This window comes from Corynebacterium sp. HMSC27B11, from assembly GCF_001815985.1.
Taxonomy (GTDB): domain Bacteria; phylum Actinomycetota; class Actinomycetes; order Mycobacteriales; family Mycobacteriaceae; genus Corynebacterium.
Genome location: NZ_KV823558.1, coordinates 1 through 114,967, shown reverse-complemented (window position 1 = coordinate 114,967; position 114,967 = coordinate 1). Strand labels below are relative to the sequence as shown.

The following is a 114,967-nucleotide window of genomic DNA, read 5'->3' as shown; positions in this document are numbered from 1 at the left end:
GGGGCATCCGGGTCAAAGCACGTGACCGCGTAGCTTTCGGTCCCCTCCGGACCGGGCTCCCAGCTCAGCTGCGGGGAGACATCGTTGCCACCGAGTTGCGCCTCCGGGAGGCGGTCTCCGTCGGCGAAGGTCTCACTGCTGACCTTAAGCTTGGGCAGGTCGGCTAGTGGCGCATACGGGTCTGGCCCCGGGAAGCGCTCGTCGACATAGGAAGCTTGAGTTGAAGCATCTTCTGGGTTGAGAGTCATGCTGTTTAGTGTACCGAACAATCTTGTACTCTAGCCACGGATTTCCGGAACTTTTATTGCTCTGACCTGCCAATTTGTTTTAATTTCATAAGCTGGATAGAGTGTTTCAAGCACGCACGGGCTAGGTGCTAAGGTATCTAATCGCAGTGCATGCTTACCCTGTCCGGGTGGCGGAATGGCAGACGCGCTAGCTTGAGGTGCTAGTGCCCTATTAACGGGCGTGGGGGTTCAAGTCCCCCTCCGGACACCATGATTCGCCCCGCTTGAGCCAAGCGGGGCGATTTTTTATTGGATCTCACGTGGCTGGAAGGGGCGCCCTCAAGTGCTGACCCATCTTCGCGAACGTTGGGCGCAACTTGGAACGTGGGCTCAAATCGGTCTCATCCTTGCCTCGCTCGCCACGGTCGCGTGCCTTTTCTTTATCCCGCTGCCCTCCCCGCACACCATCCGCGACTGGGTGGGGTCAACTGGCCCCTGGGCGCCACTGGCATACCTGGTGTTGATGGTTCTGTGTACCCAGTTCCCGTTCCCTCGCACAGTCTGGACGCTGACCGCGGGGCTGATGTTTAACCCGTTGCTGGGCATCACACTGATGTTCCTGGGGCTCGCGCTGTCAGCCACCATCTCCGTGCTGATTTTCCGCCGCGTCGGCGGCCGGTGGCGGCCGGCCGAGGATGGTGACGACCCGCGCGTTGGGACCTTGCGCGAGCTGATTGAACAGCGTGGTTGGCTGGCCGTGCTGGGGCTCCGGCTCGTGCCAGCGGTGCCGTTCAGCTTGTTAAACTACGCCTGTGGCCTGGTGCGCATCCCCCTCCCGGGTTTCCTTTTTGCCACGGTGGTGGGCAGTGCTCCCAATACTGTTGGCCTCATCATCGCGACCAACAGCCTCACCTCCCAGCACATGGACTCCGGGACGCGAATGCTGTGGCTCGTGGCCTCGGCCCTGTTGATGCTGGCGGGCCTGGCTATCGCCTCCCGTGAGGCCTGGCTCTGGCGCAAACTCGTGAGCAGCAGGCCTTAGAATAAAAATCACCGGTGCACACGCGCCGCTTTGTTTGGTGTGCCCCCGCCACTGCAGGCCACCAGCTAACGTCCCGCAGTTCCCAATAAGAAAGCCCTGACAGCACGTGTTCGCAATTTTCGCTTCCTACCGTGGCCGGTCCCGCCGCCGGGCGGAATACGTCGAAGAGGTCACCGAAGCCTTCGCTAATGCGGACTCCGTTTTGAACGTGGAACAGGTCGGGGTCGAGGATCTGCTCTGCCACACCGAGGGGGCTGAGGAGACGCTCGCGGTGGTTCTGAGCCTGATCCAGGCCGGGGACTTCGCCATCGGTATCGGGCGGACGGTGACCATGGCCGAGACCTACCCAGAAGGCGCTGAGGAATGGGAGGAATTGGCACCGCACGAGCAGATGTCTGCCACGGGCGAGGTCGCTCGGCGGGCGGTCCGCATCCGGCAGCGGGCTGGCGAAGTGAGCGTCCGCCTGGAGCTTCCTGGCTCGGACCACACGCAGGCGCCGGGCAAGGGGACGGAGATCGCCGAAGATATTGCCGCCGCGTTTACCCTCATCGCCCATGTGTTGGCCCGGCGGACAAAGGAGGGGCGCGAGGCTACTGCCCTCCTGCGTTCCGGTTACTCGCAGTCGGAGGCAGCGGAGGTCGTCGGCATCTCCAAGCAGGCGATGAGCCAGCGGCTCGCTTCTGCGGGTTGGCAGGCCGAGCAGGCCGGGTGGAACCTTGCGGTGCACATGCTCGCCCGCGTGGACGAGCTGGGCTGACTTACACCGAGCTTGAGGCAACTGCCGAAGTTGGCACTGACCCTGCCTGGGGCCAACCGTGTGGCGCAAATCGCCCCGTGGAAATAAGGGTTGGCTACTCCCCGACCGTCACGAAGTCGATCAGCCGCTCCACTGCCCCCAGCAGCGAGGAATCGAGGTCCCGGAAGGTCTTCACGGAGGAATAGACCTTCCGCCAGCCATCCTGCGGGGTTCCCCAACCGAGTTGCTGGCACACCCCGGTCTTCCAATCGATCCCACGCGGAACGTGAGGCCAGGCTTTGATCCCAACTGAGGACGGCTTCACGGCTTCCCAGATATCGATATACGGGTGGCCGGTGACCATCACATGGGGGCCAAGGCTCTGCACGAGTCGCATTTCCTTGGTGCCTTCGATCAGGTGATCGGCGAGTACGCCGACCCGCCGATCCGCGGTGGGCTGGAACTCGGCGAGCCTCTCGTGGAGGTTGTCCAGGCCCTCGATGTACTCGACCACGATGCCCTCGACGCGGAGGTCGTGCCCCCAGACCCGCTCGACGATCGCGGCGTCGTGAATCCCCTCCACCCAGATACGGGAAGGGGCGGCGACCTTTGCTTCGACGTTGGCGACCCGTCGGGAACCAGAATTAGAGATCGTTGGCTGAGCGGGCACCTCGCGGCGCGCGACGTACCGGCTGAGGCTGACTCGCTGCCCCTCGAGGAGAAAACCGCCAGGGCGTAGCGGGAACAGGCGCTGGGAGCCATGGCGGTCCTCGAGCTTGACGCACCAGCCGTCGATCGTCTTCTCGCCGCCGACGACCTCTCCCACGAAGTCATCGGCGAGAACCTCGATGATCAGCCCAGGTTCGGCGGGCACCTCCGGGTACTGTGGCCGCTTCGTGCGGGCGTGACCTTGAAAAATGTCGCCTGCGTAGGGGTCGCGATTGTTGAAGCTCATGGCTGTCAAGCTTAGGCTAAGGCGGATGAAAGAGGTCGGTGGCGCAATGCCTAATGCTGAAACGAAGCGGCTGATCCGCAGCCAGCTGTGGTCCCCGGTGCAGAACACGTCCCTATGGTTGGCGTGGTGGCTGCATGGCGTCATTAGCACCGACGAGGTGATCGACTCCTTCCATGCGGTGCAGGGGCGGCATCACCGAGTGCTGGCCCGAGCCGGTGGGACGGTATCCGGAACTGCCGCAGAGGCGGATGAGGCCACCGGTTTGATCGACCTCCTCAAGACCGTGCGCGCAGTTACTGAGGGAGCACCCGTCGGCCTGGAACACCGGCCGTTGGTGAATTTGGTGCTGGCTGGAATGGGGGATCCGCCCCCACTGCCGGCCGGCGAGGCCGCTTCGGCGGTCGCCGCGGCGGGTGCGGGGATTGCCTTTGCGGACGCGACTCCAGATGTCCACCACGTCGCCGTGCCCGAGATCGTTGATTCCTCGGTGATCTACTGGCACTGGCACACCGCCGAGGGCCGGGCTCCGCAACTGCCAACCAACGGGCCGGGCGACGCGGATGCGATGTTGCGGCAGGCGACGGATCGGGCGGTTGCAGGAATCGAATCCAGTGGAGTGATAGTTCGCTGGCCCACCGGCTCGGTCGGGCCACGGATGTTGGTGGGGGCGCTGAGCGATGCTTTCGGTGTGCCGGGGTTGCCGGTGAACGTTCCCTCGCGCGCGGAGAAGCTCATGGCTCGTGCGGACTATGTCGCGGCCATTATTGATGTCGCGCGGGATTCGGCGCCGCAGTCAAGCCTCGACCCTTTTCTCCTGCCGCTGGGGCGGGCGGTGCGTATCGCTCGGATGACCGCGGTGGATTACGCACAACGAGAACTGCTCCGTTAGTCAAGTCATTCACCTTGACTAACGGAGCAGTTCCCTAGGAGCTCTTCTAGCGTCTCATCACTCGATCATGCGCACCGCGTAGGGGCTCATGCCGTTGTAGCGGACGTCGGAAATCTTGACCACATCGCCCGACTGCGGGGCCTCGATCATCTTCCCGTCGCCCAGGTAGATCGCGACGTGGAATTCGGCGTTCGGTCCCCAGAAGAGCATGTCGCCACGCTTGATCTCCGAGACCGGGATCTTGCGACCCTGGTTGTACTGGTAGCCGGTGTAGTGACCGATATCCAGGCCCACTGCGGCGAAGGCGTAGAGGGTCAGACCGGAGCAGTCGAAACCGATCTTCTGGTAGTCGCCGTACGTGTCAGCCACACCCCAGTCGCGGATTCCGAGCGTCGGGCCATTGGCGTTTCCGCCGCCCCAGGCGTACTGCACGCCGAGCTGGCTCATCGCACGGTCGATCACACGCTCGATCTTCTCTTCAGCGGTACCGCTGGTGTCGACGGTGGTGTCCGCGGCCGGCAGGTTGTCGTTATCCGGTGCCGTGACCGGTGGCATCTCGCCGGGGCGCTCCTCCTGAAGGCCCGTCTCAGGGTTGATCAGGATGCCCTGGGACTCAGCCTGCTGCGCCGGGTTGTCGCTCTGATCCGGAGTCTCTGCCTCTGCGGTCTGCTCGGCCTGCTGTTCAGCGGGCTCCTGCGCGGACTCAGGGGTGGTCGCAGGAGTGGTCGCCGTCTGGTTCTGTGATGGCGCCTCAGCGGCGCTCGGGGCGGTCTGCGCGCTCTGTGCGCTGCCTGCGTTAGCGACGAGCTGGTCGTAGTGCTGACCGGCGGTATTCCGGCCTGCTTCCCCAGCGGCGCGCAGCGCGGCGGCACGATCCTGCCCATTGGCGGTGGCGGTGGCGCCTGCCCGGAAGGCGTCTTGGCCGGCTGCAATCAGGCCGTCGATAGCCTTCTGACGGTGGTCGTCGCCAGCGTTGGACTGCTCGAAGGTAGCAGGTGTCTCCGGTGCAGCAATTACCGCGGTATCCGGCGTAGGTGCCTGGGATGGTGCCTGGGTCTCGGTAGATGCTGCAGTGCTTTCAGCAGTGTTGTTGCCGGACGTCGCTTCCTCAGTCTGCGGGGTGTTTTGCTGTGGCGCGCTCGGCTGCTCGGACTTCTTATCGGAGTCCTTCTCCGCCTTTTTCTCGACCAGGTTCGCGGCCTTCTCCGCTGCAGCACGCTTTTCAAAGGAGGAAGCCTTGGGCTTCTGGTTTGCTAGCGTCTCGATCGCGCTCTTGGCTGCGCGAAGCTTTGCCTGAGCCTGCTCGGCCTGGCGCTTGAGCTTCTGGTACTCCGCCGAGATCTGCTGCAGCCGCTGCTGGGAGTTGCGCAGCGTGTCCACGGCAGTCTGGTGCGCCTTGACCGCGTTCTGCACCGCGTTATCCGCGGCCTCGCGGGACGCGCGCAGGCGAGACTCCTCGTTCGCGCTCTGGGTGCGAGACAAGTCTAGACGGTTGACTACGCCCTGCTGCTTCTCCGTCGCGAGACGAACATAGCTGGCGCGATCCATCTGGGACGCGGCGGAATCGGCGCCCGCGGCGAGAGTGACCGGAGCCGTGTGGCCGCCCTGCTTATATGCGGAGCGAGCAATTTCGTTCAGCTTTTCCTGGGCGGTGTTGACGTCCTTTTCGGCACTGTCGAGCCGCTTGCGCGCGGACAGCGTCTTATCCTGCGCTTCCTGGGCGGCCTTCTGGCTACGCTCCAGGTCCACGCGGGACTTATTTGCTGCTTCGCGGATGCCGCCCATCTGGTTGAGGATGTTGTCAACCTCGGACTGCTTGCTGGACGTCTGATCCACCAGGTCCGCGAGATATGCCTCAACGGACTCCTGGTCGTCTGCTAGTGCGGGTGCGGTGGCCGTGTGCGCATAGATGCCGGCGGTCACAGCGACCGCGAGAAGAGTGCGACTAGACCGCGCGATGTTTGCCGTGTCGTTACGGCCGATGCTCGGGCGAGATAGCACGTTAAAGGTCTCCTGGTTGACGGTGGACATCCACAAGAAGGTCACCCGCGGTCCGGTTTATCTCACTTCCCCATGAGATGAAGCACGGTCCAGGGGGTGTCCGAAGGTTTCGGTGCAGCTCGAGTAACTCGAGTGCCTTCCTGTTTCAGTCGATGACGTTCAAAACCCTAGGGCACAAATGCATAACTGAGCGACTCAATTCACATAAGTATCAAATTAAACACACGCCACTTTGGTCATGTCATATGGCTTGACCAGCAAAAAGGTAAAGAATTGGCAACATTGTGAGGTGGGTCACAATTTGGAAGATGCTGGCGTGTCTGCTTGAAGGGTGCAAGAAAGCATGTAAATCGCTCAACTCTCGATTAAGGCCTGTCAAGCCTGTGGGGTTGACCCGATTTTTGCCAGTCCGGCTGTATGGTTTTCTTCGCCCTTTCGTGACCTTTGGGGCCTTAAAGTGCGCGGAACTGAAGACTTGCCTGTTATTGCCCTGGTGATCCGGTGGAGGCGAGCTGGGGTGATGCGGCTAAAAGTTAAGGGGCGGAGCTTCGGACACGTGCGTATCGCTGAACTGTGTTCGGACCCCTGCGGCTACTTTTGTTTTGCTAGCGGCGCCGCTGCGCGAACAGTGCGGTGATCGCAATCGAGAGAATGGTGATTCCCAGCAGGCCGTTGCTGACGGCAGTTGTCGGTGTTGCTGTGTTTTCTACCGCGCTGAGGAAGTTCTCGACGGCATCCGCGCTGAGGTCGCCGTGGAGCTTTCCGTGGTTTCGTTCCAGGGTGAAGCGTGGGTAGAGGTCGGACACTGACGTTCCCCACTTTGGCGTCATCACGAAAGTCGTGTCCGAACATGTCGCGTCGTGGAGGATTTGCGCGAGGTCGCGTTCGGTCGCTGGCTCTAGCTGGGTGCTGTTAACTACCGCGAGCTGAATCCGCGACCCCCCTTCCGCATCGTCCAGTGCGGCACGCATTCCCGAGACTTCAGGTTCCACGCGAGCCTCAAGTTTGGGATCCACCCATAGGGGGTCCTCCGCGAGCCCGCTAATGATCTGCGGGGCATCGATTCCCAACTTGGCGAACTTTTTTACGGTGTCTGGATGGGGTGACGTGGCTGCGGGGCACGCAGTGTTGGTCATAAGAACTCCATCCGGAACTTTAAAGGGGAACTTGAGGGTTTGGTTCCATGAAGTGTAGATCATGGCTGTCTCGTCATGCATCTCGGAACGGAAATTCAGTTTTCTCTTGGGGCGCTGCGCAGCCCGTGGGTGTTCGGGGGTAATGCTCCCGCGGGGAGCGATAGCGAAAGATTTCTAAACGTAACGGCCGTACTGTTAATGTCGGTGGCAGACGTCACCGGGAAAACCTGCATAATAGAGGTGTACTCCCCGTGCTACGTCCACGACGAACTCCGGGACGTAATTTTAAGGAGCGCTCCCCCGCGCTCCAGCCCGCGGAGCGACTTATCGACTACGAGAAGAGACTCAGGAGCTAATAGTGACTGAAAGCATCAACTCCTTCGACGCGAAGGGCACGCTGGAGGTTGGCGAGAAGAGCTACGACATCTTCCGCCTGTCCGCAGTGCCTGGCATGGAGAAGCTCCCTTATTCCCTGAAGGTGCTTGGCGAGAACCTGCTGCGGAACGAGGATGGTAAGAACATCACCCGTGAGCACATCGAGGCCATCGCGAACTGGGATCCTAAGGCTGACCCATCCATCGAGATCCAGTTCACCCCGGCTCGTGTGATCATGCAGGACTTCACCGGCGTGGCCTGCATCGTTGACCTCGCAACCATCCGTGACGCAGTGGTCTCCCTGGGCGGCGACGCCGACCAGGTCAACCCACTGAACCCGGCTGAGATGGTCATCGACCACTCCGTCATCATCGAGGCCTTCGGTTCTGACCAGGCCTTCGAGCAGAACGTTGAGATCGAATACCAGCGCAACGAGGAGCGCTACAAGTTCCTCCGTTGGGGCACCGGCGCCTTCGAGAACTTCCGCGTCGTTCCTCCGGGAACCGGTATCGTCCACCAGGTCAACATCGAGTACCTCGCTCGCTCCGTCTTCGAGAAGGATGGCGTGGCCTACCCGGATACCTGTGTTGGTACCGACTCCCACACCACCATGCAGAACGGCCTGGGCATCCTGGGCTGGGGTGTCGGTGGCATCGAGGCCGAGGCTGCAATGCTCGGCCAGCCGATCTCCATGCTCATCCCGCGCGTCGTCGGCTTCAAGCTCAGCGGCGAGATTCAGCCGGGCGTGACCGCAACCGACGTCGTCCTGACCATCACCGACATGCTGCGTCAGCACGGCGTCGTCGGTAAGTTCGTCGAGTTCTACGGCGCAGGCGTTGCCGAGCTGCCGCTCGCAAACCGCGCAACCATCGGCAACATGTCCCCAGAGTTCGGCTCCACCGCCGCGATGTTCCCGATCGACCAGGAGACCGTCGACTACCTGGCTCTGACCGGCCGCGACCAGGAGACCCTGGACCGCGTCGAGGCTTACGCCAAGGAGCAGGGCATGTGGCTCGACCCGGAGGCCGACGTCGAGTACTCCGAGTACCTCGAGCTGGACCTGTCCACCGTCGTTCCGTCCATCGCTGGCCCGAAGCGTCCGCAGGACCGCATCGAGCTCACCGACTCCAAGTCCCAGTTCCGTAAGGACCTGCACAACTACATCGACACCGCAGTCGGTGAAGAGGGCGGCGCCTTCGACGCAGAAGGCCCAAGCACGAACGACACCTCGAAGGCTGAGGGCACCCCGGCCTCCGCTGCTGATGCCAAGGGCAACCTGCCGTCCGCAGCCGCTGGTGCTGAAGGCCGTCCGTCCGCTCCGACCACCGTGAACTACAACGGTCAGGACATGGAGCTGGACCACGGTATGGTCGCCATCGCGTCCATCACCTCCTGCACCAACACCTCCAACCCGTCCGTCATGCTCGGCGCAGGCCTGCTGGCACGCAACGCACGCAAGAAGGGCCTGAAGGCTGCACCATGGGTCAAGACCTCCATGGCACCGGGCTCCCAGGTCGTCACCGGCTACTACGAGAAGGCCGGCCTGTGGGAGGACCTCGAGGCAATGGGCTTCTACCTCGTCGGCTACGGCTGCACCACCTGTATCGGTAACTCCGGCCCGCTGCCAGAGGAGATCTCCGAGGGCATCAACCGTTCCGACCTGGCTGCCACCGCAGTCCTGTCCGGTAACCGTAACTTCGAGGGTCGCATCAACCCGGACGTCAAGATGAACTACCTGGCGTCCCCGATCCTCGTCATCGCTTACGCCATCGCCGGCACCATGGACTTCGACTTCGAGACCCAGCCGCTGGGTCAGGACCAGGACGGCAACGACGTCTTCCTAAAGGACATCTGGCCATCCACCGAGGAGATCCAAGAGGTCATCAAGTCCTCCATCTCCAAGGAGATGTACGTCTCTGACTACGCCGACGTCTTCAAGGGCGACGAGCGCTGGCAGGGCCTGGACGTCCCGACCGGCAAGACCTTCGACTGGGATCCAAAGTCCACCTACGTCCGCAAGGCTCCGTACTTCGATGGCATGAGCCGCGAGCCGGAGGCAGTTGAGAACGTCGAGGGCGCACGCGTCCTGGCTCTGCTGGGCGACTCCGTCACCACCGACCACATCTCCCCTGCTTCCACCATTAAGCCGGGCACCCCGGCTGCTCAGTACCTCGACGAGAACGGCGTTGCCCGCAAGGACTACAACTCCCTCGGCGCACGTCGTGGTAACCACGAGGTCATGGTCCGCGGTACCTTCGCGAACATCCGTCTGCAGAACCAGCTGCTGGACGGCGTTGCAGGTGGCTACACCCGCGACTTCACCCAGGAGGGTGGCCCACAGTCCTACATCTACGACGCTGCAATGAACTACAAGGAGCAGAACACTCCTCTCGTGGTTCTCGGCGGCAAGGAGTACGGCACCGGCTCCTCCCGTGACTGGGCTGCAAAGGGCACCCTGCTGCTCGGCGTGAAGGCCGTCATCGCAGAGTCCTTTGAGCGCATCCACCGCTCCAACCTCATCGGTATGGGCGTTGTTCCGCTGCAGTTCCCAGAGGGCGAGTCCTGGAAGTCCCTGGGCATCGAGGGCACCGAGACCTTCGACATCACCGGTCTGGAGAAGCTCAACGAGGGCGAGACCCCGAAGACCGTGAAGGTCGTCGCTACCAAGGAGAACGGCGAGAAGATTGAGTTCGACGCCGTGACCCGTATCGACACCCCGGGCGAGGCTGACTACTACCGCAACGGCGGTATCCTGCAGTTCGTCCTGCGCAACATGATGGACGAGAACAAGTAATTCTCCCCATCCGCTGAGGGGCCTTCCGGCCTAGCCGGTGGGCCCCTCTCCCCTTTTCTTAAACTTTTCGACCCCGCGCGACCCCACCCCCAATCCCGAAGGTGCGCAATCAAGGAATCCGCCATGCCCATCGTCAGCGACCGTGAACTATCCCGCCGCCGTCGGGAGATTATCGAGCAAGCCCGTGGTTGCTTCGCGCAATATGGCTACGAGGGGGCGACCGTCGCCCGGCTGGAGAAGGCCACCGGAAAGACCCGGGGTGCGATTTTCCACCACTTCGCGGACAAGGAAGCCCTGTTCCTCGCGGTGGTGCGGGAGGACGCCGCCCGCCAGGCGGAGGTCGTGTCGAACCACGGCCTCATTGAGGTCATGCGGCACATGATCACGCACCCGGAGACCAACAGCTGGTACATCACCCGTGCGGAAACGGTCCGTAAGCTGCGCACCGACCCGGACTTCGAGGCGCGGTGGCGCAAGCACCAGCAGGTGCTCGATGCCGCCGTCCGGACCCGCCTGTCCCATAATGTCTCGATGCGCACCGACGTGCCCCTGGAGGTCATCCAGACCTACCTCGAGACCGTCATGGATGGGCTGATGGCGAAGATGGCGGAGGGGGCCGACACCGCGCAGCTCGAGAAGATGCTCGACCTCGTCGAGCAGTCGGTGCGCGGCGAGTAGCCCCCGCGGTTAGACGTCGGCGACCGAGCCCGTTCCGTTTTCGAAGTCGAGCGGGTTGCGGTCAAAGGCTTCCCCACGCCCGACGGACTCGACGATGACGTCGGCGACCAGCTCGCGCGGCGTCTCGGAGGCGGGGTCCATGGCGCCGTCCAGCACCGGCGGACCAGACGACCACATCGAAGGGGCTCAGCAGACGCGCCCAATCCTCTGTGCTGATCGTAGTGAGATCGCGCACAATCGCGGTAGCACCCTCGTCGACGAGATTTTGGACCTGCTCGGGGTTGCGGACCAGGGCCGTGACGCTGTGGCCTGCTGCGACGAGCTTCGGGATGCTGTGGCGCGAGACGTTCTCGCCGGCGCCAAGGACAAGAACATGCTGCTTTTTCATGGCGCCCACCCTACACCCGTTTCTAGGCGCATTTTTCCAGGTCTATACTGGCCGCATGTATGCAATCATTACCACTACCGGCAAGGATCGCCCCGGTGTTATCGCCGCCGTCGCGAAGGCGGCAGCCGACGAGGGCCTGAATATCGTCGACGTCTCCCAGACCATCATGGATGACTTCTTCACCATGATCATGCGCGTGGAGCTGCCGGAAACAGACGTGGATATGGGCGCCCTCCAGGAGGCCTTTGACGCCGCGGGCCAGCCGCTGGGCATGGTCGTGCGCATCCAGTCTGAGGCTCTGTTCAGCGCCATCAACGATATCTAAGGCGGCCCGGCGTGAACTTCGAATTCTCTTCTGCCCGCTTCCTCGAGGTCATCCGGATGATCGAGGACTACCGTCTGGACATCCGCACGGTGACGATGGGCATTTCACTCATCGGCTGCACCCGCTCCACCATGGAGGCCACGGCTCAGGCGGTCTACGATCGCGTGACCGAGCGCGCCCGCGACCTGGTGCCGGTGTGTGAGGGCATCGAGCGTGAGCTGGGCATCCCGATCGTCAACAAGCGGGTTTCCGTCTCCCCCATCTCCCTCGTCGCCGCCGGCGTGGAGGGTAACCCGGTGGAGATCGCCAAGGCGCTGGACCGCGCCGCCGGTGAGCTGGGCGTGAACTTCGTCGGTGGCTACTCCGCGCTGGTGGAGAAGGGCGCGACGACCTCCGACGAGCGGCTCATCCGCTCCATTCCCGAGGCGCTGTCCACCACCGGCGCGGTCTGCGGCTCGGTGAACGTCGCGACCTCCCGTGCTGGCGTGAACATGGACGCCGTCGGACTGATGGGCCAGGTCGTCAAGGAGGCAGCTGAGCTGACCAAGGACGAGTCCTCCATCGCCTGCGCGAAGCTCGTGGTCTTTGCCAATGCAGTCGGCGACAACCCGTTCATGGCGGGTGCCTTCCACGGCATCGAGGAGCCGGACACGGTGATCTCCGTCGGTGTCTCCGGACCGGGCGTGGTGAACAACGCCATCTCCCCGATGGCTGGCGCCTCCCTCAACGAGATCGCTGAGGAGATTAAGAAGGCTGCCTTCAAGATCACCCGCGCGGGCCAGCTGGTCGGCACGATGGCCGCCGAGCGCCTCGGCGTGCCCTTCGGCATCGTCGACCTCTCCCTCGCCCCGACCGCCGAGGTGGGTGACTCGGTGGCGCACGTGCTCGAGAGCATGGGTCTGGACCAGGTCGGCACCCACGGCACGACCGCGGCACTGGCCCTGCTCAATGACGCGGTGAAGAAGGGTGGCATGATGGCTTGCTCGCGCGTGGGCGGGCTATCCGGGTCCTTCATCCCGGTTTCCGAGGACAAGGGCATGATCGACGCTGTGCGTGAGGGCTCCATCACCATGGACAAGCTTGAGGCCATGACCAGCATCTGCTCGGTCGGTTTCGACATGATCGCCATCCCGGGTGATACCTCGGCCGAGCTCATCGCCGGCATGATTGCCGACGAGGCCGCCATCGGCGTGATGAACCATAAGACCACTGCTGCTCGCCTCATCCCTGTACCGGGCACGAAGCCGGGCGATGAGGTCAACTTTGGTGGCCTGCTGGGCTACGCCCCGGTCATCCCGGTGAATGCGAAGGGCAACGACGCCTTCGTCCACCGCGGCGGTTTCATCCCCGCCCCGGTCCACGGCTTCCGTAACTAGCTTGTTAACCCTTGACCCTCACATTGTGTGAGGGTTTAGGTTTAAAGGGTGAGAATTTCTGATGTCGCTGCCGCAGCAGGATGCTCGGTTCGCTCCGTACGGCACCTGCATGAAATTGGCGCGGTTGCCGAGCCATCCCGCACTAGCGGAAATTATCGAGACTATTCGGTTAAAGACCTTGCGGCGGTCGTTAGAGCCCGGGCTCTTATTGACGCAGGCGTTCCTGTTGCAGACGTTGGCGCAACAGATACGGAAGATTTAAAAAACGCCGTCTCCCGGTCCCTGTACCTGCTGGATAGGCGAATTGCGCATCTCCAACAACAGCGGGAACGGTTATCCACGTTGGCTGCAAACCCTACGGGCACGCCGAAAGAGCTTAGAGGCAAGCTTCGGGGCGTGATAGAGGACGAACAGGCACTACAGCGTGAATTGGATGCGTGGGATCTAATGGCGTTTACAGGAGTAGCCACTGCTGCCACGTGGGAACAGCTTCGACGTAACTTGGATGATCCGCATTGCGTCAGATCCGAGCGTGAAGTCCGTCGACTCTGGAGCTTACTTGGAGAGCTGCGGCCGCGAGACAACGCAGTTAGATCAATCACTGGAAAGCTCCGCGCACTGCTTCCGAAAGGGCTGTTGAGAGATATTCTTCCAACCCTGCGCCATGGCTCGGTACTACTCACTGCGGGTGATGTTCCCACCCGTGGCGCGCAGCGGGTGGTACTGAAGGAACTGGCGGAGCAGTTTGATGCATAAAGTTATCACGGTTTTACTGAAGCATCCTGGCTTCCGACTCGCTCGATACGAACTGGGCCTCTACCACGATTTGTTTCGGTGGATGCGGGGAGACAGCCTGGTGCCTGAAGGGGCGGAGCCACTTCCCCACCCACCTGGACGATTGCAGATGCTCTTATGCGTGATTGCGATCCTTTTTATCGAGATGGTGGTTGTCCATCTACTCTTGCCGGAAGACACTGTGCGCCTCGTTGTGCTCTTACTATCAGTATGGGGTGTCGTGTACATCTGCGCGCTGATTGCTAGTGAGCGGATCCGTCCCAGCTACGTTGCGGATCCAGGAATAGTTCTGCGTCGGGGAAAGATTGTGTTTGTCGAGATTCCTGCAGAACTCGTGGCAGAAAAACACAGTGAGCGCACGTTCGCGTCTGCCATTTTTATAGACGATGACACGCTCACAGTTGGCGGAACTGCCGGGACCGACACTCTCCTGGTGCTCAATAAACCGGTGAATGCTACGGGTGATCGCTTCCCATGGCAAAAGGTACACCCACAAGCAATCTCGCGTATTCGTTACTACGCAGGAAAATCTTGGCGTGGTGCTTATTATTAATTTTTCGTCTACCGTATGTCCCTTGCTTCGTTAAGCCCGTTCATAGAACGATCAGTCACCAGGATCGCCCACAGCGCCTAATGATCGGCGCTGTGCTTGGCTTCAGCTCGGTTTTCCGAGTCCGCAGCTGTGCCACGGCGTATCCTGGGGACACTTTGTTGTCGAGAACACAGCGACGAGGGGCCAGAGCTTTGACGCAGCCGACGCGCATGCCGCGCACCCAACTGAAGTTCAAATCCGGGCTGGAGAACCCGCTGGTGCCCGAGCGAGACGAGGACTACTACGCCAGCCCCAACCCGATGCGGGACCACAGCGGGGTCTTCGAGGCAGTGAACGCGGCCGGGTCTGCGCCCTATCGGGGAGCGCTGCCCGGGCGCATCGCTTTCTTCCTGATCTTCGTGCTCTTCGGTAGCGTGTTCGCGCTGATTGGCTTTCGCTTCCTGCTCAGCGGTCTGAGTGATACCGGGTCATGGCGCGATAAATTCGACGTCATCGACATCGGCTTTGCCGCCCTCGGCAGCCTCTTTGTCTTCGTCGGGGCGTACGCGATCTCACGCGACGTTTCCCGGCACAGGCGGATCATCACGGCCTGGAAGAATGGCTGGATCGACTACTACCCTGCGTTGGTTGGGCAGTTCTATCACTGCCGCACCGATGTCAGCAGCTCCCGGGACTCCGGTCGAACGTTTTATTACTACTACCGGGCACCGCTGAAAGTGCTCCACCCCGATGGCTCGCTGAAGGAGATGCATTCCTTCGAGTTTCAGATGAAGCGCAACCCCGACTGGTACCGCACACGTTTCAACATGGCGAGCTCGGCGGAGGATGCCAAGTTAGATGACTGGAACAATAACGGCTGGGCGATCGTCGGAATTAGCCGCCGCCCCGGTCAGACCCACGCGGAGCTGGACTCGGGGCTGACGAAGAAGCAGCGCGAAGCCGTCTTCAACCTCGCTGAGCGCAACTGGCGCATGCCGAACAGCTGGTCCTGGTAAGCGCCAACTGCGAACCGGCACATCGTGCCGGACAGCCAAACAGCCAACCAACCGACCAGACAGACGGGCCTAGGCCAGCTCGACGATCTCCATGTACTCGTCGTTCCACAGGTCCTCCACACCATCGGGCAGGACGATGACCCGCTCTGGCTCCAAAGCCCGCACGGCACCCGGGTCGTGGGTCACCAGCACCACCGCGCCCTCGTAGGTGCGCAGCGCGTCCAGGACCTGCTCGCGGGACTGCGGGTCCAGGTTATTCGTCGGCTCGTCGAGCAACAGCACGTTCGCCCGCGAGGAGACCAGCGTGGCAAGGGCCAGGCGCGTCTTCTCACCGCCCGAGAGCGTGCCCGCTGGCTGGTCCAGCTTCTCCCCGGAAAACATGAACGCGCCCAGCAGGCTGCGCAGCTCCTGCTCATCGGCGTCGGGGCAAGCATCGATGGCGTTCTGCCATACGGACTTTTCCCCGTCGATGGTGTCGTGCTCCTGGGCGAAGTATCCGATCTTGAGCCCGTGGCCCGTGACGATGCCGCCCTCCCCGTCCGTGCGCTCCACCCCGGCCAGCAGCTTCAACAGCGTGGTCTTACCGGCGCCGTTGAAGCCCAGGACGACGACGCGACTGCCCTTGTCGATCGCCAGGTCCACGCCCGCGAAGACCTCTAGGGAGCCGTACATCTTGGTCAACCCCTTGGCGAACAGCGGGGTCTTGCCGCACGGGGCGGGTTTCGGGAAGCGGATCGAGGCGACCTTGTCCTCGACGCGCACCTCATCCAGCTGGTTGAGCATCCGGTCAGCGCGGGCAACCATCTGCTTGGCGGCGCGGGCCTTGTTCGCCTTCGCCCCGAACTTATCCGCCTGCTTCTTCAACGCGGAGGCCTTCTTCTCTGCATTCGCCCGTTCCCGACGTCGACGCGCCTCGTCCAGGGCGCGGGCGTCCAGGTACTTCTTCCAGCCCATGTTGTAGACATCCGCCTCGGCGCGGACCGCGTCCAGGAACCAGACCCGGTTGCAGACCGCCTCGATGAGCTCGACGTCGTGGGAGATCATGATCAGCCCACCCTCGTGCTTGGAGAGGAAGTCCTTCAGCCAGGCGATGGAGTCCGAGTCCAGGTGGTTGGTCGGCTCGTCGAGCAGCAGGGTGGTCTTGGAGCGCCCAGAACCTGCCGTGGCGGCGAAGAGAATCTGGGCGAGCTCCACGCGGCGGCGCTGTCCACCCGAGAGGGTCTTCAGCTGCTGGTCGAGCACCCGTTCCGGCAGGCCCAGCGCGTCGCAGATGCGGGCAGCTTCGGCATTGGCCTCGTAGCCGCCCAGCGAGTGGTACTGCTCCTCCAACCGGGAGTACTTGCGGATCGCGGCGTCGCGCTTGGAGTCCGTCGTTGCGGTCTCCATGATCTCCTGCTGGCGCTCCATGGACTGCCGGATCCGGTCGAGCCCGCGCGCCGAGAGGACGCGGTCCCGGGCACTCTGTTCGATGTCCCCTTCCTTCGAGTCCTGTGGCAGGTAGCCCAGCTCCCCGGAACTGACGACACTGCCGCCGTAAGGCTCGGTCTCCCCCGCCAAAATCCGCATCGTGGTGGTCTTTCCAGCGCCGTTACGGCCCACCAGCGCGATGCGGTCGCCCGGCTGCACCCGCAGGTGCTCGCCGGGGGCGGTGAGGAGCGTGCGCGCGCCCACCCGAACTTCCAGATCCTTCGTCACAATCACAGGCAATACCCTAACACTGCCAGGCCCTTAGCTAGATTGGGGGCATGAGCTGGAGTATTAGCGCAGCCCCTGCGGCGCCCGCCCGGGGTGCCGGGCCGCGCCAAATCAACATCATTGGTTTGGGGCCAGCGGGCGCGATCCTCGCGCTGCGCGCCGCCGAGCGGGGTTGGCAGGTGCACGGCTACGACCCCGGTTCTCGTCCGGACGCAGCAGGGGCGGACGCGTGGCCAGCCTGGCCCGCCACCTATGGAGCCTTCGCCCCGGAGGTCCCCGACTGGGCCGATGAGCTCTTCTCGCCTGCCGAAGCCATCCGCGTGACCCCCACCCCGGGGAGCACCAAGCAGTTAGGCTTTCGCTACCGGATGATGGCCAAAGGCGCCCTGCGAGCCGGGGCGGCCGAGGCAGTGAGGTACGCCGGGGGAAGCCTGCACGCCGAAGCCATGACCGAGGAACAATTCGCCGACTTGCCGGGGCTCACGGTGGACTGCCGCGGGGCGGCCACAGGCGGTGCGCTGTGGCAGATTGCGGTCGGTTACGTGCTCCGCCCGGTGCCGGGATCCGGCGCCACGCTGTCGGAAGCGCTGATCACCCCCACGCTGATGGACTGGACAGCCTCCCCCGCGGCAGAACCCGGTGGCGCCAAACCCAGCTTCCTCTACGTCCAGCGCCTCCCCGAAGGCTGGCTGGCGGAAGAGACGATTCTGGCAAGCACCTCCCGCCCCACCGACGCTGACTTCGCCCTGCTGCGCTCCCGGCTCGACTCTCGGATTACTCGCCTCCAGGGCAAGGGCTGGAGCGAGGAGCTGGAGGTCGTGGATGAGGAGCTCGTCGCCATCCCGATGGGCACCATCGCTGCTGGCTCAGGGGTGCTCGCCTTCGGGGCCCGAGACGGGTTCATCCACCCTGCGACCGGCTATTCGGTCGGCACGGCACTGCAGGAGGTGGATGGCTTCCTCGACCGCGTGGAGGCGAAATACGCTCGAGCAACACACAGTGGGGCGAAGCTCACGGGGACTGCCCGCCGGGTTAATGTGACCCTCGCCCGGGCACTGCGGCGGATCGGTTCCCTGCTTGTCGCCGAGGCCGAGACCGCGGACGTCCAAAACTTCTTCGCTGCCTTCTTCTCCCTGCCCACCGCCGACCAGCTGGCTTACCTCTCCGGGCGCAGCGGGCTGCGCACCGCCAGAACCATGTGGCGGCTAAGGAAAAACACCGGGTGGACTCACCCGGTGCTACTCCCCCTCTATCGCCGCCCCTGGCGTTACCTACGCTTCGGCCTGCAGCGCGACTAGACCGAGAAGCCGAGGTAGCGCAGCTGCTCGCGGCCTTCCTCGTTGATCATCTGCGGGCCCCAGGCCGGGGTCCAGACCCAATTGATCTGCAGATCCTCGTACTCCGGCAGAATGCTGAGCACCGCGGTCTGCGCTTGGTCCTCAATCATGTCGTGCAGCGGGCACGCCGGGGAGGTCAGCGTCATGTTGATCATGACGGTCTTGCCCTCATCCCAGACGTCGTAGACCAGGCCGAGGTCAACGACGTTGATGCCCAGCTCCGGATCGATGACGTCCAGCAGGCACTCCTCGATCTTGCCGTAACGCTCAAGATCCTCCGGGCTCGGGTTCGCCGGCGGCTCCGGGACCTCATTGAGCGGCGATGGGTCCATCTCCGGGCTGGAAGGGTTCTGTTCAGACATTGCTTTCCTCGCTTTGGGGGTTGGGCTTAAGTGCCGTGAAAGAAACGGTGGGTTGTCGGTTAACGGTTGATCTTTATGCGTTCTCGGTCTGCTCGGGCGGGGTGACGCCCGCGTCGATCGCGGCGGCCTCGAAGGCCTTCCAGCCCAGCAACGCGCACTTCACGCGGGCCGGGTACTTGGAGACACCGCTAAAGGCGATGCCGTCGCCGATGAGGTCCTCGTCGCCCTCCAGCTTGCCGCGGGAGGTGATCATCTTCTCGAACTCCGCGAGCTTCGCGAAGGCCTCGGTGACCGGCAGGCCCACGATCTCGTCGGCCATCACGGAAGTGGAGGCCTGGCTGATAGAGCAGCCCACTGCGTCGTAGGAGATGTCCTGAACCGTCTTGTGGTCCTCGCTCAGGTGCACCCGCAGCGTCAGCTCGTCACCACAGGAGGTGTTCACGTGGAAGACCTCCGCGTCATAAGGCTCGCGCAGGCCGGCGTGCTCCGGGTGCTTGTAATGGTCCAGGATGACCTCCTGGTACATCTGTTCCATTCTCATGTACTTTCACCACCGTTTGAAGGTTGAGGTTGTGTAGTTGGGTTCAGGTCTTCTGCTACGTGGGGGCGATGACGTCCTGAAAAGGAGCGTCACCACCCCGGCGGCGGGGCTAGACGCCGAAGAACTCCTGCGCCTTGCGAATGCCCTCGACGAGCCGGTCGATCTCCCACTTCTCGTTATAGACGTAGAAGCTGGCGCGCGCCGTGGCCTGCACGCCCAGGCACGTGTGGGCCGGCCATGCGCAGTGGTGTCCCACCCGGATGGAGACTCCCTGGTCGTCCAAGATCTGACCCAGGTCGTGCGGGTGGATTCCATCGACCACCATGCTCACCGCGCTACCCCGGTTGTGCATATCGGTCGGACCGATGATCCGCAGGCCCGGGATCTCGCTGAGCTGGGCCAGCGCATAGGCGGTGAGCTCGTGCTCGTGGGCGGCGACCTTGTCCATGCCCAGCTCGTTGAGGTAAGCCACCGCAGCGCCAAGACCCACGACCTGGGAAGTCATCTGGGTGCCCGCCTCGAACTTCTGCGGGGCGTCGGCGAAGGTGGAGCCCTCCATCGTCACCTTCTGGATCATCGACCCGCCGGTGAGGAACGGTGGCAGCACCCGCAGGTGCTCCTTCTTGCCGTACATCACGCCCACGCCGTTGGGCCCCAGCATCTTGTGCCCGGAGAACGCCGCGAAGTCCACATCCAGGTCGTGGAAGTCCACCGCCATGTGTGGCACGGATTGGCAGGCATCCAGCACGAAGAGTGCGCCGACCTCGCGGGCGCGTCGCACAGCCTCCTTGACGTCCAGCACCGCACCGGTGACATTGGACTGGTGAGTCAGAGCCACGACCTTCGTCTTCTCACTGAGCTGCAGGCTGTCCAGGTCGATGCGGCCGTCCTCAGTGGCGCGGAACCACTTCAAGGTTGCGCCCGTGCGACGTGCCAGCTCTTGCCAGGGCACGAGGTTGGCGTGGTGCTCCAGCTCAGAGACGACGATCTCGTCGCCCTCGGTGACCTGCAGCTCCCCTGCCCGCGAGTCCCCCAGGATGAAGGCCACCTCGTTGAGCGCCTCGGTGGCGTTCTTCGTGAAGGCGATCTCCTCATCCGCCGCGCCAACGAAGGCCGCGATGGCCTCGCGGGCGCCCTCATACGCGTCGGTGGCCTCCTCCGCGATCTGGTAGGCACCGCGGTGGACCGGGGCGTTGTGCTTGGTCAGAAAATCGCGCTCCGCGTCCAGCACCTGCAGGGGGCGCTGCGCGGTCGCCCCGGAATCGAGGTAGATCAGCGGCTGGCCGTCCCGAACGGTGCGGGAAAGGATGGGGAAATCCTGTCGGATCGCGTGGGTGTCGAGATGAGTATCAACCATGAAAACCTTCGATTCTCCGCTTCTCTAACCCGCAGTGACGCGGTTGAAGCATGCCTGCGGGGATTGAAAACCCACCCCAGGGGTCGCGGGGTGGGACTTTCGGTGCGTCTTTAGGCGTTGACGAACTTGTCGTAGCCCTCGTTCTCCAGCTGCTCTGCCAGCTCCGGGCCACCGGAGGTCACGATGCGGCCGCCGGCGAAGACGTGCACGTGATCCGGCTTCACGTAGTTCAGGATGCGCTGGTAGTGCGTGATCATCAGCACGCCGCCGTTCTCGCGCTCCTGGTAGCGGTTGATGCCCTCGGAGACGATGCGCAGGGCGTCGACGTCCAGACCGGAGTCGGTCTCGTCCAGGATGGCGAACTTCGGCTTCAGCAGGCCGAGCTGCAGCACCTCGTGGCGCTTCTTCTCGCCACCGGAGAAGCCCTCGTTGACGGAACGCTCGGAGAAGGACGGGTCGATGTCCAGCTCCTTCATCGCCTCGCGGGCCTCCTTGACCCACTCGCGCAGCTTCGGGGCCTCGCCACGGGTGGCGGTGGCCGCGGAGCGCAGGAAGTTAGCCATGGAGACACCCGGCACCTCGGTCGGGTACTGCATCGCCAGGAAGAGGCCGGCGCGGGCGCGCTCATCGACGTCCAGGTCGAGGAGGTTCACGCCGTCGAGCAGCACCTCGCCCTCGGTGACCTCGTAGCGCGGGTGGCCACTGATGGCGTAGGCCAGGGTGGACTTACCGGAGCCGTTCGGCCCCATGATGGCGTGGGTCTCGCCGGAGTTGATGGTGAGGTTCACGCCGTTGAGGATCTTCTTCGGCTCGTCGTTCTCGTCCGAGGGCAGGACCTGGGCGTGGAGGTTCTTGATCTCAAGAGTGCTCATACTAGTGATGTTTCCTTTGAAAGATTCTTGGGAGGATTAGCGGGTTAGAGGACGGTGCGCTCAAGCTCGTTGCCGACGAGCTCTTCCAGGTGCTCGCGGACGGATTCCACCGGGATGCGGCGGATGACGTCGGTGAAGAAACCGCGGACGATGAGCATCTTGGCCTGTGCCTCCGGAATGCCCCTGGCCTGCAGGTAGTACATCTGCTCGTCGTCGAAGCGACCCACCGTGGCGGCGTGGCCGGCACCTGCGATCTCGCCGGTCTGGATCTCCAGGTTCGGCACGGAGTCCGCACGGGCACCGGTGGTCAGCAGCAGGTTGTTATTGGTCTCGTAGGTGTCCGTCCCGGTGGCCTCCGGGCGAATGAGGACGTCACCGATCCACACGGTGCGGGCGTCGCGCTTACGCTCGGACGCCGGGCGATCCGCGTCAGCCGGGTCGCCCTGCAGTGCGCCCTTGTAGAGCACGTTGGAGCGGCAGTTCTGGACGGAGTGGTCGATGAGCAGACGCTGCTCGAAGTACTGATCCGCATCAGCGAAGTTGACGCCCAGCATCTCCACGTCGCCACCCGGTGCGGTGTAGCGCACGTGCGGCACGGAGCGCAGGATCTCGCCGCCGAATGCCGCGTAGGCGTGGCGGACGGTGGCATCTCGGCCAGTCTGGACGTGCGAGTTGGAAAGGTGGACGCCATCGTCCTCCCAGTCCTCCAGCACCACGGTGACCAGCTTCGCGCCGTCGCCGACGACGAACTCGACGTTGTCGGAGTGCGCGCCGGAACCCTGGTAACGCAGGATGACGACGGCCTCGGCGTGACGCTCGAGCTCGACGACCAGGGTGCTGTAAGAAACCTGGTCCTCGCCCGGGCCAGTGATCGTGATCTCGATCGGCTCGGTTAGCGCGGTGTCCTTGGCAACCTGGACGTAGTCCGCGACCGGGGCATTCGCCCAGGCCTGGGCTGCAGCACGGTCGACCGGTGCGCCGGCCAGACCCACGCGCGGGTCGGAAGAGTCAACCTTCGTCACGGAGACGTTGTCCCCGGCGTTCTCCGGGACCTCGATGACGACGTTGGCGTCCGTGGGCGCCGCGGCGGTGCCGTCGTGCAGACCGCGGAGACGACGCAGCGGGGTAAAGCGCCAGTCCTCGTCGCGGCCCTTCGGGATCGCGAAATCCTCAGCCTTGAAGGAGGTGAAGCGGTCGCCCTTAGTCTGGTGATCGGTTCCCGCCTTGACGGTTTGGTTCTGAACGTTTTCCAAGGTGGTCATCTGGCTTAGCCCACCGATCCTTCCATTTGCAGTTCGATCAGACGGTTGAGCTCAAGCGCGTACTCCATCGGGAGCTCCTTGGCGATTGGCTCCACGAAGCCACGAACGATCATCGCCATCGCCTCGTCCTCCTCGAGGCCTCGGCTCATCAGGTAGAAGAGCTGATCCTCGGAGACCTGGGAGACGGTTGCCTCGTGGCCCAAGGTGACGTGGTCGTTGCGGATGTCGTTGTACGGGTATGTATCCGACCGCGAGATGGAGTCCACCAGCAGGGCGTCACACTCAACCTGGGAGGCGGAGTGGTGCGCGTTCGGGTGAACCTCGACCAGGCCGCGGTAGGCCGCGCGACCACCGGAGCGGGCCACGGACTTCGAGACGATATTGGAGCTGGTGTACGGCGCCATGTGGGTCATCTTCGCACCGGTGTCCTGGAACTGGCCCTCACCTGCGAAGGCGACGGACAGGACCTCGCCCTTGGCGTGCGGACCGGTCATCCAGACGGCCGGGTACTTCATGGTGACCTTGGAGCCGATGTTGCCATCGACCCACTCCATGGTCGCGCCCTCCTCACACTTAGTGCGCTTGGTGACGAGGTTGTAGACGTTGTTCGACCAGTTCTGGATCGTCGTGTAGCGGCAGCGGCCGCCCTTCTTCACGATGATCTCGACGACTGCGGAGTGCAGGGAGTCGGTCTTGTAGATCGGGGCGGTGCAGCCCTCGACGTAGTGCACGTAGGCGTCCTCGTCGACGATGATGAGAGTGCGCTCGAACTGGCCCATGTTTTCCGTGTTGATGCGGAAGTAGGCCTGCAGCGGGATGTCCACGTGGACTCCCGGTGGGACGTAAATGAAGGAACCACCGGACCACACGGCGGTGTTGAGAGCGGAGAACTTGTTATCGCCCGCGGGGATCACGGTGCCGAAGTACTCCTTGAACAGCTCCGGGTACTCCTCGAGGGCGGTGTCGGTGTCGACGAAGATCACGCCCTGCTCCTCCAGGTCCTCGCGGATCTGGTGGTACACAACCTCGGACTCGTACTGCGCGGCGACACCGGCGACGAGGCGCTGGCGCTCCGCCTCCGGGATGCCCAGCTTGTCGTAGGTGTTCTTAATGTCCTCCGGCAGGTCCTCCCAGGTCGTCGCCTGCTGCTCGGTGGAGCGGACGAAGTACTTGATCTGGTCGAAGTCGATGCCGGAAAGATCCGCGCCCCAGGTGGGCATGGGCTTCTTGTCGAAGATCTCGAGGGCCTTCAGGCGACGCTCGAGCATCCACTCCGGCTCGTTCTTCTTGGCAGAAATATCCCGGACGACGTCCTCGTTCAGGCCACGGCGCGCGCTGGCGCCGGCGTCGTCGGAATCGTGCCAACCGTAGCCGTAGGCACCGATCGAGTCGATGATTTCCTGATCGGATTGCAGTTTGTCAGCAGCTTGAGTCATAGATTCTTTAGCTTTCCTTCGTTGCGGAAGGGGTAATGGTGGTCAGCGGAATATGGGTCGTACAGATACCGTTGCCGTCCGCGATAGTAGCGAGCGGCTGAGTGTGCTGGCCGAGTAGCTCCGCAACTACCCGGTGCTCTGCAGCGCACAGCTCGGGGAACTCCTCCGCCACGTCCTGGATTGGGCAGTGGTGCCTGCAGATTTGGACGCCGCCGGCCGCGTGGCTCACGGTGGCCGCGTAGCCACGGTTGGTCAGCGCCTCCGCGATGTTCTTGGCCTGGGCCTTCACGTCACGGTCGTCTGCGTAGTCACCGTCGAGTTCGGGGATGTCCCCCAACAGATCATTGATGCGTTGCGCAGCAAAGTCCTCGACTGCTTCCTCTCCGCCCGAGTTTTTCAGGGCACGCAGTGCGAGGAGTGCAAGGGTGTCGTAATCATGACCGAACTGTGCTCGACCCGCATCAGTGAGGCGGAATAGCTTCGCCGGTCGCCCACGCTGTCCTGACCGTGGCGCGTCAACGGCCTCCGCGAGCCCATCCGCGACAATGTTGTCCAGATGGCGCCTCACGCCAGCGGCGCTCAAACTAAAAGCCTCGCTAATGGTTGTCGCGCTCACCGGTCCGTGTCTCAACACGTACAGCAGGATGCGACGGCGCGTGTCGGTTTCCACTGGTGCCATATCAACCCGCCTTTCATCGTTGAGGGCCGTCATGATTAGACAACACGAGTGTGTCTTAAATAATTCCCCCTGTCCACTAAGGCGAACCTATGTTCCCTAAAAACGCTGGCTTCATTATCGTGGTTGCATGTCTTCGAACCGACCCGGCCACGCGTTGATCCGCGGCCCCTTCAGCCTGTGGCGCCGCTATTTGGACGTGCTGCCCCGGCTCGGCCTGGCCGGTTCCCGCTCGGCACAGCTCCACCAAGAGGGCCGGGTGCTCCCCCTCCATGCGCCGTTGGAGCCCCTTAACCCCGCCTACCGGCTGCGGCTGCAGATCGCAGTCTGGTTGGGGTCCATCGGCACCATTCTTATCGCTCTCGGGGGTATTGGCGCGGGCGCGATGCCCGTGGTGGGCAACCCATTCTGGTCCGTTCCCGGGATTAATATCCTGGCCCGGATGCTGCACAGCACCACTGTGACCGTCTTCGTCGGAATCGGATTCCTAGTGCTCGCCTGGCTCCTACTCGGGGCCTTCGTGCTGGGGCCAGGGGGAAGGCAGATCCCCCGCCTGCCCATCCGTACCTATTGGCGGATCTTCGCCCTCTGGGTGCTTCCCCTGGCGATCACCGCGCCGATGTTCACCCAGGACATCTACTCTTATCTAGCCCAAGGGGCGATCGCCGCGCAGGGGCTGGACCCGTATAGCGCAGGTCCGGTGGACATCCTCGGGGTGCAAGACCCGCTCGCCCGTTCCGTGCCCTTGATGTGGGCGCACTCCCCTGCGCCCTATGGCCCGGTCGCACTGGGCTATGGTGCCGTGATCTCCATGATCACCGGCAACAACATCGTGCTGGGGGTCTTCGGCCATCGGCTGATGAGCATCACCGGCCTGGTGCTCACCGGCTGGGCATTGACGAGGCTCGCCCAGCGCTGTGGCATCGCGCCCCAGACAGCCTGGTGGCTCGGGGTGCTAAACCCGCTGACACTGCTCCACCTCGTCGCGGGTATCCACAACGAGGCGCTCATGCTCGGCTTTCTGCTCGTGGGCATGGAGTTCGTGCTGCGCGGCACCGACCATTACGAACGACCTTTGAGCAGCCGCCTGCTGCTCATGCTCTCCGGCACGGTGATCGTCACCTGCGCGGGTCTGATCAAGGTGACCGCCCTGATGGCTCTCGGCTTCACCGCAGTGGCGATCGCGCGCTGGTGGGGCGAGGGGCTGCGACACCTTATCGGTGCAGGAGTGGTCAGCGGGGTGGTCGCCGCGGCCACCGCGAGTCTGTTCTCTGTGATCACAGGCGTGGGCTTCGGCTGGATCACCTCCCAGGGCGGGGCGGCAGAAATCATCAGCTGGATGAGCCTGTCCACGTTGGCGGGTTTGGCGTCGTCGTTCCTGGGAGCCCTGCTGGGCCTCGGAGATCAGCAATCCGCCGCGCTGTTCGTCTTCCGTTTCCTCGGCGTCATGATCGGCGCGTTCTGGGTGGTGCGCATGCTGTGGGCCTCCTACCGGGGCCGCATCCACCCCGTGGGAGGGCTCGGGGTGGCCACGCTGTTCCTCGTGATCTTCTTCCCCGTCGTCCACCCCTGGTATCTGCTCTGGGCCATTCTGCCGCTCGCGGCGTGGGCCAACCGGCCGGTCTTCCACTTCGCGACAATCGTGTACTCGGTGGCTTTCAGCTTCTTCATCCTGCCCCGTGGTCTCGGGCTACCGCCGGCGACGGTGGCCTTCATCTACGCCATGTCCGCGCTACTTTTCCTCGCGTTTCTGGTCGCCAGCTGGCGCTACCTCAAGAAACACCCGGCATATGCCAACGCCCTCGCGTTGCCTCGCCCCAAAGAAATGCCCACGAAGGCAGACACACCCAACAACCGGTGATCCCCCAGCCCGCGCCATCTGGCTAGACTGAATAGCTGTGAAAATGCAGGACTCTTCGGCCCCCCAACTCCAACCACTGCTGCAGGTCACTGGCGCGGTGAAGAAGTTTGGCGCCCACACCGCCGTCGATGGGCTGGACTTCCAGGTCTACCCCGGCGAGATCGTGGCACTACTGGGCCCCAACGGCGCGGGCAAAACCACGACCATCGAGATGTGCGAGGGCTTCGCCCGCCCGGATGCCGGCGAGATCCGGCTGTTCGGCCTAGACCCCGCCAAGGAATCCGACGCCGTGCGTTCCCGCATTGGGGTGATGCTGCAGGGCGGCGGCGCCTACCCCGGCATCCGGGTCGGCGAGATGCTGAAGCTGGTTGCCAGCTACAGCGAGGACCCACTGGATACCGAGTGGCTGCTGGACATGGTGGGGCTCACCAAGCACCGCTCCACCACCTATCGGCGCCTGTCGGGTGGCCAACAGCAGCGTCTGGCGCTCGCCTGTGCGCTGGTGAACCGCCCGGAACTGGTCTTCCTCGATGAGCCCACCGCAGGGCTGGATGCACAGTCCCGTCACGCGGTATGGGATATCGTGCGCTCCATGCGTCGCGATGGCGTGGGCGTGGTCCTCACCACCCACCTGCTCGACGAGGCTGAGGCGCTCTCCGACCGGGTCGTCATCATCGACAAGGGCAAGGTCGTCGCCGCAGGCACCCCGAAGGAACTCACCTCCGAGCGTTCAGGTGGCGGTAGCGGGCATACCTTCCAGGTCAGCGTCGACGCCGATCTCGACCGGGACCACTTCCACCGTGCCCTCCTCGAGGTCAAGGCCGGTGCGGCCAAGGCAGGACAAGGAGTACCGCTGGATGAGGTCGGCGGTGCCGCGTCGGCGCCTTCGGTACTAGTCCGGGAGATCAAACCACGCCAGTTCGCCGTAGAGGGCATTCCGGCCACACCCGATGGCGTCCTGATGCTCGCGCTCGCTGCCCGCGACTGCGCAACGATGATCACGAAGCTCGACAGCACTGAACAGACCCTTGAGGAAGTTTTCCTCTCGCTGACCGGATGGGAGATGCGTTCATGACTTCCGCGAATAACCGAGGCATGCAGAACAGCCATCCCGCAGGGACGCCATCGGGTCAGGGGGCCGGAACTCCGGTGGAGCCTGTGGCCGAGACGGGTGCAGTGATGGAGGACGCGCCAGCTACCGGCGGCCGCTTCCCCGTCGGGACCTTCGAGCCTGCCCCGAAACAAGCCAGCTTCGTGCGGATGCTGTTGGCACAGACCAAAATTGAGTCGTTGCTCTTCCTGCGTCACGGCGAGCAGCAGCTGCTGTCCCTGATCATCCCTGTTGGCTTGCTGCTGGGGCTGGCACTCGTGCCGGTCGTCCCGTTGGACGACCCAGTGGCCAGAGCGTTCCCGATGGTGCTGGCGGTGGCGATCATGGGTGCCGGTTTCACGGGCCAGGCCATCGCCGTGGCTTTCGACCGGCGTTACGGAGCACTCAAACGGATTGGGGCGGCCGGGGTTCCCACCTCGGCTCTCATCGCCGGCAAGATCGCTGCAGTGTTGATTGTGGTCGCCATCCAAGTGCTGATCCTCACGGTGGTCGCGCTGCTGCTGGGGTGGTCCCCGCCAGGGCTCGGCCTTGTGATCGCCGTGATCTTCCTCATCCTGGGGGTGGGGTGCTTCACCTCGCTGGGCCTGCTGCTCGGGGGAACCTTGAGCTCCGAGATGGTGCTGGCGCTCGCGAACACCATTTGGTTTGTACTGCTGGGTGCGGTTGGTTACTCCACCGTCGCCTCCGACCTGGGGCCCCAGGTACAAACCCTGTTGCAGCTGATTCCATCCGTGGCGCTGGCTGCCGGGCTGGAAGAATCCTTCGCCGGCGGGGTCGACTGGTTCGCCATCGTCGTCCTCGCGGTCTGGACGATCGTGGGTGCGGTCGCCGCCCGGAAGCTCTTCTCCTTCACCATCAAGGGCGACTAGCCCTCACCGGGAATCCTCCCCTGTATTCGCTAGCCGACCCCCTGCCCCACTGCCTGAGGTGGAACGCTGCCTGAGCTGGCACGCTGCCAACGAACCGCGGGGTGAAACGAGCCCCGCGCGCCCTTTCGCTTTGCTCCCTCACCACGACTAATCTTGAGTGCTGTGATGGATCCGATTAGCCAACAAGCAGCCCAGACGAACAACCCGTTGAGCCGGGCAATGCTGAAACTCTATGCAGCTATTTACCGCGCTGACCGCAAGGTCGGATTGCCGCGCGAGGTGGACTCCGATGGCAACAAGGCCGTGAAGGTTCCACGGCTCAAAACCCAGTGGGTACTGACCCTCATCCTGCTGATCTGCCAGACGGGGATCACCTTCACCGGATCCCTCGTCCGCGTGACCGGCTCTGGGCTTGGTTGCGAAACCTGGCCACAGTGCCACCCGGGTTCCTTCGTGCCGGTCCCAGGGTCGGCCCCCTGGATTCACCAGATCATTGAGTTCGGCAACCGGATGCTGACCTTCGTGCTGGCCGCCGCCGCACTCGCCGCCTTCATCGCGCTGCTGCGCGCCGGCCGACGCTCCTCGATCCTCCACCTGTCCTTCATCCAGGGTCTGGGCATTATCGCCCAGGCAGTCATCGGTGGCATCAGCGTGCGCCTGGATCTGGCATGGTGGATCGTCGCCGCCCACTTCCTGCCCTCCATGCTGCTTGTCTTCCTGGCTGCGGTCCTGCTCGTCAAGGTCACCGAGGACGACGACGCCCCCATCAAGGAGCAGATGCCTGCTGCCCTGCGCGTCCTCACCACCATGAACGCCGTGGCGCTGGCCGTTACCCTTTTCACGGGCGTGCTCGTCACGAGTGCCGGCCCGCACGCCGGTGACGAGGCCATCAAGCCGGAGCACCGCCTGCAGGTGAGCCTTGAATCCATCGCCCACATCCACGCCCACGCCATGTACCTCTACCTGGGCTTGACGATCGGCCTGATCGCCGCCCTCATCGCCGTGGTGGCCGCGCCGCGTGTGCGGAAGGCTGCCGCCTGGATGTGCGCCGGCATTCTCTTCCAGGGCGTGGTGGGCATCATCCAGTTCTGGCTGGGCGTGCCCCGCTGGACCGTTCCGGTGCACGTCATCGGCTCCGGTCTGGTCACCCTCGCAACGGGTTACCTATGGGCGCTGCGCTACCAGAAGACCCACGAGGAGCAGAGCGAAACGGTGAACCACGCCGTTAAGGGAGACTAGAATTCCCTCCCCGGCCGGGCCCATGAGACCAGCCTCCCCCGGGACCATAGCTCGCCCACCGGGCGAGTGCATAAGAATTCAGCCCGCGTGGACAGCGTCGATCGACGACGACCACGCGGGTTTTTTGCTACGGCTGGGCTGGCCCCTCATCGCCGATGGCGGCTTTGGCCTTGCGGGCCGCAAGGATCACGAACACGAGCATGACTCCGACCGCCACCAGGCTGGCCCACGCGATCTGCTCCTCGGTGGCGAAGGCGAAGAAGATTCCGCCGAGGATCATCGGCAGGCTGCTGGCCTTGAGATAGCCCGCAGCTGCCTTATGCCCGGTCTGCCATGCCTCATCGCTAGCAAGAGTCCTGGAGGTCCTGATACCGATCCATGCGTTGCGGGGCAGACTTTCTGTGCCGGCTTTAATTCCGGTCCAGAGCAGTAGACCCCCGAGACCACGTAAACGGAAGCCATGAGGATGTTAAAGATGCTCATCGAATGCCTTTCGATACGAATAAATAAAGGCCGCATCCTCCCGGATGCGGCCTGCAGATCGGGGCGAATCCCCGGGTTAGGGCTACAGCTTAGTTGCCGAGCATCTGCCAGACGGTGTTCCAGCCAATAACGGCGTCGACGGAGAGGGCAACGAAAAGCAGGGAGAGGTAGTTATTCGACAGGAAGAACAGCTGCATCGGCTTCACCGGGGTGCCCTCCTTGACCCCGCGGTGCAGGCCGTGGGCACGGAAGATAAACCAGGCGCCCGACACCAGCGCTGCGACGGCGTAGATCCAGCCCGCGGCGGGAACGAGCAGCAGCGAGGTGATGACCGTCGCCCAGGTGTACCAGAGGATCTGGCGGGTGACCTCCAACGGCGGCTTGACCACCGGCATCATGGGAACGCCCGCGGCCTTATAGTCCTCGCGGTAGCGCATACCCAGCGCCCAGGTGTGGGGCGGGGTCCAGAAGAAGATGACCATGAACAGGATGATCGCCTGAATCCAGGAGCTCCAGCCCGCGTTGAAGGCGCCGCCGTTGTTGTCCGTGACAGCAGCCCAGCCGACCATGACGGGCATGCAGCCGGCGGCCCCACCCCAGATGACGTTCTGCCAGGTGCGGCGCTTCAACCACTTGGAGTAGACGTAAACGTAGAACCAGATCGTCAGCAGGATGAACGCGGCAGACAGCGGAGAATGCACGAGGAAGGTCAGCCACAGCACACTGGCGATCATCAGCACCCAGGCGAAAATCTTCGCGTGCTCGACCGGAACCGTGTCCTTGGCTAGCGGGCGGCGACGGGTGCGGCGCATCAACTGGTCGATGTCGTAGTCGACGACCATGTTGAAAGTATTTGCGGAGGCCGCGCCCATCCAGCCACCGATGAGGGTGAGGATGATCAGGCCGAGCTCAATCTCACCGCGATTGGCCTGGAGCATCGCCGGGATCGTCGCGACGAGGAGCAACTCGATGACCCGGGGCTTAGTCAACGCTAGATAAGCCTTGACCGCATCCAAGATTCCATTCACGAAGCCTTCTGCCTCCACTTCTCCACGTCTTATCCGCCTATACGCTACCCGAGCGCATTCTGTGGGCGAAACTGCGCCGATACCGCGAGTCGCCAGATTTGGGGGCTGGATTGGCGACGTTTCATCAAGCCCTCTTGAGTAGTCGAAAATGACCGCTAAAAAGTTCCGGCTGCCCCAAGAACGCAGAGTTTTGCCGTGGCCGGTAGATTGAATATGCATAGTTAAGCCTCGCCCGCGCGTCCGCGGCGGCGAGAGCTACAACCCGAGTACGTCACACCCCGAGGAAGGCCCAAGTTCGTGTCTTATAATCCGAATCTCCCTGCCGAGCTCCAAGCATTGATGGTCCGCAACTTCCCGGCGGACTGGTCTGAGAAGGACACCCGGGCGGTTGACCTCGCCCGCGTGCTTGCCGCCGACGCCGTGGAGAAGTGCGGTTCGGGCCACCCGGGCACCGCGATGAGCCTCGCGCCCCTGGCCTACACGCTCTACCAGCGCGTGCTGCGCCACAACCCGAAGAACCCGACTTGGGTTGGTCGCGACCGTTTCGTCCTCTCCTGTGGCCACTCTTCGCTCACCCAGTACATCCAGCTGTACTTGGGTGGTTTCGGCCTGGAACTCGAGGACATCAAGCAGCTGCGCCAGTGGGGCTCCCTGACCCCGGGCCACCCGGAGGTCGGCCACACCGACGGCGTGGAGATCACCACCGGCCCGCTCGGCCAGGGCCTGGCATCTGCCGTGGGCATGGCGATGGCCGCCCGCCGCGAGAAGGCGCTCTTCGACCCGAACGCCGGCGACGGCGAGTCCCCGTTCGACCACTTCGTCTACGTCATCGCCTCCGACGGCGACGTCCAGGAGGGCATCACTGCCGAGGCGGGCTCCCTGGCCGGTACCCAGGAGCTGGGCAACCTCATCGTCTTCTGGGACGATAACGGCATCTCCATCGAGGACGACACCACCATCGCCTTCACCGAGGACGTCGCCGCCCGCTACGAGGCCTACGGCTGGCAGGTCCTGGAGGTCACCGGTGAGGACGTCGAAGGCATCCTGGACGCCGTGGAGCGCGCGAAGCAGGAGAAGAACAAGCCGACCTTCATCCGCATGCGCAGCGTCATCGCCTACGGTGCGCCGACCGCAGTGAACACCGGCGCCTCCCACGGTGCGGCTCTGGGTGCCGAGGAGATCTCCGGGGTCAAGAAGAACCTCGGCTTCCCGGACGAGGCCTTCCCGGTCGAAGAGGAGATCATCGAGCACACCCGCCAGCTCATCGACCGCGGCGAGGCGGCGGAGGCCGAGTGGCGTAAGAGCTTCGACGCCTGGGCTGAGGCTAACCCAGAGAACAAGGCGCTCTTCGACCGCCTTTTCGCCGGCGAGCTGCCGGAGGGCTTTGATGCCGAACTGCCGAGCTACGAGGCCGGAGAGTCCGTCGCGACCCGCAAGGCCTCTGGTGCTGCGCTGCAGGCTCTGGCGAAGAAGATGCCGGAGCTGTGGGGCGGCTCTGCCGACCTGGCTGGCTCCAACAACACCCTCATCAATGGGGAGGACTCCTTCGGCCCGACCAGCATCTCCACCTCCACCTTCACTACCTCCCCGACCGGCCGGAACCTGCACTTCGGCATCCGGGAGCACGCGATGGGCGCGATCATCAACGGCATCGCCCTGCACGGCCCGACCCGCCCGTACGGTGCGACCTTCCTGCAGTTCTCCGATTACATGCGCGCCTCCGTCCGCCTGGCTGCGCTGATGAGCACGGATAGTTACTTCGTGTGGACGCACGACTCCATCGGCCTGGGTGAGGACGGCCCGACCCACCAGCCGATCGAGCACCTGGCTGCGCTGCGCGCAATCCCGAACCTCGCGGTGATCCGTCCGGCTGATGCCAACGAGACCTCCGCCGCATGGGCGGAAGCCCTCGAGGCTCCGGCCGCGCCGAAGGCCATGATCCTCACCCGCCAGAACGTCCCGGTCCTGGAGGGCACCAAGGAGAAGGCCCGCGAGGGTGTGCGCCGCGGTGGCTACATCCTCCGCGAGTCCTCCACCGAGACCCCGCAGGTCATCCTCATCGGTACCGGTTCCGAGGTGCAGCTGGCCGTGGCTGCGGCCGAGGCGCTGGAGGCCGAGGGCATCGGCACCCGCGTGGTGTCCATGCCGGTCGTCGAGTGGTTCAAGGCCCAGGACCAGGCTTACCGCGACGAGGTGCTGCCACCGTCCGTGACCGCCCGCGTCTCCGTCGAGGCGGGCATCGCGATGCCGTGGCACGAGTTCACCGGCTTCGGTGGGCGCAACATCTCCATCGAGCACTTCGGTGCCTCGGCGGACTACCAGCGTCTCTACCAGGAGTACGGCATCACGGCAGAGGCTGTCGCCGACGCCGCCCGCGAGCTCGTCTAGCCAGCTCGTTACGGCGCGCTCCCCCGGCGTTTTTCGGCGGGTTTTCTGCCCGGGGGAGCAAAGTCGAAACCATCGCCTGCCAGCAGTAGGCTGGTGAGCGATGAACACTCCAAGCAATATCCAGAAACTCGCTTCCGCTGGCACTTCCGTGTGGCTCGACGACCTGTCCCGGCCACGCCTGACTAGCGGTGAGCTCGCCTCCCTCATCGATGCTAAGGGCATCGTGGGAGTGACGACCAACCCAGCCATCTTCGCGGCTGCCATGTCCCAGGGGGATGCCTACGACGAGCAGCTGCATCAGCTCGCTGCCGCCGGCGTCGCCGCTGACGAGGCGGTCTTCGCCATGGCGGTCAAGGACGTGCAGGATGCCTGCGACGTTCTGGCGGGCGTCCACGAGCAGACCGGCGGAGTCGACGGCTGGGTCTCCCTCGAGGTTGACCCTCGCCTCGCCCACGACGCCGCCGGGACGGTCGCGCAGGCCAAGGAGCTGGCCGCTCAGGTTAACCGCGCGAACCTGATGATCAAGATCCCCGCGACCACCGAGTGCCTGCCCGCGATCAGCGACGTGCTGGCCGCAGGCATCAGCGTCAACGTCACCCTGATCTTCAGCGTGGAACGCTACGAGCAGGTCATGGAAGCCTTCGTCGAGGGCATCGCCGCCGCCGAGAAGGCGGGCCAGGACATCAGCAAAATCCACTCTGTTGCCTCCTTCTTCGTCTCCCGCGTGGACAGCGACATCGACCCGCAGCTGGCTGACAAGGGTGCGGAGGCCGCAGCGCTGCAGGGCAAGGCCGCACTCGCCAACGCCCGCCTGGCCTACGCCTCCTACCTCGATAAGCTGGCCAATAACCCCCGCTGGCAGGAGTTCGTGGGCCGTGGGGCGAACACCCAGCGCCCGCTGTGGGCGTCCACCTCCGTGAAGAACCCGCAGTACCCGGACACCCTCTACGTCACCGAGCTCGCGGGCCCCAACACCGTCAACACGATGCCGGAGGCCACCCTCGACGCGACGATTGACCACGGCGAGACCACCGGCGACCAGCTGAGCGGGCGGGCCAGCGAGTCCCTCGAGGTCTTCTCCGCGCTCACCAGCGCCGGCATCGACCTGCCGGAGGTCTGGCAGCGCCTGGAGACCGAGGGCGTGCAGAAATTCGAACAAGCCTGGAACGAGCTCCTCGCGACCCTGCGTGAGCAGCTCGCGAAGGCCAAGTAGTTTCCCGGCACACGTACCGCCAATCGGAAAGGGGATCGCTTCGACGTGGGCGCATCACAGGAGAACCTGAACAACCCGCTGCGCAATCCGCAGGATAAGCGCCTCCCGCGCATCGCCGGCCCCGGCGGCTTGGTGATCTTCGGGGTTACCGGTGACCTGGCGCGCAAGAAGCTGCTGCCCGCGATCTACGACCTCGCCAACCGCGGCCTGCTGCCCCCGGGCTTCTCCCTGGTGGGCTACGGGCGACGCGCGTGGAGCAAGGCGGAGTTCGAAGCCCAGGTTCTGGAGAGCGTGAAGGCGGGAGCCCGCACCCCGTGGCGTAACGCGGTCTGGGACCGGCTCGCCGAAGGCATCGAGTTCGTCCAGGGCGACTTCTCCGACGACGCCGCTTTCGACAAGCTCGCTGCCGTCACCGCCCGGCTCGACGAGCAGCGCGGCACGTCCGGGAACTGGGCCTTCTACCTCTCCGTTCCGCCACAGCACTTTTCCAGCGTGATCCACCAGCTGCAGCGCTCCGGAATGGCCCGCAGCGAAAACGGCTGGCGCCGCGTGGTCATCGAGAAGCCCTTCGGCCACGACGAGGCCTCCGCGAAGGAGCTCAATGATGTGGTCAACGAGGTCTTCCCCGAGTCCGATGTCTTCCGCATCGACCACTACCTGGGTAAGGAGACGGTGCAGAACATCCTGGCGCTGCGCTTCGCCAACCAGCTTTTCGACCCGCTGTTTAACTCCCACTACATCGACCACGTGCAGATCACGATGGCCGAGGACATCGGGCTCGGGGGGCGCGCAGGCTACTACGACGGCATCGGTGCCGCCCGGGATGTGCTGCAAAACCACCTGCTGCAGCTGCTCGCCCTCATCGCGATGGAGGAACCCGTAGCCTTCAACCCGGCAGAGCTGCAGAGCGAAAAGATCAAGGTGCTGCGCGCCACCCGCCCCGTCGGCCCCTTCGCGAAAACCACCGCACGGGGCCAGTACACCGCGGGCTGGCAGGGCAGCGTTCCGGTGTGTGGCCTGCGGGAGGAGGAGGGCTTCGACCCGGAGTCCACCACCGAGACCTTTGCGGCGGCCACCTTCGAGATCTCCTCCCGCCGCTGGGCGGGCGTGCCCTTCTACCTGCGCACCGGCAAGCGCCTGGGCCGCCGGGTCACGGAGATCGCGCTGGTGTTTAAGAAGGCCCCGCACCTGCCCTTCGTGGACGGCCAGACCACCGCCCAGGGCAGCAATATGCTGGTCATCCGCGTTCAGCCCGAGGAGGGCGTGCTCATGCGCTTCGGCTCCAAGGTGCCTGGCTCCGGGATGGAGGTCCGCGATGTGAACATGGACTTCTCCTACTCCGAGTCCTTCACCGAGGAATCCCCCGAGGCCTACGAGCGCCTGATCCTGGATGCCTTCCTCGACGAGGCGAGCCTCTTCCCCACCAACGAAGAAGTCGAGCTCTCCTGGCGCATCCTGGACCCCATCCTGAAGTCCTGGGAAAGTCACGGTACTCCAGAAGACTACCCAGCCGGCACGTGGGGTCCACCGGGAGCAGACGAACTCATGTCCCGCAGCGGCCGCCAGTGGCGCCGCCCATAAGCCCGCTTCCCCACCATTCAAGCGAGAGAAGGAAGAGTTCAGGCATGATCATCACGCTTCCGAACACCAGCACCCGTGAGGTGACCCAGCGGCTCAACAAGGCCCGCGAGGAACGCGGTGAGGTCGCGTCTGGCCGCGTGCTCACCGTGGTCGTCAGCTCGACCGCAGCAACCCCGCTGGAGTCAATCCTGGTGCCGGTCACCGACGCCGCCCGCGAGCACCCCGCCCGTGTGATCATCCTGCAGGAATCCGGCGGCCCCAGCGTTGAGCCGCGGTTGGACGCGCAGATCCACCTTGGTGGCAAGGCCGGTGCCTCCGAGATCATCGTGCTGAGCCTGCACGGTGGCCTGACCGAGCACGAGGACTCCATCGTCCGCCCGCTGCTGCTGCCGGACACCCCGATCGTCGTCTGGTGGCCGGGAGATGCGCCCCGCAACCCCGCCGCCGACCCACTTGGGGTGCTAGCGGATCGCCGCATTACGGACGTCAACGCGGAGACCACCACCCGCAGCATTTACCGCCGCCGTACCACCTACTCCCGCGGGGATTCCGACCTCGGGTGGAGCCGCATCCCCCTGTGGCGGGCCCTGCTGGCCTCCACGCTGGACCAGCCGCCCTTCGAGCCGGTGGAGTCCGCTGAGGTCACCGGCCCGACCGACGATGCCGCCGTGGATCTGGCAGCGGGCTGGCTTGCCGACCAGCTGGGGGTTCCGGTGAAGCGGATTAATTCCGACGCCCCCGTCCCTCCCGTTGACGCTGCTGGACACGAGACCGTCCCGGTCCAGAAAACGGTTCTCAACCGCGCGGGTGCGGACATCACCGTCGCTGTTCAGGACGCCCACACCGCCGAGGTCACCGTCGGGACGCGACGTTCCCTGGTGGCCCTGGCTCCCCGAGATCTGGGCGACTGCCTCGCCGAGGAGCTGCGCCACCTGGATTCCGACTACGCTTTCGGGCGGGCCCTCCGTGGACTCGTGCGTGTGAATCGCCCCCGCCGCAGCGGTGAGACGGTCACCCGCATCGTCGAGGACCTGGAGAGCCTCGAGTCCCAGCGCTAAGCACTTCTTTCCCACCCAGTTGTGGCTGAACACAAGGAGAAAGCATGACCGCAGAACACCGTGGAGAACACGCCACCATCGACGGCACCGTGAGCGAAGGTGGCGTCACCGTCGTCCAGAATGCTGACCAACGAGGCCTGGCTGCTGCCGCGGCCCGGGAACTCGTGCGCACGGTCACGAAGATCCAGCGCGAACAGTCCGGCGTCCACGGCGATGGGGTCGCACGCATCGTGCTGACCGGCGGGGGTGCCGGCATCCAGACTCTCCGCGATCTCGCGGTGCTAGATCACGCCGCTACGACGGCCGCGGAGGACTTCCCCATCGATGCGATCGACTGGTCCCGGGTGCTGATCTTCTTCGGCGACGAGCGCTTTGTGCCCGCAGGTGATTCCGAGCGCAACGAGAAGCAGGCCCGCGACGCCCTGCTGGACCACATCGCGATTCCGGCGGAGAACATCGTGAGCTACCTCGCCCCCACCGGTGCCGGTCCAAGTGATGGTGCGGAGCTGGATGAAGCGGCCCGTGACTACGAGGAGAAGCTGGCCCGCCTGGCGCCACAAGGCTTCGACGTTCACCTGCTGGGGATGGGGCCGGAAGGGCACATCAACTCCCTGTTCCCCCACACCCCTGAGCTGCTGGAGGCCACCGGTGAGGTGGTGGCGGTGCGTGACTGCCCCAAGCCCCCGCCGGAGCGGGTCAGCCTCACGATCAACGCGGTGAACCGGGCAGCCCAGGTGTGGCTGCTGGTCTCCGGGGCCGAGAAGGCCGAGGCTGCCCAGCAGGTGGCCAACGGCGGCAATGGGGCCCAGTGGCCGGGCGCGATCGTGGCCGGCGTGGAGCGCACCGTGCTGTGGGTCGACGAGGCCGCCTCCCCATGGCTGGCCGAGAGCGCCAGCGACACTGCTACGGTCGCGGCCACAGAGGACGCCGAGAACGCCGAGAACGAGGTATAGGTAGCACGACGCCCCGCTCGCAAGACTGACGAGCGGGGCTTCAATCTATGCGGGCGTCGCTAACACTATGCAGCGACGCGGGAAATGTGGTGTCGCGAGAACTGCTTAGCCGTAGTGCAGAACCAGGTTCAGCGCGATGATGCACAGCAACCACACGACGCCGGTGCCGACGGTGAGCCGGTCCAGGTTCTTCTCTGCGACCGTGGAGCCGGAGAGGTTGGTCTGCATACCGCCGCCGAAGAGGCTGGACAGCCCGCCACCCTTGCCCTTGTGCAGCAGCACGGACAGCCCCAGCAGCAGGCTGGTGATGACAAGGAGAATCTGGAGAGTGAGGATCAAAGCCTTAAACCTTTAAAAACTTCTCGCTGAAGAATCTAACTAACAGAATAAACCTACCCAGCCAGGCGGGCGGCGGGCAATTCGGCGCGCCGCCCGGTCGACGGGAATGTTGCGTGCCGACTAGCTGACGGACGCCGCGACGAGGCGGGCGAACTCTGCACCGTCGAGGCTTGCGCCGCCGACCAGGCCGCCGTCGATATCCGGCTGCGCCATCAGCTCGCCGATGGACTCCCGCTTCACGGAGCCACCGTAGAGGACCCGGACGCCAGCGGCGACGTCCTCCCCTCCCAGCTCAGCGAGTGCCTCGCGGACCGCGGCGCAGACCTCCTGCGCGTCCGCGGCGGAGGCGACCTTGCCGGTGCCGATGGCCCAGACGGGCTCGTAGGCGATCACGATCTTGGAGAGTTCCTCCCCACCGAGGCCGGAAAGCGACGCCTTGAGCTGGTCGACGACGTAGCCCACGTGCTCGCCCGCCTCACGAACCTCCAGCGGCTCGCCGACGCAGACGATCGGGGTCAGACCATGCTTGAGCGCGGCACGCGCCTTCGCAGCGACCGTCGCATCGTCCTCACCGTGGTACTGACGGCGCTCAGAGTGACCGACAACCGCGAAGCTGCAACCCAGCTTCGCGAGCATCGCACCGGAGACCTCACCGGTGTACGCGCCGGAGTCGTGGGCAGAGACGTCCTGGGCGCCATAGCTGATCTGCAGCTTGTCACCCTCGACGATCGTCTGCACGGAGCGGATGTCGGTGAACGGTGGCAGAACCGCGACGTCGACTCGCTCGTAGTACTCCTGCGGCAGAGCGAAGGAAAACTTCTGCACCACCTGGATCGCCTCAAGGTGGTTGAGGTTCATCTTCCAATTGCCCGCGATCAGGGGCTTGCGCTTGACGGCGCTGTGAGCTGCCACTCAAGAATCCTTTCTGTGACTTCCCCGCCCCGTGCCTCGGGTGCGGGAAAAACGGCGGGTTGCGGACCGGTACCTCGGACTAACCCAGTACCTCGACGCCCGGCAGGGTCTTGCCCTCCAGGAACTCCAGGGAGGCGCCACCGCCGGTAGAAATGTGGCTGAAGCCCTCCTCATCCAGCCCCAGGGTGCGCACAGCGGCAGCGGAATCCCCGCCACCGACCACGGAGAAGGCACCGGCGTCGGTGGCCTTGATGATGGCCTCAGCCACCGCCTTGGTTCCAGCGGCGAACGCCGGGAACTCGAAGACACCCATCGGGCCGTTCCAGAAGACGGTCTTCGCCTCGCCGAGCACCGCAGCGAACGCGGCCGCGGACTCCGGTCCGATATCCAGGCCCATCCAGCCGGACGGGATCTCGGACAGGCCCACGGCCTTGTGCTCGGCGTCCTTGGCGAAGTTTTCTGCTGAGACGACGTCCGTCGGCAGGACGATGACGTCGCCGTAGCGCTCCAGCAGGTCCTTGCAGGTGTCGATCATGTCTTCCTGCAGCAGGGAGCCGCCGACGTCGTGGCCCTGGGCGGCCAGGAAGGTAAAGCACATGCCACCGCCGATGATGAGACGGTCGACCTTCGGTGCCAGCGCCTCGATCACGCCCAGCTTGTCGGAGACCTTGGAGCCTCCCAGCACGACCGCGTACGGGGCCTCCGGGGAGCCCGAGACCTTCTCAAGAACCTCGAGCTCCGCGGAGACCAGGCCACCGGCGTAGCTCGGCAGCTTCTTGGCCACGTCGTAGACACTGGCCTGCTCGCGATGAACCACGCCGAAGCCGTCGGAGACGAAGGCTCCGTTATCGGCGGTGAGCTCGGCCAGCTCCGCGGCGAACTCCGCGCGCTCGGCGGCGTCCTTAGAGGTCTCGCGGGGGTCGAAGCGGACGTTCTCCAGCAGCAGGATGTCGCCGTCGTCCAGGCCATTGGCGCGCTCGTGGGCGTCCTCCCCCGTCACGTCGCCAGCCAGCGGGACCCACTGGTCCAGACGCTCGGCGAGCGCCTCGGCGACTGGTGCCAGGGACAGCTCCGGGTCGACCTCGCCCTTGGGACGGCCCAGGTGGGCGGCGACGATGACGCGAGCCCCCTCGTCCAACAGGGCGCGCAGCGTCGGGATGGACGCGTCGATACGGCCCGGGTCGGTGATCTCCCCGTCAGCCAGCGGAACATTCAGGTCCGAACGAACCAGCACGTGGCGGCCTTCCACGCCTTCGGCCAGAAGGTCCTTGAGGGTCTTTACTGCCATGAAACTCGACATCCTTTGAAAGAAGCTTGAGGGAAAGTTTTCTGCTCGCACCCACGCTCAGCGGCCGGAAGCCACCGGGCGTGTGCGATAAGTAACCGCTGCGATTCTACCTAGAGGCGGGCGCCGATATAGTCAGCCAGGTCCGCGAGTCGGCAGGAGTATCCCCACTCGTTGTCGTACCAGGAGACAACCTTGACCTGAGAGCCGATCACCTTCGTCAGCTCAGAGTCAAAGATCGTGGAGTGCGGGTCACCGATGATGTCGGTGGAGACGTAGGGCTCCCCGTTGGAGTACAGTGCGATGCCCGCCAGCGGCCCCTCCGCAGCATTGCGCAGGGCGTTGTTGACGGCCTCGACGGTCACCGGCTTGCTGGCCTCGAAGGTGAGGTCAACCAGGGATCCGTTGATGACCGGCACGCGCACGGCGTAGCCATCCAGCTTGCCTTCCAGCTCCGGCAGCACCAGGCCGACGGCGCGGGCAGCACCGGTGGATGTCGGGACGATGTTCTGGGCGGCGGCGCGAGCACGGCGCAGGTCCTTGTGCGGGGCGTCGTGGATGCGCTGGTCACCGGTGTAGGCGTGCACGGTGGTCATCAGGCCACGCTCGATGCCGAAGGCGTCGTTCATGACCTTGGCCAGCGGTGCGAGGCAGTTCGTGGTGCAGGAAGCGTTAGAGACGACGGTGTGCTTCTCCGGGTCGTAGTCCTCGTGGTTGACGCCCATGACGAGGGTGGCGTCGACCTCCTTGCCAGGTGCCGAGAGCAGAACCTTCTTCACGCCGGTCTCGAGGTGGCCGTGGGCCTTTTCGTTCTTTGTGAACTGGCCGGTGCACTCCACGACGATGTCCACCCCGGCCTCGGACCATGGGATGGATGCCGGATCCGGCTCCGCGAAGGTGCGGATGGTCTCCTCGCCGATGCGAAGAGAGTGCTCGGAGTGCAGTACCGGCTCGCCGAGGCGTCCCATGACGGAGTCGTACTTCAACAGGTTCGCCAGGGTGGCGTTGTCGGTCAGGTCGTTGATCGCGACGATGTTGAGATGGGGGTGCATCTCGCGCACCGCGCGGAAGAAGCTGCGTCCCACGCGGCCGAAGCCGTTGATGCCGATGTTGATTTTCTTCTGGTTGCTAGCTGGCATGCTTATTGCCTCTGTCCTTTCGCTTCCTCGGTCCCGTGGGACCGGGTGCCGGCGGATGTCATCAGCCGCTGGCGGGGTATCTATTGGTCGTGGTGTTTGGGTGTTGGAGGCTTCCAGTTCCCGATCTTAGGGATTATTCGACGTCCTGGAAGAGGTCCTCGGTCACCGCGGCGTGGGTATCCGGGATGTCCAGCTCCTCGGCTCGCTTATCCGCCATCGAGAGCAGACGGCGGATGCGGCCGGCCACCGCGTCCTTCGTCATCGGCGGTGACGCCAGCTGGCCGAGTTCCTCCAGGGAGGCCTGCCGATGCTTGACGCGCAACTGGCCGGCTTCCGCGAGGTGGGTGGGAACATCCTCACCCAGGATTTCGAGCGCCCGGTCTGCCCTGGCGGCAGCGGCCACCGCCGCGCGGGCGGAGCGGCGCAGGTTCGCATCGTCGAAATTGGCCAGGCGGTTCGCCGTGGCACGAACTTCCCGTCGCATGCGGCGCTCCTCCCAGACCAGGCGGGTGGCCTGCGCCCCCATCAGGGTCAGCAGCGCGCTGATCGATTCGGCATCCTTGACCACCACGCGGTGCACCCCGCGGGTCTCGCGGGTCTTCGCGGTCACGCCGATTCGGCGCCCCGCACCCACGAGGGCGAGCGCCGCCTCATTGCTCGGGGTCGCGACCTCGAGCGCGCAGCTGCGACCAGGCTCCGTGAGGGTGCCGCGCGCGAGGAAAGCGCCCCGCCACGCTGCTACGCAGGCGGACTTTGGGCCGCCGATGATCGTCCGTGGCAGCCCCTGCACGGGCCTTCCTGCGCGGTCGATCAGCCCGGTGCGGCGGGCGATCTCCGTGCCGCCCTTGATCCACTTCACGATGTAGCGCGCGCTCTTGCGCAGGTTGCCTGCGCCGATGATCTGCAGCTGCGCCTCGTGGTGGTAGAGCTGCTCCACAAACTCCATCAGGCGTCGCGCCGTCGCGGAGCTGTCCACCTCGGACTCCACCACGATCTGTCCGGCGACCAGATGCAGCGCGCCGCTATAGCGCAGCAGTGCTGCCACCTCGGCGTTCATGTCCTCAGCGCGAACGACGCTGACGCGGGCGATCTCGTCCTTCACATCGGCGGTGAGAGCCACGGCTTGATTACCTCTTTCCTCTTCACATTCTCTTCAACCTGGGTGCCGCGTGGGCCCCGTGGGTTTTACCGGGTGCGGTGCTTCGCGGCGATGTCCGCCAGCGCGGCGGCCAGTTTCTTGGGCTTGTGCCGGTCGGTCCAGCGCCCCCGGTTGTCGTCCTCCCGGACGTCAGCGCAGATCAGCTCCGCCCCCATCGACGCTGCTGCGCGTTCGATGTGGGTGCCCATCGTCCCGCCCGGCATGGTGGACTGGTCGATGAGCATGTAGTCCACGTTCAGGTCGCGCGCGTGCTGGTGCAGCATGTGGACGTGATGCTCCTGGGAGAAACCGGAGGTCTCCCCGGCTTCCGCCACGAGGTTCAACACCACCACAGTCGGGGCCTGCGACTCGTTGAGAGCTTCGACGATCCCCGGAACCAGGAGGTGCGGAATCACCGAGGAGAACCAGGACCCGGGACCAAGAGTGATGAGGTCGGCGTCCTTGATCGCTGCGACGGCCGGCGCAGCTGCCGGCGGGTTGGCCGGGTGAACACGCACCCGGCGCACCTCCCCGATGGTGGTGGCCACGGCAACCTGGCCGCGAACCTGCACGCTCTCTCGGGGATCCTTCGCCAGCCCCAACACATCCGCCTCTAGATCCAGAGGCACGGTGCTCATTGGCAGAACCCGGCCCTTCACGCCCAGCATCTTCGCGAGCGTATCCAGGGCGGCGATGTCGTCACCCAGCACCTGGGAGATCCCGGTGATGAGGAAATTACCGATGGCGTGACCGTTGAGAGCACCCTGCCCGCCGAAGCGGTGCTGGATGACCTCCTCCCAGAAGCGTCCCTTGTCGCTGTCCTCGGTCAATGCTGCCAGCGCCATGCGCAGATCTCCCGGCGGGAGGCAGTCCAGCTCTCGGCGCATGCGGCCCGAGGAGCCGCCGTCGTCCGCGACGGTGACGACGGCGGTCACGTGATCCGCGATGGTGCGTCCCGCGCGCAGGGTGGCGAAGAGGCCGTGACCACCACCGAGCGATACGAGGCGCTGGAGAGGCTTTTTACCCGTGTCAGTAGCGGGCGGGGTGGTCGGGTTATCGACCACGGGGTGATCGTTATGAGACATGAGGTGCAACTTCCCAGTGAGCAGTGTGTGCTCCCCACACGACGGGGAACGAAGGGGTGAAGGAAAAGTTCAGTGCGTCGGTGATCATCAGCCGCGTTCCAGATCGCGGTGCCTGGTCCGGACCTCCACTCCCCGCTCCCGCAGCCTGGCGGAGACCTCTTCGGTCACCGCGACGGAACGGTGATGGCCACCGGTGCATCCGATGCCGATGCTTAAGAAACCCTTCCCTTCGCGGTGGAATCCCGGCAGCATGGCCAGCAGCATCGACTCGAAGGAGTCCAGGAATCCCGGGGCATCCTGCTGGTTCAACACGTAATCGGAGACCGGCTTGTCCACGCCCCGCAGTCCCCGAAGCTCGGGAACCCAGTACGGGTTTGGCAGGAAGCGCACGTCCAGGAGGATGTCCACGTCACGGGGAGCCCCGTGCTTGAAGCCGAAGGACTGCAGAACCACCCGGGTGCTATCCCCGGCGGCATCGGAGAACTTCATCTCCAGGATGCGGCGGAGGTCGTGGATGCTGGTGCTGGAGGTGTCGACCACAATGTCGGCTTCCTGCTTAATCCCGTTCAGCATCTCGCGCTCGCGGTCGATCCCGCTCTGCAGAGAATCGCCGTCCTGCAGCGGGTGGGAGCGGCGCACCTCGTCAAAGCGGGAAATTAGGGCCTCGTCGGACGCCTCCAGGAAGAGCACGATGGGCTTGCGCCCGGAGTCGACCAGCTTCTCGAGCACCCCTGTCAGGCTGCCGGCAAAAGAACGCGACCGCACGTCGGTGACGATCGCCAGCTTCTCCACCGGGGATTCCGCGTCAAAGCTGAGCTCCACCATCCGCACGATCAACTCCGGCGGGAGGTTATCCGTGACGTACCAGCCCATTTCCTCGAGCACGGCCGCGGCGGTGCGGCGGCCAGCACCGGACATGCCGGTGACGAGGATTAAGGAGGGGTCTTTCTGCGGCGAGGTCATGCTGACCATAGTAGCTACCCCGCAGGCTTAGTGGGGCGGTGCTGTACCGCCTCGTGCACCTTCTCGGCCAGCGCAGGGCCGAAACCAGGTACCTCTGCGATCTCCTCAACGGTGGCGGCGCGCACCTTCGCCACAGAGCCGAAGTGTTTCACCAGCTCCTGCCGGCGTTTCGGGCCCAGCCCCGGCACCTCATCCAAGACGGAGGTGCGCATCCGCTTGCTGCGCTGCTGACGGTGGAAATTGATCGCGAAGCGATGCGCCTCATCGCGGATGTGCTGTACGAGATAGAGGGCGTCGGAATCGCGCGGGATGATCACCGGGTACGGGTCCTCCGGCAGCCAGAGCTCCTCCAGGCGCTTGGCGATGCCCACCAGGGTGACATCGTTGACCCCCAGCTCGTCCAGCACCTTCTGCGCGGCGTTGACCTGCGGTGGGCCGCCATCGACGATGAACAGCTGCGGCGGGTAAGCGAAGGCGCGCTTCGGCTCCTCACCTGCCGTCTGCTCCAGTTCTTCCTCGCCTTCCAGCCGGTCGCCGGCGTCATCGCCGGTCGGGACGGCGGTGATGTCCTCCTTGTGCCGCAAGAAACGGCGACGGACGACCTCGGCGATGGAGGCGACGTCGTCGGAATGTCCGTCTCCCGCGGCGTCCCGGATCTTATAGCGACGGTAGTCGGCCTTCTTCGGCAGGCCGTCTTCGAAGACGACGAGGCTGGCGACGACGTCCGTTCCCTGGATGTGCGAGATATCCGTGCACTCAATGCGCAGGGGCGGCTCGTCCATCCAGAGAGCCTCTTGAAGATCGCGCAGGGCTGCGGAGCGTGCGGTGATGTCCCCGGAGCGCTTCAACTTGTGCTGTGCCAGCGCCTGGGTGGCATTGGTGTGCGCGTTGCTCAGCAGCGCCTTCTTATCGCCGCGCTGCGGAACCCGGATGGTGACCTTGGAGCCACGCAATTCGCTGAGCCACGCACCGAGGCGGGCATTGCCGGCAGGCAGCTCGGGCACCAGCACCTCGCGGGGCACGGGTGAGACCTGCACATCCCCCACCAAACCGCCGAGCTCCGCGGCGGAGGCCGGGTTGATGGCGGTCGCCAGGTCGACATCCACATGCGAGCTTGCGGCACCACCAACCGCCGTCTCCGTCGCGGCGACCAGCTCGGCCTCCCCGCCGTAGAACTGCGTGATGAACTGGCCGATCATCTCCGCACGGGACTCGTCCGAATGCTCCACCACCCAGCCGCGCTGGCCGTGGATGCGCCCGCCGCGGACGTGGAAGATCTGGATCGCCGCTTCCAGCTCGTCCTGCTCGATGGCGAGGACGTCGGCGTCCGTGGCGTCGGAGAACACGACGGCCTGCTTCTCCATCGCCTTCTCCATGGCCTGCAGCTGATCACGCAGGCTCGCGGCCCGCTCGAAGTCCAGGTTCTCGGCGGCCTCCTCCATCTCGCCGCGGACCCGGCGCAGCACGGGCTCGGTGTTGCCGGCCAAAAAGCTACTGAATTGGTCGACGAGTGCGCGGTGCTCGTCCTCGGTCACCTTGCCGACGCACGGTGCGGAACAACGGTCGATATAGCCGAGCAGGCACGGCCTGCCCAGGGCCTCGTGCCGGCGGAACACGCCCGGCGCGCAGGTACGGATCGGGAAGACCCGGGTCAGGGACTCCAGGGTCTCCCGGATCGCCCAGGCTTTCGGGTACGGGCCGAAGTAGCGCACGCCCTTACGTCGCGGCCCACGGTAGAGATAAGCGCGCGGGAAGCGATCCTTCACGCTGATGGCCAGCATCGGGTACGTCTTATCGTCCCGGTACATGACGTTGAAGCGCGGGTTGAAGCGCTTAATCCACGTGTATTCGAGGTTGAGGGCCTCGAATTCGCTGCCCACGACGGTCCACTGCACCCGGTTGGCAGTTTGTACCATCGTGCGGGTGCGCGGGTGCAGCTGGCTGAGGTCCTGGAAGTAATTGGACAGGCGCGCCCGGAGGTTCTTGGCCTTGCCCACGTAGATGACGCGGTCGTGCTTATCGCGGAAAGTGTAGACCCCCGGCTGCGTGGGGATAGTGCCGGGGGCTGGCCGATAATCGACGGTGTTGGGGGTGCGTTCCGCCACCGGCTAGTCCTCCGGCATATAGCGGTCCTCAAGCAGGCGGAACCGCTCGACGTTCGCGGCGATGGTCTCCTTGTCGTAGATATTCAGCGCCATCATCGGAACGAACTCGAAATCCGGGAGCTCCAGCCGCGCCATTTTCGCCTTAGCCGGGAAGGAGAGGCCGTGGATGATCTGCCAGGGGTAGAACTGCGCGTTCGCGATGTTGCGCACCTCAACCCCGCGCTCATCAATGCGGACGCGGGGACGCAGCAGGAAGAGGCAGACGCCGGAGAAGAGCAAGCCGATGCCGACGAAGGACCACTGATCCGCCGAGGTCAGCGTCACGCCGGTATCGCCGATACCAACGATGATGGCCATGACGATGTGGATGATCATGATGACGACGACACCGATGATCGCGATCCGCTTGAGGAACGGCGAACGGGCCTCAAAGAGCCACTGCCCCTTGGCCGGTGCTGCCTGCGACACTGGGTTACTCATCTGTGAAACTCGACCGCTCTCCTCGTTCGTACTGCCACAACGTATCGGCTACTACCCTACCGCCGCGATCTGGCGGAGAACTAATGCGGCGTGGATGGCCGCGGTCGCGGAGTCCGCGCCCTTGTTTTCCTTGGCATCCGGCCCGCCCGCGCGGTCGACGGCCTGCTGGTGGTTGTCGACGGTGAGTACGCCGTTGCCGATCGGCACACCCGTATCCAGGCCGACGCGGGTCAGCCCGTAGGTGACGGCATCGCAGACCACGCGGAAGTGCTCGGTCTCACCCTCGATAACGCAGCCAGTGGCAATGACGGCGTCGAAATTCTTGCAGGCTGCGGCCACGACGACGGGAAGCTCCAGGGCGCCAGCCACCCGCCAGTCCTCCACGCTGGCGCCGAGCTCGCGGGCAGCGGTGATGGCCTCGGCGTGGAGCTTATCGGTGATCTCGGCGTTCCACTGGGCGCTGATCACGGCGACACGCAGGCCCTCTGCTGCGCCGGGGCCCAGGTTGATCTGTGGGATACCTTCGGCTGGCATGCTAGTTCTCCTTCTCGGCTGCGGCGGTGGCCGGTACGACATTGAGGTTGTCGAGCTGGTGGCCCATCTTGTCCCGCTTGGTCTGCAGGTAGCGGGCGTTGTCCTTCGTTGCCGGTGGCTGCACCGGGATGCGGCCGGTGACGGAGACCCCGAAGTTCTCAAGGCTCTGCTTCTTCGCCGGGTTATTGGAGATCAGGTGGACGCTCTCGATCCCGAGTTCCTTGATGATCGACGCTGCCGCGCTGTACTCGCGGGCGTCGGCTGGCAGGCCCAGGGCGGTATTCGCCTCCACGGTGTCCAGGCCCTCGTCCTGAAGGACGTAGGCGCGCAGCTTCGGGACCAGGCCGATCCCGCGGCCTTCCTGGTTGCGCAGGTAGATGACGACGCCGTGGCCCTCGTCCTGGACTGCCTCCATGGCGGCGTGGAGCTGTTCGCCGCAGTCGCAGCGCAGGGAGCCGAAGACGTCGCCGGTGAGGCACTCGGAGTGCACGCGGACTGGGACGTCCTGCTGGCCGGTGACGTCCCCGTGGACGAGAGCGACGTGCTCGGTGCCGTCGACGAGGCTGGTGTAGCCCACTGCGCGGAACTCGCCGCGGGTGGTCGGCAGGCGGGCCTCGGTGCTGCGCTCCACGGTCTGCTCGGTGGCGCGGCGGTACTCGATGAGCTGCTCGATGGAGACCATGCGCAGGCCGTGCTCGTCGGCGAAGCGGCGCAGTTCCGGGCCGCGGGCCATGTCAGTGGGGTCGTCCTCGGAGACGATCTCGCAAAGCACGCCGACGGGAGCCTGGCCGGCGAGCCGGGACAAGTCTACGGAGGCTTCGGTGTGGCCATCGCGGGCGAGCACGCCACCGCGGCGGGCGCGCAGTGGGACGATGTGGCCCGGCCGGGTGAAGGCCTCGGGGCCAAAGCTCTCGTCGGCCAGGCGGGTGATGGTTTCGCAGCGGCTGCGGGCGGAAATGCCGGTGGAACCGGTGGCCGCGTCCACCGTGACGGTGTAGGCGGTCGAGCGGGCATCCTCGTTGCGGGCGACCATCGGTGGCAGGTTGAGCGCGTCGGCGCGGTCATCCTCCATGGCGACGCAGATGTAGCCAGAGGTGTAGCGCACCATGAAGGCCACGAGCTCTGGGGTTGCCAGGTCCGCGGCGAAGATCAGGTCGCCTTCGTTTTCGCGGTCCTCATCATCGACGACGACCACCGCTTTGCCGGCGGCAATATCTGCGATGGCGGATTCGACGGAATCCAGGACTAGCGAGTCTCGTTCAGCGGTCATAGCTTCTTTCCAACGATGCCACCCTCGCCCGGTCGGGGCGGGTGGCTTAAGGCTTGTCGAATTCTTCTTTGTGGTTCTGTTGCGGCGGGTCAGCGGTCGAGCATGGCGCGGACGTATTTCGCAAGCACGTCGCATTCGATATTGACCTTATCCCCCGGCTGGAGTTCGCCCAGCATCGTGGCCTCCAAAGTGGCGGGGATGAGGCTGACCTCGAAGAGTCCATCGGCTAGTTCCGCGATGGTCAGGGAGGTGCCGTTGATTGCAATCGATCCCTTTTTCACCAGGTAGGTGGCAAGTTCCGGGTCGTCAAGCTGGAAGCGGAAGACCTCCCAATGCTCGGAGGGCACGCGTTCCTGCAAGGTGGCGGTGCCGTCGACGTGCCCCTGGACGACGTGTCCGCCGAAGCGCCCCTGGGCGGACATCGCGCGCTCCAGGTTGACGGACGCCCCCTCGGAGAGTGTGCCCAGCGACGTGTAATCGAGGGTGACCTTCATGACGTCAGCGGTGAAGCCGGTGTCGTCGAAGTCGGTGACGGTCAGGCAGACACCATTGACGGAGATGGAGTCTCCCAGGCCGGCATCAGAGACCACTCGCGATGCGGCGACGCGGATGCGCCCGGCGTCGGGAAGCCTCTCGATCTTCTCGACGTGACCGATCTCTTCGATGATTCCGGTGAACACAGCCATCCTCTCTGACGTCGGGGCCAAAACTACCAATGATGATATATCTTCTTGCGCTTGAGCACGGGTCAACCCCCGGTCTAGCGTTGCGCCAGCCAGAGGATGTCCTCGCCGATGCGCTGCACACTACGGGTGGCGAAGCGCTGCAGATCCGTGATCGAAGTACTGCCGATGCCGCCGGCTCCCAGTGCGGGGAGGCCGCGCGGCAACCAGGCGGGGGCAAGATAGGCCCGGATCTCGTCGACCAGGCCGTGGGCAAGGAAGCTTCCCGCTAGTTCGGGTCCGCCCTCCACCAGCACATCCGAGATACCCTGCCGGCGCAGCTCCGCCAGCGCCGCACGGAGGTCCCGGGTTGCCAGGTGCTGGCCGGCCGGCGCGTGAGTCCCAGCTTGCAGGAGGCGAGCGTTAGTGGGGAGCTCCTGCTGCCCCAACGCGAAGCGCAGCGGCTGACGGGGACCCTCCGCCCCGCCGGGGCGGGCGGTGAGCTGCGGGTCATCGGCCAGGACGGTTCCGGTGCCCACGAGGATCGCCTCCCGGTACTGCCGGTCTGCGTGGACGTCCGCGCGGGCAGTCGGACCGGTGATCCACTGGCTCGTGCGGTCCGTGGCAGCAGCCAGGCCATTGAGGGTGCTGGCGAACTTCAGCGTGACGTGCGGCCTGCCCAAATGCGCGGCGCGCAGCCAGGGTTCCACGCTGAAACGGTGCTCCCCCAGGTGGAAGGGCTCGAGGTAGGGGCCGGTGACGGTAACGCCGGCAGCGCGCAGGCGCTGGCCTCCCCCGCCCTCGGTCTTGCCCGGGTCGGCGAAGAGGTAATGGACCTCCGCGATTCCGGCGGCGATCAGGGCCTCCGCGCACGGCCCGGTGCGTCCGGTGTGATTGCAGGGTTCGAGGGTGACGTATGCGGTGGCACCAGCGGCGCTCGCACCGGCAGCCTGCAGCGCGACCACCTCGGCGTGCCTACCGCCTGCCGGTTTGGTAGCGCCCCGGCCAAGAATCGTGCCGGCCGAATCCACGATCACGCAGCCCACTGGCGGGTTCGGCCGGGTATTGCCCGCAGCGTGCCAGCCCATCTCGTCGGCCAGCAGAAATTCCGCTGGGAGGTCCGCTGGTACCTCGGTCTGCGGCGGGGTCGCCCCCTGCGTCGCAGCCTGGGAACCGCGCTGGGGGGTGTTAGGCACCTGCGTTGGCCTCCGCGGCCGCGCGGATCTCGCCGATCGCCTGATTACGGTCCTCCTTGCCAAAGACCGAGGAACCCGCAACGTAGACGTCGACCCCGGCCGCAGCAGCATCCGCGGCGGTCTCTGGTCCGATGCCGCCGTCGATTTCGATGAGGGTGTCCAGCCCCTCAGCGTCGATTTTTTCGCGCAGGGCACGCACCTTATCCAGCACCTCGGGCATGAACTTCTGCCCGCCGAAGCCAGGCTCCACGCTCATCACCAGGACGAGGTCGAACTCGGCCAGATGCTCCAGCAGCGGCTCCACCGGGGTATTCGGCTTGATGGACACACCGGCCTTGGTCCCGGCGGCGCGCAAGGCACGAGCCAGAGCCACCGATTCCTCAACCCCTCCGGCAGCCTCCACGTGGAAGGTGACGTTGTCGAAGTCGGTGTACTCCTTCACCCAGCGCTGTGGGTCCTCGATCATGAGGTGGACGTCGAGGAACTGCTCGGTCTTCCCGATCAGGGACTTGGCGACCGGGGCGCCGAAGGAGAGGTTGGGGACGAAGTGGCCGTCCATCACGTCAATGTGCACCCACTCGGCGTCCGAAATGGCCTCGACTTCCGCGCCAAGGGCGGAAAAATCCGCGGCGAGGATGGAGGGGGCGATGATGGTCTGCTGTCCGTTGGCTGTGCTCATAACACTCACTCTACTTAGGCTTTTCTGATGCCCGCGATGAACATCGCGTCGGTGCCGTGGCGGTGCGGCCACAGCTGGATATAAGGGCCGACCGCTCCCCCGGCGGCCGCTGCGGCAGCCAAGGCCGGCACCTCGGAGCCAAGGTCGATGGGCTGGGCTCCCGCCACCCGGCAGAAGGAGTCCACCAACTGCGTGGTCTCCAGCGGATGCGGCGAGCACGTCGAATAGATGACGACTCCGCCCGGTGCGGTGGCCTCCCACGCCGAGCGCAACAACTCGCGCTGGAGGGGAACCAGCTCGGTGACGTCCTTCTCCTGCTTGCGCCAGCGGGCCTCCGGGCGGCGGCGCAGCGCGCCCAGGCCGGTGCACGGGGCGTCGACGAGGACCCGGTCGAAACCGTCCTCGGGCAGCTGGAGGCCCCGCACCTCAGCGAGTTTCCGGCCGTCGCCGGTATGAACCTGCACCGGCAGTTCCTTGGTGGATTTCGCGACGAGGTCGGCGCGGTGCGCGGAGATCTCGGTGGCATCTACCGTGGCCTGCTCGGCCTGTGCCCAGGAGCCGATGAACGCGGTCTTGCCGCCCGGACCCGCACAGAGGTCGAGCCAGCGCCCGCGGTCCTCCCGTTCCAGCGGCGCCTGGACCAGGGCCAGGGAGATCAGTTGCGAACCTTCGTCCTGAACGCTCGCCAGGCCTTGGGTGATCGCCTCAAGCTCGCCCGGCGCTCCGGAGTCCAGGTAGACCGCGTAATCGGACCAACGGCCCTGCTCGCCCCCGGTGATGAGGGCGAGCTCTTCAGCGGAGATCTGCCCTGGTCGGGCGGCGAGGTGCACGATGGGTCGGGCGTCGTCGGCTTCCAGAGCCTCGGCCAGATCAGCCGCAGGGTTCTCCGCCGTCCCGCCGAGCGCCTGGTTGAAGGCGGCGGCGATCCACTCCGGGTGGGAAGAGCGCAACGCCATGCTGGCCAAGCCCGAACCGGGTGCCACCCGGTCCAGCCATTGCTCGGGTGTGCTGCGGGAAATCGTGCGCAACACACCATTGACGAAGCCGCTGGCCTTGCCCCCGCCATTGGCCTTGACCAACTCCACCGAGGTGTCCACCGCGGCGTGCGACTCGACCCGGGTGCGCAGCAGCTGATAGGCACCGATGCGCAGCGCGTCCAACGCCACCGAGTCAATCTTCTCTACTGGCCGTCCCGCGGCCTTGGCGATGATTGCGTCGAGCAGCCCGGTGGCCCGCAGCGTTCCGTAGGTCAGCTCGGTGGCGAAGTTCGCATCCCGGCCGCTGATCCCGCGCTCCCGCAGGACGGCGGGCAGGGCGAGGTTGCCGTAGGCGTCCTCCTCGGTGACTTGCCGAAGCACGGTGAATGCAGCGTCGCGGGCCTTATCCCCGGTCCCGGCACGTCGGCTCTTTTCCTGGCGGTGTTCCGGGCGGCGCTGCTGATAGCCCCGGGCCCGCCCCGATTCGCGCTGCTTCGCACGTCCGGTGCCGCGGGAGGCCGTGTTGGGGCGTGCCTTGCCGCTACGCGCGGACTCGGACCTCGAACGAAAAGAACTCATTTAGCCGTGTCTTCCTCGATATCAAAGCGTGGGGACTGCGCCAGCAACTCCTGCTGACCTCGGGCCCAGTCGGCGGCCCGCATCATCTTCTTGCCTGGTGGCTGGATGCTTTCCACCAGCAGTGGATCGTCACCAGTGCCGACGAGCACCCGCGTCTTATCTGCCCACAGCTGGCCGGGGGCCAGCTCCGGGAACTCCTCCTCCTTGGCTACCGGTAGCATCAGCCCGAACTTATAGCGCTGGCCATCCAGCGTGCACCACGCACCCGGTGCCGGGGTGTGGGCGCGGGCGCGGCGTTGAATCACCTTCGCCGGCGTAGAGAAGTCGATACGCGCGTCAGCGGGGTGAATCTTCGGGGCGTGTGTCACCCCCTCCTCTGGCTGTGGCTGCGGGGTGGCCGTACCTTCGCTGAGCTCAACCAGGGTGTCGGCGAGCAGTGTCTTGCCGGAATCAGTCAGCTCGATGAGCACGTCCTCGGCGGTATCGCGGATACCGATCTCATAAGCCTTCTTCGCCAGCATCGGGCCGGTGTCCAAGCCCTGCTCGATGCGGAAGATCGTCGCACCGGTCTCCTCGTCGCCCCCGGCGATGGCTGCCTGGACGGGTGCGGCGCCGCGCCAGCGTGGCAGCAGGGAGTAGTGCAGGTTCACCCAGCCGTGCTCAACGGCGTCGAGCAAGTCGGCCGGGATCAGGTTTCCATAGGCCACCACGGCCACCGCCGTGGCGCCCGCCTCGCGGTAGGCAGCCAGCGTGTCGCGGACATCGCTTGCGTCCTCGGCGCTCGCCCCGAGGGAGGCCCACTTGTGCACCTTCAGCCCCGCGGCCTCGGCGACCTCCGCGACGGGGCTGGGGTGCAGGCTGCGCCCACGGCCGCGGCGAGCGTCGGGCTGTGTAATGACCCCGAGGACCTCGAGCCGTGGATCAGCGAGCAGGTGTTCCAGAACGATTGCGGCGGGCTTGGGCGTGCCAGCAAAAAGAATCTTCATTTAAAACCACTCCGAGCGTCGAATATCTGCCATAGCTTGCTTGCGGTCCTCGGGCGAGAGGTGCTTGAGGAAAAGCACGCCGTCCAGGTGATCGGTCTCGTGCTGCACGCAGCGAGCCAGTAGGCCCGAGACCTCCCGGTCGACCAGTGCGCCGTCCAGAGTCTGTCCACGCAGGCGCACGGTCTCCGCACGCTCTACCTCGCCGCGGATCCCGGGAATGGACAGGCAGCCTTCCGGGCCTGTTTGCGTCTCCTCTCCCACCGGCTCCCAGGTGGGGTTGATGACGTGCCCACGGTCGGACTCGCAGTCGTAGACGAAGACGCGTTTGGTGACCCCGACCTGGTTTGCTGCTAGGCCGACTCCACCGTGGTGATCCATGGTTTCCAGCATGTCGGCCACGAGGGTGGCGAGGGTAGCGTCGGAAGAAAAATCGGCCCCGACCTCGGTGGCAGGAGTGCGGAGGACGGGATCGCCGAAGTAGCGCAGGGACAGAACAGCCATGGGGATACTCTAACCGATACGAACCGGGTCCATGACCACGCGTAGGGGTGCGGAGTGCCGCTGCGAGGAGCGCACGGCGACAGCGCTTTTAAGGGCGCTTCCCAGGGTCAGCGCGTCGGAGTGTGGCACGCGAATGATGAGCCGGCGAGCCTCATCCGCATGGCCGCTCGACAGCCCCGCGGGAAGCCTCACACCGCTTGGAAGCTCGACGGGGCCTAACAGTTCCGCCGATTCCGGCAGCTCCCAGGACTCCTCGAGCTCGGCGAGGCTGGCAGGAATGCCGTCCACCACCGCCACCACAGCCGCCGGTGGGAATTCTGCCTCCACCCTGCTCGCCAACTCTGCGGCGGCTGCCGCATCCGGGTTCCAGCGGATGAGCTGCTGGATCGCGCTCAGCCGATAGTCCCCTGCCACGATGACCCGGCCACCGGCCTCACGGGGTGCGACGAGTGCGGCAGCGCCCATCCACTGGCGCAAGGCGTTCTCCTCGGCCCGCAAATCCGCGCGCGTCAACGGCGCCCAGGGATCGAGGACGATTAACGCCCCATAGTGCCCATTGGGCTGCTGAGGTGGTGTACCGGCTGCTCGAAGGATCGGTTCGGAGCCGGGGGTAGCGACGACGATGCGTCGCCCTGGTGGCACTGATGTTTTGACCTGTTCCCCGCCCGAGACGGTCACCGGCACGCCCGGGAAGGCCCGGCCCAGTTCCTCAGCGGTGCGGTCGTGGCCCACCACGCTCATGCGCAGTGCGTGGTTACCGCAGTTGGTGCAGGTGAAAGTCGGGTGCAGGTGTCCGCACCACCGGCACGTGGGCGCTGAGTGGTCCCTGCCCTGTGGCAGTTCGAGTGGGCCATTGCAGTTCCGGCACCGGGCCGGGGTGCGGCATCGAGCACAGGCCAAGGCCGGAGCGTAACCACGGCGCGGCACCTGGATCAGCACGGTGCGGTCCGCATCCAGGGTCTCGCGAATCGTGGCGAAGGCCAGAGCCGGCAGCCGACTCCCCGGGCTGTGGCTCTCGGCCTCGAGCTGGCGTTCGGTGTCCCCAAGCCCTCGAATCCAGGGCAGCTGCTCACGAAGGGTTTCGGGCGTGGGGCGGATGGAAGCCAGCTCCCCCGCCGCGACCCACTGCTGGACCTCGGCGGTGCGGTGGTGACCGATGATTGCCAGCGCCGCGGACTCACCCTGACTGCGGGCCTTCGCTACCTCCCTGGCGTGCAGGTAGGGGGCTCGTGGATCGACAAGGGAATCGTCCCCCTCCCCCAATACGACCACCAAGCCGAGATCTTTGAGCGGCGCGAAGACTGCATTGCGGGTTCCGACGACGATCCTGGCCTGACCGAGCACGATGGAAAGGAAACGCCGGTAGCGCACATGCGAGGACTCTGCGGCCGTCATTTGGAGCACCTGCTCGGTGGACGTCCAGGCCGCCAGGGCCTCGCTGACGCGGTCCACGATCCGCTGATGTGGAGCGATCACCAGCGCCGACTTCCCTGCCCACGCGGTCGCAGCGGCGAGGACGGCGGCTAGGCGGGCATCGTCGTCCCCAGGAGCGGTGAGCAGCGACATGCGCGGGGCGGAACCCTCGTCCAGGAGGGCAGCAAGGAAGCGCGGGCCAAAGTGATACTTGCCGAGCGCGGATTCGGCATCTGACCGCGCCTGGGTGCGCAACTCGGCGACGGGCTCCAGCGTCGAGTAGAGATCCTCCCACGCCTTACCGCCTGCAAACAGCCCTGCCTTCTCGGCGCTCGCATGGCGGGGCGGGATCGCTGCCCGTAGAACATCCGCTCGGGTCCCTGCGGCGCGCTCGGCGAGCTGATTCACCAGCCGCCACATGTGCTCCGGTAGCAGCCGAATCGGGCTGATGACGCGCTCCAACGGGCGCAGCTTTCCCGAGTGGTCGCTGCTCGAGCGTCGCTCGATGATGAAACCGTCCACGAGGCGCCCGTTGAACCGGATACGGACTCGCACGCCGGCCTGGGCGTCGGCGTCCATCTCGGCGGGAACCTCATAGTCGAAGAGGCGGTCGAGATGTGGCACCCCGACCAGCGGCAATACCCGCGCGATCCGGCGAGGCCCGCGCCCCGCACGGGCAGCGAGCAGTTCCCTATCACCGGGGTTGGCTGCGGCTGGCTGTGCGGTCGTGTTCATGAGCTACAGGCTAGCCGACGGTGCGGACACGCCTTCACGGGGCGCTGGGAGAATGCCCCGAGAGCTGCCGCTAGTTGCTGCCGACAGCCTTTTTGAGCTCCTCAACCTTGTCCAGGCGCTCCCATGGCAGGTCGAGGTCATTGCGACCGAAGTGACCATAAGCAGCCGTCTGGGCGTAGATCGGGCGGAGCAGATCCAGCTCGCGCAGGATCGATGCCGGGCGCAGATCGAAGACCTCGGCGACAGCGCGCTGGATGTCCTCCACCGGTGCCTTCTCGGTGCCGAAGGTTTCCACGTAAAGGCCGACGGGGCGCGCCACGCCGATCGCGTAGGCCACCTGAACCTCGGCGCGGTCGGCCAGGCCGGCAGCCACGATGTTCTTTGCCACCCAACGGGTCGCATAGGCAGCAGAACGGTCCACCTTCGACGGGTCCTTGCCGGAGAACGCGCCACCACCGTGGCGAGCCATGCCGCCGTAGGTGTCAACGATGATCTTGCGACCGGTCAGTCCGGCGTCACCGGCAGGCCCGCCCAGAATGAAGGAACCGGAGGGGTTAACCAACAGTTCCAGGTCCTCGGTCACGAAGGGCTTGAGGCTCTCGTCAGAGAGCACGTGGTCCACCACATGCTCGGACAGGAGCTCCCGCAGCTCATCCTGGGTGCGCTCCGGGTCGTGCTGCGTGGAGATGACGACGGTATCCAGGCGCACCGGGGTGCCGGCCTCGTCGTATTCGAAGGTGACCTGGGTCTTGCCGTCCGGGCGAAGGCCGGTGACGATGCCCTCCTTGCGCACCTCGGTCAGGCGACGGGAAAGGCGGTGGGCGACGGAGATGGGCAACGGCATGTACTCCGGGGTCTCGTTCGTCGCGTAGCCGAACATCAGCCCCTGGTCGCCCGCACCCTGGCGGTCGTCCTCGTCGGTCGAGGAGGAACCGCGGACCTCATGGGAGGTATCCACGCCCGCTCCAATCTCTGGCGACTGCGCACCAATGGACACGGACACGCCGCAGGTGGTGCCGTCGAAGCCCATGTCGGAAGAGGTAAAGCCGATCTCCTTGAGGGTATCGCGCACCAGCTGCGGGATCTCAACGTAGCCCGAGGTGCGGACCTCACCGACAATGTGGACGAGGCCGGTGGTGACCACGGTCTCCACAGCGACGCGGGCCTGCGGATCCTCGGCGAGCATGGCGTCGAGGATCGTATCGGAGATCGCGTCACAGATCTTATCTGGGTGACCCTCGGTGACGGATTCGCTGGTAAATAGGCGCTTAGACACTAGTTATCTCGCTTCTATCGTTCGTATTGTTGGTGCGGCCCGTCGGTGGCGGGCGGCGGGCGACGACCTAGACGGTGAACTAATTCATCAATAATAGACCAAGCGGTCTAGAAATGCACGCTAGCGATCGGCGGTTCGTGGCAAAGCGTCAAGAATCGCTCCGGCTACCTCGAGCTTATGCCCTGCCGGGACTTCACGGACATCCAGCGTCTCCGGATCATCGGAGCCGGACGGATTGGCGATCAGCCAGCCCGCGGAGTCCTCCTGACCGAAGACCTTACCCCGACCGACAGCGTTCGCCATCAGCAGGTCGCAGCCCTTGCGGAGAAACTTCCGCTGCGCGTGCTCGAGAGGGGTAGATTCCGCGTCACCGGTCTCTGCTGCGAAACCCACGATGCGCAGATTCTTCGGCAGCTCCCCTGCCCGGCGCAGCTCGACGAGCCCCGCCAGGATGTCTGGGTTTTCTACCAGTTCGATGACCTCCAGCTGATCCTCTCCGCCCTTCTTCAGCTTCGAGTCGGCCTGTTGCGCGGGGCGGTAGTCCGCCACCGCCGCCGCCATGATGACGACATCCGCTTCCCGAGCGGCCTGCTCGGTCGCGTCCTTCAGCTCCAGAGCGCTGCTGATCCGAGTCACCCGCGCGCCGGAAGGCGTCGGCAGATCCTCGGTATGCCCCGCGATGAGGTGAACGTCGGCGCCACGTTGCGCGGCGACGTCCGCCAGCGCGTAGCCCTGACGGCCCGAGGAGGCGTTACCAAGAAACCGCACCGGGTCGAGATCCTCGTGCGTGCCGCCGGCGGTGACCACCACGCGGGTGCCGACCAAGTCCTGGTCGAAGATTCCCGGCTGGGCGTGGGCCGCCAGCGCCAGTGCCGCGATGTGATCGGGCTCGGGCAGCCGACCGGGGCCGCTATCCTTGCCGGTGAGGCGCCCGTGGGCGGGCTCCAGCACGGTGATCCCCCGGCTCCGCAGCGTCGCAACATTATCCTGCGTCGCCGGGTTTTCCCACATCTCGGTGTGCATCGCCGGGGCAATGACCACCGGGCAGGTCGCGACGAGGCAGCTCGCGGTGAGCAAGTCATCCGCGCGCCCCATACGCAGTCGCGCCATAAGATCGGCCGTGGCCGGGGCTACCACGATGAGGTCGGCCTCCTGACCGAGACGGACGTGCTGAACCCCGGAGACGTCGTCCCAGACGGTCGTACTGACCGGATTACCGGACAGGGCCTCCCAGGTGGCAGCACCCACGAAGTTCAGTGCGGATTCGGTGGGAACGACGTGGACGTTGTGCCCCCGTTCCGTGAAATAGCGAACGAGGTGGGCCGCCTTAAACGCAGCAATGCCGCCCCCAACACCCACCAGGATGCGGAGCGGCTTGCTCTTATTCTTCTTCGAAGCGTTATCAGTCACACGTGACAGGATAGCCTCTTAGCCCTCGGTGTGCTCCAAGAGATCCGCGTTAATCTCGCGCAGGGCGATGGACAGTGGCTTCTCGTGCATCTCCGGGGTCACCAGCGGGCCAACGAACTCCAGGACACCTTCGTCGATGCTCTGGAAGTAGTCGTTGATCTGACGCGCGCGCTTAGCTGCGAAGATCGCGAGGGCGTACTTCGAGGACACCTTGGTCAGGAGCTCGTCGATCGGCGGGTTGGTGATGCCGACTGGCGGATCGAAAACCGTCTCGTTCGAGTTGACGTCCTGATTTTCCACGAAATGCACCTATTCTTTCGATTGCTTAATTAAGCCGCGTCTGATCCCCACGACGGCTTAGAGGGAAACTATATCTTAATCGCCTGGAAGCGCCTAACCCCACGCCCACGTCGGTGGGTCGCGGGGTGCGGTAACAGGCTGGGTGGAGCCGGTGTCTCTGGGGCGAGGTCCCCTAGGCTTCCGGCACCAGGATGTCGCGGATTCCCGCGACGGCCTCGTCCACATCCGAATTCACGATGACGTGGTCGAACTCATCCTTAGCGGCCAGTTCCCCGCGGGCGGTCTCCAGGCGACGCTGGATGACCTCGTCGGATTCGGTGCCACGGCCGGTCAGCCGTTCCACCAGCACCTCCCACGAGGGCGGAGCAAGGAAGACGGTGTGGGCCTCCGGCAGGAGCTTCTTCACGTTCCGCGCACCCTCGAGATCCACCTCAATGAGGACGGGGTGCTGGGCGGCCATGGCCTCCTCCACCGGCTTGCGGGGCGTACCGGAGAGCTGCAGCCCACCGTGGATCTCAGCCCATTCGAGCATGAGGTCGCTGTCTATGTTGGACTGGAACTCGTCTCGCGTCACGTAGAGATAGTCACGACCGTGTACCTCGCCGGGGCGAGGTTCGCGGGTCGTCATCGATACGCTGAAGAAGAGGTTCGGGACCGACTCGCGGAGCTTAGAGACCACCGTGGACTTACCAACGGCGGACGGCCCGGCGAGGACGACCACGCGGCCGCGGCCCGATTCCTGCGTCACGGCTTAAGCCTCTGGGTCGAAGCCGAAGTGCTCCAGCAGAGCGCGACGCTGACGGTCGCCCAGGCCGCGCAGACGGCGGGTCGGGGCGATCTCGAGCTGGTTCATGATCTCCTCGGCCTTGATCTTGCCGACCTTCGGCAGGGAGACCAGCAGAGCGGAGACCTTCATCTTGCCCAGGATCGGGTCAGTCTCGGCGTCCTTCAGGACCTGCTGCAGATCGGTGCCGCCGCGCTTGAGCTTCTCGCGAAGTTCGGCGCGTGCCTTACGTGCCTCGGCTGCCTTCTTCAGGGCCTCTGCACGCTGCTCCGGGGTCAGCTGGGGAAGTGCCACGGGATTCCTCCGTACGTAATCGTTTTTAAAAATCTTGTGGAATGTCTTGCATTTTAGCCAATCAGCGTCGGGCTGCTGGCTTGAACACCCCTTTTCAGGGCGCTACTTGCTTAAGAAAGCAAAGCACGAAGGTGAATCCTAAGGTGCTTTTGCCGTGGTGGCAACTGCGACGCGCGGATTCACCTTCGCCAAATTTGCAGGCTACACCTGAAGTTCCGCGGCGAAGCGGCGCGCTGCGGCCTGCAGATCCGCCACGGCAGGCCCTTCGTTCAGGACAGCGCGGGAGACATTCGGGCTCGCGAAGCGTGCCGCCTCACCGCAAATACGCCGCACATCGGCCATCGTGCCGCCCTGGGCCCCGACGCCGGGCATGAGGATCATGCCGTTGACCTGGTCCAGAACCGGTGGATTCTCCACCGTCGCGCCGACCACGACGCCGACGTTGCCGGGCTTGTCCCCCGCGTTGAGTTCGGCCACGCGGTCGCACACCGCCTGGGCCAGCGTGGCGCCGGACTGCGTCTGGGACAGCTGCACAGACGGGGCCTCCGGGTTGGATGTCGCCGCGAGCACGATGGCACCCTTGTTGTACTCGGCTGCCAGTTCAAACACCGGGGCCAGGGAATCCACACCGAGCCACGGAGAGACCGTCAACGCGTCCGCCTCTAGGGGCGAGCCCGGCCGCAGCCAGGCGCTGGCGTAGCCCGCCATGGTCGAGCCGATATCGCCTCGCTTGGCGTCAGCGATCACCAGCACGCCGGCCTCCCGCAGCTCCGCCATCGCGTTCTGGAGAACCTCGAAGCCTGCAGCCCCGAAAGCCTCATAGAAGGCCACCTGTGGCTTGACGACGGCGACGGTATCCCGGAAAGCGGCAACCGCGGTATCGGTGAATTCTTTCAGCCCGTCCAGGTCATAGCTCAACCCCCAGCGCTCGAGGATGTGTGCGTGCGGGTCAAGCCCCACGCACAGCGGCCCCAGCTCGGCAGCCCGAGCCAGGAAGCGCTCGCCGAAGGTCTGAGACTGGTCTGCAGCCTGCCTCACCGGCGTGGTCATTAGTGCTCCACTTCCTGAATCGGGGTCACCGTGGTGTCGTGGTCCAGCAGAGCCTCGATGCCCTGCACCGCTGCGACGGTGCCCTGAACGGTCGTCGCGCACGGCACGCCGCTGTTCACAGAGGCCGCGCGGATCTCGTAGCCGTCGGTGCGCGCGTCAGCGGTACCGGCCGGGGTGTTGATGACCAGGTCGATCTCGCCGTCGCGGATGTAGTCCACGACGTTGCGGGCGTTCTCGCCCTCGCCGCTGGTGGCGGAGACCTTCGCGACGACCTCGCACTCCACGCCATTGCGGCGCAGCATGCTTGCGGTGCCCGCGGTGGCGAGCACGTTGAAGCCCAAGGAAGCCAGGCGCTGGATCGGGAGGATCAGGGTGCGCTTGTCGCGGTTAGCGACGGAGACGAAGACGTTGCCCTTGGTCGGCAGCGCGCCGTAGGCACCTTCCTGGGACTTCGCGAACGCGGTACCGAAGTCCGAGTCGAGGCCCATGACCTCGCCGGTGGACTTCATTTCCGGGCTCAGCAGGGAGTCCAGCACCTTGCCCTCGAAGCTGCGGAAGCGGTTGAACGGCAGCACTGCCTCCTTGACGGCAATCGGGTGACCGATCGGCAGCGAGCCACCATCGCGATCGGAAGGCAGGATGCCTTCCTCCTTGAGCTCGGCGATGGAAGCGCCCAGCATGATGCGCGCGGCGGCCTTGGCCATCTGCACGCCCGTGGCCTTGGACACGAACGGGGCGGTGCGGGAGGCGCGCGGGTTGGCCTCGATGACGTAGAGGATGTCGTCCTTCAGCGCGTACTGGACGTTCATCAGGCCCTTCACGCCGATGCCCTGGGCCAGCTTGCGGGTGGATTCCCGGACCTTTTCGATGTCCTGCTCCCCCAGCGTCATCGGTGGCAGCGCACAGGCGGAGTCACCGGAGTGGATACCGGCCTCCTCGATGTGCTCCATCACGCCGCCGAGGTAGACGTCCTCGCCATCGCAGAGGGCGTCGACGTCGATCTCGATGGCGGAATCCAGGAAGCGGTCGACCAGGACCGGGTGCTCGTCGGTGATCTCCGTGGCGCGCGAGATGTAGTCGCGCAGGCTGGCCTCGTCGTAGACGATCTCCATACCGCGGCCACCGAGGACGTAGGACGGGCGGACCAGTACCGGGTAACCGATGTTTGCGGCGACCTCACGGGCCTCCTCGAAGCTGGTGGCGGTGCCGAAGGCCGGGGCTGGCAGCTCGGCGTCGCGCAGGACCTTGCCGAACTCGCCGCGGTGCTCCGCCAGATTGATGGCCTCCGGGGTGGTGCCGACGATCGGCACACCCGCGTCCGAGAGGCGCTGCGCCAGGCCCAGTGGGGTCTGGCCACCGAGCTGGACGATCACGCCCGCGACGGTGCCGGACTCGGACTCCGCGCGGTAGATCTCCATGACGTCCTCGAAGGTCAACGGCTCGAAGTACAGGCGATCGGCGGTGTCGTAGTCGGTGGAAACGGTCTCCGGGTTGCAGTTGACCATCACGGTCTCGTAGCCAACGCGGGAGAGCTCGAGGGCCGCGTGGACGCAGGAGTAGTCGAACTCAATGCCCTGGCCGATGCGGTTCGGGCCGGAGCCCAGAATGATGACCTTTTCCTTCTCCTTCTGCGGCTCGACCTCGGACTCGGCGTTCGGGTCCAGCTCATAGGAGCTGTAGTGGTACGGGGTCTTCGCCTCGAACTCGCCGGCGCAGGTGTCCACGGTCTTGAAGACCGGGTGGATGCCGAGGGACCAGCGCAGGGATCGCACGCCGTCCTCACCTGCGAACTCCGGACGCAGGGCGGCGATCTGGCGGTCGGAGAGGCCGAGGAACTTCGCGTAACGCAGGAGATCCACGTCCAGGACCGGCGCGTCGATCAGCTGCTGGCGGAACTCCACCAGGGCCATGAGCTCGTGCAGGAACCACGGGTCGATGCCGGAGGCCTGGTAGATCTCGTCCACGGTCGCGCCGAGGCGCATGGCGAGCTCGACGTCGTAGAGGCGGCCCTCGGTCGGGCGCTTCAAGTCCTCGAGGACGGCTGCCTTGTCGGTGGCACGCTCGCCCGCAAAGTCCTCATCCGGGACGGTCCAGAAGCCCGCCTGCTTGGTCTCCAGGGAACGCATGACCTTGTTCAGGCCGGTGATGTAGTTGCGGCCGATGGACATGGCCTCACCGACGGACTTCATCGTGGTCGTGAGGGTGTCGTCGGCGCCCGGGAACTTCTCAAAGGCGAAGCGCGGAGCCTTGACGATGACGTAGTCCAGAGTCGGCTCGAAGGCAGCCGGGGTGACCTGGGTGATGTCGTTGCGGACCTCGTCGAGGGTATAGCCGATCGCCAGCTTCGCGGCCAGCTTCGCGATCGGGAAGCCAGTGGCCTTGGACGCGAGCGCGGAGGAACGGGATACGCGCGGGTTCATCTCGATCGTGATGATCCGGCCGTCCTTGGGGTTGATGGCGAACTGGATGTTGCAGCCACCGGTCTCCACGCCGACCTCGCGGAGGATGGCGATGCCCTGGTCGCGCATGATCTGGAACTCGCGGTCCGTCAGGGTCATGGACGGGGCGACGGTGACGGAGTCGCCGGTGTGGACGCCCAGGGCGTCGACGTTCTCGATGGAGGCGACGACGACCACGTTGTCCTTCGCGTCGCGCATCAGCTCCAGCTCGAATTCCTTCCAGCCGAGGATGGACTCCTCGATCAGGACGTTGGCCTCCGGGGATGCGGCGAGGCCGCCGCCGGCGATGCGCTCCAGGTCCTCGTAGTCGAAGGCCAGGCCGGAGCCAAGGCCGCCCATGGTGAAGGACGGGCGGACGACGACTGGCAAGCCCAGCTCGGCGACGGTCTCGTGGACCTCCTCCATGTTGTGGCAGACGCGGGAGCGGGCGGAGGATCCACCGATCTTCTCGACGATGTCCTTGAACTTCTGGCGGTCCTCGCCGCGCTCAATGGCGTCGATGTCCGCGCCGATGAGCTCGACGCCGTACTTGTCGAGGATGCCGCGGCGGTCCAGCTGGATCGCGGCGTTCAGCGCGGTCTGGCCGCCGAGGGTGGCCAGCACGGCGTCGATCGGGTGCCCCTCTGCCTTTTCCTTGGCGAAGATCTTCTCGATGTACTCCGGCTGAATCGGCTCGATGTAGGTGTGGTCGGCGAACTCCGGGTCGGTCATGATGGTCGCCGGGTTGGAGTTGATCAGGGTGACGCGGAGGCCCTCTTCCTTGAGCACTCGGCAGGCCTGGGTGCCGGAGTAGTCGAACTCGCAGGCCTGACCGATGACGATCGGGCCGGAACCGATGACGAGGACGTGGTTGATGTCTTCACGACGTGGCATGAGTGTTTTCTCTTTCTGTTGGGCGTTGTGCTGCTGGATGCGTTCTGTGCTGTGAGAAGGCGTCGGCTTAGGCCTTCTTCTCCTGCTCCAACAGGTTGAGGAAGTGGTCGAACAGGGGGTTTGCGTCGTGCGGGCCGGCGGCGGACTCCGGGTGGTACTGCACCGAGAAGGCGCGTCCGCTGGTCAGCGCCACGCCTTCGACGACGTCGTCGTTGAGGCAGATGTGGGTGACCTTGGCGGGCCCGAATGGGGTGTCGAATTCCTTCTCTAGGCCACCGGCGGGGGCCGCGAGGGCGAAGCCGTGGTTCTGGGCGGTGATCGCGACCTTGCCAGTCTCCAGGTCCTTCACCGGCACGTTGGTGCCGCGGTGGCCGAACTTCAGCTTGTAGGTGTCCAGGCCGAGGGCACGGCCAAAGAGCTGGTTGCCGAAGCAGATGCCGAAGAACGGGATGTCGGCCTCGAGCACCTTCTTGACCTGCTCCACCGTGTGGTCGGCGGTGGCCGGGTCACCCGGGCCGTTGGAGGCGAACACGCCCTGGGCCTCGTACTCGCTCAAGTAGCGCTCGAGGGTGGAGAACTCGGTGTCGGCCGGAATGACGACGGTGCGGATGCCGCGCTTGGCGAACTCGCGCGGCGTGTTGGTCTTAATGCCCATGTCGTAGGCGAGGACGGTGTACTTGCGCTCCCCTTCCGCGTCGACGACATAAGGCTCGTCGGTGGTGACGTCCGCGGTCAGGTCCGCGCCGCTCATCGACGGCTGCTCCTTGACCTGGGCGATCATCTCCTCGTCCGTGCCGAGGGCGTCGCCGGAGAAGATGCCCGCGGCGATGGATCCCTCCTCGCGCAGGTGGCGTACGACGGAGCGGGTATCCACGCCGCAGATGCTGACGATGCCCTGTGCCTCGAGCTCCTCGTTGAGGCTGCGCTTGGCTCGCCAGTTGCTGACGGTGTTGGAGAGGTCGCGGATGACCAGGCCAGCGGCCCAGATCTTGCCGTCGCGGGACTCGGAGTCCTCGTCGTTCCAGCCGGTGTTACCGATCTGTGGGGCGGTGAGCACCGTGATTTGACGGTGGAAGGAGGGGTCGGTGAGGGTCTCCTGGTAGCCGGTCATGGCGGTGGTGAACACTGCCTCGCCGAGGGTCTTGCCGGTCGCGCCCATCGCGAAGCCGCGGTAGATCGTGCCGTCTGCGAGAACCAGTGCTGCTGGAGTGTGAGTCTGCATATCTTTAGTCCTTAGTTTTTCTTTCAAGGTCAGTCGCCGATTGTTGAGTTATCGGGCAGCTAGTCGGTTGTCACAGGGTTGCCGTCGCGGCATGTCACCTTGCCACGCAGGATCGTCGTGGATACCCGAACCGGCATGGGCATGCCTTCGTAAGGGTTGTTCTCGGACTTGGAAGCCATCTGCTTGGCCTCGGCGGTCCAGTTAGCGTTGGTATCCACCACGCACAGGTTCGCTGGCTCGCCTTCGGCGATCGGTCGGCCGTGACCTGGCAGCTTGGTGATCTCGGCTGGCCGCTCGGACATCACCTTGGCGACGAAGCGCCAGTCCTGATCGCCGTTGATGACGAAGAGGTCCGCGATGATCGCCAGGGAGGTCTCCAGGCCGAGCATGCCCGGACGAGCCTGGTCGAATTCGCAGCACTTCTCCTCGGAGGAGTGCGGGGCGTGGTCGGTGGCCACGCAGTCCACCACGCCGTCGATGAGTGCCTGGCGCAGGGCCAGGGTGTCCCGCTCCTCACGCAGCGGCGGGTTCACGCGGTTCACGCCGTCGAAGGTCTCCAACCGGGAGTCGGTGAGGATCAGGTGGTGCGGGGTGACTTCGGCGGACAGCGGGATGTCCTGTCCCTTCGCCCAGCGCAGCAGCTCGACGGTGCCTTCCGTGGATGCGTGACAGATGTGGAGCCGACCGCCGTAGTCGCGGGCCATGAGGGCGTCGCGGGCGACGATGGACTCCTCCGCCACGCGTGGCCAACCACGAAGGCCCAGGCGGGCGGCGGTCTCGCCTTCGTGGGCAACCGCGCCCTCGGTCAGGCGCGGCTCCTCGCAGTGCTGCGCGAGCAGCACGTCCATGCCACGCGAGTACTCGATTGCGCGACGCATCAGGCGCGGGTCGTCGACGCACTTGCCGTCGTCGGAGAACATGCGCACCTTGGCGTCGGAATCGGCCATCATGCCGAATTCGGTGAGCTCCTTGCCCGCCAGTCCCTTGGAGATGGAACCGACGGGGTGGACGTCGCAGAGGTTCGTGTTCTGGCCCTTGTACCAGACGCTTTCCGCGATGGCGGGGTCGTCCATGACCGGGGAGGTATTAGCCATGGTGAACACGGCGGTAAACCCGCCCTTGGCAGCCGCCGCGGAGCCGGAGGCGATGGTCTCGGTATCCTCGCGGCCCGGCTCGCGCAGGTGAACATGCATGTCCACCAGGCCCGGCAGGAGCACCTGGCCGGCAAGGTCGAGCACCTCGGCCTCAGCCGGAGCCTCGTCGGAGAGATCCGCGCCGATCTTGGCGATCACGCCGCCGGAGAGCAGGACATCTTGCGGCTCCCCTTCACCGTAGATGAGCACGCCCTTGAGGAGCACCGCGTTCTCGGCACCCGCCGGGTGCGCAGCCAGTGGGCCAGTCGGGGGAAAGTTCTTGTTGTCGACCATAAAAATCGCTTATCCTTTCTGGCCTTAAGCGTCTGTCTCGGTCTCGGAGGCCGAGTGGCCGCCGATCAGCAGCTGGAAGAGGATCGCCATGCGGACGTGAACACCGGCAGTGACCTGCTGGAGCACGACGGTGTTCGGGGCGTCCGCGACGCTGTAGTTGATCTCCATGCCGCGCAGCATCGGGCCTGGGTGCATCACAACCGCGTCCGGCTTCAACATGGCGTGGCGGGCCTCGGACAGCCCGTATCGGGTGGCGTACTCGCGGTGCGAGGGGAAGAAACCACCGTTCATGCGCTCCGCCTGGACCCGCAGCATCATGACCGCGTCGGCACTCGGCAGGTCCGCGTCAAGATCGTGGCTCACGCGCACGCCCCAGTTCTCCACCCCGATCGGCAGCAGCGTCGGAGGTGCGACGAAGGTGACATCCGCGCCGAGGGCATTGAGCAGCTGCGCGTTGGAGCGGGCGACGCGGGAGTGCAGGATGTCACCGACGATCACGACGTGCTGCCCCGACAGATCGCCCCGTTGGCGGCGCAGCGTCGTGGCGTCGAGCAGCGCCTGGGTGGGGTGCTGGTTGGAGCCATCTCCGGCGTTGATGACCGCGGTATCGCCGATGAAGTTGGCAACGTGCTGCGCCGCCCCGGAGGACGGATGGCGCATGACCAGTGCGTCGGCGCCGATGGACTTCAGCGTCAGTGCCGTGTCCCGGAGGGACTCGCCCTTCTTCACGCTCGAGGAGGACGCGGAAATGTTGATAACGTCCGCGCTCATCCACTTCCCCGCCGTCTCGAAGCTGGCCCGGGTGCGGGTGGAGTTTTCGTAGAACATCGTGAACACGGTGCGCCCCCGCAGGGTGGGCAGCTTCTTGACCTCGCGGCCCTTCAGCGCCTCGGCGAAGCGGTCCGCCTCGTCCATGATGCTCACAATCTCATTCGGAGTGAGATCGGAAATGCTGAGCAGGTTCTTCACTACGCACGCCCCTTGTCTGCGGCGGACGGTACCTGCCCGCCCTGATTCGCTGGTTGCTGGTCGGCGGGTGTGGTCGACCGGGTCAGGGTGACCTCGTCGCGGCCGTCGAGCTCGTGGAGAGCGACGGTGACGTCCTCGGAGGCTGCCGTCGGAATGTTCTTGCCCACGTAATCGGCGCGAATCGGCAGCTGCCGGTGACCGCGGTCAATCAGGACGGCCAGCTGGACGGTATCGGGACGGCCGAGATCCCGGAGGGCGTCCAACGCGGCGCGGATGGTGCGGCCCGAAAACAGGACGTCGTCGACCAAGATGACGGTTGCGCCGTCGATCCCCTCGTCCGGGATGATCGTGGGCTTGAGCGCACGGTGCGGGCCGCGCCCCAGATCGTCCCGGTACAGCGTGATATCCAGCGAGCCTTGGAACACATCCACGCCACTGAATTCGCTGATCTTTTTCTGCAGCCGCTCCGCGAGCGGCACTCCCCCAGACGGAATACCCAAAACCACGACCCGCCGGGCGGATCCGCTGTCTAGAGCCGTCTTCTCAATGATTTGGTGCGCGATGCGTGCGACCGTGCGATTGACATCGTCCGGGTTCAGCAGAACCACGGAGTGCTGATCGACTGTCGGATTCATCGTGACCTCCTTTCCCGCCTCTCTGTGCGGTCTGTTAAAGGATGCCTCTGAAAGAAAACCTTTCATGTGAACGATAGCACAAAGCACTACCCCCGGCTGCGCGGGGCAACCGGGGTTAGATGGGTGCGATTTACTCATTCGCCGACACGATGCCGCGACTGAAGAACCTCGCTTTTTAGACGGAGTTCTGGCCGTCAGCGGCGGTGTCTTCGCCAACCCCCGCCTGGCCGTCTTCGGTCTCTTCTGCGGCGCCGTCCCCCACCTGCTCGGTGGGGTCTGCGATCACAGAATCAACCAGCGCCTCGATATCTGCCGGGGCAGGAGCAGAGCCCTCCTCGGACCCCGACTGTTCCTGCACGCGCTGGGTGGCCAGACGGTCAGCCATCGCGGCGTCCGCGTCTGTGGCCACGCCGTCGAGCACAGCGTTGACGTAGTCCGGGGCCTTGACGTGGGAGTACTCGCTGGCAAGTTCGATCCCCTCGGACAGGGCAACGCGGTGCGGAACGTCCGGGTTAAACATCAGTTCCCACGCCGCCACGCGCATGACCGCGCGGTCCACGGCGGGGATGCGATCCAGGGTCCAATCGCTGGTGAGGTGCACGGCGATGGCGTCGTCGATCGCGTCGAGGTTGCTTGCCACGCCGGGCACGATCTGAGAGGTGTACTCCGGGATCGGCTTGATCTGGTTTTCCTGATCCTTAGCTAGCTCCGCGCGCTCTTCCATGATGTCGACCGGGTCGATGTCGCGGAACTCCGCCTCGAAGAGGATGTCCACGGCACGGCGGCGGGCCTTATAGCGCGCACCACGCCGCTTGAAACGCGCAGCCGAACGCTCATCCTTCGAGCCTTTGCCCTCCCCCGCAGACTGCGGGTTCTGGCTTTCGGGGCGCGAGGATGGCGACGGCGACTGTGGTTCAACCATGAGGAAGTATCAGGCTCCTGGGGTGTTACTGGGTGACGCGGGACAGGTACTCGCCGGTGCGGGTGTCCACCTTGACGACGTTGCCGGTCTCGATGAACAGCGGCACCTGGATCTCGGCACCGGTCTCCAGGGTGGCTGGCTTGGAGCCACCGGTAGAGCGGTCGCCCTGCAGGCCCGGATCGGTGTGCTTGATCTTGAGGTCAACGTTGGCCGGCAGCTCAGCGAACAGCGCCTGGCCGTCGTGGAAGGAAACGTTGACGCGGGAGTTCTCCAGCAGGAACTTCGCGCCGTCACCCATGAGCTCCGGCTGCAGCTCGACCTGGTCGAAGGTCTTGTCGTCCATGAGGACGTAGGCGGAGCCGTCGTTGTACAGGTAGGTCATGTCGCGGCGGTCGACGGTGGCCTGCTCGACCTTCACACCTGCGTTGAAGGTCTTGTCCACGGTCTTGCCGGAGACGACGTCCTTGAGCTTCGTACGCACAAACGCCGGGCCCTTACCTGGCTTGACGTGCTGGAACTCCACGATCTGTTGCAGCTTGCCGTCGATCATCAGGACCATACCGTTTTTGAAATCTGCAGTGGTTGCCACTAGTTCAGGCTCCTCTATTCTCGTTGAGATTTTTTGCGCGCACGTCGACGCCCGAGGTCTCGGGCGTTCTCGTTCGACTTATTCTAACACCTTAAACGATGCGCAGATCAGTGCTGGAGGCGTTGCAGCTCTTCGCCCCGTCGGCCGTGACCACGTAGGTGTTTTCGATGCGCAGGCCGGTCTTGCCCGGGATGTAGATCCCTGGCTCCACGGTCAGCGTCATCCCCTCAGCAAGCGTTACTGATCGGTCGACCCGGGAGTTCGCCGACGGCGCTTCGTGGACGTCAAGGCCCACGCCGTGGCCCGTCGAGTGCACGAAGTACTCGCCGTAGCCCGCATCGGTGATGATGTCCCGGCAGGTCTTATCGATATCAAACAGAGCGGTTCCCGGGGCGACGGCCGCGGCACCAGCCCGCTGCGAGCGCAGGACGACGTCGTAGAGGGTGGCGGAGAGCTCGTCCGGCTCCCCCACGCAGACGGTGCGTGTCTGGTCGGAGGCGTAACCGTCCAGGTAGATGCCGAAATCGACGGTGACCAGACCGGGCACGATCGGGTCGCGGGAGACACCGGCGTGCGGCTTGGTGGCGTTGACTCCCGACGCCAGGATGGTATCGAAGCTCAGTGCTTCGGCACCGGCCTTGCGCAGGCGGTACTCCAGGTCCGCTGCGGCCTCGATTTCAGTGCGGCCCTCGCGGATTCCGCCTTCGTCGAGGAATTCCTGCCACACCGAATCCGCGAGCTCCCCGGCTGCCTCGAGGGCGGCGATCTCCGCGCTGTCCTTGACCAAGCGAAGCTCCTCGACGATGCCGGCCGCCACCTCCGGCAGCGGCCCGTCCGCGGCAAGCTTCTTCGCTTCGCCGATGCTCAGGCTGGACTCCACGGCAAAGCCGGTGACCTGAGCCCGCTCCGGGACTTGCTCGAGCAGCTTATTGTCGATGAGGAGCTCGACATCCTCTGGCTGGCCGGTCTCGATCTCCACCTGGGTGGCGTATCGGCCATCGGTGCCGAGCACGCCCCGGCCGTCCGGCCGCTGCAGGTACACCGCATTGGAGCCACTGAAACCGGTGAGGTAGCGAACGTTCTTCAGGTCAGTGACCAGAAGGCCCGGCAGGTCGCGCTCCTGTAGGCGTGCGGCAAGCTTGTTGCGGCGCTCGGCGTATCGCTGAGTCTGGTTCATTCGCGCTCTCCTTCGATCGTTGTTTTCCCCCATGCTGGGTTCAATCACCCCCACGCTACTCCCCTGGGCGTCCACACTCGCGGGCGCGGGTCATTGCGCGGAGCGTTGAGCCCGACCCCGCCCTCAAAGACGTCGGCGGTGCTAGCTCTGCGCGAGGTAACGCAGGGCCGCCAGGTATCCCTCGATCCCCAAGCCAGCGATCACGCCGCGGGCAATGGGGCTGAGGTAGCTGTGGTGACGGAAGGGCTCGCGGGCGTGGACGTTGGAGATGTGGACCTCCACGAAGCCCTGGCCGTCGGCGACCTCCGCGAGAGCGTCGCGCAGCGCCACAGAAGTGTGCGTCCAGCCGCCCGGGTTGATGATCACCGCGTGCCCCTGGTCAGCTGCCGCGTGGATGCGGTCGAGCATCTCGCCTTCGTGGTTGCTCTGGAAGAACTCCACCGCCACACCCAGGCGTGCCGCCTCATCGGCGATGAGGGCCTCGACGTCGGCCAGCGTCGTCGCCCCGTAGACCTCCGGCTGGCGCTTGCCCAGCCGGTTGAGGTTCGGGCCGTTGAGCACGCTCACCGTCAGCTGCTGTTCCTGTGCGGTCACTGCGAAATCGCCTCCCATGCTGCGTCCAGGTGTTCCCTGCTCGGGGACTCGAGCCGAGTTGGTTTCGCCAGTCCCTCGAGGACGACGAAGCGAATCTTGCCCTGCTTATTCTTCTTATCCCGCCCCATGACCTCAATGAGGGTGTCGAAATCGGAGTGCTGATAGGTCGTCGCCAACCCAACGCTGCGCAGGATGTTCCGGTGCCGGTCCACGAGCTCCTGGTCGATGAGACCGGCGGCCTTGGCCAGCTCAGCCTCGAACATCATGCCCACGCCCACGGCCTGACCGTGACGCCAGCGGTAGTTCTCCTGCTGCTCGACCGCGTGGCAGAAGGTGTGCCCGTAGTTGAGGATCTCCCGGATATAGGACTCCTTGAGGTCCTGGGCCACCACCTCTGCCTTGACCTTGATCGCCCGCTCGATCAGCTCCGGGAGTACATCACCGGCGGGGTTCAGCGCCTCGACCGGGTCCTCCTCGTAGATCTCGATGATGCGCTCGTCACGGATGAAACCTGCCTTGATGATCTCCGCGGAGCCAGCGATGAGCTCCTCGCGAGGCAGATCTTTGAGGGTGTCCAGGTCGATGAGGACCGCGGCCGGTTCGTGGAAAGCACCGACGAGGTTCTTACCCCGGGTGGTGTTGATCCCCGTCTTGCCGCCCACCGCGGCGTCGACCATCCCGAGCAAGGAGGTCGGGACGTGTGCCACGCGGATACCGCGCATCCAGGTGGCGGCGATGAACCCGGCGAGGTCGGTGGCAGCGCCACCGCCCACGGAGACGATGCAGTCCTGGCGCGTCAGCCCGGCATCCGCGCAGCGATCCCAGCAACGCTCGGCTGATGCAATAGTCTTGCCGTCCTCAGCGTCGGAGATCTCCAGCAGCTCGGCGACCTTGCCCTCGGCCTCCAGCAACTTCGCGACATGGGCTGCGCGCTCAGCCAGGGCCGGCTGGTGGATGATCAGGAAGGTGCCGGCGCCCTCGGTGGCCTCGAGCATCGGCGGGATCATCGTCTCGATGCCGCGGCTGATGAGGACCGGGTACGGCGAAGCGGTGCGCACGTCGATGCGCGTTGGGGTGGGGTGCTGCGCGGAGTAAGGCGTTGTCACGCTGTCACATTCTTTCTCTATTGCTGTGGTGGTTTGGTGGTCGGCCGTGGTGGCAGTGCCTTGGGTGAACGGCCCAGTGATGTCTCCTAGAGCTGTTCCGCGTCTTCGAGGTACTGCAGGATGGCAGTCACTGTCCGCTGCGGGTCGTGGTTGCCGGAGCGGATGCGGAAGCTCGCGACCTCTTCATAGAGCTCGTGGCGCTCGTCGTAGAGTCGCTGATAGACCTCTTCAGGGTTGGGGACGTCCAGCAGCGGGCGGGTTTTGTTCCCGGAGGTACGGCGCACGCCCTCAGCGACGTCTACATAGAGGTAGACGACTTGGTGGTTCATGAGGGCCTCGCGGGTCTTCGCGCTCTTCACAGCTCCCCCGCCCAGGGACACCACCGCGTTAGTCTGCAGTGCCTGAGCGACGGCTTCCTCCTCAGCAGCGCGGAATTGCTCCTCGCCGAGCTCCCGCAGCACGTCGCCGCAGGGCTTGTTGAAGCGTTCGGCGATGAGCTCATCGGTATCGATGACGGGCAGGTGGAGGGCATGCCCGATGCGCCGGCCCATCGTGGATTTACCCGCGCCCGGCAACCCAGCGAGCACAACCTTGGGGCGCTGCCCAGGTGCCGTGTGCTGCGCGTTAACCGGTGTGGATTGCCCTGGTCGAGTCATCTTTCGCGAAGCCTCCTTGTCCGCGGGTTGGTTAGAAATCCAGCCGCTCGGCGACCTGCTGCTGATAAGCGGCCACGTTGCGCTTCATCTCGGCGAGGGAATCGCCCCCGAACTTCTCAACGGTGGCCCGAGCCAGCACGAGGGCGACCATCGCCTCGGCGACGACTCCTGCTGCGGGGACGGCGACGACGTCGGAGCGCTGGTGGATGCCGGTCGCGGCCTCTCCGGTGGCCATGTCGACGGTGCGTAGGGCGCGCGGGACCGTGCTGATCGGCTTCATCGCGGCGCGGACGATGACGTCCTCACCGTTGGTCATGCCGCCCTCGATCCCGCCAGCGCGGTTGCTCAGTCGGGTGATCTCCCCGTCTTCGCGCACCATCTCGTCGTGGGCTTCGGAGCCGCGGCGGCGGGCCTCCTCGAAGCCGTCGCCGATCTCGACCCCTTTGATGGCCTGGATCCCCATGACGGCGGAGGCCAACTGGGCGTCGAGGCGAGCGTCACCGGATGTGTGGGAGCCTAAGCCGATCGGCAGACCCTTGACCACGACCTCCACGATGCCGCCGAGGGTGTCGCCGCTCTTCTTGGCCGCCTTGATCTCCTCGACCATCGCGTCCTCCGAGGCCTTATCGAAGGCACGCACCGGGGAGGCGTCGATAGCTTCCAAGTCGGAGAAACTCGGGGTGGGGCCGGTATAGGGCTCGCTACGACCGATCGAGACGACGTGGCTGAAGACCTCCACTCCCAGTACCTCGCGCAGCAGGGCGCGGGCGAAGGTGGCGGCGGCGACGCGGGCAGCGGTCTCGCGGGCAGAGGCACGCTCCAGGATCGGGCGGGCCTCGTCGTGGTCGTACTTCAGCATGCCGGCGAAGTCCGCGTGGCCCGGGCGCGGGCGGGTGAGTTTTGCCCCGCGACCGGAGGCCATCGCCTTGGCTACCTCCGGGTCCTCCAGATCAACCGGGTCGGCGGACATGATGGTGGTCCACTTCGGCCACTCGGTGTTGCCAATCATGACGGCCACCGGGCTGCCGAGGGTCTTGCCGTGTCGGACGCCAGAGACGAAGGTCAGCTCGTCCGCCTCAAACTTCATCCGGGCGCCGCGACCATAGCCGAGGCGACGGCGGGCGAGCTGTTCCGCGACATCCTCGCGAGTCACGCTCAGCCCAGCGGGGAGGTTTTCCACCAGCGCAATCAGCGCCTGGCCATGGGATTCACCAGCAGTAGTCCATCGAAGCATGCCGACAAGTCTACTATGTGAGCTATCGAACAATTATAAGGACACTGCGAAGGCCAGCAGAGTACCCAGAACCATTGCCGGTCCCATGGCGACGGGCCGATGGGGTGGAGCCTTTCTGGCCCGATCCTGGATCAGTATCCCGCCAGTCGTGAGCACGCCGGAAGTGCCGATGGCGAGCAACACCCACCCCACTCCGTGCCAGGCAGCAAGGATGCCACACACCGCCGCAAACTTGGCGTCCCCGCCACCGAAGTACTGGCCAGGAGCTCCGCTCCCCTCGTGGCGGTTCTTTACAGAGCGTTGGTGGAAGAAGCTGAACAATAGCCACCACACCGCGCCCCCGACGAGTGCTGAAGGCTGCCAGACACACGCCGCGACAACAGCAGAGAGGATGCTGGGGAGCACCACGGCGTTGGGGATGCGACGATGCCGCCAATCTACGACCCCCAGGTAGGCCACAGCCACGCCAAGCGTGGCAAGCACAGCGCACATCACCGATGGCTCCCCCCTTAATCTTGCTCCCCTAGAGTCTTCTCCCCTGCCCCAAAGAGCCCCCTTCGTCCCCACGCAGGAATCTCCTCCCCGCCTGCGCTGAGAAGATAAGGCTCCGAGTTAGTCCAGCGCCAGGTGCTGGTGCAGTTCGGCCAAGAATAGTCCCTCGGGAGCCTGCTGGCCGGTGAACAGCCGGAACTGCTCCTCCGCCTGGCCAGCGAGCATCTGCAGACCATCGGAGACTGGCAGCCCCTGCTGCTTGGCCTGAGCCAACAGCGCGGTCGGATAAGGATCGTAGATCACGTCGATGACAGACTCAGCGCGACAGAACTCATCCACGTACTCCGCAGCGACGTCCTCCGGCACCGTCGAAATCAGCGCTGCAGCCTGGCCACACACGTGGCCCAGCTCCGGGGCATCGAACCGGGTCCAGGAAAACTCCATGCCCAGCGACTCGGTGAGTGCCTGCAGGTTCAGCGCACGCTCCGAACGGGCGACCACGTTAATCTCGGAGAATCCGGCAGCCGCTGCAGCAGCAACGGCGGGGCGGGCGGTGCCACCGTTACCGACAATGACGGCCGTCTGCCCGGCGAAGGGTGCGCCTCGTTCCGGATCGCGCTCGGTGAGCTCGGCTGCCACCGCGTTCAGGCAGGCGGTGAGACCGTCGACGTCGGTGTTATCCGCGAGCCAGCGGCCATCCTCCTGCGGCACCAGCGTGTTGGCGGAGCCGATGTCCTCGGCCCGCTTCGTCGCCAGCCCCGCCAGCTCGAGTGCTGCGCCCTTGCCCGGCATAGTGACGGACAATCCGCGGATGTCCGGATCCTGCGCCTGAACGATCACCCGGATGTCCCGTGCCTCCGGCGCCTCCACCCGGTAGTAATCCAGGTCCAGGCCCATGGCCCGGTAGCCAGCCTTGTGGATCACCGGGGACAGCGAATGCGACACCGGGCTGCCCAGGACCGCGCAGCGGGGGCCGCTTAGCGCAAAAAATTCTTCCGGACTGAGCACACTCGCACCTGCCGAGTCCGCAGTGGGCTGAGGGTCACCGCCGGTAGACAACTGGGCATCCTGGCTTTCCGACATCGGCTTCCTCTTCCTCCTGGCTTATTGCTTAGCGGGCCGAGTCCAGCACGCCGTTGGCGCGCGCCTTCTCGATCGCGGCCTCGTGGGCATCGAAGTCCCGGTTGAACACGGTCTCGCCATCCTTGTTGATGGTGACGAAGTAGAGCCAATCGCCCTCAGCGGGGTGCTCCATCGCCTGCAGCGCCTGAATACCCGGGGAGGCGATAGGGGTCTCCGGCAGCCCCTTCTTCGCATAAGTATTCCACGGGGTGCGGCGAGCGCGGTCGCTATCCGTCGTGGCGACCTCCTGCTCGTCGACGTCGTAGTTCACCGTGGAGTCGAACTCCAGACGCTGGTCTTCCTTGAGTCGGTTGAGGATCACGCGAGCAACCTTGTCGAAGTCCCCGGCAGGCGCCTCGCGTTCCACCAGGGAGGCTGCGGTGATCATCTCATATGGGCTCAGGCCCACAGCCTCAGCAGCCTTGAGCAGCCCCGTCGCCTCGTATTCCGCCGCAGAGTTGCTGATCAGCTCGCGCATGATCTCCTGCGGGGTCGAGGTCGGGTCGAAAAGGTGCACGCCCGGGGAGATCAGCCCCTCGATGCGGCGCGGATCATCGGCGCGGTCGGCCACCGCCCCCTTCGCCCACTGCGGCACCTCCAACTCCTCCGGGGTGGAGCTCACCACGGCTTCGCGCAGCGTATCGGAGGAGATGCACTCATCCTCGCTCGAGCAGGTCTGGGCGGAGATCAGCGAGTAAATCCCCTCGCGCGTCTTCCCGCCCACGACGGTGACGTCCTCCAGCGGCAGGCCGGTCGGGATGTCGACGACGCCGCGGCGGTTAGCGTCGTCTGTCAGCGCGTCCAGCGCGGCCGAGGCCGACATTTTTTCCTGAAGCGGATAGTAACCGGTCTGCAGGCTGGCGTCACGGGCTTCGGCCTCGCGCATCAGCGCCCGCCGGGAGCCAACAATCTTCTTCTCCACCAATGTCGGGGCGATGGAAGACAGGCTGTCCCCCTCGCCGACCTTGACCATCACGACCGTTCCATTGCCCGCACCCTCGTAGTCGCGCTGGCCGACGACGGACCGCTGGTACCAGACGTACCCGGAGATGCCCACCAACAGCAGGGTGAGCGCCAAAGCCAGCGCGACTGCCAGTTGACGGCGGCGCCGGTACTTCGGTTGCATACTCCGCTTCAGGGTCATGCAACTATGCCTTTCGGATCTCAGGTGCTACGGAACGCGCGGCCACGCTCGAAGCGTGAAGGCAACGCGAAGCATCGCCATAGGACAGCGATGCATCCGATGATCGTGGATCGATCATCGGACATTATTCCATGATCACAATTCGATTACGAGATGACGCGCCGACGGGCGTCAAGCCACCCCTGGAGAATGTGCCCCGCCGCGGCTTGGTCAATCCGCTTCCGACCCTTCTTGGCGCTCACCCCGGAGGCATGAAAGGCCTGGGTGGCTGCCATGGTGGACATGCGTTCGTCGACGAGCCGTATCGGGAGGTCGGGCAGCTCTTCGGCCAGGTCCTCGTAAAAGTCGAGGGCTGCCGCGGTGCTCGCGGTGTGGTTGCCGCGCAGCGCCACCGGAAGACCGACGACGACCTCCACGACGAAGTTCTCCTCGATCAGTTCCACGACGCGCGACACATCGGAGCCGTCGACGGCGGCGGCGACCGTCTCCAGTGGAGAGGCCAGGATGCCATCCGGGTCGCTCAGCGCAACGCCGATCCGCACACTGCCGACATCGAGAGCCAGCCGCCGTCCCCGCCCCGGGTCGGTCTCCGGGTCGGGACGATCTGGCGAAATCTCCTCGCGGGAAAAATCGGATGCCATCGGCGATCGACCTCGCGGAACTAGCTCAGGGTCTCGTTCACGAGGCGCTGCACGGCGGCCAGGCCGGCGTCGACACCGGAAGCATCAGAACCGGAGCCCTGCGCCAGGGCTGGCTTACCGCCACCGCGGCCACCAACCTCGGCACCGAAGGCCTTCACCAGGTCGCCGGCCTTCAGCCCACGCTCGACAGCCTGCGGGTTGGCCGCGGCAACGAACGGAACCTTTTCGCCGTCCTGGGCAGTGAAGAGCACGACCGCCGCCTCGGAGTTGAAGCGGGCGATCGCGTCCTGCGCCACCGAACGCAGGTCCTTCGCACCCAGGCCCTCCCCGAGGTTCTGGGTCAGCACCTTCACACCGGATACATCTGCGGCGCTGTCCACGATGCTGCCGACCTGGGCTGCCAGCTGCTGGGCACGCAGCTGCTGGACCTGCTTCTCTGCGGCCTTGAGCTTGGCGGTCAGCGCGTCGATGCGCTCCGGGATCTCCTCGCTGGTGGCCTTAAAATTCGCTGCGAGGTTCGCGACGAGGGAACGGTCGGCAGCGAGGTGGCGGAAGGAATCCATTCCGGTGTAGGCCTCGATGCGGCGCACGCCGGAGCCCACGGAGGACTCACCGAGCACGCTGATCGGGCCAATCTGGGAGGAGTGGTCCACGTGGATACCGCCGCACAGCTCCATGGAGAATGGTCCGCCAATCTCGACGACACGAACCTGGTTGCCGTAGTTCTCGCCGAACAGCGCCATCGCACCCATCGCCTTGGCCTCCTCCAGGGAGGTCTCGATGGTGTTGACCTGGTAGTCAGTGTCCACCGCGGAGTTCGCGATCTCCTCGATCTGCTGCAGCTGCTTCTCGGTCAGCTGATCCCCGTAGGAGAAGTCGAAGCGCAGGTAGCCGGGCTTGTTCATGGAACCGGCCTGCACGGCTGTCGGCCCCAGCACCTCGCGCAGCGCGGCGTGGATCAGGTGGGTACCGGAGTGCGCCTGACGGGCCTGGTGGCGCCACTTCTGGTCGACGCGGGCCTCGAGGAGCTCTCCGATGGCGAGCTCTCCCTCGGTGACCTCGATCTGGTGCGCCCAGACCTTCTTGGCGATCTTCTGGACGTCCACGACCTTAGCCAGGCCACCTGGGCCGCGGAGGTCGCCACGGTCGGCCATCTGGCCACCCGACTCAGCGTAGAACGGGGTCTGATCCAGGATGACCTGGGCGTGCTGGCCGGCGGACGCGCGGTCGGCGAGCTGGCCGTCGACGACCAGGCCCAGAACCTTGCCCTCGTCCACCGTGTTCTCGTAGCCGGTGAAGTGGGTCGGGTGGGAATCGATGAATGCGCGGTAGACGCTCAGGTCCGCGTGGACGTGCTTCTTGGCGGCGTTATCAGCCTTGGCGCGAGCCTTCTGCTCGGCCATCAGCTCGTGGAAGCCCTCCTCGTCGACCGTCAGCGAGGCCTCCTCGGCCATCTCGCGGGTCAGGTCGATCGGGAAGCCGTGGGTGTCGTGCAGCGAGAAGGCAACCTCGCCCGGAACCACCGTGGCGCCGCTGTTGCGGGCCTCCGTGAGGAACTGCTCGAAAAGCTGGGAACCGGACTCGAGGGTCTTCAGGAAGGCCTTCTCCTCGGTCACGCCCACGGAGCGGATGCGCTCCCAGTTCTCCGCGATCTCCGGGTAGGACGGGGTCATCGCCTCGCGGACGGTGTCCAGGAGCTGCTCGATGACAGGCCCCTGAGCCCCCAGCAGTCGGGCGGAGCGAATGATGCGGCGGATCAGGCGACGCAGGATGTAGCCACGCCCCTCGTTGCCTGGGGTCACGCCGTCGAGGATGAGCATCAGCGCGGTACGGCTGTGGTCGGCGATGACACGGAAGCGGATATCGCCCTTGTCCTCCGAGCCGTAGCGAGTGCCGGTCAGCTTCTCTGCGGTGTCGATCACCGGGCGCAGCAGGTCGGTCTCGTAGACGTTATCCACGCCCTGCAGCAGGAATGCGAGGCGCTCCACGCCCATGCCGGTATCGATGTTCTTCTTCGGCAAAGTGCCCACAATGTCGAAGCTGCCGTCGGGCTTGGTTTCGCCACGCTCGAACTCCATGAACACCAGGTTCCAGATCTCGATGAATCGGCTATCGTCCACCGCCGGGCCACCGTCCGCGCCATAAGCCGGGCCGCGGTCGTAGTAGATCTCGGAGCACGGACCACACGGGCCGGGCACGCCCATGTGCCAGTAGTTATCCTCCATCCCGAGGCGCTGGATGCGCTCGGTAGGAAGACCAACGAGGTCGTGCCACAGTTGCGCAGCTTCGTCGTCGTCCTCGTAGACGGTGACCCAGAGGCGATCCGGGTCCATACCGAGGCCACCGTCGTCGAGGGAGTTGGTCAGCAGCGTCCACGCGTTCTTAATCGCGCCTTCCTTGAAGTACTGGCCGAAGGAGAAGTTGCCAGCCATCTGGAAGAAGGTGTTGTGGCGGGTGGTGATGCCGACCTCGTCGATGTCGAGGGTGCGCACGCACTTCTGGATGGAGGTGGCGGTGCCGAACGGCGGGGTCTCCTGACCCAGGAAGTAGGGCTTGAAGGGGACCATGCCCGCGTTGACGAAGAGCAGGTTCGGGTCGTCGAGGATCAACGACGCGCTGGGCACCTCGGTGTGACCGCTTTTCACGAAATGGTCGGTGAAGCGCTGGCGAATCTCATGCGTCTGCACGGTTGTGCTACCTCAATCTGTCTCGGGTTGTCTTGGCGGCCTTGGTGGGGCCAACCGCCTCCTGCGGGTTGCGTGCCGCGGGGAAAGCTAAAACTACAGATGGCATTCTACTTGCCCGGGCGCGACCCACGCACAATACCCCGCAGCGTGTCCAGGCGACTGTGGATCGTACGCTCGTGGCCGTGAGTGGTGGGCCGGTAGTACTCCACTTCGGCCAGGTCATCCGGCAGGTACTGTTGACGCAACACGCCCCGGGGGTCATCGTGCGGATACTGGTAGCCGGTGGCGTTGCCGAGGGCCTTCGCGCCGCTGTAGTGCCCGTCGCGCAGGTGGGCGGGAACGATCGCCCCCTTGCCTGCCCGGATGTCGGCGATAGCCTCGTTGATACCGACGTAGGCAGCGTTGCTCTTCGGGGCGGTAGCCATGTGGACGGTTGCATGGGCCAGCGTGATCCTGGCCTCGGGCATGCCGATGAAACTCACCGCCTGGTGCGCCGCGACGGCGACCTGCAGGGCGGTAGGGTCCGCGGTTCCGATGTCCTCCGACGCGACGATAACCAAGCGCCTGGAGATGAATCGGGGATCCTCCCCTCCCTCAAGCATCCGGGCGAGGTAATGCAGCGCGGCATCCGGGTCGGAGCCTCGCATGGACTTGATGAATGCGCTGGTGACGTCGTAGTGCTGGTCGCCGTCGCGGTCGTAGCGAGCCACCGCCTTATTCGTGGAGCGGGTGACGTCGGCGACCGTGATCGTGGGAGGCTCGTCACCGTCCTGCCGTTGTTGCAGGACGTCCTCGGCGACGGCCTCGAGGTAGGTCAGGCTGCGCCGGGCGTCCCCGCCGGAGACCGCGGCGAGCTGGTTTAAGGCGTCGTCTGCGATCTGCACCTTGCCGGCCAAGCCCCGCTCATCGGAGATGGCGCGACGCAGCACGGACTTAATTCCTTCTTCATCCAGCGACTTCAGCTGGACCAGCAGCGAACGGCTAAGCAGCGGAGAGACCACGGAGAAGCTCGGGTTCTCGGTCGTGGCAGCGACCAGCAGCACAGTGCGGTTCTCCACGGCGGCGAGCAGGGCGTCCTGCTGGGTTTTGGAGAAGCGGTGCACCTCGTCGATGAAGAGCACGGTGCGCTCCCCGTGGAGCAACCGGCGACGGGCGTCCTCGATGACTGCCCGCACCTCCTTAACCCCCGAATTCAGGGCGGACAGGGCGACGAAGTGGCGTCCGGATGCCGCCGAGATCAGGGAGGCGATGGTGGTTTTGCCCGTGCCGGGCGGACCGAAGAGGATGACGGAGGAGTCGCCGCGCCCGTCGATGAGCCGCTGCAGCGGGGTTCCAGGCCCCAGCACGTGGTCCTGCCCCACCACCTCAGTCAGGCTGCGCGGCCGCATGCGGACCGCCAACGGCGCATGCGAGCCCGGGTGAAAGTATGCTTCCGCCTCCGCAGCACCGGCCCCAGACTGGTTGGGTTCGGCCTGGCTGAACAGGTCCTCCACGGCGCCTAGTCCTCGCGTCGCTGCGGGTGGGCGCCCAGCGGGGCGAGCGCCGCCAGGAGATTCTCTGCAAGTTCGACGACGGGGGCGAAACGCTCCTCCCCCAGCCCCGCCGTGAAGCGCAAAATAGCGTCCACAGTGGTCGCGAGGTCGATGAGCTGCGCGGTGGTCAGCTTCTTCAGGTCATCAGCCTCGATATCGAATTCGCGCAGGTCGTTGACCCTATCTGAGCCGTAGTACAGGAGGGCGAGAGAGAAGAAGGCCCACGCGATCAGCGAGGCCACCAGGACCTCGTTGAAGTAGGCGTCCTCCCGGAACTCCGGCCAATAGTGCACGACCTCGGCTCGCCAGGCATCGAGGAACTCGGCGGTCTCCTTATCGCTCAGTGCCGGGGTCGTGAGGTCCTGCGGGAAACCGGCCACGACGCACGCGACGTCGAAGGCGATATCGCGGAAGCCTGCCCACTCGTAGTCGAGGAAGAACACCCGCTGCGCCAACACGATGTTGTCCGGCATCAGGTCGAAGGGGGTGAAGGCGCGAGCGGTGGCATCCGACTGCCGCTTCCCCGCCAGGTTGGCCAACCGGGTGACCTCCGGGTGCATGGAGATCTGGTTGCGCTCCATCAACTCCCGCCCGATCGCGATAGTTTCCGCAATATTCGGCTGCTGGCCGGCGACGTCCTCAGCAGCGTAGCCGTGCTTCTGGCACTGGCGGCGGAAGAGGGTGTCATAGGACTCCTCTTTGCCTGCCGTGGCTACGTGCATACGGCCGAGTGAACGCCCCAGCTTCCGCAGCGCAGTGCGCCGTTCCTTGGCGGGCAGCTGGGTGAGCACCTCCGCGAAGTTCTGTCCTTCACCGAGGTCCGAGAGGATCAGAAGGCGTTCCTCGATGTCATAGGCGAGCAGCAACGGGCCCGGCCGTGACTCCTCAGCCAGGATGTTTGTGAACTGGTACGCCACGAGCTCGCGGAACAGCCCGGTGCGGTCGAAGGAGATTCGCCTGCTGCCGCGAGACGGGTTGGCCTCCGGGTCTGCGAGGGATGAGTGCTCCTCCCCCGAGGCCTCCGGCGGCAGCTGTTTGACCACCACCGTGCGCTCCTGGAGGAAGTCATTGTGCCCGACCCGAGCGCGCAGAACCAGGGAGGATCCGTTTCCTCCGAGGTTCTCCGGGCTGCTCAGTTCCGGCGATCCCCCGAAGCGGGCGGCGAGAACTCGCTGTGCGGATTCAACGACCGCTGCCACGGAGAGGGCTGGATTGTGTTCGGACACCTGTTTACTCATCCTCATCGCCAACGGGGTGGCACTATGTGCCATCCCAGCTGGTCTTTGATCTTTTCGCTCTACTTGGAGCTGGCCTTGGTTGCGCCGGCCTGCGCCGCTGCGGCCTTCTTTGGCTTCGCGTCGATGCCGGACTCCTTGCGCTGCTCCGGGGTGATCTCGCTCGGCGCATCCGTCAGTGGGTCGACACCGCCGCCGGACTTCGGGAAGGCGATGACATCGCGGATGGAGTCGAAGCCGCCCAGCAGGCTGACGATTCGGTCCCAGCCGAACGCGATGCCGCCGTGTGGCGGAGCGCCGAAGGCGAAGGCGTCGAGCAGGAAGCCGAACTTCTCGCGGGCCTCCTCCTGGGAGATTCCCATGACCTGGAACACTCGTTCCTGGACGTCCCGCTGGTGGATACGAATGGAGCCGCCACCGATCTCGTTGCCGTTGCAGACGATGTCGTAGGCGTAGGCCAGCGCGGAACCCGGATCCTGGTCGAAGGAGTCCAGGAACTCCGGCTTCGGGGAGGTGAATGCGTGGTGCACGGCAGTCCATGCGGAGTTGCCGAGAGCCACGTCGCCCTCTGCGCGGGCATCTGCTGCAGGCTCGAACATCGGCGCGTCAACGACCCAGGTGAAGGCCCACTTGTTGTCGTCGATGAGCCCCAGCTTCTGGGCGATCTCGCCGCGTGCCGCGCCCAGCAGGCCGCGGGAAGACTTGGTGTCGCCGGCTGCGAAGAAGATGCAGTCGCCCGGCTTCGCACCGACGTGGTCGGCAATACCAGCGCGCTCGTCGTCGGTGATGTTCTTCGCGACTGGACCGGACAGCTCGCCGTCCTCGCCCACCAGAATGTAGGCCAGGCCCTTCGCACCGCGCTGCTTGGCCCACTCCTGCCAGGCGTCGAGCTGGCGGCGTGGCTGGCTGGCCCCACCATCCATGACGACGGCACCGACGTACTCGTTCTGGAACACGCGGAAGGTCGTGTCCTTGAAGAACTCGGTGCACTCAGTGATCTGGATGTCGAAGCGCAGATCCGGCTTATCGGAGCCGTAGAGGCGCATCGCGTCGGCGTAGGTCATGCGCGGGAACGGGGTCTGGACCTCGTAACCGGCGGTCGACCACACCTCGGTGAGGATCTCCTCGGCCAGGGCGATGACGTCCTCCTGGTCGACGAAGCTCATCTCGACGTCCAGCTGGGTGAACTCCGGCTGGCGGTCGGCGCGGAAGTCCTCGTCCCGGTAGCAGCGGGCAATCTGGTAGTACCGCTCCATGCCGGCGACCATGAGCAGCTGCTTGAACAGCTGCGGGGACTGCGGCAGAGCGTAGAAGGTGCCTGGCTTCAGGCGTGCCGGAACCAGGAAGTCACGTGCGCCCTCCGGGGTGGAACGGGTCAGCGTCGGGGTCTCGATCTCCGTGAAATCGTGGCGCTCGAGAACCTTGCGAGCCGCAGCGTTGGCCTTGGAGCGCAAGCGGAGTGCGTCGCCCTGGGAGGCGCGGCGCAGATCCAGGTAACGGTACTTCAGGCGGGTCTCCTCGCCGACCTCGCCGGCGGAGGACGGGTCGTCGATCTGGAACGGCAGCGCGGCGGACTCGTTGAGTACCTCGAGCTCGCTGACGTTGACCTCGACGGCGCCGGACGGCAGGTTCGGGTTCTCGGAACCCTCCGGACGGGCCTCCACGCGACCGCGGACGCGGACACAGTACTCGCTGCGCAGCGCGTGGGCGCGCTCGGCGACCTCGGACTCGCGGAACACGACCTGTGCGACGCCGGAACGGTCGCGCAGGTCGATGAAGATCACGCCACCGTGGTCTCGGCGACGGCCTACCCAGCCGGTGAGGGTGACCTCCGAGTCGATGTCTCCTGGGCGAAGTTCGCCTGCTAGATGGGTTCGCAGCACGTCGCTTATCCTTCCGATGCTTTCAATCTTTGAAAAAGGTGTCGAATTCAACCCTTCAGCTTAGTCCATCAACAAGTGTGGCAAACTTTAGGGCGTGACCTTCAATCAAAATCTAGGCGACTCCTCCGGCCGCGCCCAAGGTGGCGGCAATTCCGGGGGCTCCAACTTCGGCGGCGGAAACCGTGGCGGCGGCAACTTCCTCATCAACATGTTGGTGAGTCAGGTGGGCGCTCGTTTCGGGCTGCCCGGCATCATCATCGCCGGCTTGGTGATCTTCTTCCTCAACAGCGGCGGCGGAATCCCAGGCATTGGCGGCGGCGCCAACAATGTGCAGGGCCCGCAGACCGACTCGGATGCGCTCGCGCACTGCAAGACGTACGAGGACGCCAACGAGCACGACGACTGCCGCATCCAGGCCACCGCGACGGTTCTGGACGACTTCTGGGGCGAGGCGCTCCCCCAGGAGGCGAATATTGAGTACACCAAGCCGGGGCTCTTCATCGGCTCTGGTCAGTTGAACACCGCCTGCGGGGCGGCTGATGCCTCCCAGTCCGGACCGTTCTACTGCCCGGGCGATGAGACCGCCTACTTCGCGACGCCATTCTTTAAGCAGCTGCGGCAGATGGGTGGCTCCGATGGCCCGTTCGCCCAGATGTATGTGGTCGCCCACGAGTTCGGCCACCACATTCAACACCTCGAGGGCAACCTCGGTCTCTCCGATTACAACAACCCGGGTGAGGACTCCAACGCCGTGAAGATGGAGCTGCAGGCTGACTGCTACGCGGGTCTGTGGGCTAGCCAGGCAGATAAGGGGCCGGACGCCATGCTAGACCCGATCACACAGGACCAGGTGGATCAGGCTGTGAAAACTGCCCAGTCCATCGGCGATGATGCCATTCAGAAGTCTGCCGGTCGCTCGGTCAACCCGGAGAAGTGGACTCACGGCTCCTCCCAGCAGCGCGTGGACGCATTCCTGCGCGGCTACCAGGGCGGAACAATGGCCAGCTGCGAGGCGAACTTTCGCCGCTAAGCGCCATCAGCTTGGGCGCACGCCATCGGCTAAGGCCCTCCAGTAGTGCTTCATTCTGGGCGGCCGAAGAACCCACGGCAACGAAAACGGCACTGTGCGAGAAAGCACAGTGCCGTTCTTTTTGGCCGAAAGCCCCGCGTGGTGATCCGGGGACTACGCCAGCTGCTGACGGATGTGGGTGGTCAAGTCCGCCACTGCGACGTCGTGCTGCTCCCCAAGCTGCAGGTCCTTCACTGCCACGGTACCAGCCTCGAGCTCCTGGTCGCCGATGACGACGGCGAGCTGAGCGTTCGCCCGGTTGGCTGCCTTCATCGCCCCCTTGAGCCCACGGTTGCCGTAGGCCATGTCCGCAGCAACGCCCGCCGCTCGCAGCTCGTTGATCAGGCCAACCATGTGGCGCTTCGCGGCATCGCCCATCGGGATGCCGAACACGTCCACGCGGCGACCGGTCGAGGCGGTCTTGCCCTCCGCTTCGAGAGCCAGCAGGGCTCGGTCCACGCCAAGGCCGAAGCCGATGCCGGAGAGATCCTGGCCGCCGAGCTGAGCCATCAGACCGTCGTAGCGACCGCCACCGCCAATCCCGGACTGAGCCCCGAGGCCGTCGTGAACGAACTCGAAGCAGGTCTTGGTGTAGTAATCCAGCCCACGGACCATGCGTGGGTTGATCGTGTACTCCACGCCCATGTCCTCCAGCAGACCGGTGACGGTCTCGAAGTGCTCGCGGGAGGAATCGGAGAGGTGGTCCTTCATCAGCGGCGCGTCTTGCAACATCTCCTGCATCTGCGGGCGCTTATCGTCCAGCACACGCAGCGGGTTGAGCTCCGCGCGGCGCTGGGTCTCCTCATCCAGCGGCAGCGTGGCCAGGAACTCCTGGAGCTTCGCGCGGTATGCCGGGCGATCGGTGCTATCCCCCAGGCTCGTCAACTCGAGGCGGAAGCCGTCCAGCCCGATGGCGCGGAAGCAGCGGTCTGCCAGGGCGATGACCTCGGCATCCAGCGCCGGGTCGTCCACCCCGATGGCCTCCACACCGACCTGCTGGAGCTGGCGGAAACGGCCGGCCTGCGGGCGCTCGTAGCGGAAAAACGGACCGTGGTAGGCCAGCTTGGCTGGCAGCTGCCCCCGGTCCAGATTGTGCTGAATCACCGCACGCATCACGCCAGCGGTGCCCTCCGGGCGCAGCGTCACCGAGCGACCACCCCGGTCAGCGAAGGTATACATTTCCTTGCTCACCACATCGGTGGACTCCCCCACACCGCGGGCGAACAGCGAGGTGTCCTCGAACACGGGCAGCTCGATGTGCTCGTAACCGGCGTTGTGGGCGGCGTCGAGAAACGCGGTGCGCACCGCCAGGAATTCGCTGGACTGCGGTGGCACGTAGTCCGGAATGCCCTTCGGGGCGTGCAGCGGCTGGAACTTCTTTTCACCTGAGTTAGTCACGCCACCAGATCTTAGTGGCTGGCCCGCCGCGGGCGTAGCACTACCCCACCTCGTGCAAGAAGGGGTTGGTCTTCTTTTCCTGACCGATCGTTGTCTGCGGACCGTGACCGGGAAGGACGACGTCGTCGTCATCGAACTCGGCGGACAGACGCTTCAGGGAGAGCGTCATATCAGCTGGGTCCGAACCAGGCAGGTCCGTCCGTCCCACGCCGCCGTTGAAGAGGACGTCCCCGCCCAGGATCAGCCCCGGGATGCGGAACATGACGGATCCGGGGGAATGCCCCGGCATGTGGTGGACGGTAAAGGTTTGACCACCGATGCTGACCTCGTCGCCGAGGTTCCGGATATCCTCCGGGACCCGCATGTTCTCCGTGTCGAAGATGCGTGCAAAGTCGAGGACGTTGGTGTACATGCCCGGGTTCTCGAGCATCGAACGGTCATAGTCGTGGACGTGCACGGGCACCCCGAACTCCGCGGCATCGCGCATGTGGTCGATGTGACCATGGGTCAGCACGATCGACTCCACATAGAAGTTGTGCTCGCCCGCGGCGCCGCTGATCACCTCGTGGGCTCCGTGCCCCGGATCCACCACCGTTGCGGGCCTGCGTCCTTGCCCGTCGTGCGCGGCCGACTCATCCGTGTTGATCAGCACGTAGCAATTGGTCTGGAAGGCGCCCGCTGGAAACCCCAGCAGCTCGAAGGTGGGTGCGGGCGCCCCTGCACCAGTATTCTCGGAGTTCTTCATGCCCCTATCGTGTCAGAAAATAGTTTTCTTAGGGCATAATGGGAAAGGTTACGCAGGCCCGGGCCCCTGAACCCAGGCTCTGCGCGAATCGTCCATGATCACGCTGAAGATAATCACGCAGGAAGAAAGGCACCGGTTCAACACGTGAGTGAGAACACTGGGCGCAAGATGCCCAACGCGCAGCGCCGCGACGAGGCGCTGGATAACCTCGACAAGGCGATCAAAGGCCGCGAGCGCAAGGCTAAGCTCGCGCCGCTCGGCGTGATGGTGACCACCGTCGTGGTCCTGGCCGCGATCGTGGGCGGCATCTACTTCGCCAGCACCTACACGGGCTCCGATGACTCCGAGGATCAGACGGAAACCCAGGCTCAGGAGGAGCAGCAGTACCCGCCGCTGCCGGACGGACCGATGAAGGCCTACCCGAAGCAGGTCAGCTGCGAGTACGAGGACGAGGGTGGCGCGGCCAAGCAGGTCGATAAGCCGGGCACCGAGAACATCCCGACCGATGGCCTGGTCAAGGTGAACCTGAAGACCACCGCCGGCGAGATCCCCATCGAGCTGGACCGCGGCACCTCCCCGTGCTCGGTGAACAGCTTCGAGTCCCTGGCCAAGCAGAACTACTTCGATAACACGGTCTGCCACCGCCACGTGAAGTCCGACCAGATGGGCATCCTGCAGTGCGGCGACCCGACCGGCAAGGGCACGGGCGGACCGGGCTACAAGTTCGGCGACGAATTCCCGCTCAATGGTGTGGCCGAGGGCGAGAGCCAGTCCCCGCTGACCTACCCGCGAGGCACCCTGGCAATGGCTAACTCCGGCCCGGACACCAACGGCTCCCAGTTCTTCCTCGTCACGAAGGACACCACGCTGCCACCGGCGTACAACGTCTTCGGCAAGATCAGCGACGAGGGTCTGGCCACCCTGGACAAGATCTACGACGCCGCCCCAGAGGGCGACGGCAAGCCGGCTGATGAGGTCAAGATCGAAAAGGCCACCGTCAGCTAGGTTCCTACTCCAGCTGCACAAAGCCCGGGTACCCCACGAGGGTGCCCGGGCTTCGTCGTTGCTCCTTCACCGCGACGCGGTTAGCAGGAGCCTAACCGCCGGTGGTGACTCGGTAGACGTCGAAGACGCCCTCGATGTTGCGCAGCTGCCCCATCAGGTAGCCCAGCTGCTTGGTATCGGAGACCTCGAAGGTGAAACGGATCATCGCCACCCGGTCCTCCGAGGTGCGCGAACTCGTCGCGATGATCGGCACCTTCTGCTCGCTGACCACTCGGGTGACTTCGGAGAGCAGGCCGTTGCGGTCCAGGCCCTCGATCTGGATGGTCACGAGGAACACGGCGTTCTGGAAGCTCTGAGCCCAGCCCACCTCGATGATTCGCTCCTGGTCCTGGTGCAGCTTCGGCGCGTTGGTGCAGTCCGTGCGGTGCACCGAGACCCCACCACCCTTGGTGATGAATCCAAAGATCGCATCGCCCGGCACCGGGGTGCAGCACTTCGCCAGCTTCGCCGAAAAGTCTGCCTCTCCCTGCACGAGGATGCCGGAGCCGTCGCCACGGCCCTCCTGCGGGGTGTTCGCGATCCGGCTCGCCGGGTGGACGGGCACCTCGTTGGGCAGCATCGGGGGCGCATCGTCCTCGCCAGCGAGCTGATCCATGAGCTGGTTGACGACGTGCCCGGCGGTGACGTCGTGGCGGCCGATGGCCGCATACAGGGCATCGACGTCGTCGTACCCCAGGTCGGCTGCCAGGGCACGGACTGATTCGGGAGTGAACAGGCGCTGCACCGGCACGCCATTACGCTGCACCTCCGCGGCGAGCGCGTCACGTCCGACCTCGACAGCTTCCCCCCGGCGCTCCTTGGCGAACCACTGTTTGATGCGGGCGCGCGCTCGGGGCACAACGACGAAGCTCAACCAGTCCTTGCTGGGGCCCGCCGATTGATCCTTGGAGGTAAAGATCTCCACCTTGTCGCCGGTCTGCAGCTTGCTTTCCAATGCGACCAAGCGTCCATTGACCTTCGCGCCGATGCAGCGGTGCCCGACTTCGGTGTGCACGGAGTAGGCGAAGTCCACGGGGGTTGCTCCCGCTGGCAGCGTGATGGCGTCGCCCTTGGGGGTGAACACGAAGATCTCGTCGGTGGAGAGGTCGTAGCGCAGCGAATCCAGGAACTCGTTCGGATCCGCTGCCTCCTTCTGCCAGTCCAACAGTTGGCGCATCCACGCCATCTGGTCCAGGTCCTCGTTGCTTCCGCTGTGGGTGCCCCGGGTCTCCTTGTAGCGCCAGTGCGCGGCAATGCCGTATTCGGCGTTGCGGTGCATCTCCAGGGTGCGGATCTGGATCTCCAGCGGCTTCGCGTCCGGGCCGAGCACTGTGGTGTGCAGGGACTTGTAGACGCCGAAGCGCGGCGAGCTGATGTAGTCCTTAAACCGCCCCGGCATGGGCTGGTACAAAGCGTGGACCGCGCCGACGGCGGCGTAACAGTCGCGGACGGTTTCTACGAGGATTCGGATCCCCACCAGGTCGAAGATCTCATCAAAGTCGCGGCCGCGCACGATCATCTTCTGGTAGATCGACCAGTAGTGCTTCGGCCTGCCCACGACCTCGGCGTTGATGCCGGTGTCCTGCATCGCGGACTCGATTTCATCCTTGACGCGGGCGATGTACTGGTCGCGCTTGGGGGCTCGGTCCGCGACGATGCGGACGATCTCCTCGTACTTGCGCGGATACAGGATCGCAAAGGCGAGGTCCTCCAGCTCCCACTTGACGGTCGCCATCCCCAGCCGGTGCGCCAGGGGTGCGATGACCTCCAGCGTTTCGCGAGCCTTCTTCGCCTGCTTCTCGGGCGGCAAGAAGCGCATGGTCCGCATGTTGTGCAGCCGGTCGCAGACCTTGATGACCAGCACGCGGGGGTCGTGCGACATCGCCACGATCATCTTTCGGACGGTCTCGGCCTCCGCTGCGGAACCGAGCGCCACCTTGTCCAGCTTGGTGACACCGTCCACGAGGCGGGCAACCTCTTCGCCGAAATCGGCGGTGAGTTCCTCGAGTGAGTAATCGGTGTCCTCCACCGTGTCATGCAGGAGTGCGGCCACCAGCGTGGTGGTGTCCATGCCGATCTCCGCGGCGATGGTCGCCACGGCGAGCGGGTGGGTAATGTACGGCTCCCCCGATTTGCGCATCACGCCGTCGTGCAGTCGCTCCGCGGTGTTATACGCCCGGTTGAGAACCTCGAGGTTCGCCTTCGGGTGGAACTTCCGGTGCACCACGATGAGTGGTGCCAACACAGGGTTCACCTTCGGGCGGGCGGTCCCCGTCAGGGTGCGCGCGATGCGCGCCGCCATCCACAGTGAACCCTTTTCGTTACTCATGATCGGTTCCTACGACATACAACGGGATATCAGGGAAGCGCTGGCGACCGTCCAGCGCTTGTACCTCAAGTACTACCCCAAGGCCACAGACCGTCGCACCAGCTTCGTCAAGCAAGCTGCGGGCGGCCTGGAGGGTACCCCCGGTCGCCAGGACGTCGTCGAGCAGCAGTACCCGGCGGCCCCGCAAGTCCAGGCCGTCGGCTGGGATTTCGAGCGTTGCGGTGCCGTACTCCAGCAGGTAGTTAGCCTGGTGAACCGGCGGCGGTAGTTTTCCACCCTTGCGCACCGCGAGGATGCCGAGGCCCAGCTCGTAGGCCACGGCGCTGCCAAGCAAGAAACCGCGCGCGTCGAGCCCTGCGATCAGGTCGGGTTTCATCTTGCGGGCAGCATCAGCCAAGGAGCAAACGACGGCGCGGAAGGACTCCGCGTCGGCGAGAGCCGGGGTGAGGTCCTCGAAAACGATGCCCTCGACGGGGAAGCCCGGAACGAGCCGAATGTGATCAGCGAGCAGCTTTTGGGCGTACTTCTGGCGTTCGATCGCGCTCGGGTCGGAGAGGGTGAACTCTGATGCCTGGGTCATGGTTTTCGACTAATCCTTTAAGACTTCTTGGTGGGGGTGTCCGTGGGGCTGGTGGTTTCGGGGATGTGGTCAAGCTCGACCCACCGGTCCATGTTCCAGCTGAGCCCCACATTGCCCGGGTTATCCACGACGTTGTCCACATTTTTCAGGGTTGCGATGGCCCGCGGCTCGGTGGTCAGCGGAATCGTCCACATCGCTTGCTGCAGTTCCTTTTCCGCGCGGAGGAGCTCCGGCAGCAGCGATGCCTGGTTCGCCTTGCTGAGCCCATTGCGGCCGAAACCGCTGAGGGTCGACAGCAACGCGTCGTAGTCCTCCCCCAGGGTTCCATAATTCGCGGCGGAAAGAGGCACCGCTTCTACGGTGATCCCGGCCTCCGCGCAGCTGTTCTTGATGCTCTCAACCTGCTTGGCGTAGCGCTCGTGTTCCTTCAGGTAGCCGATGCGCACGGTAGCTCCCTCGAGAGCGCCCTTGGCCGCCGGGATATCCCGGTTCATGTGGGCCCCGGACAGTGCGCGCAAGCGAGGGTGAGTCGGCGCGGATGGTGGCACGACGCGCAAACCGGTGGCTGTCACACGATTGCGGGAGAACTCCGACACGGTCTTCACGAGGGCCTTGCGGTCGATGCAAGCGCTGAAGGCGTGCCGTGCGCCTTCATCGGCGAAGATTCCGGTGTCGGCGAGGCTGAGGGTGTCCAAACGGTCGCTGGGCTGGCGGCTAATCGAAAACTTCTCGGACGCGATACCGGCTGCGGCGAAATCCGTCTTTACGGGTACATCGAGCACCGAAATCTGGTGGTCCTCGGCGAGCTTCGGCAGGTCTGCTCCCGGGCCCCATACGTAGATCGGCACCTGCGCGGGGCTATCCCCCGCCCATTCCGGGTTCTCCCGGAGCACCAACTGGCCTTGCTCCCCCTTCTCAGCGATTCGGTATGGGCCGAATGTCGGGACGGAGGCCGGGTCCGTCTTGGTGATATCGAAGAGCTCTTGCCACGCCTTGCCGAGGCGAGCCAAGTCCTCCTCCACCCCAGACTCGGTGGCTGCGGTGACTGATTCCACCTCGGCCCGCTTGGTGACGCTGTGGGCAGGAAGTACGGTTCCCGCGCTGAAAAGTTCGCGGTACCGCTGGCCGAACCCCGGTTTGAACACCACCCGGAAGCGGTCGGCCCCCGGGGCGCAGTAGAGTTCGGCGACCTGGTGATAGATCGGCAAATCGGAGGCGAAAAGATCGGCACGCTCGCTGGCCAGTTTTGTCAGCTGGAAGTCATCACACACGACCTTGTGCCCATCGGAGTACTTTGCCTTCGGGTTGATCTTGTAATCGACGACTTCCTGGTGCTTCTCGCTCGGTGTGACCTCGACCAGATCCCGGTTGGGCAGCATTTGGCCCTCCGGTCCGGCGAGGAAAGCACCTGGGTAGAGGCGGGCAGAAAGTTTCGCCGCATCAGTAGCCACCCCGACAGCCGACCCCGCGTTGGTGGTGACCGGGGTGGTCGGAAGCTGGTAGCCGAACTGCGGTTCGGCGCGGCCCAACCCGCCGCCATCGCTACCGCAGCCGGCCAGCAGAGCGCCAACGGCCAGGGTCGCTATTCCCGCACGGAATCCGCGATGCTTGAACACTTCACACCTCCTTGAGCGTCCGCTGGGATTCACCGCCATGCGAACGCTCCCCAGGGTCTCCCCCGAGTCTTTGAGCTTTCGCCAGCTACATTCCAGGTCGCCAGGATACCCCGCTGGTATCCGGGCCTGCGGCATCCGGTTGCTGTTCGCGCCGGGTGCGAAGCCCAGCGTTCGGGCTCACGACGGTGCGGGTTCCCGCGCGGGGCACATCCTCGGCGTCGTCAGCCGGTTCTTCGCCAGCAGCTGCCCGTTCGCGAGCCTTGCGAACCTGCTCGTCGTGCTCCTGGTACTTCTTCTGACGCATCTTCAGGCTCACCAGCATGGGGGCAGCGAAGAAGATGGAGTTGAAGGTACCGCAGATCACGCCGATGAACTGCACGAGCGCGAGGTCCTTGAGGGTGCCCACGCCCATGAGCCACACGGCGATAACCAGCAGCGCGGCGATCGGCACCAGCGAGAAAATGGAGGTGTTGATGGAGCGCATCACCGTCTGGTTGATCGCGAGGTTAACCTGCTCCCCATATGTCGCGCGGTTCGAGTCGAATAGCCCCGCAGTGGTCTCCTGCACCTTGTCGAACACGACGACAGTGTCGTAGAGCGAGTAGGCCAGGATAGTCAACAGGCCGATGACCGTCGCCGGAGAGACGTCGAGTCCCAGGAGGGCGTACAGACCCGAGACGATGGTGAGGTCGATGAGCACACCGATGATCGCGGAGATCGCCATGTCACGCTCCATACGCAGCCCGATGTAGGCGAAGACGGCGAGAACGAAAACGCCGAGTGCGAGCAGCATGCGCTGGGTGATGGACGAGCCCCAGGACTCGGAAACCGTGGAGTCATTCACGGCGTCCTCGGAGGGCTGCCCCTGAGCATTCACGGGCTTGAACTCTTCGAAAAGCGCAGTCCGGGCCTCGCGGATCTGCTCTTCGCTGAGCCTCTGGGAGTTGATCTCAATGACCCGAGAGTCTCCCGAACCGACGGTCTGAACCGCATTGGGTTCTACTCCCGTGGCCTCGGTGAAAACGCGCTCGACGTCATCCTGCTGGACGCTTGCGGTCGGCGGCATGCTGATGCGCGTACCGCCCTCGAAATCGATGCCGAGGTTAAAGCCCCGGAAGCCGATTGTCGCGATGCACACGACGAAGATGGTAATGAGAATCTGGTACGAGAGGCGCCGCTTCGCAACGAATGGGAAGTTGCCGGTGCCGTTGTACATCTGGCTCAACCAGGAGCCCTTGTCTTGTTCCTTCTGCTGCGCAGTATTCACGCTGCTCATGGCGGTGTCCGTGCTGCTCATCGGGTCTCCTCCTCGGTCGAGCTGCTCTCAGTGGAGCCACTCGTCGTTTTAATGTCCGCCGTGGCGGCAGCAAACTGTGGTCGGGTCGGCGAGTAGCCGCGGGACTCCGCAAGGCGGAATGCCGGGCCCAGACCGTTGACCTTGCGGTTGGCGCTGAAAGGCTTGCGGGACAACATGATCGTCAGAGGCGCGGTCAGCAGGAAGGCGACCAGGACGTCGACGACGGTGGTGAGCCCCAACGTGAACGCGAAGCCCTTGACGTCGCCGATGGCGAGGAAGTACAGAATCACCGCTGCAATGAGGGACACGAAGTTACCGGTGACGATCGTCCCGCGCGCCCGATCCCACGCGCGAGGCACGGCGGAACGGAAGGTCGAACCACCGAGGATCTCGTCCTTGATGCGCTCGAAGTAGACCACGAAGGAGTCGGCGGTGGTGCCGATACCGATGATCAGACCAGCAATGCCGGCCAGGTCCAGGCTGTAACCGATCCAGCGGCCCAGCAGAACGAGGAGACCGAAGACCGTCGCCACGCTGGCCACCAGCGAGACGATGGCGATCAGGCCGAGTCCGCGGTAGTACCAGAGCGCGTAGAGGGAGGCGAGCACGAGCCCAACGAGCCCGGCGATCAACCCAGCGCGCAGGGAAGCCTCACCCATGGTTGGCGAGATCGTCGTCGCGGTGCCACCTGGCTCGCCGTTCTCGCCGACGAAGCTCAGCGGCAGCGCACCGTAGCGCAGGTTGTTGGCGAGGTCCTGCGCTTCCTTCTCGGTGAACTGGCCCGTGATCTGGGAAACCTCGCCTGGCGGGGTTGCGCCCTGAATCTGCGGGGCGGAGATGACCTGGGAGTCCAGGGTGATGGCGACCTGCTGGTTCATCATGTCCTGGCCGAGCTTGTACCAGGTCTCGCCACCCGGGGTGTCCTTGCCGGTCTTGAAACGGAACGTGATGGCCATCTGTGCGGACTGAGCGTCGAAACCGCCGGTGATGGTGGAATTCGTATCAATCATGTCACCGGTCAAGCGACGGGGCTTGTCCTTGTTCTCGTCACCGATCAGCACCGGAGCAGGCCCCAGCACCATCGGCCCCTGCGGCGAACAGGTCACCAGCGGCTTGGCAGGATCGTCGGCACCAGAGAGCGGATCAGGTCCGGAGCAGTCGAGCAGTCCCGCTGCTGCGGATTGCGTATCCGGGTCCTCGGACTGGCGGTCCTTCAGCAGGATCTGAACCTGCTTGTCACGGCGCTTTTGCTCCCCGACGGAGTTCTTCGGCTCCGCTGGCTCCTTGGCGGTTACCGTCAGCTTGTCCGGGAGCCCCGGAGCTTTCTGCTCCTTCATGGCCTTGAGAAGATCGTTCATCTTCTCCTGGGTAGCCTTCTTCTCCACGATGCCCGCCTCAACCCACCGGTTGGCCATGTCCTTGTAGACCTCTGCGAACTTCGGGGTCGTCGGCTGTGGCTGGGCGTTCGGGCGGAACAGCAGCTGGGAGGTCTGCCCCAGGGCACGGGCCTCGCTGGCGTCCTCACCCGGGACGGTGATCACGAGGTTATCGCCGTCGGTGACGACCTCAGCGCCGGAAACTCCCATGCCGTTGACGCGGGATTCCAGAATGCGGCGTGCCTGCTGCAGCTGGTCGGAGGTCGGGCGTTCGCCCTGCGGGGCGAGGGTAACTCGCGTGCCGCCCTGCAGGTCAATGCCGAGTTTTGGCGTAGCGGACTTATCGCCGGTGGTGAAGACAAGGCCGTAAACGGCGAGGAAAATAACGAAGAAGACGAGCAGCGAGCGCTTCAACCACTTCTTTTGCGTGGGCTTCTGCTGCCGAGTTCGCGCTGTGGCCACAGTTGGGCTCCTGAGCTGTTAATCGGGATTAAATGAAAAGCTGGGAAAATATCTTAGTGCCTGCTGGAGACACAAAACATCTGGCACCCGGATTCCTGTCTCCGGTCACCAGATGTCCAAATCCGCGCGGGATCTACGTGCGCGTTCAGCGGGTCGCGCACCGACGCCTAGTTGCGGGACTCGCCGCCGGTGTTGGTACCACCGTCGACGTCAAAATCCGTGTTCTGGACGTCACCGTCCACCGTCTCGGCCTGGTCATCCGGACGGTTGCTCAGCTGCTCTTCCTGCTGCGAGCCAGGTTCCACGGAGGTCACGGCCTGCAGGACGGCGGCGCGGTCCCAGGTAGTCACCACCGCAGGGCTGATCTCCAGGTCAATCGAGGTGTCACCCACGTGCGCCACACGCCCCTGGATGCCCGAGGTCATCTGGACGACCATGCCCGGCTGGAGAGAATCCTGGAATTCGCGGATCTGCTTCATGCGCTGGTTCTGCTTGCGGATCTGCAGCAGCGGCAAGGCGATGAACACGACAACGATCAGGATGAGTATCAAAGAATTCATAGTTTTCAGTGTCTCACATTCTCAGGTTTTTGCACGTAGCCGCTACCGTTCCCACCTCGGGTACTCGACGCCCGGGCCCTCGGCGCTCTAGGCGTCGTGCCAGGCGCGGGCCCGTCGGCGCCGCTCCCCGAGCGGCGCTACATGCCAGGTGCGTTCTCCGGGGGCTCCAGGCCGACGTGTCGCCATGCTGCCGCGGTAGCAACCCTCCCCCGCGGCGTGCGGGCCACCATGCCTGCGCGCACGAGGAACGGCTCGCAGACCTCCTCGACTGTCGAGGGCTCCTCCCCAACCGCCAGCGCAAGGGTGTTCACGCCCACCGGTCCGCCACCGTGGCCACGTACCAGTGCATCCAGCACCCCGTTGTCGAGGCGGTCGAGCCCCATCTCATCGACGTCGAAGACCACGAGCGCCTGACGTGCGATGTCCACGGTGATCTGGCCGTCGGCCTGCACGTCTGCATAGTCCCGCACGCGGCGGAGCAGCCGGTTGGCGATACGCGGCGTGCCCCGCGAGCGAGAAGCGATCTCGGTCGCAGCGTCGTGATCGATTTCTACGCCGAGGATCCCAGCGGCGCGGGTGACCACCCGGGTGAGCTCGGGAGTGTCGTAGAACTCCATCTGAGCGGTGAAACCGAAGCGGTCACGGAGCGGGCCCGTGAGCATGCCCGCCCGGGTCGTCGCGCCAACAAGGGTGAATGGGGCAATCTCGATGGGGATCGACGTTGCTCCCGGCCCTTTACCGACGATGACGTCGATGCGGAAGTCCTCCATCGCCATGTAGAGCATCTCTTCGGCGGGGCGCGCCATGCGGTGGATCTCGTCGATGAAGAGCACGTCGCCCTCCATGAGGTTCGACAACATGGCAGCCAGATCCCCTGCCCGCTCGAGCGCCGGGCCCGAGGTCATGCGCAGAGAGGAACCGAGCTCCTGGGCGATGATCATCGCCATCGTCGTCTTACCTAGCCCCGGCGGGCCCGCAAGCAGCACGTGGTCGGGCGCAACACCACGGCTGCGGGCCCCGCCAAGCACGAGCTCAAGCTGCTGGCGCACCTTCGGCTGGCCGATAAACTCCGTCAGGCTCTTCGGGCGCAGTGAGCTATCGAACTCGGTATCCCCGGGGATCTGTGTACCGGAGAGCTCGCTATTCGGCGCTTGCCCGGCGGGCTGATTGCCGGGCTCAGGGCGCGGCGTAGGCAGCGACGAACCCGGCAATTCGAATTCGGTGCGTTCGATGTCTGACATTGGTGCGTCCTTTGCCTGCGTTGTCTGCTGCTGTGAATCCTAGGTGTTGTGTGACCCTCGCGCGATTAACGCTTTTGGCCACTCAGCCGCTGCAGGGCCTCACGCAGCACTGCCGAAGGATCGGCGGTTCCGTTCTGCTCCTCAAGAATCTTCGTCACAGCCGTAGCAGCCTTGGATTCGGTGAAGCCGAGGCCGACGAGCGCCTCCACGACCTGCGACTGCAACGCCGTGTCGGTGCCGTTCGCCGCGATATCTCCAATGGTTGCCTGGTCGCTCGTGGCTTCCGGAGCCGGAAACTTGCCCTTGAGATCCACGGCCATGCGTTCGGCCAGCCGCTTACCCACCCCAGGAGCCTGCTGCAGGGTCTTGATATCCCCTTCCTCGACGGCCCGAGCGATGTCCGCAGGCTGCAGCACGCTCATCACTCCCATGGCGAGGCGGGCGCCTACGCCGGAGACCTTCTGCAGGATTCCGAAAGTTTCGCGCTGCTCTGGGGTCGAAAAAGCATAGAGCGTATGCGCATCGTCCCGCACCACGAGACTAGTGAGAACGAAGGCCTGCTCGCCGCGACGCAACGTGGCGAGGGTATCGCCGGTGGCGAGGCAGCGGTACCCCACCCCGGCGCATTCGACCACTACATAATCCAGGCCCTTATCGATCACTTCACCGCGCAGCGAGGAAATCATGTCGAACTCATCATCCTTCTATTGTGTTTTCTATCCCAGGCGCCTCAGGCGCGCAGGAATTGATTCATCGGTCCCCGCCAGCAGTGGCAGACCGCCAGCGCGAGCGCATCGGCGGCATCCGCGGGCTTGGGAGCCTCTGAGAGCCCCAGAATGCGGGTGATCATCTTGGTCATCTGAGCCTTATCGGCCCGGCCATTGCCGCTGATCGCCTTCTTCACCTCACTGGGCGTGTAGCTCTCCACGGCCAATCCGTGCTCCGCCGCGGCGAGCATCAGCACCCCGGAGGCATGAGCCGTATTCATGACTGTCGAGACGTTTGAGCGTTCGAAAACCCGCTCGATCGCGACCACATCCGGGGAATAATCGGCGATCCACTCACTCACGGCGCGGTATAGCCGCTGGAGTCGCTGCTCCAGCGGGACATGGGACTCGGTGCGAACCACTCCGACAGCGACGGGGAACACTGTGCGGCCTTGGCCGGATTGTACGACGGAGAGCCCACAGCGGGTCAGACCAGGGTCGATTCCCATGACGCGCTTGCCCACCATCGATTCGGTCCGCCGAAATCCAGTGGGCGACCCCCACCCTCCCGCCGATCGGGAGGCGCGGGCGAGGGCACCCTGATCTGACTCTCCGGGTGCCCCATCCGGCACTGCATTAGACCTCGCACTCATGATAGATACCGAATATAGCACACATGATCGAAAGCGACGTCGGCTCGCAGCAACCCGTCATGCGGCCGCGCAGCCAGCCCGCCCCCAATGGGGCACGCGGGCACGTACCGCCCCGTAGGTAGGCCAATTAGTCCTCGGCGAGTTCGGCCGCAACCTCGTCGGAGACGGACATGTTGGTGTAGATCTCCTGGACATCGTCGACGTCGTCGAGAGCATCGATGAGGTTAGCGACCTTACGGGCCAACTCCGCGTCTGCCGGAACCTCCAGATTGGAGCGATACACCTGCTCGACGGAGTCGTACTCGATCTCCGCCTCCTTCAGTGCCTCGCGGACGGCCATGAGGTCCGAAATATCGCAGAGCACCTCGAACTGCTCGCCGTGGTCCTTGACCTCTTCGGCGCCGGCGTCGAGGACAGCAAGCAGCAGGTCGTCCTCGGTCAGCTCCCCCTTGTCGAGAAGGGCCTGGCCCTTGCGCTCAAACTGGTAGGACACGGAGCCGGCATCCGCCATGTTGCCGCCGTTCTTCGTCATCGCAGTGCGGACGTCGGTGGCAGCGCGGTTGCGGTTATCGGTCAGGCACTCGATGAGCATCGCAACGCCGCCCGGGCCGTAGCCCTCGTACATGATGGTCTCCCAGTCGGAGCCACCAGCTTCTTCGCCGGAGCCACGCTTACGAGCCCGCTCGATGTTGTCGTTGGGGACGGAGGACTTCTTGGCCTTGGTGATGGCGTCCTGGAGCGTCGGGTTGGCGTCCGGGTCGCCGCCACCCATGCGCGCCGCAACCTCGATATTCTTCACCAGGCGGGCGAATTCCTTGCCACGCTTGGCGTCGATTGCTGCCTTCTTACGCTTCGTGGTCTCCCACTTTGAATGGCCTGCCATCGTCCTCTTCCTACTAGCCGAATAATTCCTGCAAACTGCGATGCAGTTTTTCGCGCCTACCAGCTTACTACGCGCCTCCGGCGGGTTTTCTTTAGAACCACTGGTCCGCGCGTCCCAAGAAGGCCTTAACACGTTCCTCGTCGTGGATAGTTGTTCGGGAAGGTGCGTTTCTTGGACGCAAAAACCGCCGTGCTGCTCGGCACGGCGGTTCTGCTGCTGCATCGAAGCTGCAACCCCACGTGGTGAAGGTGCGGGGTCGAGTGTTACTTCCCTTCGAAGCCCTTGAGTGGGACAGCCGGGCGGTCGCCCACGATCTTTCGGGTCAGCCCCTCCTGGGTCACGACGGCGACCAATTCCCCGGCCTGGTTGAAGATGCGGCCGTGGGTAATGGCACGCCCCGCGTGCGCCGATGGGCTGACCTGGTCGTAGAGCAGCCATTCATCGGCGCGGAACGGCCGCAGGAACCACATCGCGTGATCGAGGGAAGCCTCCTGGTACTGCTCGCCGCGGTGCGGGACAAGGGCGGAGGACAGCAGCGTCATGTCAGACATATATGCCAGCGTGCAGACGTGGAAGGTCTCATCGTCCGGGAGCCTGGCCTTCGACTTGAACCAGACGACCTGCTGGGAGGCTGCATACTTATTCGGCTCGAAGTCCCCTTCCGGCACGACCCGCAGATCCCACTCGCGCCACTCGTCAAACAGCGCCTTGCGCACCGGCGGCAGCTCCTCGCGGTTGACCACGACGTCCTCCGGTGGCACCACGCGACGCATCTCATCGGAGTGTTCCGGCCCCTCGTCCGTGCGGACGTGAAAGCTGGCCTGCATGATGAAGATCGGCTTTCCGTGCTGAACCGCCTTCACCTGGCGGGAGCAGAAAGACCTGCCATCGCGGATGCGTTCCACGATGTACAGCGTCGGTTCCTCGGAGCGCCCGGGGGCAACAAAATACCCATGCAGGGAATGCACCTGGTACTCCGCGCCCACGGTTCGGGTCGCAGCGACCAGGCACTGGGCCGCCACCTGCCCGCCGAACGTTCGGCTCAGGCTCGAGGGAATCACGCGTCCCCGGAAAATATCCCCGTCGATCTTCTCAAGATCGAGAACGTCGAGGATGCGGGGCCGGGAGGCGGACGAGGAGGCGACCATGGGGAATTACCAGCCGCGCTCTGCGAGGCGGTGGGACACCGGCAGCTCGTCGACGTTGATACCGACCATGGCCTCGCCCAGGCCGCGGGAAACGTCCGCGATAACCTTCGGGTCCTGGTAGTTCTGCGTTGCCTTGACGATGGCTGCGGCACGCTGAGCCGGGTTGCCGGACTTGAAAATGCCCGAGCCGACGAACACGCCCTCAGCACCGAGGTGCATCATCATCGCAGCGTCGGCCGGGGTGGCGATGCCACCGGCGGTGAACAGGGTGACTGGGAGCTTGCCGTTGCGTGCAACCTCAACGACGAGCTCGTACGGTGCGGCCAGTTCCTTGGCGGCGACGTAGAGCTCATCGTCGGCCATGTTGCTCAGGCGGTTGATCTCCGCGCGGATGGTGCGCATGTGGGTCACCGCGTTGGACACATCGCCAGTTCCGGCCTCACCCTTGGAACGGATCATGGCTGCACCTTCGTTGATGCGGCGCAGGGCCTCGCCCAGGTTGGTGGCACCACAGACGAATGGGGTCTCGAAGTCGAACTTGTCGATGTGGTTCTTGTAGTCGGCCGGGCTCAGCACCTCGGACTCGTCGATGAAGTCCACGCCGAGCGCTTCGAGAACCTCTGCCTCGACGAAGTGGCCAATGCGGGCCTTGGCCATGACCGGGATCTCGACGGCGTCGATGATGCCAGCGATCATGTCCGGGTCGGACATGCGGGACACGCCGCCCTGTGCGCGGATGTCAGCCGGAACGCGCTCCAGGGCCATAACGGCGGAGGCTCCTGCGTCCTCGGCGATCTTGGCCTGTTCCGGGGTGACGACGTCCATGATGACGCCGCCCTTCAGCTTGTCGGCAAAACCGCGCTTGACGCGCGCGGAACCGGTGGTGATGGACGCGTCCGCCGCAGCGGTCTTGGATGCCTTGCTCACGTAGTTAATCCCGTCTCTTCGTGGCTGGGCGTGCTCGCACTTACTCGCCTCAGCCCTCGGGTTCACCTTGCGGTGGCCCCTCGGGAGCGCGGCTTAAAGGACGCCAACACGTTCCAGCTCGTTGGTGTTTTAGGCCACTAGTCTAACCTGTCTAGTTCTAACCCGTCTAACGGGGCTAGGTTCACGCCACGTGATCGGTCGTGGCGGCCTCATAATACTCGGGCAGTGGCGCGAAACCGGCCAACTTGAGGGCTCGAACGCTTGCCCGAGAACGCAGCTGGCGGGTGTCCCACACGGCGTCGTTATAGAAGCGGGATGCCAGGTCAACGCGCGTGGACGCGGCAATGAACGCCGGGTGCTCAATAACGGTGGCATCCAGTGCCGCTAACAGGCTGTTTTCCGCCTCAGAGTGCGCCCCCATATCGGTGGCCTGCAGGGGCACCCGGGACACCCGATCCGCCTGCTCCTTCAAATCTGGCCGCAGCGTGGCGATCAACATCGCGCGGGCGTGCAGCGCACCCTCCAGAGTGAGTCGAGCGCTATCGGTGCGGATGTGCAGCCGGTTGAGCCGGGCGGCGGTGAAGTAGGCCCACAGGCCGATCACCAGCAGAACAGCCAATACGGCGGCGAGTATGACGAGCCAGGTCGGTATCGCGATCACGAGCAGGTCACCTTCCGTCCCTTGAGCGTGGCAGTTTGGTACACCTGCTCCACGCGGCTGGCCACCGTGTTCCAGTCGTACATCTGGCTCCGGTCCTGCCCGCGGGCAGCCAGTTCGCGGATCTCCGCGGGCTCCGACAGCAGGCGGTTGATCTTCAGCGCGAGGTTGGCTGCGTCGTGGTTGGCGAATAGGCACGCGGCGCGTCCTTGATCGCCGACCGCCTTGAAAGCCGGGATATCGCTGGCGACGACGGCCGCGCCTGCAGCCATCGCCTCCACGAGAACGATGCCGAAGCTCTCGCCTCCGGTGTTGGGGGCGACGTAGATATCGCTGCTGGCCAGGGCGCGGGCTTTCTCCTCATCACTGACCTTGCCCAACACCCGCACCGTTGCCTCACTAGGCTGCCTGCCGTGGACCCAACTCAGCCCCATCCCATCCAGGCGCTTGCCGAGTGCCTCGACCGAGCCCGCGCCCACAACCAAAAGTTCGACGTTCGGGTGTTGGCGCAGGATCGATGGCATCGCCCCGAGCATCACCTGGAGGCCCTTACGCGGCTCGTCGAAGCGACCGAGAAACATTAGCCGAGGCCGGTCAGGATCCAGCTCGGGCAGCACCTCCGCTTCCCGATAGGCAGCAGTGTCCACCCCGTTGGGGATCAGCACCGGGTCGCCGGCGAGCATCTCCACCTGCCAGCGCCGGGCCTCCTCGGAGACAGCAATGCCGGCGTGGATCTTCTCCAGAAACGGCCGCAAGGCCGGCAGTGCGAGCTTCAGAAGTTTCGAACCACTGGCCGAGGCGTGATAGGTCGCCACCATGGGGCCTTCGGCGACCGCGAGGGTCAGCATGGAATAGGACGGGGAGTTCGGCTCATGGATGTGCACCACGTCGAAATCATGTCGCGCGATCCAGCGGCGCAGGTGGCGGCGCGCACGGGGACCGAAGCTCAGCCGGGCCACGGAACCGTTGTAGCGGATCGGGACGCTGGGGCCACCGCATTCCAGGAACTCCGGCAGCCCCTCGCGCTGCTCCCCCGGGCCGATCAGGCTCACGCGGTGGCCGCGGCGCTGAAGCTCGGCGCAGAGTTCAATCGCGTGGATCTGCACCCCGCCGGGTTCGTCGAAGGAGTATGGACACACCATGCCGATGTTGAGGGGACGCTCCCCAATCGCTGCGATTTGATCCTGGGTCACGGGGCCTCCCCTGCTGCGAGCCGAGCACGGCGAGCCTCACTGAGGTCGTCGTAGAACAGCGGCTGCAGCATGTGCCAGTCGGCGGGGTGGGCAGCGATGTTTTGCGCGAAGCCATCCGCAATATCCTGCGCTACTTCTGCGAGCGGGCGGTCGGCATCGATCCTTGGCCCCACGGAAAAGCCCCACTGATCCGGTGCCTCGCCGAAGAAGCTGTGCGCTACGTGCAGGGCTGCCCCGGTTTTCTGGGCGAGCATGGCGGGACCCGCGGGCATGGAGGTGCGTTCGCCGAAGAAATCCACGGGAATTCCACGGCCGGTGAGATCCCGCTCCCCCATCAGGCACACGACCCCGCCCGCGCGCAGGACCTCCTCGAGCCGAGCCATCGGCGGTTGCTTGCCACCCGTCAGCGGTAGGACTTCGAAGCCCAGCTGGTTGCGGTAGTGGACGAAAGCTTCGAATAGCGATTCGGGTTTCAGCCTTTCCGCGACGGTCGCGAAACCGCCGTGGGTGTGAACCAGCCACACCCCGGCCATGTCCCAGTTCCCGGAATGTGGCAGCGTCAGGATGAGCCCTCGACCCTCCGCGACGGCCTCCGCCACGCGCTGCTTGCTGACTGGGGAGTCGAAGCCCTGGTCGAGTGTGGTGGCCAGGTCGTCACCGACCATGCTGGGCAACCGAAAGGCTTCCTTCCAATAACGCAGGTAGGAGCGCATCGCGCGACGCACGAGGTCACGGGTGACGTTTTCCGGACCGACGACGCGGGACAGGTTGCGGCGCAGCTGCTCGGGTCCCTTCCCCCGCCCCGAGGCAGCGTCAGCGATCAGATCGAAAAGCACGGCAGCGATGGGTTCCGGCAGGCGCTTAGTCGCCGCCCAACCCAGTTGATATGCCAGCGCGGAGAGATCCTCGCCGCTGGGCAGGGATAGTTTTTTGATCACGGGCTAAAACTCCCGTGCTCCCGCGGGCGCCGCGATGTGTTCGGTGGACGCCTCCGAGCGGGAGGCCATCACGAGGCGTTGGATCACCGTGAATACGGAGCCCAGACCCAGCAGCCACAGGCCAACCCAGAGGACATATGGCACGCCCAGGCCGGACAGTCCCAGGGCGACCAGCGAGATGATGAGCCGTTCCGGGCGCTCAATGAGTCCGCCGTCAACGGGCAGATCGCTGGCCTCCGCTCGCGCCTTCACATAGCTCGTCACCTGACCAGCGACGAGAATCGTGAGGGTCAGAGCAAGCAGCACGGGGTGGGACTCGGCGTCCATGGCGAACCAAAAGGCTAGGGCGCCGAAAATCGCGCCGTCCGTGACCCGGTCGCAGGTGGCATCCAGAGTGGCGCCGAATTTCGTGCCGCCACCCGACATTCGGGCCATGGTGCCGTCCACCATGTCCAGCGCGGTCGTGAGTCCGATCAGCACGGCGGCGGCAAAGTGGTGGCCGGTGGGGATCAGCCACAGGGCGAGAACCACCGCGGCGACGGTCCCACCGAGCGTGACCGAATTCGGGCTCACGTGCGCTTTCTGAAGGGTGCGGGCGATGGGTTCGATGATGACGGAGGCAGGCCGACGGGCGTGTTCGCTCAGCATTGAGCCTTCCTTTCAGTCATCACGATTGTCCTTAGTACGGGTCCCCTACGCCCGGTATTATCCACTATTTTTGATCCTCAAGTTCGCGCCACGCCCGAGAGAGCAGGGCCCTGGTATCGCGAAGTGTCTGCGGTAGCACTTTAGCGCCGGCGATCACCGTCATGAAACTCGTATCCCCGGTCCAGCGGGGAACGATGTGTTGGTGCAGGTGCGTGGGCACCGATCCACCGGACGGGCGGCCGAGGTTCATGCCGACGTTGATGGCGTCCGGGCCCGAGACATAGCGCAGGGTCTTGATCGCGTGCTGGGTGAAGGTCGCCAGCTCAGTGAGCTCCGGCATTGTCAGGTCCTCGTAGTTGGCGACCTGGCGGTATGGGATCACCATCATGTGCCCGGGGTTATAGGGAAAGAGGTTGAGGACGCAGAAGACCTCCTTCCCGCGAGCGACGATGAGCGCCTCCTCGTCGGGAAGGTTGGGCAGGTCGAGGAACGGGTCCTCGGGCTTCTCCTCGCCGCCCTCTGGGCCTTGTGCCCCCTCCTGGGCGGGCTTTTTCGGCCGATCGGCGAGATAGGCGGAGCGGTAGGGAGCCCAGAGCCGATCCAGGCCACCGGCGAGATCAGGCTGCGAGCCCACCCCGGTGTCCACGACCCGGCCATTGGCCTCAGACGCAGCCTGGGCGGATAGCTCAGTCCCCGCGGGTTCCGCGGCTCCTCGTTCCGAGGAACACCGGCCCGCAGGATCCTGGCTCGGATCGCAACTCACTATCCTCACACCCCTACCTTTATTCTTTGCCACCGGGCGATGCTTAGCCCAGCTCCGACGCGATGAGCTCCTTCGTCGGCTGCTCATTGCGACGCTGGCCGATCCACTCCTTGATCGCCTTCGCTGCCTCCTCGCGCGGTACGCCGTTGACCTGCGTACCGTCGTGGAACCGGAAGCTGACTGCACCATTATCGACGTCCCGTCCCCCGACGAGCAGCATGAACGGGATCTTGCCCTTGGTGTGGGTGCGGATCTTCTTCTGCATGCGGTCATCGGAGGTGTCTACCTCGGCGCGGATGCCGTCCTTACGCAGATCGGCGACGAACTCCTCCAGGTACTCGGTGAAGTCCTCGGCCACTGGGATGCCCATGACCTGGTGCGGCGCCAGCCAGGCGGGGAACGCGCCTGCGTAGTGCTCCAGGAGCACGCCGAAGAAACGCTCGATAGAGCCGAAGAGCGCGCGGTGAATCATGATCGGGCGCTTCTTGGTGCCGTCCGGTGCGGTGTACTCCAGGTCGAAGCGCTCCGGCAGGTTGAAGTCCAGCTGCACGGTGGACATCTGCCAGGTACGACCGATGGCGTCGCGAGCCTGGACGGAGATCTTCGGCCCGTAGAAGGCGGCACCAGCTGGGTCCGGAACGAGCTCCAGGCCGGACTTCTCGGCAACCCGCTGCAGGATCTCGGTGGACCGCTCCCAGATCTCGTCGGTGCCGACGAACTTCTTCGGGTCCTTCGTCGACAACTCCAGGTAGAAGTCGTCGAGACCGTAGTCGCGCAGCAGGGAGATGATGAACTCCAGCACCGTCGTCAGCTCGTCCTCGAGCTGGTCCTCGGTGCAGTAGATGTGCGCGTCATCCTGGGTGAAACCGCGGGCGCGGGTCAGGCCGTGCACGACGCCGGACTTCTCGTAGCGGTATACGGTACCGAATTCGAAGAGTCGCAGCGGCAGCTCACGGTAGCTACGGCCACGGGAGGCGAAGATGAGGTTGTGCATCGGGCAGTTCATCGGCTTGGCGTAGTAGTCCTGCCCCGGCTTGGTGACGTTACCGTCCTCATCAGTCTCACCATCAAGCTGCATCGGGGGGAACATGCCCTCGGCATAGAAGTCCAGGTGACCGGACTTCTGGAACAGGTCGCCCTTCGTGATGTGCGGGGTGTTGACGAAGGAGTAGCCACTGGCCAGGTGTCGCTTGCGGGAGTGCTCCTCCATCTCCAGGCGCACGATGCCGCCGTTCGGGTGGAACACCGGGAAGCCGGAGCCCACCTCGTCGGGGAAGCTGAACAGGTCCAGCTCCGCACCCAGGCGACGGTGGTCGCGCTTCTCAGCCTCCTCCAGCATGTGCTGGTATTCGGCGAGCTTCTCCTTGGACTCCCAGGCGGTGCCATAAATGCGCTGGAGGCCCGCATTGTCCTGGTCGCCGCGCCAATACGCCGCCGAGGAGCGGGTAATCGCGAAGGCCGGGATGTAGCGCGTGGTCGGCACATGCGGGCCGCGGCACAGGTCGTACCACTCGACCTCGCCGGTGCGCGGGTTGACGTTGGAGTAAGCGGTCAGCTCACCTGCGCCGACCTCCATGGCCTCCTCGGAGTCCGGATCGACGTTGCCCTTGTCCTCGATGAGCTCGAGCTTGTACGGCTCGGCAGCGTACTCGGTGCGAGCCTCATCGTTGGAGCCATAGGCCTTGCGCTCGAAGCGCTGGCCGGACTTGATGATCTTCTTCATCTCCCGTTCGATCTTCTTCAGATCCTCGGGCGTGAAAGGCTCCGCGACGTCAAAGTCGTAGTAGAAACCGCCATCGATGGCCGGTCCGATGCCGAGCTTGGTACCCGGGAAAACGCGCTGCACGGCCTGGGCGAGAACGTGCGCCGTGGAGTGGCGGATCACGCCGCGCCCCTCTTCCGTATCGGACGCGATCGCGGTGACCTCGGTGTCCACGTCCGGAGTCCAGGCAAGGTCGCGGAGGTTACCCTCCGGGTCCTTCACGACGACGATGGCCTCGGGCCCCTTGTTCGGCAGCTCCAGTGGGCGCATGGCCGCACCGGCTGTCTCGCCAGCCGGAACGAGGAACTTAACGGCAGGCTGGGCGGAAACGGGAGAGTTCAAGAAAATGCTCCTTCAAGCAACGACGTGGGCGGTCACATACCGGGTGACAGCCACTAACGACCTTTCAGTTTACCCCTCGAGGATCTGCTGACCCCAGTAGGATCCTGGTTCGGTGCCAGGCAGCACCCAGTAGACCCCAGAGCCAGTGTGGGTGATCCACTGATTAAGTCGGTCGTTCTCCGCGAGACGGTGCTGCAGCGGGGTGAAGGAGGTGTCCGGATCCTCCTGGAAACAGATGAAAATCAGGCCGGAATCGCCGTGCTCGTTGACCTCGCCGTCCCAGTTGAACGGGCGTCGCAGCATATGCTTACCCTCCCCTGCCGTAATGCCCACGTGACTCTTGGGATCGATGACGGGCAGTCCGGTCTTGTCCACCGCGTTGAGATCCGGGTCATCGAACTCGTCTTCTCCGGTCAGGGGTGCACCACTGATCGCCTTGCGGCCAAAGACGTTCTCTCGGCTCTCGCGGTCGAGGGCCTCCCAACCAGGCATGTCGAAGGTCACGCGGCGCACGATCATCGAGGTGCCGTTACGGTCGTCCCAAACCGCGTTGTCGAATTCCTCCTCGGTACGCGGGACGACGGTGCCGTCCTTGAAGCCCATGAGGTTGCGTGCGGTCTGCCCCTCCCGGATGTCGACGAAGCCGCGCTGGGTCCAGCGTGGCTTGACGTAGTCCCGCCCGCCGCGGGTCAGGACTCGCATCGCGTGGGACAGGGTGGTCAGATCCTCGCCGCACATTTGGACGACGACGTCCCCGTCGCTAAACGCTGGGTCCAGATCGTCGCCCTTGAACTTCGGCAGTCCCTTGGTGTGGGAGGAGACCCACTTCGGAACCTCATCGAGCGAGCCAATCTTCTCGATGAGGGCAGGCGACCAGCCGACGGTGATAGTTAGGTTGCCGGGCTGCAGGTTGAGCTCGGGCTCGAGATCAGCCAACGCTGCGTCGCCCTGGGTGAGTTTCCGAGCGTCCGGGGTCCACACGCGCATGAGCCGGCGGAGATCCTTGCGGAGGGCCTCGCGGCTGTTCGTGTTGTGGAAGTCGAAGGCCACGATAAGCCCGTGACTCTGGTGCGGCGTTTGAATGCCGGCCTGGCGAGCGCCATCGAAGGGGACGGTCAACTTTTCCTCGATGTCCCCGGAGGAGTTGGGCATGTCTCCCCCGCGTCCCTCGCCTTCCGCGCAGCTGGCGAGCACGGCGGCCGCACCCGCTGCGCCGACACCGGCGAATAGCCCACGCCGGCTGACGTTAAAAAATCCCGAAGACTCCCCAGTACTCATCTCGCTCAAAAACCTTCTTCTGTCCTTGTTAAGTCTCTTGATCCGCGGCCAAATGGCGGGAAAGCCTGGGCCCCGCGTTAGTCACGTGGCCCAGGCTTGTCATTTTCATCACTTGGTGGGAGGCAGCTCTAGTGCTCGCCGTGCTCGGCGTGCTCCCCCTCGCCGTCCATGCCCGCACCGTGGCCACCGTGCTCACCGTGGCCCTCCATGCCAGCGTGATCACCGTGCTCGCCGTGGGCGTCGCCGTAGTGCTCGTGGCTGGACTGCTGCACGCGAGCCGGGATGTCCTTGAGCTCGTATTCCGTGCCGTCCTCTGCCTTGAGGGTGACGGTGATGTCGTCACCTGCGGCGATTTCCTCGGAGTAGTCCATGATCATGATGTGGTCGCCACCCGGCTTCAGCTCGAGCTCGCCACCGGCCGGGATACGAAGACCTTCCGGGTTCTCCTGCATGACGCCATCGACAACCTCGTGGAGCTCGTACTTCGCATCCAGGCTGCCGGATGCGGAGACGATGTGGATCTCCTTGTCGGTGTTGTTGACCAGCTTGCCGAAGACTGCGGTCATGTCCTTATCGGTGCCCTTAGCACCAACGTATGCCTCTTCGAAAGTCAGCCCCTCGGCAGCGTTCTCGGCGGTCTGCGACTCAGAAGCGGTCTGAGACTCAGATGCGGTCTGCTCGCTAGGCTTCTCCTCCGAAGGAGAGCAGGCGGCCAGGCCGAGAGCGGTAACGCCCATCAGCGCGACTGCGGTAGCGCGCAGAGACTTGGGGCGACGCACAGAGTGTCCAACGGTTGTGTTCATGGTGTACCTCACGGAAAAGTCCTTGATTCTCAAGGAAGTGGTTGGTGCGGCGGGCGGGAGGCCGGGGCGGAAGAATCGTCCCCGGCATTCCACCCCACGCGCATGGGATGTGGACCCAACCAGAAAGGCTTAGTTAAAGGTGCCTGCTGCAGGCTCGGTACCGGCGTCGTTGGCCGCACCCGGCTCGACATCAGCGGACGTTTCCTCAGCCTCGGAAGCCTCCTCAGACGTGATGGTGGTCTCCTCCGTCTCAGAGGTTGCCGAGTCGGTCTTCTTGTCCGTCTTGTCGCCCAGCTCCGGGGTCTTTGCCCCGACGGTGGCGGTGTCGATGTGCTCGGTGCCGGTAGCCTTCTCGTTCGGCGGGGAGCAGGCAGCCAGCGCGAGCGCGGCGCTCAGCGCGACAACGGCGGACAGTGCAGTGCGGTTCTGCTTCACGGTTTTCAGACTCCTTGGTGTTTCTCGTGGCTCTTCGCCCCTCCTGCGGTGAGGACCGCAGGCAGGCGCCCCAAACTACTTGGAGATATCCCGCCACCGTGCGATGGCGAGAACGAGAGCTCCTGCAATAACAACAATACTGGTTACGCCGAAAATCCAGGTAGGCACGCCCAACCCCTCAGACCCCGTCTCCTCCGACTGCTCGGAAGAGCTGGAATCCGCAGCCTCGACGTCGCCGTACTGGAACTGCAGCGAACCGCGAGTAGCGTGGCCATCCGAAGAAGTGATCTGGTAGCCCACGGTGTATTCACCGGGCTGCCAGTCCACGTCGTCAGACACCTCGATGCTCAAAACTCGGCCATCTGCATCGGGCTCCCCAGTGAAGAGAACGTCGCCATCGCGGGACAGCGCGATTCGATTAAAGCCCTCCTTAGGAACACCCGAGAATGTCAAGGAGATCTCCTTGACTGGCTCTTCGATCTTCGAGCCCTGCTTGGGCGTGGAGTCGACCACGAGGTCGTGCGCTGCCGCCGGACCAACGCCGGCCCCCAGCATCGCAATCCCCGTAACGAGTGCCGCTACGAGGCCCGCAATCCGGGACCGGAGCTTGTGTGCGTCAGCAAACCACAACTGCATCTTCACCTTCCATTGATGTTCGGGTCCGATATAGATAGTCGGACGATCGCTCGATTAAGTTCCCGCGAACTTCACTCCGCCCGAGCATACCCCCGAGCCCGCACCCCCACGTCACGCGCCGCCGCTCCTCCCCAGAGGGACTTTCAGTGATTAGCTGAAGCCGTCGGCGGGTTAAGTAAAGAAAAGTGTGTCCGCATG

Annotated in this window: 105 protein-coding genes, 1 tRNA gene and 1 pseudogene (1 of these 107 cut by a window edge); 23 read left to right on the top strand and 84 right to left on the bottom strand. The window is 64.9% G+C overall.

All coding sequences use genetic code 11. The annotated features are described in order from the left end of the window. On the bottom strand, positions 1 to 248 hold the start of the coding sequence (locus HMPREF3097_RS05270; protein ID WP_070761421.1) for a YbhB/YbcL family Raf kinase inhibitor-like protein. Its footprint begins 316 nt before the window's first position; the window shows 248 of its 564 coding nt (coding positions 1–248); its start codon is at positions 246 to 248; its stop codon lies beyond the left edge, outside the window. Between the two features lie 161 nt (positions 249 to 409). Between HMPREF3097_RS05270 and HMPREF3097_RS05265 the strand changes: the two genes are divergently transcribed. The 3 genes from HMPREF3097_RS05265 (at position 410) to HMPREF3097_RS05255 (ending at position 2,026) form a co-directional block, all read left to right on the top strand. Then, positions 410 to 498: transfer RNA gene (locus HMPREF3097_RS05265), tRNA-Leu, on the top strand. A 72-nt stretch (positions 499 to 570) separates the two neighbouring features. Then, a complete protein-coding gene (locus HMPREF3097_RS05260; protein WP_070758896.1) occupies positions 571 to 1,269 on the top strand; it encodes a TVP38/TMEM64 family protein in 699 nt (232 codons plus the stop codon). 106 nt (positions 1,270 to 1,375) lie between these two features. Further along, the gene (locus HMPREF3097_RS05255; protein WP_070761420.1) at positions 1,376 to 2,026 is read left to right on the top strand and encodes a DNA-binding protein; all 651 of its coding nucleotides are present in this window, start codon (positions 1,376 to 1,378) and stop codon (positions 2,024 to 2,026) included. 94 nt (positions 2,027 to 2,120) lie between these two features. Here the strand turns inward: HMPREF3097_RS05255 and HMPREF3097_RS05250 are convergent, their stop codons facing one another. Continuing rightward, entirely contained in the window at positions 2,121 to 2,960 is an 840-nt protein-coding gene (locus HMPREF3097_RS05250; protein WP_070761419.1) for a DUF3097 domain-containing protein, read from the bottom strand. On the opposite strand from HMPREF3097_RS05250, the gene HMPREF3097_RS05245 reads away from it, so the two are divergent. Next, complete coding sequence (locus HMPREF3097_RS05245) at positions 2,947 to 3,849, top strand: hypothetical protein (RefSeq protein ID WP_070761418.1); 903 nt, start codon at positions 2,947 to 2,949, stop codon at positions 3,847 to 3,849. The two genes, HMPREF3097_RS05250 and HMPREF3097_RS05245, sit on opposite strands and share 14 nt — an antisense overlap. Before the next feature lie 57 nt (positions 3,850 to 3,906). Here the strand turns inward: HMPREF3097_RS05245 and HMPREF3097_RS05240 are convergent, their stop codons facing one another. Continuing rightward, positions 3,907 to 5,880, bottom strand: coding sequence for a DIP1281 family NlpC/P60 protein (locus tag HMPREF3097_RS05240; RefSeq protein WP_070761441.1), 1,974 nt, complete (start codon positions 5,878 to 5,880; stop codon positions 3,907 to 3,909). Positions 5,881 to 6,455: 575 nt separating this feature from the next. Next, positions 6,456 to 6,986 carry an Rv1476 family membrane protein gene (locus HMPREF3097_RS05235; RefSeq protein ID WP_070761440.1) on the bottom strand — a complete coding sequence of 177 codons (531 nt, stop codon included), beginning with the start codon at positions 6,984 to 6,986 and terminating at the stop codon, positions 6,456 to 6,458. A 358-nt stretch (positions 6,987 to 7,344) separates the two neighbouring features. Between HMPREF3097_RS05235 and HMPREF3097_RS05230 the strand changes: the two genes are divergently transcribed. Together HMPREF3097_RS05230 and HMPREF3097_RS05225 are read left to right on the top strand one after the other, a co-directional pair. Beyond that, positions 7,345 to 10,155: an aconitate hydratase gene (locus tag HMPREF3097_RS05230; protein ID WP_070758899.1), complete on the top strand. Its 2,811-nt coding sequence runs from the start codon at positions 7,345 to 7,347 to the stop codon at positions 10,153 to 10,155. Positions 10,156 to 10,278: 123 nt separating this feature from the next. Then, the gene (locus HMPREF3097_RS05225; protein ID WP_070758900.1) at positions 10,279 to 10,833 is read left to right on the top strand and encodes a TetR/AcrR family transcriptional regulator; all 555 of its coding nucleotides are present in this window, start codon (positions 10,279 to 10,281) and stop codon (positions 10,831 to 10,833) included. A 9-nt stretch (positions 10,834 to 10,842) separates the two neighbouring features. Here the strand turns inward: HMPREF3097_RS05225 and HMPREF3097_RS09955 are convergent, their stop codons facing one another. Further along, on the bottom strand, positions 10,843 to 11,010 hold the full coding sequence (locus tag HMPREF3097_RS09955; protein ID WP_246821299.1) for a hypothetical protein: 168 nt from the start codon (positions 11,008 to 11,010) through the stop codon (positions 10,843 to 10,845). 10 nt (positions 11,011 to 11,020) lie between these two features. Continuing rightward, positions 11,021 to 11,221 (bottom strand): annotated as a pseudogene (locus HMPREF3097_RS09950) (NAD(P)H-binding protein); the annotation flags it as partial. Positions 11,222 to 11,276: 55 nt separating this feature from the next. Here HMPREF3097_RS09950 and HMPREF3097_RS05215 point away from each other — a divergent pair. The 5 genes from HMPREF3097_RS05215 to HMPREF3097_RS05195 all read left to right on the top strand — a co-directional run bounded on the left by HMPREF3097_RS05215 (position 11,277) and on the right by HMPREF3097_RS05195 (position 15,265). After that, positions 11,277 to 11,546: an ACT domain-containing protein gene (locus HMPREF3097_RS05215; RefSeq protein WP_070758901.1), complete on the top strand. Its 270-nt coding sequence runs from the start codon at positions 11,277 to 11,279 to the stop codon at positions 11,544 to 11,546. Positions 11,547 to 11,557: 11 nt separating this feature from the next. After that, positions 11,558 to 12,922: a PFL family protein gene (locus HMPREF3097_RS05210; RefSeq protein ID WP_070761417.1), complete on the top strand. Its 1,365-nt coding sequence runs from the start codon at positions 11,558 to 11,560 to the stop codon at positions 12,920 to 12,922. Positions 12,923 to 12,970: 48 nt separating this feature from the next. Beyond that, complete coding sequence (locus HMPREF3097_RS09515; protein ID WP_083317341.1) at positions 12,971 to 13,678, top strand: MerR family transcriptional regulator; 708 nt, start codon at positions 12,971 to 12,973, stop codon at positions 13,676 to 13,678. Beyond that, positions 13,671 to 14,270, top strand: coding sequence for a hypothetical protein (locus HMPREF3097_RS05200; RefSeq protein WP_070758904.1), 600 nt, complete (start codon positions 13,671 to 13,673; stop codon positions 14,268 to 14,270). The genes HMPREF3097_RS09515 and HMPREF3097_RS05200 overlap by 8 nt, the downstream gene beginning before the upstream one ends. A gap of 191 nt (positions 14,271 to 14,461) precedes the next feature. Further along, positions 14,462 to 15,265, top strand: a complete 804-nt coding sequence (locus tag HMPREF3097_RS05195; protein ID WP_246821295.1) for a hypothetical protein — start codon at positions 14,462 to 14,464, stop codon at positions 15,263 to 15,265. A gap of 69 nt (positions 15,266 to 15,334) precedes the next feature. Here the strand turns inward: HMPREF3097_RS05195 and HMPREF3097_RS05190 are convergent, their stop codons facing one another. Further along, a complete protein-coding gene (locus HMPREF3097_RS05190; protein ID WP_070761416.1) occupies positions 15,335 to 16,966 on the bottom strand; it encodes an ABC-F family ATP-binding cassette domain-containing protein in 1,632 nt (543 codons plus the stop codon). A 44-nt stretch (positions 16,967 to 17,010) separates the two neighbouring features. On the opposite strand from HMPREF3097_RS05190, the gene HMPREF3097_RS05185 reads away from it, so the two are divergent. Further along, positions 17,011 to 18,258 (top strand): lycopene cyclase family protein, encoded by a 1,248-nt coding sequence (locus HMPREF3097_RS05185; RefSeq protein ID WP_083317961.1) that lies wholly within the window; start codon positions 17,011 to 17,013, stop codon positions 18,256 to 18,258. Here the strand turns inward: HMPREF3097_RS05185 and HMPREF3097_RS05180 are convergent. The 7 genes from HMPREF3097_RS05180 to HMPREF3097_RS05150 form a co-directional block, all read right to left on the bottom strand. Then, positions 18,255 to 18,659, bottom strand: a complete 405-nt coding sequence (locus HMPREF3097_RS05180) for a metal-sulfur cluster assembly factor (RefSeq protein ID WP_070761415.1) — start codon at positions 18,657 to 18,659, stop codon at positions 18,255 to 18,257. The two genes, HMPREF3097_RS05185 and HMPREF3097_RS05180, sit on opposite strands and share 4 nt — an antisense overlap. Before the next feature lie 73 nt (positions 18,660 to 18,732). Further along, entirely contained in the window at positions 18,733 to 19,200 is a 468-nt protein-coding gene (gene sufU / locus HMPREF3097_RS05175) for a Fe-S cluster assembly sulfur transfer protein SufU (RefSeq protein WP_070758907.1), read from the bottom strand. Between the two features lie 109 nt (positions 19,201 to 19,309). Further along, on the bottom strand, positions 19,310 to 20,557 hold the full coding sequence (locus HMPREF3097_RS05170) for a cysteine desulfurase (RefSeq protein ID WP_070761414.1): 1,248 nt from the start codon (positions 20,555 to 20,557) through the stop codon (positions 19,310 to 19,312). 110 nt (positions 20,558 to 20,667) lie between these two features. Next, positions 20,668 to 21,429, bottom strand: coding sequence for a Fe-S cluster assembly ATPase SufC (sufC, locus tag HMPREF3097_RS05165; protein WP_070758909.1), 762 nt, complete (start codon positions 21,427 to 21,429; stop codon positions 20,668 to 20,670). A gap of 44 nt (positions 21,430 to 21,473) precedes the next feature. Further along, positions 21,474 to 22,691, bottom strand: coding sequence for a Fe-S cluster assembly protein SufD (gene sufD, locus HMPREF3097_RS05160; protein WP_070761413.1), 1,218 nt, complete (start codon positions 22,689 to 22,691; stop codon positions 21,474 to 21,476). Positions 22,692 to 22,696: 5 nt separating this feature from the next. Continuing rightward, complete coding sequence (gene sufB, locus HMPREF3097_RS05155) at positions 22,697 to 24,127, bottom strand: Fe-S cluster assembly protein SufB (RefSeq protein ID WP_070761412.1); 1,431 nt, start codon at positions 24,125 to 24,127, stop codon at positions 22,697 to 22,699. A 7-nt stretch (positions 24,128 to 24,134) separates the two neighbouring features. Then, positions 24,135 to 24,806, bottom strand: coding sequence for a helix-turn-helix transcriptional regulator (locus HMPREF3097_RS05150; RefSeq protein ID WP_070761411.1), 672 nt, complete (start codon positions 24,804 to 24,806; stop codon positions 24,135 to 24,137). Positions 24,807 to 24,933: 127 nt separating this feature from the next. Between HMPREF3097_RS05150 and mptB the strand changes: the two genes are divergently transcribed. From mptB to HMPREF3097_RS05130, 4 genes are all read left to right on the top strand, one after another. Further along, complete coding sequence (mptB, locus tag HMPREF3097_RS05145) at positions 24,934 to 26,664, top strand: polyprenol phosphomannose-dependent alpha 1,6 mannosyltransferase MptB (RefSeq protein ID WP_256374248.1); 1,731 nt, start codon at positions 24,934 to 24,936, stop codon at positions 26,662 to 26,664. Between the two features lie 43 nt (positions 26,665 to 26,707). Next, positions 26,708 to 27,739, top strand: coding sequence for an ABC transporter ATP-binding protein (locus tag HMPREF3097_RS05140; RefSeq protein WP_070761410.1), 1,032 nt, complete (start codon positions 26,708 to 26,710; stop codon positions 27,737 to 27,739). After that, complete coding sequence (locus HMPREF3097_RS05135) at positions 27,736 to 28,644, top strand: ABC transporter permease (protein ID WP_070761436.1); 909 nt, start codon at positions 27,736 to 27,738, stop codon at positions 28,642 to 28,644. Before HMPREF3097_RS05140 ends, HMPREF3097_RS05135 begins: the two co-directional genes overlap by 4 nt. Before the next feature lie 165 nt (positions 28,645 to 28,809). After that, positions 28,810 to 29,883: a COX15/CtaA family protein gene (locus HMPREF3097_RS05130; protein ID WP_070761409.1), complete on the top strand. Its 1,074-nt coding sequence runs from the start codon at positions 28,810 to 28,812 to the stop codon at positions 29,881 to 29,883. A gap of 127 nt (positions 29,884 to 30,010) precedes the next feature. On the opposite strand, the gene HMPREF3097_RS05125 is transcribed toward HMPREF3097_RS05130, so the two are convergent. Beyond that, on the bottom strand, positions 30,011 to 30,253 hold the full coding sequence (locus HMPREF3097_RS05125; protein WP_246818096.1) for an SdpI family protein: 243 nt from the start codon (positions 30,251 to 30,253) through the stop codon (positions 30,011 to 30,013). A 202-nt stretch (positions 30,254 to 30,455) separates the two neighbouring features. After that, positions 30,456 to 31,382 carry a heme o synthase gene (locus tag HMPREF3097_RS05120; RefSeq protein WP_187440843.1) on the bottom strand — a complete coding sequence of 309 codons (927 nt, stop codon included), beginning with the start codon at positions 31,380 to 31,382 and terminating at the stop codon, positions 30,456 to 30,458. 351 nt (positions 31,383 to 31,733) lie between these two features. Here HMPREF3097_RS05120 and tkt point away from each other — a divergent pair, with 351 nt between their 5' ends. The 5 genes from tkt to pgl all read left to right on the top strand — a co-directional run bounded on the left by tkt (position 31,734) and on the right by pgl (position 38,587). Further along, positions 31,734 to 33,782, top strand: coding sequence for a transketolase (tkt, locus tag HMPREF3097_RS05115; protein ID WP_070761408.1), 2,049 nt, complete (start codon positions 31,734 to 31,736; stop codon positions 33,780 to 33,782). 100 nt (positions 33,783 to 33,882) lie between these two features. Further along, the gene (gene tal, locus HMPREF3097_RS05110) at positions 33,883 to 34,995 is read left to right on the top strand and encodes a transaldolase (protein WP_070761407.1); all 1,113 of its coding nucleotides are present in this window, start codon (positions 33,883 to 33,885) and stop codon (positions 34,993 to 34,995) included. 45 nt (positions 34,996 to 35,040) lie between these two features. Next, positions 35,041 to 36,576: a glucose-6-phosphate dehydrogenase gene (gene zwf, locus HMPREF3097_RS05105; RefSeq protein WP_012360245.1), complete on the top strand. Its 1,536-nt coding sequence runs from the start codon at positions 35,041 to 35,043 to the stop codon at positions 36,574 to 36,576. A 44-nt stretch (positions 36,577 to 36,620) separates the two neighbouring features. After that, positions 36,621 to 37,634: a glucose-6-phosphate dehydrogenase assembly protein OpcA gene (locus HMPREF3097_RS05100; protein WP_070761406.1), complete on the top strand. Its 1,014-nt coding sequence runs from the start codon at positions 36,621 to 36,623 to the stop codon at positions 37,632 to 37,634. Between the two features lie 44 nt (positions 37,635 to 37,678). Then, positions 37,679 to 38,587: a 6-phosphogluconolactonase gene (gene pgl, locus HMPREF3097_RS05095; protein WP_070761405.1), complete on the top strand. Its 909-nt coding sequence runs from the start codon at positions 37,679 to 37,681 to the stop codon at positions 38,585 to 38,587. A 105-nt stretch (positions 38,588 to 38,692) separates the two neighbouring features. Here pgl and secG read toward each other — a convergent pair whose 3' ends face one another. From secG to aspS, 44 genes are all read right to left on the bottom strand, one after another. Then, a complete protein-coding gene (gene secG / locus HMPREF3097_RS05090; RefSeq protein ID WP_070758920.1) occupies positions 38,693 to 38,926 on the bottom strand; it encodes a preprotein translocase subunit SecG in 234 nt (77 codons plus the stop codon). Between the two features lie 120 nt (positions 38,927 to 39,046). Further along, on the bottom strand, positions 39,047 to 39,838 hold the full coding sequence (tpiA, locus tag HMPREF3097_RS05085) for a triose-phosphate isomerase (RefSeq protein ID WP_083317960.1): 792 nt from the start codon (positions 39,836 to 39,838) through the stop codon (positions 39,047 to 39,049). A gap of 79 nt (positions 39,839 to 39,917) precedes the next feature. After that, complete coding sequence (pgk, locus tag HMPREF3097_RS05080; RefSeq protein ID WP_070761404.1) at positions 39,918 to 41,126, bottom strand: phosphoglycerate kinase; 1,209 nt, start codon at positions 41,124 to 41,126, stop codon at positions 39,918 to 39,920. A gap of 110 nt (positions 41,127 to 41,236) precedes the next feature. Further along, positions 41,237 to 42,262 carry a type I glyceraldehyde-3-phosphate dehydrogenase gene (gene gap / locus HMPREF3097_RS05075; RefSeq protein ID WP_070758922.1) on the bottom strand — a complete coding sequence of 342 codons (1,026 nt, stop codon included), beginning with the start codon at positions 42,260 to 42,262 and terminating at the stop codon, positions 41,237 to 41,239. A gap of 133 nt (positions 42,263 to 42,395) precedes the next feature. Continuing rightward, entirely contained in the window at positions 42,396 to 43,382 is a 987-nt protein-coding gene (whiA, locus tag HMPREF3097_RS05070; RefSeq protein ID WP_012360238.1) for a DNA-binding protein WhiA, read from the bottom strand. Positions 43,383 to 43,447: 65 nt separating this feature from the next. Further along, positions 43,448 to 44,485 (bottom strand): gluconeogenesis factor YvcK family protein, encoded by a 1,038-nt coding sequence (gene yvcK, locus HMPREF3097_RS05065; RefSeq protein WP_070761403.1) that lies wholly within the window; start codon positions 44,483 to 44,485, stop codon positions 43,448 to 43,450. An 87-nt stretch (positions 44,486 to 44,572) separates the two neighbouring features. Then, positions 44,573 to 45,457 (bottom strand): RNase adapter RapZ, encoded by an 885-nt coding sequence (rapZ, locus tag HMPREF3097_RS05060; protein WP_070761402.1) that lies wholly within the window; start codon positions 45,455 to 45,457, stop codon positions 44,573 to 44,575. 5 nt (positions 45,458 to 45,462) lie between these two features. Then, positions 45,463 to 47,553 carry an excinuclease ABC subunit UvrC gene (gene uvrC / locus HMPREF3097_RS05055; RefSeq protein ID WP_070761401.1) on the bottom strand — a complete coding sequence of 697 codons (2,091 nt, stop codon included), beginning with the start codon at positions 47,551 to 47,553 and terminating at the stop codon, positions 45,463 to 45,465. A gap of 3 nt (positions 47,554 to 47,556) precedes the next feature. Beyond that, positions 47,557 to 48,033, bottom strand: coding sequence for a PH domain-containing protein (locus HMPREF3097_RS05050; protein WP_070761400.1), 477 nt, complete (start codon positions 48,031 to 48,033; stop codon positions 47,557 to 47,559). Positions 48,034 to 48,084: 51 nt separating this feature from the next. Then, positions 48,085 to 48,567 (bottom strand): 6,7-dimethyl-8-ribityllumazine synthase, encoded by a 483-nt coding sequence (ribH, locus tag HMPREF3097_RS05045; protein ID WP_070761399.1) that lies wholly within the window; start codon positions 48,565 to 48,567, stop codon positions 48,085 to 48,087. Position 48,568: 1 nt separating this feature from the next. Then, complete coding sequence (locus HMPREF3097_RS05040) at positions 48,569 to 49,837, bottom strand: bifunctional 3,4-dihydroxy-2-butanone-4-phosphate synthase/GTP cyclohydrolase II (RefSeq protein ID WP_210398540.1); 1,269 nt, start codon at positions 49,835 to 49,837, stop codon at positions 48,569 to 48,571. Between the two features lie 89 nt (positions 49,838 to 49,926). Continuing rightward, the gene (locus HMPREF3097_RS05035; protein WP_187441033.1) at positions 49,927 to 50,517 is read right to left on the bottom strand and encodes a riboflavin synthase; all 591 of its coding nucleotides are present in this window, start codon (positions 50,515 to 50,517) and stop codon (positions 49,927 to 49,929) included. Between the two features lie 80 nt (positions 50,518 to 50,597). Beyond that, positions 50,598 to 51,587, bottom strand: coding sequence for a bifunctional diaminohydroxyphosphoribosylaminopyrimidine deaminase/5-amino-6-(5-phosphoribosylamino)uracil reductase RibD (gene ribD / locus HMPREF3097_RS05030; protein WP_371260083.1), 990 nt, complete (start codon positions 51,585 to 51,587; stop codon positions 50,598 to 50,600). 100 nt (positions 51,588 to 51,687) lie between these two features. Continuing rightward, the gene (rpe, locus tag HMPREF3097_RS05025) at positions 51,688 to 52,374 is read right to left on the bottom strand and encodes a ribulose-phosphate 3-epimerase (protein WP_070761396.1); all 687 of its coding nucleotides are present in this window, start codon (positions 52,372 to 52,374) and stop codon (positions 51,688 to 51,690) included. Positions 52,375 to 52,388: 14 nt separating this feature from the next. Further along, positions 52,389 to 53,930, bottom strand: a complete 1,542-nt coding sequence (locus HMPREF3097_RS05020) for an RsmB/NOP family class I SAM-dependent RNA methyltransferase (protein ID WP_070761395.1) — start codon at positions 53,928 to 53,930, stop codon at positions 52,389 to 52,391. Continuing rightward, positions 53,927 to 54,916, bottom strand: coding sequence for a methionyl-tRNA formyltransferase (gene fmt / locus HMPREF3097_RS05015; protein WP_070761394.1), 990 nt, complete (start codon positions 54,914 to 54,916; stop codon positions 53,927 to 53,929). Before fmt ends, HMPREF3097_RS05020 begins: the two co-directional genes overlap by 4 nt. Then, positions 54,917 to 55,417, bottom strand: a complete 501-nt coding sequence (def, locus tag HMPREF3097_RS05010) for a peptide deformylase (protein ID WP_070761393.1) — start codon at positions 55,415 to 55,417, stop codon at positions 54,917 to 54,919. A 9-nt stretch (positions 55,418 to 55,426) separates the two neighbouring features. After that, positions 55,427 to 57,565, bottom strand: coding sequence for a primosomal protein N' (locus tag HMPREF3097_RS05005; RefSeq protein WP_070761392.1), 2,139 nt, complete (start codon positions 57,563 to 57,565; stop codon positions 55,427 to 55,429). A gap of 70 nt (positions 57,566 to 57,635) precedes the next feature. Next, complete coding sequence (gene metK, locus HMPREF3097_RS05000; RefSeq protein WP_070758936.1) at positions 57,636 to 58,841, bottom strand: methionine adenosyltransferase; 1,206 nt, start codon at positions 58,839 to 58,841, stop codon at positions 57,636 to 57,638. Positions 58,842 to 58,961: 120 nt separating this feature from the next. Then, on the bottom strand, positions 58,962 to 60,251 hold the full coding sequence (gene coaBC / locus HMPREF3097_RS04995; protein ID WP_070761391.1) for a bifunctional phosphopantothenoylcysteine decarboxylase/phosphopantothenate--cysteine ligase CoaBC: 1,290 nt from the start codon (positions 60,249 to 60,251) through the stop codon (positions 58,962 to 58,964). An 18-nt stretch (positions 60,252 to 60,269) separates the two neighbouring features. Continuing rightward, positions 60,270 to 60,551, bottom strand: coding sequence for a DNA-directed RNA polymerase subunit omega (rpoZ, locus tag HMPREF3097_RS04990; protein WP_012360221.1), 282 nt, complete (start codon positions 60,549 to 60,551; stop codon positions 60,270 to 60,272). 172 nt (positions 60,552 to 60,723) lie between these two features. Next, complete coding sequence (gmk, locus tag HMPREF3097_RS04985) at positions 60,724 to 61,299, bottom strand: guanylate kinase (protein WP_070758938.1); 576 nt, start codon at positions 61,297 to 61,299, stop codon at positions 60,724 to 60,726. 3 nt (positions 61,300 to 61,302) lie between these two features. Beyond that, on the bottom strand, positions 61,303 to 61,629 hold the full coding sequence (gene mihF / locus HMPREF3097_RS04980) for an integration host factor, actinobacterial type (RefSeq protein ID WP_012360219.1): 327 nt from the start codon (positions 61,627 to 61,629) through the stop codon (positions 61,303 to 61,305). 201 nt (positions 61,630 to 61,830) lie between these two features. Continuing rightward, positions 61,831 to 62,679, bottom strand: coding sequence for an orotidine-5'-phosphate decarboxylase (gene pyrF, locus HMPREF3097_RS04975; RefSeq protein ID WP_070761390.1), 849 nt, complete (start codon positions 62,677 to 62,679; stop codon positions 61,831 to 61,833). Then, positions 62,679 to 66,011 (bottom strand): carbamoyl-phosphate synthase large subunit, encoded by a 3,333-nt coding sequence (gene carB / locus HMPREF3097_RS04970; protein ID WP_070761389.1) that lies wholly within the window; start codon positions 66,009 to 66,011, stop codon positions 62,679 to 62,681. The genes pyrF and carB overlap by 1 nt, the downstream gene beginning before the upstream one ends. A 67-nt stretch (positions 66,012 to 66,078) precedes the next feature. Further along, entirely contained in the window at positions 66,079 to 67,233 is a 1,155-nt protein-coding gene (carA, locus tag HMPREF3097_RS04965) for a glutamine-hydrolyzing carbamoyl-phosphate synthase small subunit (RefSeq protein WP_070761388.1), read from the bottom strand. Between the two features lie 59 nt (positions 67,234 to 67,292). Beyond that, the gene (locus HMPREF3097_RS04960; RefSeq protein ID WP_070761387.1) at positions 67,293 to 68,660 is read right to left on the bottom strand and encodes a dihydroorotase; all 1,368 of its coding nucleotides are present in this window, start codon (positions 68,658 to 68,660) and stop codon (positions 67,293 to 67,295) included. Positions 68,661 to 68,684: 24 nt separating this feature from the next. After that, positions 68,685 to 69,629, bottom strand: coding sequence for an aspartate carbamoyltransferase catalytic subunit (locus HMPREF3097_RS04955; RefSeq protein WP_070761386.1), 945 nt, complete (start codon positions 69,627 to 69,629; stop codon positions 68,685 to 68,687). Then, on the bottom strand, positions 69,629 to 70,264 hold the full coding sequence (gene pyrR, locus HMPREF3097_RS04950) for a bifunctional pyr operon transcriptional regulator/uracil phosphoribosyltransferase PyrR (protein WP_070758944.1): 636 nt from the start codon (positions 70,262 to 70,264) through the stop codon (positions 69,629 to 69,631). Before pyrR ends, HMPREF3097_RS04955 begins: the two co-directional genes overlap by 1 nt. Before the next feature lie 175 nt (positions 70,265 to 70,439). After that, complete coding sequence (gene nusB / locus HMPREF3097_RS04945) at positions 70,440 to 71,186, bottom strand: transcription antitermination factor NusB (RefSeq protein ID WP_070761385.1); 747 nt, start codon at positions 71,184 to 71,186, stop codon at positions 70,440 to 70,442. 25 nt (positions 71,187 to 71,211) lie between these two features. Then, positions 71,212 to 71,775 (bottom strand): elongation factor P, encoded by a 564-nt coding sequence (gene efp / locus HMPREF3097_RS04940; protein ID WP_070761384.1) that lies wholly within the window; start codon positions 71,773 to 71,775, stop codon positions 71,212 to 71,214. 91 nt (positions 71,776 to 71,866) lie between these two features. After that, entirely contained in the window at positions 71,867 to 72,952 is a 1,086-nt protein-coding gene (locus HMPREF3097_RS04935) for a M24 family metallopeptidase (RefSeq protein WP_070761383.1), read from the bottom strand. Positions 72,953 to 73,093: 141 nt separating this feature from the next. Continuing rightward, positions 73,094 to 73,525, bottom strand: coding sequence for a type II 3-dehydroquinate dehydratase (gene aroQ / locus HMPREF3097_RS04930; protein ID WP_210398543.1), 432 nt, complete (start codon positions 73,523 to 73,525; stop codon positions 73,094 to 73,096). A 17-nt stretch (positions 73,526 to 73,542) separates the two neighbouring features. Beyond that, complete coding sequence (gene aroB, locus HMPREF3097_RS04925; protein ID WP_070761381.1) at positions 73,543 to 74,652, bottom strand: 3-dehydroquinate synthase; 1,110 nt, start codon at positions 74,650 to 74,652, stop codon at positions 73,543 to 73,545. 86 nt (positions 74,653 to 74,738) lie between these two features. Beyond that, complete coding sequence (locus HMPREF3097_RS09740; protein ID WP_070761380.1) at positions 74,739 to 75,308, bottom strand: shikimate kinase; 570 nt, start codon at positions 75,306 to 75,308, stop codon at positions 74,739 to 74,741. A 31-nt stretch (positions 75,309 to 75,339) separates the two neighbouring features. Next, complete coding sequence (gene aroC, locus HMPREF3097_RS04915; RefSeq protein ID WP_210398539.1) at positions 75,340 to 76,542, bottom strand: chorismate synthase; 1,203 nt, start codon at positions 76,540 to 76,542, stop codon at positions 75,340 to 75,342. Positions 76,543 to 76,575: 33 nt separating this feature from the next. Continuing rightward, a complete protein-coding gene (locus HMPREF3097_RS04910) occupies positions 76,576 to 77,037 on the bottom strand; it encodes a prepilin peptidase (protein WP_070761378.1) in 462 nt (153 codons plus the stop codon). A 117-nt stretch (positions 77,038 to 77,154) separates the two neighbouring features. Next, entirely contained in the window at positions 77,155 to 78,117 is a 963-nt protein-coding gene (locus HMPREF3097_RS04905; protein ID WP_070761377.1) for a shikimate dehydrogenase, read from the bottom strand. Between the two features lie 28 nt (positions 78,118 to 78,145). Beyond that, the gene (gene mltG / locus HMPREF3097_RS04900; protein WP_070761376.1) at positions 78,146 to 79,300 is read right to left on the bottom strand and encodes an endolytic transglycosylase MltG; all 1,155 of its coding nucleotides are present in this window, start codon (positions 79,298 to 79,300) and stop codon (positions 78,146 to 78,148) included. Between the two features lie 146 nt (positions 79,301 to 79,446). Next, positions 79,447 to 79,941 (bottom strand): Holliday junction resolvase RuvX, encoded by a 495-nt coding sequence (gene ruvX, locus HMPREF3097_RS04895; RefSeq protein ID WP_070761375.1) that lies wholly within the window; start codon positions 79,939 to 79,941, stop codon positions 79,447 to 79,449. Positions 79,942 to 79,961: 20 nt separating this feature from the next. Beyond that, entirely contained in the window at positions 79,962 to 82,628 is a 2,667-nt protein-coding gene (gene alaS / locus HMPREF3097_RS04890; protein WP_070761374.1) for an alanine--tRNA ligase, read from the bottom strand. A gap of 107 nt (positions 82,629 to 82,735) precedes the next feature. Beyond that, positions 82,736 to 84,121: a replication-associated recombination protein A gene (locus HMPREF3097_RS04885; RefSeq protein ID WP_070761373.1), complete on the bottom strand. Its 1,386-nt coding sequence runs from the start codon at positions 84,119 to 84,121 to the stop codon at positions 82,736 to 82,738. A 5-nt stretch (positions 84,122 to 84,126) separates the two neighbouring features. Continuing rightward, positions 84,127 to 85,386: a phosphotransferase gene (locus HMPREF3097_RS04880; protein WP_246821293.1), complete on the bottom strand. Its 1,260-nt coding sequence runs from the start codon at positions 85,384 to 85,386 to the stop codon at positions 84,127 to 84,129. Between the two features lie 71 nt (positions 85,387 to 85,457). After that, entirely contained in the window at positions 85,458 to 87,278 is a 1,821-nt protein-coding gene (gene aspS, locus HMPREF3097_RS04875) for an aspartate--tRNA ligase (RefSeq protein WP_070761370.1), read from the bottom strand. A 94-nt stretch (positions 87,279 to 87,372) separates the two neighbouring features. On the opposite strand from aspS, the gene HMPREF3097_RS04870 reads away from it, so the two are divergent. Further along, the gene (locus HMPREF3097_RS04870; RefSeq protein ID WP_012360196.1) at positions 87,373 to 88,308 is read left to right on the top strand and encodes a KPN_02809 family neutral zinc metallopeptidase; all 936 of its coding nucleotides are present in this window, start codon (positions 87,373 to 87,375) and stop codon (positions 88,306 to 88,308) included. Between the two features lie 153 nt (positions 88,309 to 88,461). Here HMPREF3097_RS04870 and hisS read toward each other — a convergent pair whose 3' ends face one another. Together hisS and HMPREF3097_RS04860 are read right to left on the bottom strand one after the other, a co-directional pair. Continuing rightward, positions 88,462 to 89,745 carry a histidine--tRNA ligase gene (gene hisS / locus HMPREF3097_RS04865; RefSeq protein WP_070761368.1) on the bottom strand — a complete coding sequence of 428 codons (1,284 nt, stop codon included), beginning with the start codon at positions 89,743 to 89,745 and terminating at the stop codon, positions 88,462 to 88,464. 40 nt (positions 89,746 to 89,785) lie between these two features. Further along, positions 89,786 to 90,490, bottom strand: a complete 705-nt coding sequence (locus tag HMPREF3097_RS04860) for an MBL fold metallo-hydrolase (protein WP_070761366.1) — start codon at positions 90,488 to 90,490, stop codon at positions 89,786 to 89,788. A 144-nt stretch (positions 90,491 to 90,634) separates the two neighbouring features. Between HMPREF3097_RS04860 and HMPREF3097_RS04855 the strand changes: the two genes are divergently transcribed. Then, positions 90,635 to 91,495, top strand: coding sequence for a peptidylprolyl isomerase (locus tag HMPREF3097_RS04855; RefSeq protein ID WP_070761364.1), 861 nt, complete (start codon positions 90,635 to 90,637; stop codon positions 91,493 to 91,495). Positions 91,496 to 91,586: 91 nt separating this feature from the next. Here HMPREF3097_RS04855 and HMPREF3097_RS04850 read toward each other — a convergent pair whose 3' ends face one another. From HMPREF3097_RS04850 to HMPREF3097_RS04745, 22 genes are all read right to left on the bottom strand, one after another. Beyond that, complete coding sequence (locus HMPREF3097_RS04850) at positions 91,587 to 93,863, bottom strand: RelA/SpoT family protein (RefSeq protein ID WP_070761362.1); 2,277 nt, start codon at positions 93,861 to 93,863, stop codon at positions 91,587 to 91,589. Beyond that, positions 93,856 to 94,443 carry an adenine phosphoribosyltransferase gene (locus HMPREF3097_RS04845; protein ID WP_070761360.1) on the bottom strand — a complete coding sequence of 196 codons (588 nt, stop codon included), beginning with the start codon at positions 94,441 to 94,443 and terminating at the stop codon, positions 93,856 to 93,858. Before HMPREF3097_RS04845 ends, HMPREF3097_RS04850 begins: the two co-directional genes overlap by 8 nt. A 17-nt stretch (positions 94,444 to 94,460) precedes the next feature. Beyond that, the gene (locus HMPREF3097_RS04840; protein WP_210398538.1) at positions 94,461 to 96,059 is read right to left on the bottom strand and encodes an ABC transporter substrate-binding protein; all 1,599 of its coding nucleotides are present in this window, start codon (positions 96,057 to 96,059) and stop codon (positions 94,461 to 94,463) included. A gap of 85 nt (positions 96,060 to 96,144) precedes the next feature. Then, positions 96,145 to 97,356 carry a protein translocase subunit SecF gene (gene secF / locus HMPREF3097_RS04835; RefSeq protein WP_070761358.1) on the bottom strand — a complete coding sequence of 404 codons (1,212 nt, stop codon included), beginning with the start codon at positions 97,354 to 97,356 and terminating at the stop codon, positions 96,145 to 96,147. Then, positions 97,353 to 99,194: a protein translocase subunit SecD gene (gene secD, locus HMPREF3097_RS04830; RefSeq protein ID WP_070761356.1), complete on the bottom strand. Its 1,842-nt coding sequence runs from the start codon at positions 99,192 to 99,194 to the stop codon at positions 97,353 to 97,355. Before secD ends, secF begins: the two co-directional genes overlap by 4 nt. Positions 99,195 to 99,361: 167 nt before the next feature. Beyond that, entirely contained in the window at positions 99,362 to 99,754 is a 393-nt protein-coding gene (yajC, locus tag HMPREF3097_RS04825) for a preprotein translocase subunit YajC (protein ID WP_070761354.1), read from the bottom strand. Positions 99,755 to 99,891: 137 nt separating this feature from the next. Further along, positions 99,892 to 100,995 (bottom strand): Holliday junction branch migration DNA helicase RuvB, encoded by a 1,104-nt coding sequence (ruvB, locus tag HMPREF3097_RS04820; protein ID WP_070761351.1) that lies wholly within the window; start codon positions 100,993 to 100,995, stop codon positions 99,892 to 99,894. A 65-nt stretch (positions 100,996 to 101,060) separates the two neighbouring features. Continuing rightward, entirely contained in the window at positions 101,061 to 101,681 is a 621-nt protein-coding gene (gene ruvA, locus HMPREF3097_RS04815; protein WP_070761350.1) for a Holliday junction branch migration protein RuvA, read from the bottom strand. Between the two features lie 44 nt (positions 101,682 to 101,725). Beyond that, the gene (gene ruvC / locus HMPREF3097_RS04810; protein WP_210398537.1) at positions 101,726 to 102,229 is read right to left on the bottom strand and encodes a crossover junction endodeoxyribonuclease RuvC; all 504 of its coding nucleotides are present in this window, start codon (positions 102,227 to 102,229) and stop codon (positions 101,726 to 101,728) included. Between the two features lie 253 nt (positions 102,230 to 102,482). Next, positions 102,483 to 103,238, bottom strand: coding sequence for a YebC/PmpR family DNA-binding transcriptional regulator (locus HMPREF3097_RS04805; protein ID WP_070758972.1), 756 nt, complete (start codon positions 103,236 to 103,238; stop codon positions 102,483 to 102,485). A 263-nt stretch (positions 103,239 to 103,501) separates the two neighbouring features. Further along, the gene (locus HMPREF3097_RS04800; protein ID WP_210398536.1) at positions 103,502 to 104,386 is read right to left on the bottom strand and encodes an acyl-CoA thioesterase; all 885 of its coding nucleotides are present in this window, start codon (positions 104,384 to 104,386) and stop codon (positions 103,502 to 103,504) included. A 6-nt stretch (positions 104,387 to 104,392) separates the two neighbouring features. Further along, entirely contained in the window at positions 104,393 to 105,313 is a 921-nt protein-coding gene (gene pdxS / locus HMPREF3097_RS04795; RefSeq protein ID WP_070761346.1) for a pyridoxal 5'-phosphate synthase lyase subunit PdxS, read from the bottom strand. 181 nt (positions 105,314 to 105,494) lie between these two features. Further along, entirely contained in the window at positions 105,495 to 105,965 is a 471-nt protein-coding gene (locus HMPREF3097_RS04790) for a hypothetical protein (RefSeq protein ID WP_070761431.1), read from the bottom strand. Positions 105,966 to 105,970: 5 nt separating this feature from the next. After that, a complete protein-coding gene (locus HMPREF3097_RS04785) occupies positions 105,971 to 107,164 on the bottom strand; it encodes a glycosyltransferase family 4 protein (RefSeq protein ID WP_070761344.1) in 1,194 nt (397 codons plus the stop codon). Beyond that, a complete protein-coding gene (locus tag HMPREF3097_RS04780; protein ID WP_070761342.1) occupies positions 107,161 to 108,102 on the bottom strand; it encodes a phosphatidylinositol mannoside acyltransferase in 942 nt (313 codons plus the stop codon). The genes HMPREF3097_RS04785 and HMPREF3097_RS04780 overlap by 4 nt, the downstream gene beginning before the upstream one ends. 3 nt (positions 108,103 to 108,105) lie before the next feature. Then, the gene (gene pgsA / locus HMPREF3097_RS04775) at positions 108,106 to 108,750 is read right to left on the bottom strand and encodes a phosphatidylinositol phosphate synthase (protein ID WP_070758976.1); all 645 of its coding nucleotides are present in this window, start codon (positions 108,748 to 108,750) and stop codon (positions 108,106 to 108,108) included. Between the two features lie 64 nt (positions 108,751 to 108,814). Next, positions 108,815 to 109,396 carry an HIT family protein gene (locus HMPREF3097_RS04770; protein WP_070761430.1) on the bottom strand — a complete coding sequence of 194 codons (582 nt, stop codon included), beginning with the start codon at positions 109,394 to 109,396 and terminating at the stop codon, positions 108,815 to 108,817. Positions 109,397 to 109,556: 160 nt separating this feature from the next. Further along, positions 109,557 to 111,545: a threonine--tRNA ligase gene (thrS, locus tag HMPREF3097_RS04765; RefSeq protein ID WP_083317964.1), complete on the bottom strand. Its 1,989-nt coding sequence runs from the start codon at positions 111,543 to 111,545 to the stop codon at positions 109,557 to 109,559. Between the two features lie 141 nt (positions 111,546 to 111,686). Continuing rightward, the gene (locus HMPREF3097_RS04760; RefSeq protein WP_070761338.1) at positions 111,687 to 112,895 is read right to left on the bottom strand and encodes a Dyp-type peroxidase; all 1,209 of its coding nucleotides are present in this window, start codon (positions 112,893 to 112,895) and stop codon (positions 111,687 to 111,689) included. A gap of 128 nt (positions 112,896 to 113,023) precedes the next feature. Next, positions 113,024 to 113,698: a copper chaperone PCu(A)C gene (locus HMPREF3097_RS04755; RefSeq protein ID WP_070761336.1), complete on the bottom strand. Its 675-nt coding sequence runs from the start codon at positions 113,696 to 113,698 to the stop codon at positions 113,024 to 113,026. A gap of 129 nt (positions 113,699 to 113,827) precedes the next feature. Further along, positions 113,828 to 114,133, bottom strand: a complete 306-nt coding sequence (locus tag HMPREF3097_RS04750; protein ID WP_246821291.1) for a hypothetical protein — start codon at positions 114,131 to 114,133, stop codon at positions 113,828 to 113,830. Positions 114,134 to 114,208: 75 nt separating this feature from the next. After that, positions 114,209 to 114,763 carry a copper resistance CopC family protein gene (locus tag HMPREF3097_RS04745; protein WP_246821290.1) on the bottom strand — a complete coding sequence of 185 codons (555 nt, stop codon included), beginning with the start codon at positions 114,761 to 114,763 and terminating at the stop codon, positions 114,209 to 114,211. Between the last annotated feature and the right edge of the window lie 204 nt (positions 114,764 to 114,967).

Coding starts and splice junctions, on each gene's coding strand:
- HMPREF3097_RS04905 (WP_070761377.1), bottom strand. CDS start 78,117: ATGTCGGAAAGCCAGGATGCCCAGTTGTCTACCGGCGGTGACCCTCAG.
- ruvC (WP_210398537.1), bottom strand. CDS start 102,229: ATGGTGGGCAAGCGCGTCATGGGAATCGACCCTGGTCTGACCCGCTGT.
- HMPREF3097_RS04935 (WP_070761383.1), bottom strand. CDS start 72,952: ATGAACCAGACTCAGCGATACGCCGAGCGCCGCAACAAGCTTGCCGCA.
- mptB (WP_256374248.1), top strand. CDS start 24,934: ATGTCTTCGAACCGACCCGGCCACGCGTTGATCCGCGGCCCCTTCAGC.
- ribD (WP_371260083.1), bottom strand. CDS start 51,587: ATGGGCTGGCACGCTGCGGGCAATACCCGGCCGAACCCGCCAGTGGGC.
- HMPREF3097_RS04850 (WP_070761362.1), bottom strand. CDS start 93,863: ATGAGTAACGAAAAGGGTTCACTGTGGATGGCGGCGCGCATCGCGCGC.
- pyrR (WP_070758944.1), bottom strand. CDS start 70,264: ATGAATCCGACAGTCGATCAGCACTCCGTGGTTCTGCTGAACCCGGAC.
- HMPREF3097_RS05020 (WP_070761395.1), bottom strand. CDS start 53,930: ATGAGTTCTTTTCGTTCGAGGTCCGAGTCCGCGCGTAGCGGCAAGGCA.
- HMPREF3097_RS05005 (WP_070761392.1), bottom strand. CDS start 57,565: ATGAACACGACCGCACAGCCAGCCGCAGCCAACCCCGGTGATAGGGAA.
- sufD (WP_070761413.1), bottom strand. CDS start 22,691: ATGACCACCTTGGAAAACGTTCAGAACCAAACCGTCAAGGCGGGAACC.
- rapZ (WP_070761402.1), bottom strand. CDS start 45,457: ATGGTCAGCATGACCTCGCCGCAGAAAGACCCCTCCTTAATCCTCGTC.
- thrS (WP_083317964.1), bottom strand. CDS start 111,545: ATGCGCCCACTGGAGCTGCCGAACAAGGGGCCCGAGGCCATCGTCGTC.
- tkt (WP_070761408.1), top strand. CDS start 31,734: ATGGTCCGCAACTTCCCGGCGGACTGGTCTGAGAAGGACACCCGGGCG.
- pgl (WP_070761405.1), top strand. CDS start 37,679: ATGACCGCAGAACACCGTGGAGAACACGCCACCATCGACGGCACCGTG.
- ruvA (WP_070761350.1), bottom strand. CDS start 101,681: ATGATTTCCTCGCTGCGCGGTGAAGTGATCGATAAGGGCCTGGATTAT.
- HMPREF3097_RS05240 (WP_070761441.1), bottom strand. CDS start 5,880: ATGTCCACCGTCAACCAGGAGACCTTTAACGTGCTATCTCGCCCGAGC.
- HMPREF3097_RS05225 (WP_070758900.1), top strand. CDS start 10,279: ATGCCCATCGTCAGCGACCGTGAACTATCCCGCCGCCGTCGGGAGATT.
- HMPREF3097_RS05150 (WP_070761411.1), bottom strand. CDS start 24,806: ATGGCACCAGTGGAAACCGACACGCGCCGTCGCATCCTGCTGTACGTG.
- HMPREF3097_RS04755 (WP_070761336.1), bottom strand. CDS start 113,698: ATGAACACAACCGTTGGACACTCTGTGCGTCGCCCCAAGTCTCTGCGC.
- HMPREF3097_RS09740 (WP_070761380.1), bottom strand. CDS start 75,308: ATGACTCGACCAGGGCAATCCACACCGGTTAACGCGCAGCACACGGCA.
- HMPREF3097_RS05185 (WP_083317961.1), top strand. CDS start 17,011: ATGAGCTGGAGTATTAGCGCAGCCCCTGCGGCGCCCGCCCGGGGTGCC.
- HMPREF3097_RS05130 (WP_070761409.1), top strand. CDS start 28,810: ATGGATCCGATTAGCCAACAAGCAGCCCAGACGAACAACCCGTTGAGC.
- fmt (WP_070761394.1), bottom strand. CDS start 54,916: ATGAAGATTCTTTTTGCTGGCACGCCCAAGCCCGCCGCAATCGTTCTG.
- mltG (WP_070761376.1), bottom strand. CDS start 79,300: ATGACCCTGAAGCGGAGTATGCAACCGAAGTACCGGCGCCGCCGTCAA.
- HMPREF3097_RS09955 (WP_246821299.1), bottom strand. CDS start 11,010: ATGTGGTCGTCTGGTCCGCCGGTGCTGGACGGCGCCATGGACCCCGCC.
- HMPREF3097_RS04805 (WP_070758972.1), bottom strand. CDS start 103,238: ATGGCAGGCCATTCAAAGTGGGAGACCACGAAGCGTAAGAAGGCAGCA.
- yajC (WP_070761354.1), bottom strand. CDS start 99,754: ATGAATTCTTTGATACTCATCCTGATCGTTGTCGTGTTCATCGCCTTG.
- secF (WP_070761358.1), bottom strand. CDS start 97,356: ATGAGCAGCACGGACACCGCCATGAGCAGCGTGAATACTGCGCAGCAG.
- pgk (WP_070761404.1), bottom strand. CDS start 41,126: ATGGCAGTAAAGACCCTCAAGGACCTTCTGGCCGAAGGCGTGGAAGGC.
- def (WP_070761393.1), bottom strand. CDS start 55,417: ATGGCTGTTCTGTCCCTGCGCTACTTCGGCGATCCCGTCCTCCGCACT.
- sufB (WP_070761412.1), bottom strand. CDS start 24,127: ATGACTCAAGCTGCTGACAAACTGCAATCCGATCAGGAAATCATCGAC.
- HMPREF3097_RS04760 (WP_070761338.1), bottom strand. CDS start 112,895: ATGAGTACTGGGGAGTCTTCGGGATTTTTTAACGTCAGCCGGCGTGGG.
- rpe (WP_070761396.1), bottom strand. CDS start 52,374: ATGAGCACAGCCAACGGACAGCAGACCATCATCGCCCCCTCCATCCTC.
- HMPREF3097_RS05180 (WP_070761415.1), bottom strand. CDS start 18,659: ATGTCTGAACAGAACCCTTCCAGCCCGGAGATGGACCCATCGCCGCTC.
- HMPREF3097_RS05100 (WP_070761406.1), top strand. CDS start 36,621: ATGATCATCACGCTTCCGAACACCAGCACCCGTGAGGTGACCCAGCGG.
- HMPREF3097_RS04860 (WP_070761366.1), bottom strand. CDS start 90,490: ATGAAGAACTCCGAGAATACTGGTGCAGGGGCGCCCGCACCCACCTTC.
- ribH (WP_070761399.1), bottom strand. CDS start 48,567: ATGCCAGCCGAAGGTATCCCACAGATCAACCTGGGCCCCGGCGCAGCA.
- gap (WP_070758922.1), bottom strand. CDS start 42,262: ATGCCAGCTAGCAACCAGAAGAAAATCAACATCGGCATCAACGGCTTC.
- HMPREF3097_RS05235 (WP_070761440.1), bottom strand. CDS start 6,986: ATGACCAACACTGCGTGCCCCGCAGCCACGTCACCCCATCCAGACACC.
- aroC (WP_210398539.1), bottom strand. CDS start 76,542: ATGCTTCGATGGACTACTGCTGGTGAATCCCATGGCCAGGCGCTGATT.
- carB (WP_070761389.1), bottom strand. CDS start 66,011: ATGCCACGTCGTGAAGACATCAACCACGTCCTCGTCATCGGTTCCGGC.
- ruvX (WP_070761375.1), bottom strand. CDS start 79,941: ATGGCATCCGATTTTTCCCGCGAGGAGATTTCGCCAGATCGTCCCGAC.
- HMPREF3097_RS04960 (WP_070761387.1), bottom strand. CDS start 68,660: ATGGTCGACAACAAGAACTTTCCCCCGACTGGCCCACTGGCTGCGCAC.
- sufC (WP_070758909.1), bottom strand. CDS start 21,429: ATGAGCACTCTTGAGATCAAGAACCTCCACGCCCAGGTCCTGCCCTCG.
- pyrF (WP_070761390.1), bottom strand. CDS start 62,679: ATGACCACGCCGGTGAGGCAGGCTGCAGACCAGTCTCAGACCTTCGGC.
- HMPREF3097_RS04845 (WP_070761360.1), bottom strand. CDS start 94,443: ATGACCCAGGCATCAGAGTTCACCCTCTCCGACCCGAGCGCGATCGAA.
- nusB (WP_070761385.1), bottom strand. CDS start 71,186: ATGGTTGAACCACAGTCGCCGTCGCCATCCTCGCGCCCCGAAAGCCAG.
- HMPREF3097_RS05170 (WP_070761414.1), bottom strand. CDS start 20,557: ATGGTTGATACTCATCTCGACACCCACGCGATCCGACAGGATTTCCCC.
- carA (WP_070761388.1), bottom strand. CDS start 67,233: ATGCAGACTCACACTCCAGCAGCACTGGTTCTCGCAGACGGCACGATC.
- HMPREF3097_RS05250 (WP_070761419.1), bottom strand. CDS start 2,960: ATGAGCTTCAACAATCGCGACCCCTACGCAGGCGACATTTTTCAAGGT.
- tal (WP_070761407.1), top strand. CDS start 33,883: ATGAACACTCCAAGCAATATCCAGAAACTCGCTTCCGCTGGCACTTCC.
- ruvB (WP_070761351.1), bottom strand. CDS start 100,995: ATGTCAGACATCGAACGCACCGAATTCGAATTGCCGGGTTCGTCGCTG.
- HMPREF3097_RS05215 (WP_070758901.1), top strand. CDS start 11,277: ATGTATGCAATCATTACCACTACCGGCAAGGATCGCCCCGGTGTTATC.
- pgsA (WP_070758976.1), bottom strand. CDS start 108,750: ATGCTGAGCGAACACGCCCGTCGGCCTGCCTCCGTCATCATCGAACCC.
- HMPREF3097_RS05050 (WP_070761400.1), bottom strand. CDS start 48,033: ATGAGTAACCCAGTGTCGCAGGCAGCACCGGCCAAGGGGCAGTGGCTC.
- HMPREF3097_RS05040 (WP_210398540.1), bottom strand. CDS start 49,837: ATGACCGCTGAACGAGACTCGCTAGTCCTGGATTCCGTCGAATCCGCC.
- sufU (WP_070758907.1), bottom strand. CDS start 19,200: ATGAGAATGGAACAGATGTACCAGGAGGTCATCCTGGACCATTACAAG.
- HMPREF3097_RS05200 (WP_070758904.1), top strand. CDS start 13,671: ATGCATAAAGTTATCACGGTTTTACTGAAGCATCCTGGCTTCCGACTC.
- HMPREF3097_RS05140 (WP_070761410.1), top strand. CDS start 26,708: ATGCAGGACTCTTCGGCCCCCCAACTCCAACCACTGCTGCAGGTCACT.
- HMPREF3097_RS05135 (WP_070761436.1), top strand. CDS start 27,736: ATGACTTCCGCGAATAACCGAGGCATGCAGAACAGCCATCCCGCAGGG.
- HMPREF3097_RS04800 (WP_210398536.1), bottom strand. CDS start 104,386: ATGGTCGCCTCCTCGTCCGCCTCCCGGCCCCGCATCCTCGACGTTCTC.
- yvcK (WP_070761403.1), bottom strand. CDS start 44,485: ATGTCTCATAACGATCACCCCGTGGTCGATAACCCGACCACCCCGCCC.